General features: G+C 37.4%; 108 protein-coding genes (2 of these 108 cut by a window edge). 38 read left to right on the top strand and 70 right to left on the bottom strand.

All coding sequences use genetic code 11. The annotated features are described in order from the left end of the window. The 5 genes in view from CPT03_RS02090 to CPT03_RS02070 are tightly spaced (at most 4 nt apart) and all read right to left on the bottom strand, a layout consistent with a single transcriptional unit that may run on beyond the window. Nucleotides 1-986, bottom strand: partial view of a vWA domain-containing protein gene (locus CPT03_RS02090; protein WP_099437291.1) — the 5' portion only. Its footprint begins 52 nt before the window's first position; the window shows 986 of its 1,038 coding nt (coding positions 1-986); the start codon lies at nt 984-986; the stop codon falls past the left edge of the window. A 3-nt stretch (nt 987-989) separates the two neighbouring features. Further along, nucleotides 990-1,994 carry a vWA domain-containing protein gene (locus tag CPT03_RS02085; RefSeq protein ID WP_216641588.1) on the bottom strand — a complete coding sequence of 335 codons (1,005 nt, stop codon included), beginning with the start codon at nt 1,992-1,994 and terminating at the stop codon, nt 990-992. Beyond that, nucleotides 1,981-2,952 (bottom strand): BatD family protein, encoded by a 972-nt coding sequence (locus tag CPT03_RS02080; protein ID WP_099437290.1) that lies wholly within the window; start codon nt 2,950-2,952, stop codon nt 1,981-1,983. The genes CPT03_RS02085 and CPT03_RS02080 overlap by 14 nt, the downstream gene beginning before the upstream one ends. 4 nt (nt 2,953-2,956) lie before the next feature. Continuing rightward, a complete protein-coding gene (locus CPT03_RS02075; protein ID WP_099437289.1) occupies nt 2,957-3,832 on the bottom strand; it encodes a DUF58 domain-containing protein in 876 nt (291 codons plus the stop codon). A 3-nt stretch (nt 3,833-3,835) separates the two neighbouring features. Next, nucleotides 3,836-4,798, bottom strand: coding sequence for an AAA family ATPase (locus CPT03_RS02070; RefSeq protein ID WP_410522624.1), 963 nt, complete (start codon nt 4,796-4,798; stop codon nt 3,836-3,838). A 333-nt stretch (nt 4,799-5,131) separates the two neighbouring features. Between CPT03_RS02070 and CPT03_RS02065 the strand changes: the two genes are divergently transcribed. Then, nucleotides 5,132-5,428, top strand: a complete 297-nt coding sequence (locus CPT03_RS02065) for a Dabb family protein (RefSeq protein ID WP_099437288.1) — start codon at nt 5,132-5,134, stop codon at nt 5,426-5,428. 118 nt (nt 5,429-5,546) lie between these two features. Here the strand turns inward: CPT03_RS02065 and CPT03_RS02060 are convergent, their stop codons facing one another. From CPT03_RS02060 to CPT03_RS02045, 4 genes are all read right to left on the bottom strand, one after another. After that, nucleotides 5,547-7,253 carry an ArnT family glycosyltransferase gene (locus CPT03_RS02060; protein ID WP_099437287.1) on the bottom strand — a complete coding sequence of 569 codons (1,707 nt, stop codon included), beginning with the start codon at nt 7,251-7,253 and terminating at the stop codon, nt 5,547-5,549. Nucleotides 7,254-7,268: 15 nt separating this feature from the next. Continuing rightward, on the bottom strand, nt 7,269-7,679 hold the full coding sequence (locus CPT03_RS02055; protein ID WP_099440976.1) for a GtrA family protein: 411 nt from the start codon (nt 7,677-7,679) through the stop codon (nt 7,269-7,271). Between the two features lie 61 nt (nt 7,680-7,740). Continuing rightward, entirely contained in the window at nt 7,741-8,430 is a 690-nt protein-coding gene (locus tag CPT03_RS02050; RefSeq protein ID WP_099437286.1) for an MCP four helix bundle domain-containing protein, read from the bottom strand. 22 nt (nt 8,431-8,452) lie between these two features. Next, nucleotides 8,453-9,889: an ATP-dependent RecD-like DNA helicase gene (locus CPT03_RS02045; protein WP_099437285.1), complete on the bottom strand. Its 1,437-nt coding sequence runs from the start codon at nt 9,887-9,889 to the stop codon at nt 8,453-8,455. Between the two features lie 52 nt (nt 9,890-9,941). Between CPT03_RS02045 and CPT03_RS02040 the strand changes: the two genes are divergently transcribed. From CPT03_RS02040 to coaD, 3 genes are read left to right on the top strand one after another with little or no spacing between them, the layout of a single operon-like run. Beyond that, nucleotides 9,942-10,772: a DUF3822 family protein gene (locus CPT03_RS02040; protein WP_099437284.1), complete on the top strand. Its 831-nt coding sequence runs from the start codon at nt 9,942-9,944 to the stop codon at nt 10,770-10,772. Further along, the gene (locus CPT03_RS02035) at nt 10,763-11,305 is read left to right on the top strand and encodes an RsmD family RNA methyltransferase (protein WP_099437283.1); all 543 of its coding nucleotides are present in this window, start codon (nt 10,763-10,765) and stop codon (nt 11,303-11,305) included. The genes CPT03_RS02040 and CPT03_RS02035 overlap by 10 nt, the downstream gene beginning before the upstream one ends. 11 nt (nt 11,306-11,316) lie before the next feature. Then, complete coding sequence (gene coaD, locus CPT03_RS02030) at nt 11,317-11,778, top strand: pantetheine-phosphate adenylyltransferase (RefSeq protein ID WP_099437282.1); 462 nt, start codon at nt 11,317-11,319, stop codon at nt 11,776-11,778. Here coaD and CPT03_RS02025 read toward each other — a convergent pair. Beyond that, the gene (locus CPT03_RS02025) at nt 11,762-12,364 is read right to left on the bottom strand and encodes an NUDIX hydrolase (protein ID WP_245869948.1); all 603 of its coding nucleotides are present in this window, start codon (nt 12,362-12,364) and stop codon (nt 11,762-11,764) included. The genes coaD and CPT03_RS02025 overlap by 17 nt on opposite strands. Nucleotides 12,365-12,419: 55 nt before the next feature. On the opposite strand from CPT03_RS02025, the gene pyrE reads away from it, so the two are divergent. Then, nucleotides 12,420-13,079: an orotate phosphoribosyltransferase gene (gene pyrE / locus CPT03_RS02020; protein WP_099437280.1), complete on the top strand. Its 660-nt coding sequence runs from the start codon at nt 12,420-12,422 to the stop codon at nt 13,077-13,079. Between the two features lie 7 nt (nt 13,080-13,086). Next, a complete protein-coding gene (locus CPT03_RS02015; RefSeq protein WP_099437279.1) occupies nt 13,087-13,485 on the top strand; it encodes an SRPBCC family protein in 399 nt (132 codons plus the stop codon). Nucleotides 13,486-13,750: 265 nt separating this feature from the next. Here the strand turns inward: CPT03_RS02015 and CPT03_RS02010 are convergent, their stop codons facing one another. Genes CPT03_RS02010 through CPT03_RS01995 form a run of 4 tightly spaced genes read right to left on the bottom strand, consistent with a single transcriptional unit; the run spans nt 13,751 to nt 16,791 of the window. After that, the gene (locus CPT03_RS02010; RefSeq protein ID WP_099437278.1) at nt 13,751-14,851 is read right to left on the bottom strand and encodes an NADH:flavin oxidoreductase; all 1,101 of its coding nucleotides are present in this window, start codon (nt 14,849-14,851) and stop codon (nt 13,751-13,753) included. A gap of 21 nt (nt 14,852-14,872) precedes the next feature. Next, a complete protein-coding gene (locus CPT03_RS02005) occupies nt 14,873-15,175 on the bottom strand; it encodes an ArsR/SmtB family transcription factor (protein ID WP_099437277.1) in 303 nt (100 codons plus the stop codon). 56 nt (nt 15,176-15,231) lie between these two features. After that, a complete protein-coding gene (locus CPT03_RS02000) occupies nt 15,232-16,446 on the bottom strand; it encodes an MFS transporter (RefSeq protein ID WP_099437276.1) in 1,215 nt (404 codons plus the stop codon). Then, nucleotides 16,447-16,791 carry a DUF1801 domain-containing protein gene (locus CPT03_RS01995; protein ID WP_216641587.1) on the bottom strand — a complete coding sequence of 115 codons (345 nt, stop codon included), beginning with the start codon at nt 16,789-16,791 and terminating at the stop codon, nt 16,447-16,449. It lies immediately after the preceding gene. 183 nt (nt 16,792-16,974) lie between these two features. On the opposite strand from CPT03_RS01995, the gene clpB reads away from it, so the two are divergent. Further along, complete coding sequence (gene clpB, locus CPT03_RS01990) at nt 16,975-19,569, top strand: ATP-dependent chaperone ClpB (RefSeq protein WP_099437275.1); 2,595 nt, start codon at nt 16,975-16,977, stop codon at nt 19,567-19,569. Between the two features lie 147 nt (nt 19,570-19,716). After that, nucleotides 19,717-21,999 carry a glycosyltransferase family 4 protein gene (locus tag CPT03_RS01985; protein WP_099437274.1) on the top strand — a complete coding sequence of 761 codons (2,283 nt, stop codon included), beginning with the start codon at nt 19,717-19,719 and terminating at the stop codon, nt 21,997-21,999. A gap of 16 nt (nt 22,000-22,015) precedes the next feature. Here the strand turns inward: CPT03_RS01985 and CPT03_RS01980 are convergent, their stop codons facing one another. After that, nucleotides 22,016-23,482: a glycoside hydrolase family 130 protein gene (locus CPT03_RS01980; protein WP_099437273.1), complete on the bottom strand. Its 1,467-nt coding sequence runs from the start codon at nt 23,480-23,482 to the stop codon at nt 22,016-22,018. 387 nt (nt 23,483-23,869) lie between these two features. Here CPT03_RS01980 and CPT03_RS01975 point away from each other — a divergent pair, with 387 nt between their 5' ends. Together CPT03_RS01975 and CPT03_RS01970 are read left to right on the top strand one after the other, a co-directional pair. Continuing rightward, entirely contained in the window at nt 23,870-24,478 is a 609-nt protein-coding gene (locus tag CPT03_RS01975; RefSeq protein ID WP_099437272.1) for an outer membrane beta-barrel protein, read from the top strand. A gap of 119 nt (nt 24,479-24,597) precedes the next feature. Next, the gene (locus tag CPT03_RS01970; RefSeq protein ID WP_099437271.1) at nt 24,598-25,704 is read left to right on the top strand and encodes a C1 family peptidase; all 1,107 of its coding nucleotides are present in this window, start codon (nt 24,598-24,600) and stop codon (nt 25,702-25,704) included. Between the two features lie 53 nt (nt 25,705-25,757). Here CPT03_RS01970 and CPT03_RS01965 read toward each other — a convergent pair whose 3' ends face one another. Continuing rightward, entirely contained in the window at nt 25,758-28,262 is a 2,505-nt protein-coding gene (locus CPT03_RS01965) for a S9 family peptidase (protein WP_099437270.1), read from the bottom strand. 132 nt (nt 28,263-28,394) lie between these two features. On the opposite strand from CPT03_RS01965, the gene CPT03_RS01960 reads away from it, so the two are divergent. Next, entirely contained in the window at nt 28,395-29,279 is an 885-nt protein-coding gene (locus CPT03_RS01960; protein WP_099437269.1) for a polysaccharide deacetylase family protein, read from the top strand. Then, nucleotides 29,279-30,124 carry a polysaccharide deacetylase family protein gene (locus tag CPT03_RS01955; RefSeq protein WP_099437268.1) on the top strand — a complete coding sequence of 282 codons (846 nt, stop codon included), beginning with the start codon at nt 29,279-29,281 and terminating at the stop codon, nt 30,122-30,124. Before CPT03_RS01960 ends, CPT03_RS01955 begins: the two co-directional genes overlap by 1 nt. Before the next feature lies 1 nt (nt 30,125). Here CPT03_RS01955 and CPT03_RS01950 read toward each other — a convergent pair whose 3' ends face one another. The 3 genes from CPT03_RS01950 to CPT03_RS01940 all read right to left on the bottom strand — a co-directional run bounded on the left by CPT03_RS01950 (nt 30,126) and on the right by CPT03_RS01940 (nt 31,791). Further along, on the bottom strand, nt 30,126-30,578 hold the full coding sequence (locus CPT03_RS01950; protein ID WP_099437267.1) for a 3-oxoacyl-ACP synthase: 453 nt from the start codon (nt 30,576-30,578) through the stop codon (nt 30,126-30,128). A gap of 3 nt (nt 30,579-30,581) precedes the next feature. Next, a complete protein-coding gene (locus CPT03_RS01945) occupies nt 30,582-31,160 on the bottom strand; it encodes a nitroreductase (RefSeq protein WP_099437266.1) in 579 nt (192 codons plus the stop codon). 61 nt (nt 31,161-31,221) lie between these two features. Beyond that, nucleotides 31,222-31,791 carry a hypothetical protein gene (locus tag CPT03_RS01940; protein ID WP_099437265.1) on the bottom strand — a complete coding sequence of 190 codons (570 nt, stop codon included), beginning with the start codon at nt 31,789-31,791 and terminating at the stop codon, nt 31,222-31,224. A 150-nt stretch (nt 31,792-31,941) separates the two neighbouring features. Between CPT03_RS01940 and CPT03_RS01935 the strand changes: the two genes are divergently transcribed. From CPT03_RS01935 to CPT03_RS01915, 5 genes are all read left to right on the top strand, one after another. Then, the gene (locus CPT03_RS01935) at nt 31,942-33,570 is read left to right on the top strand and encodes an ABC-F family ATP-binding cassette domain-containing protein (protein ID WP_099437264.1); all 1,629 of its coding nucleotides are present in this window, start codon (nt 31,942-31,944) and stop codon (nt 33,568-33,570) included. Nucleotides 33,571-33,756: 186 nt separating this feature from the next. After that, nucleotides 33,757-36,618, top strand: a complete 2,862-nt coding sequence (locus tag CPT03_RS01930; RefSeq protein ID WP_099437263.1) for a sugar-binding domain-containing protein — start codon at nt 33,757-33,759, stop codon at nt 36,616-36,618. 62 nt (nt 36,619-36,680) lie between these two features. Next, nucleotides 36,681-37,262: a PhnA domain-containing protein gene (locus CPT03_RS01925; protein ID WP_099437262.1), complete on the top strand. Its 582-nt coding sequence runs from the start codon at nt 36,681-36,683 to the stop codon at nt 37,260-37,262. A gap of 19 nt (nt 37,263-37,281) precedes the next feature. Beyond that, nucleotides 37,282-37,590, top strand: coding sequence for a hypothetical protein (locus tag CPT03_RS01920; RefSeq protein WP_099437261.1), 309 nt, complete (start codon nt 37,282-37,284; stop codon nt 37,588-37,590). Between the two features lie 42 nt (nt 37,591-37,632). Then, on the top strand, nt 37,633-38,139 hold the full coding sequence (locus CPT03_RS01915) for a DUF6265 family protein (RefSeq protein ID WP_099437260.1): 507 nt from the start codon (nt 37,633-37,635) through the stop codon (nt 38,137-38,139). Here CPT03_RS01915 and abc-f read toward each other — a convergent pair. From abc-f to CPT03_RS01895, 4 genes are all read right to left on the bottom strand, one after another. After that, a complete protein-coding gene (abc-f, locus tag CPT03_RS01910; RefSeq protein WP_099437259.1) occupies nt 38,136-39,725 on the bottom strand; it encodes a ribosomal protection-like ABC-F family protein in 1,590 nt (529 codons plus the stop codon). The two genes, CPT03_RS01915 and abc-f, sit on opposite strands and share 4 nt — an antisense overlap. Nucleotides 39,726-39,925: 200 nt before the next feature. Further along, nucleotides 39,926-40,126, bottom strand: a complete 201-nt coding sequence (locus CPT03_RS01905) for a hypothetical protein (protein WP_099437258.1) — start codon at nt 40,124-40,126, stop codon at nt 39,926-39,928. 67 nt (nt 40,127-40,193) lie between these two features. After that, nucleotides 40,194-40,457: a 4a-hydroxytetrahydrobiopterin dehydratase gene (locus CPT03_RS01900; protein WP_099437257.1), complete on the bottom strand. Its 264-nt coding sequence runs from the start codon at nt 40,455-40,457 to the stop codon at nt 40,194-40,196. A 35-nt stretch (nt 40,458-40,492) separates the two neighbouring features. Continuing rightward, on the bottom strand, nt 40,493-41,395 hold the full coding sequence (locus tag CPT03_RS01895) for a hypothetical protein (protein ID WP_099437256.1): 903 nt from the start codon (nt 41,393-41,395) through the stop codon (nt 40,493-40,495). A 135-nt stretch (nt 41,396-41,530) separates the two neighbouring features. On the opposite strand from CPT03_RS01895, the gene CPT03_RS01890 reads away from it, so the two are divergent. Together CPT03_RS01890 and CPT03_RS01885 are read left to right on the top strand one after the other, a co-directional pair. Next, nucleotides 41,531-43,441, top strand: a complete 1,911-nt coding sequence (locus tag CPT03_RS01890; protein WP_099437255.1) for an SPFH domain-containing protein — start codon at nt 41,531-41,533, stop codon at nt 43,439-43,441. Nucleotides 43,442-43,462: 21 nt separating this feature from the next. Further along, nucleotides 43,463-44,086, top strand: a complete 624-nt coding sequence (locus CPT03_RS01885; RefSeq protein WP_099437254.1) for a carbonic anhydrase — start codon at nt 43,463-43,465, stop codon at nt 44,084-44,086. 52 nt (nt 44,087-44,138) lie between these two features. Here the strand turns inward: CPT03_RS01885 and CPT03_RS01880 are convergent, their stop codons facing one another. Genes CPT03_RS01880 through CPT03_RS01870 form a run of 3 tightly spaced genes read right to left on the bottom strand, consistent with a single transcriptional unit; the run spans nt 44,139 to nt 45,312 of the window. Then, complete coding sequence (locus tag CPT03_RS01880; RefSeq protein WP_099437253.1) at nt 44,139-44,507, bottom strand: VOC family protein; 369 nt, start codon at nt 44,505-44,507, stop codon at nt 44,139-44,141. 17 nt (nt 44,508-44,524) lie between these two features. Then, the gene (gene msrA / locus CPT03_RS01875; protein WP_099437252.1) at nt 44,525-45,016 is read right to left on the bottom strand and encodes a peptide-methionine (S)-S-oxide reductase MsrA; all 492 of its coding nucleotides are present in this window, start codon (nt 45,014-45,016) and stop codon (nt 44,525-44,527) included. 47 nt (nt 45,017-45,063) lie between these two features. After that, nucleotides 45,064-45,312: a hypothetical protein gene (locus CPT03_RS01870; RefSeq protein ID WP_099437251.1), complete on the bottom strand. Its 249-nt coding sequence runs from the start codon at nt 45,310-45,312 to the stop codon at nt 45,064-45,066. Between the two features lie 73 nt (nt 45,313-45,385). Here CPT03_RS01870 and CPT03_RS01865 point away from each other — a divergent pair, with 73 nt between their 5' ends. Both CPT03_RS01865 and CPT03_RS01860 read left to right on the top strand, forming a co-directional pair. Beyond that, nucleotides 45,386-45,937 (top strand): TetR/AcrR family transcriptional regulator, encoded by a 552-nt coding sequence (locus CPT03_RS01865; protein ID WP_099437250.1) that lies wholly within the window; start codon nt 45,386-45,388, stop codon nt 45,935-45,937. A 4-nt stretch (nt 45,938-45,941) separates the two neighbouring features. Continuing rightward, the gene (locus tag CPT03_RS01860; RefSeq protein WP_099437249.1) at nt 45,942-46,538 is read left to right on the top strand and encodes a pentapeptide repeat-containing protein; all 597 of its coding nucleotides are present in this window, start codon (nt 45,942-45,944) and stop codon (nt 46,536-46,538) included. 8 nt (nt 46,539-46,546) lie between these two features. On the opposite strand, the gene CPT03_RS01855 is transcribed toward CPT03_RS01860, so the two are convergent. The 10 genes from CPT03_RS01855 to CPT03_RS01810 all read right to left on the bottom strand — a co-directional run bounded on the left by CPT03_RS01855 (nt 46,547) and on the right by CPT03_RS01810 (nt 61,168). Next, a complete protein-coding gene (locus CPT03_RS01855) occupies nt 46,547-48,094 on the bottom strand; it encodes a DUF4832 domain-containing protein (protein ID WP_099437248.1) in 1,548 nt (515 codons plus the stop codon). A 28-nt stretch (nt 48,095-48,122) separates the two neighbouring features. Beyond that, entirely contained in the window at nt 48,123-49,244 is a 1,122-nt protein-coding gene (locus CPT03_RS01850; protein ID WP_172954123.1) for an acyltransferase family protein, read from the bottom strand. 18 nt (nt 49,245-49,262) lie between these two features. Then, nucleotides 49,263-50,126 (bottom strand): PKD domain-containing protein, encoded by an 864-nt coding sequence (locus CPT03_RS01845; RefSeq protein ID WP_099437247.1) that lies wholly within the window; start codon nt 50,124-50,126, stop codon nt 49,263-49,265. Nucleotides 50,127-50,154: 28 nt separating this feature from the next. Then, nucleotides 50,155-51,672 carry a RagB/SusD family nutrient uptake outer membrane protein gene (locus CPT03_RS01840; protein ID WP_099437246.1) on the bottom strand — a complete coding sequence of 506 codons (1,518 nt, stop codon included), beginning with the start codon at nt 51,670-51,672 and terminating at the stop codon, nt 50,155-50,157. Nucleotides 51,673-51,676: 4 nt separating this feature from the next. Next, on the bottom strand, nt 51,677-54,922 hold the full coding sequence (locus CPT03_RS01835; RefSeq protein ID WP_245869947.1) for a SusC/RagA family TonB-linked outer membrane protein: 3,246 nt from the start codon (nt 54,920-54,922) through the stop codon (nt 51,677-51,679). Nucleotides 54,923-55,258: 336 nt separating this feature from the next. Continuing rightward, nucleotides 55,259-56,389, bottom strand: a complete 1,131-nt coding sequence (locus CPT03_RS01830; RefSeq protein WP_099437245.1) for a FecR family protein — start codon at nt 56,387-56,389, stop codon at nt 55,259-55,261. Between the two features lie 91 nt (nt 56,390-56,480). Continuing rightward, nucleotides 56,481-57,056: an RNA polymerase sigma-70 factor gene (locus tag CPT03_RS01825; protein ID WP_099437244.1), complete on the bottom strand. Its 576-nt coding sequence runs from the start codon at nt 57,054-57,056 to the stop codon at nt 56,481-56,483. Between the two features lie 112 nt (nt 57,057-57,168). Then, nucleotides 57,169-57,810: a hypothetical protein gene (locus CPT03_RS01820; protein ID WP_099437243.1), complete on the bottom strand. Its 642-nt coding sequence runs from the start codon at nt 57,808-57,810 to the stop codon at nt 57,169-57,171. Between the two features lie 40 nt (nt 57,811-57,850). Beyond that, the gene (locus tag CPT03_RS01815) at nt 57,851-59,953 is read right to left on the bottom strand and encodes a TonB-dependent receptor (RefSeq protein ID WP_099437242.1); all 2,103 of its coding nucleotides are present in this window, start codon (nt 59,951-59,953) and stop codon (nt 57,851-57,853) included. A gap of 12 nt (nt 59,954-59,965) precedes the next feature. After that, nucleotides 59,966-61,168, bottom strand: a complete 1,203-nt coding sequence (locus tag CPT03_RS01810) for a GTP-binding protein (protein WP_099437241.1) — start codon at nt 61,166-61,168, stop codon at nt 59,966-59,968. A gap of 118 nt (nt 61,169-61,286) precedes the next feature. Here CPT03_RS01810 and CPT03_RS01805 point away from each other — a divergent pair, with 118 nt between their 5' ends. The 5 genes from CPT03_RS01805 (at nt 61,287) to CPT03_RS01785 (ending at nt 64,592) form a co-directional block, all read left to right on the top strand. Next, on the top strand, nt 61,287-61,667 hold the full coding sequence (locus CPT03_RS01805; RefSeq protein ID WP_099440972.1) for a MerC domain-containing protein: 381 nt from the start codon (nt 61,287-61,289) through the stop codon (nt 61,665-61,667). Nucleotides 61,668-61,839: 172 nt separating this feature from the next. Further along, complete coding sequence (locus CPT03_RS01800; RefSeq protein ID WP_099437240.1) at nt 61,840-62,469, top strand: ABC transporter ATP-binding protein; 630 nt, start codon at nt 61,840-61,842, stop codon at nt 62,467-62,469. Beyond that, entirely contained in the window at nt 62,466-63,704 is a 1,239-nt protein-coding gene (locus tag CPT03_RS01795) for an ABC transporter permease (protein WP_099437239.1), read from the top strand. Before CPT03_RS01800 ends, CPT03_RS01795 begins: the two co-directional genes overlap by 4 nt. A gap of 11 nt (nt 63,705-63,715) precedes the next feature. Next, on the top strand, nt 63,716-64,156 hold the full coding sequence (locus CPT03_RS01790) for a hypothetical protein (RefSeq protein ID WP_099437238.1): 441 nt from the start codon (nt 63,716-63,718) through the stop codon (nt 64,154-64,156). Nucleotides 64,157-64,166: 10 nt separating this feature from the next. Then, on the top strand, nt 64,167-64,592 hold the full coding sequence (locus tag CPT03_RS01785) for a Fur family transcriptional regulator (protein ID WP_099437237.1): 426 nt from the start codon (nt 64,167-64,169) through the stop codon (nt 64,590-64,592). A 157-nt stretch (nt 64,593-64,749) separates the two neighbouring features. Here CPT03_RS01785 and CPT03_RS01780 read toward each other — a convergent pair whose 3' ends face one another. Together CPT03_RS01780 and CPT03_RS01775 are read right to left on the bottom strand one after the other, a co-directional pair. Further along, on the bottom strand, nt 64,750-65,250 hold the full coding sequence (locus CPT03_RS01780) for a peptidylprolyl isomerase (RefSeq protein ID WP_099437236.1): 501 nt from the start codon (nt 65,248-65,250) through the stop codon (nt 64,750-64,752). A gap of 7 nt (nt 65,251-65,257) precedes the next feature. Continuing rightward, the gene (locus CPT03_RS01775; RefSeq protein ID WP_099437235.1) at nt 65,258-67,273 is read right to left on the bottom strand and encodes a thioredoxin domain-containing protein; all 2,016 of its coding nucleotides are present in this window, start codon (nt 67,271-67,273) and stop codon (nt 65,258-65,260) included. 51 nt (nt 67,274-67,324) lie between these two features. On the opposite strand from CPT03_RS01775, the gene CPT03_RS01770 reads away from it, so the two are divergent. Then, the gene (locus tag CPT03_RS01770; RefSeq protein ID WP_099437234.1) at nt 67,325-68,422 is read left to right on the top strand and encodes a mandelate racemase/muconate lactonizing enzyme family protein; all 1,098 of its coding nucleotides are present in this window, start codon (nt 67,325-67,327) and stop codon (nt 68,420-68,422) included. Nucleotides 68,423-68,465: 43 nt separating this feature from the next. On the opposite strand, the gene CPT03_RS01765 is transcribed toward CPT03_RS01770, so the two are convergent. Continuing rightward, nucleotides 68,466-71,051 (bottom strand): AsmA-like C-terminal region-containing protein, encoded by a 2,586-nt coding sequence (locus CPT03_RS01765; RefSeq protein ID WP_099437233.1) that lies wholly within the window; start codon nt 71,049-71,051, stop codon nt 68,466-68,468. A gap of 130 nt (nt 71,052-71,181) precedes the next feature. Between CPT03_RS01765 and CPT03_RS01760 the strand changes: the two genes are divergently transcribed. After that, entirely contained in the window at nt 71,182-71,568 is a 387-nt protein-coding gene (locus CPT03_RS01760) for a hypothetical protein (protein ID WP_157766317.1), read from the top strand. 32 nt (nt 71,569-71,600) lie between these two features. Continuing rightward, nucleotides 71,601-72,263: an HAD family hydrolase gene (locus tag CPT03_RS01755; RefSeq protein WP_099437231.1), complete on the top strand. Its 663-nt coding sequence runs from the start codon at nt 71,601-71,603 to the stop codon at nt 72,261-72,263. A gap of 3 nt (nt 72,264-72,266) precedes the next feature. On the opposite strand, the gene CPT03_RS01750 is transcribed toward CPT03_RS01755, so the two are convergent. Next, the gene (locus CPT03_RS01750) at nt 72,267-72,449 is read right to left on the bottom strand and encodes a hypothetical protein (RefSeq protein ID WP_099437230.1); all 183 of its coding nucleotides are present in this window, start codon (nt 72,447-72,449) and stop codon (nt 72,267-72,269) included. Nucleotides 72,450-72,682: 233 nt separating this feature from the next. Here CPT03_RS01750 and CPT03_RS01745 point away from each other — a divergent pair, with 233 nt between their 5' ends. Beyond that, nucleotides 72,683-73,111 (top strand): VOC family protein, encoded by a 429-nt coding sequence (locus CPT03_RS01745; RefSeq protein ID WP_099437229.1) that lies wholly within the window; start codon nt 72,683-72,685, stop codon nt 73,109-73,111. A 370-nt stretch (nt 73,112-73,481) separates the two neighbouring features. On the opposite strand, the gene CPT03_RS01740 is transcribed toward CPT03_RS01745, so the two are convergent. The 25 genes from CPT03_RS01740 to CPT03_RS01615 all read right to left on the bottom strand — a co-directional run bounded on the left by CPT03_RS01740 (nt 73,482) and on the right by CPT03_RS01615 (nt 104,518). Then, entirely contained in the window at nt 73,482-73,874 is a 393-nt protein-coding gene (locus CPT03_RS01740; RefSeq protein ID WP_099437228.1) for a helix-turn-helix domain-containing protein, read from the bottom strand. Nucleotide 73,875: 1 nt separating this feature from the next. Beyond that, nucleotides 73,876-75,162 (bottom strand): thioredoxin family protein, encoded by a 1,287-nt coding sequence (locus CPT03_RS01735; protein WP_099437227.1) that lies wholly within the window; start codon nt 75,160-75,162, stop codon nt 73,876-73,878. A 29-nt stretch (nt 75,163-75,191) separates the two neighbouring features. Then, nucleotides 75,192-77,930, bottom strand: a complete 2,739-nt coding sequence (locus tag CPT03_RS01730; RefSeq protein ID WP_099437226.1) for an alpha/beta hydrolase family protein — start codon at nt 77,928-77,930, stop codon at nt 75,192-75,194. Between the two features lie 23 nt (nt 77,931-77,953). Beyond that, on the bottom strand, nt 77,954-79,444 hold the full coding sequence (locus CPT03_RS01725; RefSeq protein WP_099437225.1) for a RagB/SusD family nutrient uptake outer membrane protein: 1,491 nt from the start codon (nt 79,442-79,444) through the stop codon (nt 77,954-77,956). A gap of 11 nt (nt 79,445-79,455) precedes the next feature. Further along, nucleotides 79,456-81,657 (bottom strand): SusC/RagA family TonB-linked outer membrane protein, encoded by a 2,202-nt coding sequence (locus CPT03_RS01720; RefSeq protein ID WP_099437224.1) that lies wholly within the window; start codon nt 81,655-81,657, stop codon nt 79,456-79,458. 20 nt (nt 81,658-81,677) lie between these two features. Then, nucleotides 81,678-82,751 carry a SusC/RagA family TonB-linked outer membrane protein gene (locus CPT03_RS01715; protein WP_172954122.1) on the bottom strand — a complete coding sequence of 358 codons (1,074 nt, stop codon included), beginning with the start codon at nt 82,749-82,751 and terminating at the stop codon, nt 81,678-81,680. Between the two features lie 306 nt (nt 82,752-83,057). Next, nucleotides 83,058-84,242: a FecR family protein gene (locus CPT03_RS01710; protein WP_099437222.1), complete on the bottom strand. Its 1,185-nt coding sequence runs from the start codon at nt 84,240-84,242 to the stop codon at nt 83,058-83,060. A gap of 452 nt (nt 84,243-84,694) precedes the next feature. Next, complete coding sequence (locus tag CPT03_RS01705; protein ID WP_099437221.1) at nt 84,695-85,864, bottom strand: chromate transporter; 1,170 nt, start codon at nt 85,862-85,864, stop codon at nt 84,695-84,697. 2 nt (nt 85,865-85,866) lie between these two features. Continuing rightward, the gene (locus CPT03_RS01700) at nt 85,867-86,385 is read right to left on the bottom strand and encodes a hypothetical protein (protein ID WP_099437220.1); all 519 of its coding nucleotides are present in this window, start codon (nt 86,383-86,385) and stop codon (nt 85,867-85,869) included. A gap of 62 nt (nt 86,386-86,447) precedes the next feature. Then, nucleotides 86,448-87,287: a chromate resistance protein ChrB domain-containing protein gene (locus CPT03_RS01695; RefSeq protein ID WP_099437219.1), complete on the bottom strand. Its 840-nt coding sequence runs from the start codon at nt 87,285-87,287 to the stop codon at nt 86,448-86,450. A gap of 359 nt (nt 87,288-87,646) precedes the next feature. After that, on the bottom strand, nt 87,647-88,231 hold the full coding sequence (locus CPT03_RS01685; protein ID WP_099437218.1) for an RNA polymerase sigma-70 factor: 585 nt from the start codon (nt 88,229-88,231) through the stop codon (nt 87,647-87,649). Between the two features lie 231 nt (nt 88,232-88,462). Continuing rightward, nucleotides 88,463-89,422 carry a 2-dehydro-3-deoxygalactonokinase gene (locus tag CPT03_RS01680; RefSeq protein WP_099437217.1) on the bottom strand — a complete coding sequence of 320 codons (960 nt, stop codon included), beginning with the start codon at nt 89,420-89,422 and terminating at the stop codon, nt 88,463-88,465. After that, nucleotides 89,422-90,738, bottom strand: a complete 1,317-nt coding sequence (locus tag CPT03_RS01675; RefSeq protein WP_245869946.1) for an MFS transporter — start codon at nt 90,736-90,738, stop codon at nt 89,422-89,424. The genes CPT03_RS01680 and CPT03_RS01675 overlap by 1 nt, the downstream gene beginning before the upstream one ends. Next, nucleotides 90,702-91,850: a galactonate dehydratase gene (gene dgoD, locus CPT03_RS01670; protein ID WP_099437215.1), complete on the bottom strand. Its 1,149-nt coding sequence runs from the start codon at nt 91,848-91,850 to the stop codon at nt 90,702-90,704. Before dgoD ends, CPT03_RS01675 begins: the two co-directional genes overlap by 37 nt. A gap of 3 nt (nt 91,851-91,853) precedes the next feature. Then, nucleotides 91,854-92,477 (bottom strand): bifunctional 4-hydroxy-2-oxoglutarate aldolase/2-dehydro-3-deoxy-phosphogluconate aldolase, encoded by a 624-nt coding sequence (locus CPT03_RS01665; protein WP_099437214.1) that lies wholly within the window; start codon nt 92,475-92,477, stop codon nt 91,854-91,856. Continuing rightward, nucleotides 92,453-93,415: an SMP-30/gluconolactonase/LRE family protein gene (locus CPT03_RS01660; protein WP_216641586.1), complete on the bottom strand. Its 963-nt coding sequence runs from the start codon at nt 93,413-93,415 to the stop codon at nt 92,453-92,455. The genes CPT03_RS01665 and CPT03_RS01660 overlap by 25 nt, the downstream gene beginning before the upstream one ends. 175 nt (nt 93,416-93,590) lie before the next feature. Beyond that, nucleotides 93,591-94,466 (bottom strand): OmpA family protein, encoded by an 876-nt coding sequence (locus CPT03_RS01655; RefSeq protein ID WP_099437212.1) that lies wholly within the window; start codon nt 94,464-94,466, stop codon nt 93,591-93,593. A gap of 79 nt (nt 94,467-94,545) precedes the next feature. After that, nucleotides 94,546-94,968, bottom strand: coding sequence for a GNAT family N-acetyltransferase (locus CPT03_RS01650; RefSeq protein ID WP_099437211.1), 423 nt, complete (start codon nt 94,966-94,968; stop codon nt 94,546-94,548). 228 nt (nt 94,969-95,196) lie between these two features. Continuing rightward, on the bottom strand, nt 95,197-96,678 hold the full coding sequence (locus CPT03_RS01645) for a RagB/SusD family nutrient uptake outer membrane protein (protein ID WP_099437210.1): 1,482 nt from the start codon (nt 96,676-96,678) through the stop codon (nt 95,197-95,199). Between the two features lie 5 nt (nt 96,679-96,683). Then, nucleotides 96,684-97,151 carry a hypothetical protein gene (locus CPT03_RS01640; protein ID WP_157766316.1) on the bottom strand — a complete coding sequence of 156 codons (468 nt, stop codon included), beginning with the start codon at nt 97,149-97,151 and terminating at the stop codon, nt 96,684-96,686. Then, entirely contained in the window at nt 97,115-100,045 is a 2,931-nt protein-coding gene (locus tag CPT03_RS01635; protein WP_099437208.1) for a SusC/RagA family TonB-linked outer membrane protein, read from the bottom strand. Before CPT03_RS01635 ends, CPT03_RS01640 begins: the two co-directional genes overlap by 37 nt. 192 nt (nt 100,046-100,237) lie before the next feature. Beyond that, nucleotides 100,238-101,311, bottom strand: coding sequence for a FecR family protein (locus CPT03_RS01630; protein ID WP_099437207.1), 1,074 nt, complete (start codon nt 101,309-101,311; stop codon nt 100,238-100,240). Between the two features lie 79 nt (nt 101,312-101,390). After that, nucleotides 101,391-101,924 (bottom strand): RNA polymerase sigma-70 factor, encoded by a 534-nt coding sequence (locus CPT03_RS01625; protein ID WP_099437206.1) that lies wholly within the window; start codon nt 101,922-101,924, stop codon nt 101,391-101,393. A 115-nt stretch (nt 101,925-102,039) separates the two neighbouring features. Further along, entirely contained in the window at nt 102,040-102,942 is a 903-nt protein-coding gene (locus CPT03_RS01620) for a glycoside hydrolase family 25 protein (RefSeq protein ID WP_099437205.1), read from the bottom strand. A gap of 205 nt (nt 102,943-103,147) precedes the next feature. Further along, nucleotides 103,148-104,518 carry a dipeptidase gene (locus CPT03_RS01615; RefSeq protein ID WP_099437204.1) on the bottom strand — a complete coding sequence of 457 codons (1,371 nt, stop codon included), beginning with the start codon at nt 104,516-104,518 and terminating at the stop codon, nt 103,148-103,150. 377 nt (nt 104,519-104,895) lie between these two features. Here CPT03_RS01615 and CPT03_RS01610 point away from each other — a divergent pair, with 377 nt between their 5' ends. Together CPT03_RS01610 and CPT03_RS01605 are read left to right on the top strand one after the other, a co-directional pair. Next, nucleotides 104,896-105,411: a PH domain-containing protein gene (locus CPT03_RS01610; protein WP_099437203.1), complete on the top strand. Its 516-nt coding sequence runs from the start codon at nt 104,896-104,898 to the stop codon at nt 105,409-105,411. Continuing rightward, a complete protein-coding gene (locus tag CPT03_RS01605) occupies nt 105,411-106,946 on the top strand; it encodes a PH domain-containing protein (RefSeq protein ID WP_099437202.1) in 1,536 nt (511 codons plus the stop codon). Before CPT03_RS01610 ends, CPT03_RS01605 begins: the two co-directional genes overlap by 1 nt. Before the next feature lie 7 nt (nt 106,947-106,953). Here the strand turns inward: CPT03_RS01605 and CPT03_RS01600 are convergent, their stop codons facing one another. From CPT03_RS01600 to CPT03_RS01580, 5 genes are all read right to left on the bottom strand, one after another. Continuing rightward, complete coding sequence (locus CPT03_RS01600) at nt 106,954-107,211, bottom strand: hypothetical protein (RefSeq protein WP_099437201.1); 258 nt, start codon at nt 107,209-107,211, stop codon at nt 106,954-106,956. 119 nt (nt 107,212-107,330) lie between these two features. Next, nucleotides 107,331-107,756 carry a hypothetical protein gene (locus CPT03_RS01595; RefSeq protein WP_157766315.1) on the bottom strand — a complete coding sequence of 142 codons (426 nt, stop codon included), beginning with the start codon at nt 107,754-107,756 and terminating at the stop codon, nt 107,331-107,333. A gap of 12 nt (nt 107,757-107,768) precedes the next feature. Further along, complete coding sequence (locus CPT03_RS01590) at nt 107,769-108,650, bottom strand: hypothetical protein (protein WP_099437199.1); 882 nt, start codon at nt 108,648-108,650, stop codon at nt 107,769-107,771. 232 nt (nt 108,651-108,882) lie between these two features. Beyond that, nucleotides 108,883-109,758: a hypothetical protein gene (locus CPT03_RS01585; RefSeq protein ID WP_099437198.1), complete on the bottom strand. Its 876-nt coding sequence runs from the start codon at nt 109,756-109,758 to the stop codon at nt 108,883-108,885. A gap of 210 nt (nt 109,759-109,968) precedes the next feature. After that, entirely contained in the window at nt 109,969-110,253 is a 285-nt protein-coding gene (locus tag CPT03_RS01580) for a hypothetical protein (RefSeq protein ID WP_099437197.1), read from the bottom strand. A 958-nt stretch (nt 110,254-111,211) separates the two neighbouring features. Between CPT03_RS01580 and CPT03_RS01575 the strand changes: the two genes are divergently transcribed. The 6 genes from CPT03_RS01575 to CPT03_RS01555 form a co-directional block, all read left to right on the top strand. Continuing rightward, nucleotides 111,212-111,838: a DUF6266 family protein gene (locus tag CPT03_RS01575; protein WP_157766314.1), complete on the top strand. Its 627-nt coding sequence runs from the start codon at nt 111,212-111,214 to the stop codon at nt 111,836-111,838. Nucleotides 111,839-112,120: 282 nt separating this feature from the next. Next, entirely contained in the window at nt 112,121-112,309 is a 189-nt protein-coding gene (locus CPT03_RS23025; RefSeq protein ID WP_245869945.1) for a hypothetical protein, read from the top strand. Continuing rightward, a complete protein-coding gene (locus tag CPT03_RS23020) occupies nt 112,275-112,529 on the top strand; it encodes a hypothetical protein (protein WP_245869944.1) in 255 nt (84 codons plus the stop codon). Before CPT03_RS23025 ends, CPT03_RS23020 begins: the two co-directional genes overlap by 35 nt. Continuing rightward, a complete protein-coding gene (locus CPT03_RS01565; RefSeq protein ID WP_099437195.1) occupies nt 112,516-112,704 on the top strand; it encodes a hypothetical protein in 189 nt (62 codons plus the stop codon). The genes CPT03_RS23020 and CPT03_RS01565 overlap by 14 nt, the downstream gene beginning before the upstream one ends. Before the next feature lie 119 nt (nt 112,705-112,823). Then, the gene (locus tag CPT03_RS01560) at nt 112,824-115,145 is read left to right on the top strand and encodes an ATP-dependent helicase (RefSeq protein WP_099437194.1); all 2,322 of its coding nucleotides are present in this window, start codon (nt 112,824-112,826) and stop codon (nt 115,143-115,145) included. A gap of 132 nt (nt 115,146-115,277) precedes the next feature. Next, nucleotides 115,278-115,343, top strand: partial view of a DUF4290 domain-containing protein gene (locus tag CPT03_RS01555; protein WP_099437193.1) — the 5' end (the start) only. It continues 597 nt past the right edge of the window; only the first 66 of its 663 coding nucleotides appear in the window; it begins with the start codon at nt 115,278-115,280; its stop codon lies beyond the right edge, outside the window.

The following is a 115,343-nucleotide window of genomic DNA, read 5'->3' as shown; positions in this document are numbered from 1 at the left end:
CTTGAGATAAAGAATTCTATAACCAATAATATCAGAGCAAACCCCAGGAAAAACTGGAACCTGTCTTCATAATTCTTAAACACTTTACTATCAAATGTCTTTTGCTCCATTTTGCCAATTTGATTCATCACAATTCCCAATCCGCTATTGGCATTCGAAGCCCTAACGTACACACCATTGCCAGCTTCAGAAATCTCCTTACACATTTGTTCATTTAGCTTGGTAATAACCGTCTGGCCATTCTCATCTTTTCTAAAACCTGTCGGATTACCATTCTGATAAATTGGAACCGGGGCACCTTCAACAGAACCAAGACCAATAACATGAATTGCCACATTTTTGTCGGTTGCTCTTTTTGCAGCAGCAATAGCATCATCCTCAAAATTCTCTCCGTCGGTCATTAATACCATTGCCTTACTTGTTCCGTTCACAAAATCAAAAGATTTCATTCCCATATCAATTGCAGCACCAATAGCAGTCCCTTGTGTCGGAACTATATCAGTACTAATGTTATTAAGAAACAACTTTGCAGCCGAATAGTCGGTTGTTATAGGCAATTGAACATAAGCCTCACCTGCAAAAATGATAATCCCTATCCTGTCGTTATGCAAATTATCAATCAACTGAGATATTGCTCTTTTAGCATTTTCAAGTCTGTTTGGCGAAAGATCTCCCGCAAGCATACTGTTAGACACATCAAGCAAAATCATCAAATCAGCGCCACTTTTTTTACCCTCTTCTACCTTAGTCCCAATCTGCGGATTGGCAGCTCCAATAACTAAAGATGCAAACGCAACAGTAAAAAAGATAAACTTTAACCCCGGTCTGGTAAATGAAACTTCCGGAATCATCTTCCTAACCGTAGCTTTATCTCCAAGACTGGCCAATGCCTTTCTTTTCCAACTGCGCACCAAAAAAAAGACCAGTATAAACAATGGAATGGCAGCTAGCCCCCATAAAAACGCTATGTGTTCAAAACGTAACATATCTTAAGTTAAAGCTCCTCTAAACAATGTATTTCTTAATCCAAACTCAACCAGCAAAAGAGCCAGTGCAATTAGCGCAAAGGGCAAAAAGCGCTCTGTTTTCTTATGATATTGCGTAACAGCTATCTTTGCCTTTTCCAGTTGATCTATTTGCTGATAAATTTCCTTTAGCTTGTCGTTATTTGTAGCCCGGAAGTACTTACCTCCCGTAATTTTCGCGATGCTCGAAAGTGTTCCCTCATCAATTGTTACCGGAACTTGCTGGTATTGAACTCCAAAAGGGGTCTTTACCGGATAAGGTGCATATCCTTTAGTACCTACTCCAACGGTATAAACCCGCACATTCATTTGTTTGGCAATCTCTGCAGCAGTAACCGGAGGAATTGAACCACCGGTATTAGACCCATCTGTAAGTAAAATGATCACCTTACTTTTTGCCTCACTATCTTTTAGGCGGTTAACTGCCGTGGCAAGCCCCATTCCTATTGCAGTACCATCTTCAATCATTCCATTATTAATACCTTTAAACAAGTTAATTAATACATCATGATCAATTGTAAGCGGGCATTGCGTAAAACTTTCGCCACTAAACACCACAAGACCAATCCTGTCATCTGGTCTGTCTTTTATAAAATCAATGGCAATATTCTTTCCTGCCTCCAGCCTGTTTGGCTTTAAATCTTCCGAAAGCATACTTCCCGAAATATCAGTAGCTATCACTATATCTATCCCCTCGGTTGTTGAATTTTGCCAACTCAATGCACTCTGAGGTCTTGCCAAACCAATAATTACCGCAATAAGGGCCAATGATTTCAGTACAATACTATAATGTCTCAAAACACCATAGCCACTTTTCTTAACGCCCATAAACGCCTTAACAGACGACACCCGCATGGTACCCTGAAACTTCTTGTTGCGCCAAATGTACCAGCCAACCATTAAAGGCACCAGCAGTAATAACCAGAAAAAACCTGGATTGGCAAATTCGATTCCACTAAACAGTTTCATTTTGCGCTCTATTTTCTGGTAATTGATTAATCTGTTTAGTATCTGTCACAAAACCTATGGCATTCTCCATGCTTTGTTCGTTTTCCGGGTTTAATGGTTTTCCCTTAGCAAACTTCACAAGATCGGCCAGCATTAATATCTGACGCAGCTTACTCCTGTTTTGATCAGTAATTTCCATACCCCTTAAACTTGCAAAAATCTCTTCTGATGTTTGCTCAAGTGCTTTAATATGATAGCGTTTTTCCAGGTATTCTCTCAAAATATCAGTAAGTTCAATATGGTATTGTTTAACTTCTTCCTGCTCCCATAATTTTTTATCTCTTAAGGCAGCAAGCTTTTTTAAAGCAGTTACATCTGCAGGTACCAAGGGCTTAACCTCTTGCTTAACCGGCTTATTTTTGCTTTTCTTCCATAGATAAAAGATCAGTCCGGCAATCAGTAAAATTGCAACTAACGAAATCACAACCCACAGCCAATGATCCCTTAACCAATCTAAAAATGAATATTTTACAGCAAGCGGCTGTTTAATATCATAAATTGCCTTTGTAGTATCAACAGCAACCGCAGTAACCTGTAATGGTAATGGATCTGTTTTAAAACTTTGTGCATTCACTTGCAGTGAGAAGGCCGGAATGGTCTGCAATCCTGCATCAAAAGAAGTGATGGTATATTGACGACTAATCGTAACTACCTTTGGGTTGGTTTTATCAGCTATAGTATCTGTTTTTCCTACCTCTACAATCTGTATTTTAGAAGAAATGGTGTCTGCCAAAGCAGGAAAACCAACTTTATCGTTTACCGGCATCTGGGCACTTAAGCGCAAAATAGTCTGGTCTCCCAAAACAATGGTCGACTTATCCAGTCTGGCTTCTACCTTTATATCCTGAGCATTGCTTTTATAAGTAAAACAAGCCAGGCATAACATTAAACACCAGCTAAAATTAAAATAATGCTTCATATCCCTACCTTCTGGCTTCGCGTTTTTTAAATAATGTCATTAATGGTTTAATATATGACTGATGAGTACCTATTTTCGTAAAATCTACTCCCGATCTCTTAAAAAGATCTTCTAACCGCCCATTTCTCTCCAATGCCGCTACTTTGTAAGCATGCCTAACCCGCTTATCTCCTGTATTTACCCACTCATACTCGCCCGTTTCTTCATCCCTAACAGGGATAAGCCCCAGGTTCGGAAATTCTTCTTCGTGCAAATCATATAACCTCAGGGCAATAAGATCGTGTTTTCTATTGGCAATTTTAAGCTCATTCTCAAAAGAATTACTCATAAAATCCGAGATCAGGAACGAAGTACATCTTTTGTTAATCGCACTGGTAAAGTATCTTAAAGCTTCAGCTACATTTGTACCCCTGTTCTGAGGTTTAAAATCTATCAGCTCCCTAATGATCATCAAAATGTGGCTTCTCCCTTTTTTAGGAGGGATGAATTTTTCAACTTTATCACTAAAAAACAATACACCTACCTTATCATTGTTCTGAATGGCCGAAAATGCCAGCACGGCACATACCTCCGTAGCCAGCTCTTGTTTTTGTTGAGTTTGCGTCCCAAAATTCTTAGAACCGCTCACATCCACCAGTAACATCACTGTCATTTCCCTTTCTTCATCAAACACCTTTACATAAGGGTGATTAAAGCGGGCAGTAACATTCCAGTCAATGGTACGTATCTCATCACCCATCTGGTATTCCCGAACTTCACTAAAGGCCATACCACGACCTTTAAATGCCGACTGGTATTCTCCTGAAAAGATCTGATTACTTAATCCACGGGTTTTAATTTCAATCTTTCTTACTTTCTTTAAGAGATCTTTGGTATCCATAAGCTATGGTACTTCTACTGCATTCAATATTCCGGTAATGATGGCTTCTGTATTAATATCCTCTGCCTCGGCCTCATAAGTTAAGCCTATTCTGTGTCTTAAAACATCATGGCAAACAGCTCTTACGTCTTCCGGAATTACATATCCCCTTCTTTTTATAAAAGCATAAGCTTTTGAAGCTAAGGCCAGATTTATACTTGCCCTTGGCGAAGCTCCAAAACTAATCAGGTTTTTATAATCTGCCAGTTTATATTGATCAGGGTAGCGCGTAGCAAAAACAATATCAATAATGTACTGCTCAATTTTTTCATCCATATATACCTCTCTCACTACCTTTCTTGCCCTGATAATATCATCAGGATGAAGGATAGCTTTAGGCTTAGCCATTCCCTGAGGCGCTATATTAGCTCTCATAATTAGCTTTTCATCTTCCTTTTTAGGATACCCGATCACTACCTTAAGCATAAACCTATCAACCTGCGCTTCCGGTAATGGATACGTTCCTTCTTGTTCTATCGGATTCTGTGTTGCTAAAACAAGAAAAGGTTTAGGCAGTTCAAAAGTATTGTCTCCAATAGTTACCTGGCGCTCCTGCATGGCCTCTAACAAAGCACTCTGTACTTTTGCCGGTGCCCGGTTAATCTCATCAGCAAGAATGAAATTAGAGAACAAAGGACCTTTTCTAACAATAAATTCTTCTTTCTTCTGATTATAGATCATCGTACCCAGTAAATCGGCAGGTAATAGATCTGGTGTAAACTGGATTCTGCTGAAGCCTGCATCAATAGTTTTAGATAAGGTATTGATGGCAAGTGTTTTTGCCAGTCCCGGTACACCTTCTAACAAGATATGCCCATCTGCAAGCAAGCCAATCATTAAGCGCTCTACCATATATCTCTGCCCAACTATCACTTTATCCATCTCCATAAAAAGCAGATCAATAAATGCGCTTTCCTTTTGTATCATTTCGTTCAGTGCGCGGATATCGGTTCCATACGCCAAACTTTCAGTGGTATTATTTACTTCTTCCATTTAACCATTTATTTTCGCTGCGAAAATTAGACAAACCTACACCCTTTCGCAAATCCACAGGGCTCTGTTTAATGTTAAAATATGTTAAAAATCACATTTTTGCCTTCGGCAACTTCAAATTACTCACCTTCTGAGCAGTTTTATTTCAATGCCCTGTAGCGTTTTCCTGTTATCTCCCGTTTCTATTTTGCACGCTAGTTTAGATTTCGGGGATAGATCTTAGGACCTATCTCCGATTCTTTTTTATATTTACCAAAAAAATATCATATGCTAGCTCATCACGTTTTATTCTGGCTTAAAGCCGACACCACCGACGAACAAAAAGTTGCTTTCAGAAAAAGTCTGGAAACCCTTAACGGTGTAGAATCTGTTAAATCACTACATATCGGCACACCTGCACCCATTGAACGCGCAGTTGTTGATACCACTTATACCTTTTCACTTAGCATCCTCTTTGAAGATCTTGCCGGACACGATGTATATCAGGTACACCACCTGCACACCGCATTCTTAGATGAATTCCGTAGCCTTTTCGAAAAAGTAATTATATACGACGCACACTAGTTCGTTCGTCATTCTGAATTTATTTCAGAATCCCGCTTAAGCAGGTCTAAGTATAGCACGTGAGGGATTCTGAAATAAATTCAGAATGACGAAATCTGCCAGGAACATAACAAGTGCCTTACCTCACCTCAACACCAATCATATTGCTGTTCCTGCCACCTAAAAAGGGTTCGGTTCTTAAAGACAAAATCATCTTATACTTACCTGCTTCAGCAGGTGCCTGTATTACACCTTCTATTTCTATAGATTCTCCAGGGCCAATATGAACATTCTCTAAATCAGCTACAATGGGCTTAAATTCGCTAAGATCACCATCCTTTTTAAACCCATACTCTAAATAACACTTCCAGGTTTCACCTGTATTACCTAATGATATTGCTTCGTTATAAGGATTGGTTATTTTCAACTTCAAAGTCTCAGCAGCACCACTTTTCCAGTCTGCAGGAGCTACAACAGGATTCACAGAAACCTTCTGATACATCCTTACCTTATCTATCCACAATCCATAAAACACACCCTTACTCGTATTAATTGTATCTTGTTTAACCTTATTGCCATGGCTATCAGGTATTACAAAATAAGCCCTTTTATTTCTAAGGCTATCCTCTAAAGGCCATATGTCATATTGGTTTTTCCTGTAATATCTCGAATCGTAACTAAAGCCTTTAGTGCTCCGGTTGTAATAATTATACCTCGATGGAGTTTGAAACGAATTATAAAAAATCACCGGATAGTCACCTGCTTTTTCATGTATTTGTTTGGCCCATTTCTCTGTTCCAAAATAATAAGCTATAACATTTACCTTCATCAAAGCATTAATAGGAAAAATAAGTATCAGCCTCACCAACACAATTAAGGCAATATTTACAATCGCTAATTTCTCAAACCATTTAGGAACAGGCTTTCTTGCCATAACAATGTAGGCCAGAATAAACAGACACAACATGCCAGGCAATGTCCAATGTGCCTCAACCCTTCCTTTTAAGGTGCTAAATAAGAAGAATATAAATATTCCATAAAAATTAAATTTTATGGCTTTTATAAAGCTGTCCGAAGATTTTAAAATCACTGCCGATCTGTACAAAAACCAACCTATAAGAGGTCCCGCAAGGGCAAGCTGCGCAAGCAAATATTCAGAGGTAAAGCTAGACTTATAAAAGGCCGCAGAACGATCTATCACATGATAGTAAAACGATGGATAATTATTATGAACCTGCCATAATATATGTGGCAGATAGGCAACTATTGAAATGACTACAATAAACCAAAAAGAGGGTCTTTTTAATAGTTTCAGATTAGACAATATGGTAAAAAACAAAACCAGTATACCATGATACTTGCTATACAGTAAACAAGCTATAACCAGGGCCAATATTAAAGCCCATTTAATCTTATTCTCAGCCTCATAACGCTGATACACATAAAAAAACAGTACCGTAAAAAAGAACAGAGGAGAATCGGGAGTAGTTATAAAGCCATAAACATGAAAAAGCACTATTCCTGAAAACAACAGGATAAACAGCTTAATATTTTGCGCATACTGGCTTACAATTTTCCATAAAAGGTAAACCGATAAGGTACTTGTAATAACAGTAAACAGTCTTAAACCCAATGTTGAGGGCAGCAATGCATCTCCTATTTTAATAAACAGAGCCACCATTGGTGGGTGATCAAAATACCCCCAGTCAAGGAATCTGGAATAAACCCAATAATAAGCCTCATCAGCATGAACCTCAACAAAACCTGCCTGAATAATATTAAGTGCAGTCCATATAACCAGAAATAAAAGCAATATCTGTTCAGAACTTTTCTTTGTTTGCAGCATTGGTTGTAATATTGTTTATCCGGTAAAAGTGTAAAGATAGTTAGCAAAAAAGTTCCACAGTGAAACTATTACAATTGCACAAGCCTTGGCAACATAAAAATTCCATTTCAATCTGTCGTTCAACAGATAAATAATCATGTTACTTAAGGCAAGGCCAGCTAAAGAAATCACAAAAAACTTACCAAACTGAATTAGCGTGGCAGGATTATGATTATCAAAAGTCCAGTATCTGTTAAGTGTGTAGTTTGTACCTGTGGCTACTATAAAACCCAATGAATTGGAAATGTATTTATGGATTTTGAGCTTTTCTTTACAAAAATAGGTAATACTAAAATCAACAATAAGGCCCGAAAAACCCACCACCCCGAATTTTAAAAACTTGAAAAAGAAAGCATTATTAAATTCAATGGCTGCTATTGATGTCATATTGTAGCTTTTTGCAGAAACAAACATAATAATCTGTAATCGAAAAGCCTGTAATAAATAACTAATTAAGGTTAAATTTATCATTATTGATTTTTACAACATTCGATGTAAAAACGATTCCTACTATTAAAATACCGATAACAATAGCCAATGCAACCTGCAGTGTTGAGTATAATTTACTTCCCGAAACCATAAAAGCCGTGTCTTTAATTAGCTCCTCACCAACCTGGGTCTGGATTCTCATTAGCTCAGATAATTTCTGAATTGTTCCTTTTGATGAAGCCCTTCCCTCCTGATCATAAAGCTTTCGCGCACTTGCTATATCTTTTTTATCGGCAAATGCCATAATCTGATTTTCAATTTTCCCCGTACTTTCCAAACCATCCTTTAAAACAATCAGCTTTTCTTTTTCCTGCTTAACAAGAAAAGTTTTCTCATACTTTTTAATTAAAGAATCTATCGCTTTGTTATAATAAGCCAGCTGCGCTTTAAAAGTAGCCGGATTAAAAGATTGCTCATAAGCAGCATGTAAAAAATCCTCAATCATAGATTTCTTTGCATAAGCATTCTCTGCAACGTAAAACAAGTCGGTAGCAGGAATAAGGCGGTCGTTATACATTGATACAAACGACTCATTCATGCTTTTTACACTTTTATCTTCTAAAAACCTGATCAATATAGTACAAGCCATTATACAGAATAACAGCATTGCAATTTTCATTTTTTGTTTAATAGAGTAAGCAAATCTCATAACAGTAGTTTCAGGTTAGCATTTAAAATTGCTCTTCGGCAGCAGAAGCAAATAGGTTTTGTGCAAAATTTACTAAAAATAATTCTTTTTTTGCCCGTGTTACCCCAGTATAAAGCCATCTTAAAAAATCCATATCAATCATTTCATCAGTTAAATAGCCCTGATCAACAAATACAGCATCCCATTGCCCACCCTGAGCCTTATGGCAGGTTACCGCATAAGCAAACTTAATTTGAAGCGCATTATAATACGGATCATCTTTAATTGCATTAAAACGCTCTTTCTTATTGGTAAGATGAGCATAATCAACATTCAAACCTTCAAAAAGCTTATTACTTTGTTCATAAGAAAGGTTTGGAGTTTCGGCAGTAAGTGTATCAAGCATAACTTTGCAGGTAACTTCGCCAGCCTCCGGAAAATCAAGAAATTCCAGCTGTACTTCGCAAAAGCGGAAACCATAACGCTCTTCAATACCCCTTACCCTGCGTATTCTTGCCATGTCTCCATTCGCAATAAACGCCGCCGATTCGTTGTCGGGCAACCAGAAATAGTTATTCCTAACCACCATAATCTGGTCTCCACCTGTCAGCTCCTCTTCTCTGTACAACAGCCTGGCCCTGATTTGCTGATTGTAAACATTAGCAGATTTATTAGACCTGCAAACAACAAGCGAATTCTCTATCCCGAACTTATTATAAGCATACTCCAGCCCCTCAACCAGCTTTACGCCAGTCATTCTAAAAATATCCTTATAGTTTTTAGTAATAAACTTTGGCAGTTCAACCTTATCCGTTTCGTTGTCAGCATTAATCAATTGCCTAAGCATGGTAGCATTAGCTAATATTCCTGATTTTTTTTCCTGGCGAACTACCTCTTTCAGCTCTACAGCGGTTACCCGCATCCCAAAATTTGAAGCAACATATTCCTTATTTAAAGCCGGACTATCTATACTTCCAACCGGAGGCAGCTGTGCCGTATCACCTACAAAAACAACTGCGCAATTTTTACCGTTGTATACAAACTCCATCAGATCCTTTAAAAAAGATGAACCCGTTTGCGTGTTCCATTCGTCGGCAATCATAGAAGCCTCATCAATAATAAACAATGTATGTTCGGCCAGGTTTGGCGCCAACTGGAACGACATATCTGTAGATACAGCAGTTCTTTTTCTATAGATTTTTTTATGGATGGTTAATGCCTTTCGGCCGGTATAATTGCTCATCACCTTTGCGGCCCTTCCTGTCGGCGCCAACAATACAGAACGCAAAGTAAACTTAGATAATGCTTTTACCAGTGCCGCTACCGATGTAGTTTTACCGGTACCGGCATAGCCCCTCAGTATAAAACACTGATTATCCAATTGCCTCGATAAAAAGGAGGCCATTTCACTGCAAAAAGTAAACTGTTCTGCTGTCGGAGTAAATTGATAAGACTGGGCAATAAGGGACGCTTTATCCATTTAACAAATATGCAATGGTGATGTTATAGAAAAAAGGATTAATTTTGTTCATATGAACAGCAAAAATAGCATATTATTAGTTGATCCGGAGTTCGACCCTAATACCGCAACAAACTGCAACCTGTTAATAAAAATTACTGCCGATAGTTTTTCGTATGCTATTATAGATAAAAGCAGTAACCAGCTTAAAGCTGTATACGACCAGCAGGAATGCCAGAATGTAAGCAAACAGCTATCCGAAAAACTAAGAACAGACAGCTATTTAAGTTTGCCGTTTAAAGAAATTAAGGCTTCGGTACATACAGAAAATTCAATAGCTATACCTAACGACTTGTTCAATGAGCAGAGTTTAAATGATTATGCAAAGTTCTTTACCGAAGAACAATCTAACAACCTTTACACTCAGCCTTCTGCAAATTTTGGATTCACATCCATATTTACGCTAAACAAGTTCATAGAAGAAAGTTTAAATATTTCTCTGTCAAACTGCCGGTTATTTGATCATGCGGCACCGGTTTTGGAGCTTTCAAAAAACAATGATAACCTTAGCCTGACACTTGATTTTACTGTAGGCTCATTTAATGCTATATATACAGATGGTGGTAAATTGATATTCCAAAACTACTTTCAAATCGAAAATACCGAGGAATTTAACTACTACCTGCTCTTCATAATCAACCAGCTAAATATTGATGCCTTAAACACCAATATCCATCTAAGCGGAATTATTAACGAAGGAGATGGCCAATACAAATGCATTGAAAAATATTTCAATGCAATAAACTTCACCTCTACAACAGGAAACAAAGCCGACAATAAAATATTAGATGACATGCCTGCTCATTATTACAGCAGCTTATTAGCTCTTGACCAATGCGGATAATTGGCGGAAAACTAAAGGGTATTCGCTTTAATGCACCCGAAAGCCTTCCGGTAAGGCCCACAACAGATATGGCTAAAGAGGCCCTTTTTAATATACTTTACAATACTTACGATTTTGATAGCTGTACCGTTCTCGATTTGTTTTGCGGAACAGGAAATATCAGTTTCGAATTTGCATCAAGAGGAATTGAGCATGTAACCGCGGTTGATAAACACTCAGGCTGCGTTTATTGGGTAAAATCTGTTATCGAAAAATATAAGCTAAATGAAATTGATGTGCAAAAAGCCGATGTGTTTAAGTTTTTGCAAAGTCATACAAAATCCTACCAGATTATTTTTGCGGATCCTCCTTACAATTTGCCAACTATACCATTAATTCCGGAACTGGTAATGAAAAATAACCTGTTAACAGATAATGGTTTGCTTATAGTAGAGCATCCATCGTTATTAAAGCTAAACAACCAACCGGGTTATACCGAAACCAGAAGATATGGTAACTCTTCATTTAGTTTTTTTGAAAAAGCCCCCAATTAGTATATTTAAGTATGAAAATTGCACTATTTCCGGGCTCATTTGACCCAATCACGATAGCTCACGTAGATATTTTAAAACGCGCCCTGCCATTATTTGATAAAATAGTAGTGGGTATTGGCCTAAATAGCTCCAAACAAGGATTCCTTTCGGCAGATAAACGTGAAGAAATTGTAAAAAAAGTTTTTGAGCAAGAGCCAAAAGTAGAAGTAGAACTATACGAAGGCCTTACAGTTGATTTCTGTAAACTAATAAACGCGCAGTACATGGTTAGAGGTGTACGTTCTGTTTCTGATTTTGAGTACGAGAAAGCAATTGCACAAATCAATCAGACTATGATGCCCGAAGTAGAAACAATAATTATTTTAAGTAAACCAGAGTATTCGGCAATAAGCTCAACCATTGTACGCGATATTCTGCGTAACAATGGCGATGTAAGTAAGTTTTTACCGCAGCAGGCTATACCTTTTTTATAGCCTGTAAAGCTGGTTTTACTACCAGTTTATTATCTAAAAGTCCACCAACGTCCAATACCTGTACAATAGAGGGATAAGTATTTTTCAATACCTGATTAAGTTCCAGTTTGCTTAACCAGCTGGCCTTGGTTATTCCTTCTTCTTTTTGAGGAATCAGTTTAGGTTCTCCTTTAACAGTCATACTGTACCAATTGGTTTTCTTAAGCACCAACCTGGTATCAAGGGAATAAACATGATAAGTTTTACACAATTTCTCATCATTAGTGTAAATTTTAACACCGCACTCTTCTTCTACTTCGCGAAGCGCTGCATCCTTCATTTTTTCGTCTTTTTCTACCTTCCCTTTAGGTAAATCCCACTTTTTATTTCTAAAAATAAAAAGATAATTGCCTTTGGCGTTCTTAACCAAACCGCCTGCTGCTTTAATAAGTTCGCAGCTCTTCTTAATCTTCTTAAACAATTTTTTAGGGTCAGCGTCTAGCAAAATATAGTCTTTTCCAGATACTCTTGCTAAATTTTTGTAGAATATTTCGAAATCAAAATCCTGTATGTCAATCTGTTGGATCTTCTTAACCTGTTTAGGCATTAAATCTGCTATAAACAAAGTGTTATCGTTGATATAAATTCTGTAATTTTGGGCCATGTATAATAAAAGTGATATTGAATTAAAGGTAGCTGAATTTTTATTACAAATAAAAGCAATAAAGTTACAACCTAATAATCCATTTACATGGGCATCGGGTTGGAAATCGCCTATTTATTGTGACAATAGGATCACACTTTCCCATCCTTCTGTTAGAACTTACATCAGACAAAAGCTTACGCAGTTGATACAGGAAGAATATGGTTCTGTTGATTTAATTGCTGGTGTTGCAACTGCCGGTATACCTCAGGGTGCATTGGTTGCTCAGGAGCTTGGTTTACCTTTCGCTTATGTTAGGTCAAAAGCAAAAGAGCACGGAACCGGAAGCTTAATTGAAGGAGAAATAGTTGAAGGACAACGCGTTGTGGTTATAGAAGATTTAATTTCGACAGGAAAAAGCAGTCTTCAGGCTGTTGAAGCCTTAAGAAACGCAGGCCTTTCTGTTGCAGGGTTAGTTGCCATCTTTACTTATGGCTTTGATCTGGCAGAAGAAAACTTCAAAGAAGCAAAATGCCGTTTCTCTACACTTTCTAACTACAATACCCTAATAGAATATGCAGCTGAGCATAGCTTCATTGCACAAAACGATGTAGACTTGCTTGCTAAATGGCGTAGAAATCCTTCTGACTGGGGGAAAGAATTAGAACAATTAACTTAATATTATAATGACAGTTATTGAAAGTTCGGTAGAATTAAACCTGCCGATTGAAAAGGTATATGCATTTTTAGCTGATCTGAATAATCATCAGCAGTTAATGCCCGAGCATATTTACAATTGGTCTTCTACAACAGACGAAGCCAGTTTTACTATTCAGAACATGGCTAAATTGGCCATTAAAGTATCTGAGCGTATAGAAAACAAAGAATTAATTGCAATACCTACAGAAAAACCTCCTTTTGATGTTGAATTAAAATGGACCGTAACTGATAATGGTAACGGTGGAACTATTGCAAAACATATTATCTCTGCAGATCTTAATATGATGATGAAAATGCTGGCTGCAAAACCTTTGCAAAGCCTTGCTGATCATCAGACAGAAAGATTAGCTGAAGTATTAAAATAATACATACTTGCACTTGTTGCAGGTAGTATACCCTTAATAATCGTCCGAAAGCTGGCCATATGGCCAGCTTTTTTTATTTTCAGCACTTCCCTATCATTTCGAAATAGCGCAGTTCTTCACAAGATTAGTGTTTCTTCACACCTTCTTCACACATCCTTCACACCAAATACACAAACAGGTACCTTTTTGTGAAGGATGTGTGTAGAAGGTGTGAACTATGTGAGGAAATGGTATAGGCAACAAGGCAACAGATTAAGCAGGATAACTACAACAGCTGCATTAATGCTTCTCTTGAAAATCCCTTTAATTCAGCAGTACGCTCATCGCGGATTTTTTGCACCCATTTGGCATCAGCAAGTAGTGGTCTGCCTACAGCAACCAAATCAAAATCTCCCCTATCCATTCTTCTTATTAATTCTTCCAAAGAACTTGGCTCAGAGCTTTCGCCTTTAAATGCTGCAAGGAACTCTCCTGATAAACCAACAGATCCTACAGTAATTGTTGCTTTTCCTGTAATTTTTTTAGCCCATCCTGCAAAATTAAGATCAGAACCTTCAAATTCAGGTTCCCAGAAACGACGTTGTGAACAGTGAAAAATATCTACTCCGGCATCAACCAAAGGTTGCAGCCATTGCTCCATTTCTAATGGAGTTTTGGCCAGCTGCAAATTATAATCAGATGGTTTCCATTGCGATAATCTTAAAATTATAGTAAAATCTTCGCCTACCTGTCTTCTTACTTCTTTAATAACCTCTACAGCAAACTTAGTGCGTTCAGCTAATGTTTTACCACCATAGCTATCCGTACGGTTATTGGTTCCATCCCAGAAAAACTGGTCAATTAAATAACCATGGGCACCATGTAACTCAACACAATCAAAACCTAGTCTTTTAGCATCTGCTGCAGCCTTTCCGTAAGCTTTAATGGCTGCCTCAATATCCTCTTCGGTCATGGCTACCCCATTCGAAAAGCCTGGCCTGTTCAGATCAGACGGACCTTCGAAAGGTGCTGAAGGCACCCAGCCGGAATGATGATTGTCCATTATACCCATATGCCATATTTGTGGGCCCATGCTACCACCCGCATGGTGAACACCATTAATAACGTCTTTCCATCCTGCTAATGCTGCATCTCCATAAAAATGGGGGATATTAGGATCATTTGATGATGAAACACGATCAATAACTGTTCCTTCTGAAAGGATTAAGCCTACCTCTCCGGCCGCTCTTTTTGAATAGTATGCAGCAACATCAGCTGTTGGTACTCCTCCTGGCGAGAATGAACGCGTCATCGGTGCCATTACTATTCTGTTTTTTATATTTAATGATTTTAAACTAAATGGTCTGAACAAAGTTTCTGTACTCATATTATTGTATTTTAATAAATGCTATATTTCTGATTTAATGATATTGCTTAGTGCAGCAAAGGCCTCTTCATTACGTTTGTAATAAGTCCATTGCCCAAGTCGGGTAGATTCAAGCAGTCCTGATTTTTGGAGTATTGACAGGTATTCTGAAACGGTAGACTGGGTTAAACCCGCCTTTTGTTGTATTTGGCCCACGCAAACCCCTACCTCATCAAAAGCGGCATGCTCTTGTAGCGGAAAATGTTTTTCCGGCTCTTTAAGCCATTGCAAAATCTGCAATCTTGTTTTATTTGATAGTGCTTTAAAAATCTCTAACTGATCCATAGCACAAAGTTATATCGACTTTTCCCGATATTCCTATTAATAAATAAAGAATGACATTATGCTGATAACTTCATTTGTTTCATTACAAAATAAAACCCTACCGATGCAATGGTTAAAGCAGCAACAGTACCCCACCATAAAGTTTCGAAACCAAATGCGGCAGCAACCTTTGTACCTACCAGAGGCGAAAATATATGGGCTACAGAAAACGACAAGGCATTAATACCCATGTAGGCACCTCTCTTTTTTATTGATGATCTTTGCAAGGTAACGGTAGCCATAAAGGGCATGGCCAGAATCTCGGCCAGGCAAATTACAAACATAGACAGGTAAAGCACCGGAATTCCTTTGGCCAGATTCAAAATCAGGAATGATACGGCACACATTACTGTACCTGCCACAATTACCGTTCTCGAGGTAAATCTCTTTTCGGCAATGTGAACCACCAGCATTTCGAGCGAAAATACCACTAAACCGCTAAAGGCCAGTATAACTCCTATTTCGGCCTCTGTCATTTTGTACACGTTTCTGTAATATAATGGAAGTGTGCTCAATAACTGCAAAAAGCAAATGGCAAAGATGCAGGAAAGTACACTAAAAAGCATAAACGGCACATCCTTATAGGGAGATATACTAACTTGATCTTCGTTTTCTTCTGCCACTTCACTTTTCTTTTTCTCGTTGCCTTTACGGTTTCGGAAATAGATAAAAAACAGCGTAGCTGATAAAAGTGCGGCTACTGCATTGCCATAAAACAAGAACGCATACGATATGGCCGCTAAGAAACCACCTAATGCAGGGCCTATTGAAAAGCCAAGGTTCAGGGCCATTCTATTTAGCGAAAATGACCTGATAACATTATCTGGTTTTGAATAATAGGCGATAGAAACTGAGTTTGCGGGCCTGAATGTTTCAGATACCAGACTCAAAGCAAAAACCCCAATGGCAAGCTTTACAACTGTATCTAGCTCGGGCAGCAAAATAAACATTGGTACTGTTAAAATTAAGCTGATCAACTGTACTTTAAAATGCCCTGCTTTATCGGTAAGCCAGCCACCTAAAAAGTTTCCAGAAACGGCTCCCAAGCCAAAACAGCTTAATACCATTCCTGTGTCTTCTAAAGAGAAATGAAGGTGATTGATCATGTAAACTCCTAGAAAAGGGATTACCATTGCTCCGCTTCGGTTTATAAGCATAACCAGGGCAAGCATCCATGCCGGGGTAGATAACCCACGGTAAGCATCTAAGTATAATCGTATAAATTCCTTCATTTAGTATCGGGCAAGCGCCTGTTTTAATATATCGTTCATCGTGTCAATTGGTAAATCCTCATTAGGATCTATCAACATTATTTTCATTCTGGCCCTTTTTTCAATAATCAGATCAGGATGATCGATATGCTTGCTTTCTACAATACCTATGTAAGGTTTGTGATATTTTTTATGAATCCATAAATAGCAAAACATTTTTCCTTTGTAGTAAAAAAATGGTAGCTTATATTTCCATTCAGGGGTAATATTTTTATCAAAAGCCAATAGATAATCTTTTAACGCAAGTAAACAACCCCTTAGGGGCTCATCTTTTTGCAAATAAAAATCATCTAGCGGAGTCAGCATTTTATGAAAAAGGTAGTTATTACAAATGACGGAAAATTAAATCACAAATCTTAGTATCAGACATTTTTTCATTACAACATGTTATTTATCAGACAATTATACAGTTTAAATAAAAAAGAACCGACAAAATTTCCGATTAATAACTAAAAACTAAGATGGCATTTACTTTGTTTAATTGCTGACATGAACTTCAACAACTTTACTATAAAAGCCCAGGAAGCAATTCAACAGGCTTCTGAAATAGCCCAGGGCAATCAGCAACAAGCTATTGAAACGGCACACCTGTTAAAGGGTTTGCTTACTGTTGATGAAAACGTAGTTTCGTACGTTTTAAAAAAATTAAATGTAAATATTAATGTGCTGACTCAACAATTAGATAGTCAGATAGAGAAATTTCCAAAAGTTAGTGGCAGTAATGCTTATTTAGCCTCGGGTACCAATTCTGCTTTGCAAAAAGCACAATCGTACCTAAAAGAATTTAAAGATGAGTTTGTGTCGGTAGAACATCTTTTATTAGGTATTCTGTCTGTTAACGATAACACATCAAAGCTTTTAAAAGATCAGGGTGTAAATGAAAAGGACCTTAAAAAAGCAATTATTGCTTTAAGAGGCGATAGTCATGTTACCGGTCAGAATGCCGAAGCAACTTATAATGCGCTTAATAAATATGCGCGCAACCTTAATGAATATGCCGAATCTGGCAAGCTGGATCCGGTTATTGGTCGTGATGAAGAGATTCGGAGGGTAATTCAAATTCTTTCCAGACGTACCAAAAACAACCCAATATTAATTGGTGAGCCCGGTGTAGGTAAAACCGCCATTGCTGAGGGTATTGCTTTCAGGATTATTAAGGGTGATGTGCCTACAAACCTGAAAACAAAAACAGTTTACTCGCTTGATATGGGTGCATTAATTGCCGGTGCCAAATACAAAGGGGAATTTGAAGAACGCCTGAAAGCGGTAGTTAAAGAGGTTACCCATAGTGATGGCGACATTATTTTGTTTATAGATGAGATCCATACGTTGGTTGGCGCCGGTGGTGGCGATGGCGCTATGGATGCGGCAAATATCCTTAAGCCTGCCCTAGCCCGCGGAGAATTACGTGCGATAGGCGCAACTACACTAGACGAATATCAAAAATATTTAGAAAAGGATAAGGCCCTTGAGCGTCGTTTCCAAAAAGTTATGGTGGATGAGCCTGATACACAGGATGCAATTTCCATCCTTCGTGGATTAAAGGAAAGATATGAAACCCACCATAAAGTGAGGATTAAAGATGAGGCCATTATTGCAGCGGTAGAATTGTCGCAACGTTACATTTCTGATCGGTTTTTACCAGATAAAGCTATCGATTTAATGGATGAGGCTGCTTCTAAACTACGTTTGGAAATGGATAGTGTACCTGAAAAGGTTGATGAGCTAAACCGCAAAATCATGCAACTGGAAATTGAACGCGAGGCCATTAAAAGAGAGAATGACAGCAAAAAAGTTAAGGCTCTTGGTGAAGAAATTGCCAATATGTCGGCCGAGCGTGACGAGATAAAAGCAAAGTGGCAGGGTGAAAAGGACTTGGTAGATAATATTAACAATGAACTTGAACAAATAGAAAATTATAAGCTTGAGGCTGAACAGGCAGAACGTGCGGGTGATTATGGCAAGGTAGCAGAAATACGCTATGGCAAAATAAAGGAAGCTCAGGATAATGTTGAAAAACTGAAAGCTGAATTGGAAAGCATGCAAAGCGAAAGCAGAATGCTTAAAGAAGAGGTAACTGCTGATGATATTGCTGGTGTAGTGGGCAGATGGACCGGAATTCCGGTTACTAAACTGATTTCGAGTGAGCGTGATAAGTTATTGAATCTTGAAAATGAGTTGCATAAACGTGTTGCAGGACAGGACGAGGCTATTGAAGCGATATCTGATGCAATCCGTCGTTCAAGGGCTGGTTTACAGGATAAACGCAAACCAATAGGATCATTCATATTCCTTGGTACAACCGGTGTTGGTAAAACGGAATTAGCCAAAGCATTGGCAGAGTTTCTGTTTAACGATGAAAATGCCATGACCAGGATAGATATGAGTGAGTACCAGGAGCGCCATGCGGTTTCAAGATTAATTGGAGCGCCTCCGGGATATGTTGGATACGATGAAGGTGGTCAGCTAACTGAAGCAGTGCGCAGAAAACCTTATTCGGTTGTATTGCTTGATGAGATTGAAAAAGCGCATCCTGATGTATTTAATATATTACTGCAGGTATTGGATGATGGAAGGTTAACTGACAATAAAGGTAGGGTTGTAAACTTTAAAAATACCATCATCATTATGACATCGAACATTGGGTCGCATCTGATACAGGATAATTTTAAAGAGCTTAATGATGAAAACCGAGAAGAGGTAATTGCCAAAACCAAGAACGAGTTGTTTGAATTGTTAAAGCAAACAATAAGACCAGAGTTTTTGAACCGTATAGATGAGCTGATTATGTTTACTCCGCTTAACCGCAACGAGCTTAGAGACATTGTTACATTGCAATTTAAACATGTACAGGATACTTTGGCAGAAATGGGGATAGATATTGAGGCTACACCTGAAGCGCTGGATTGGCTTTCGGAATTAGGTTATGACCCTCAGTTTGGTGCACGCCCATTAAAACGCGTTATTCAGAAACGTATCCTTAATGAGTTGTCGAAAGAAATTCTTGCAGGCAAGATCGATAAAGACAGCAAAATTAAACTGGACATGTTCGATCATAAGTTTGTTTTTCTAAACAACAAATAACATTTCAATAAACAAAAAAGAGGATGGTTACAGCGTAGTCATCCTCTTTTTTGTTTAACATTTTTATAAATTTCATAAATAAAATAAAAAACTACAGAACATTCCTTTCTTTAATATTGTTATATAAGCATCAACTCTTTTGTAATCATGAAAATTGCTTATATATCCTCTTACCCGCCCCGGGAGTGTGGCATCGCTACTTTCAGTAATAACCTGTTAAAAGCGATTGGTTTGAATAAAAAAATAGTATCTGAAGACAGCTTTGTAGTGGCAATGAACGATTCAGATTCTTTAAATGATTATGAGTACCCCAAAGAGGTTAAATACGTAATTAGACAGGAAAATCAGAAAGATTATATCCGCGCAGCTGATTACATAAATACCAGCATTGCAGATGTTTGTATTTTAGAACATGAATATGGCATTTACGGAGGCGAAAGTGGTGTTTATATTCTGCCGCTTATTGCAAGGCTTCAGAAGCCACTTATTACAATTTTCCATACTATTTTAAGAGATCCGGATTATATGCAGCTTACCATTTTACGGGAGGTGGCAAAATATTCTTCAAGGATTATTGTAATGAGCCATAGGGCTGTTGGTTTTCTGACCAGCATATATGGAATTCCATTTGATAAGATTCAGCTGATTGAGCATGGGGTTCCGGATCTTGAACCTAAAAAAATTAATCCGGTAAAAAACACGCTGGCTTTCAAAAACAAAAAGGTACTTTTTACTTTTGGCCTGATCAGCAGAAATAAAGGGCTGGAAACGGTTATTGAGGCTTTGCCACAAATAGTGGCTAAAAATCCGGATGTAATGTATGTTATTTTAGGAACCACACATCCGGGTGTGATCCGCAACTCGGGAGAGGAATACAGGGATGGTTTAAAGAAGCTTGCGCGGAAGCTGAATGTTGAAAACAATGTTACCTTCATTAATAAATTTGTATCAGAAGAGGAGCTATTCGATTATTTGACGGCTTGCGACTTATATATTACCCCCTATTTAAATGAAGCGCAAATTACCAGCGGAACGCTTTCATATGCCATGGGTGCGGGAACAGCTATATTATCAACCCCTTATTGGCATGCTCAGGAATTACTTGCAGACCATCGTGGAAGGTTATTTGACTTTAAGGATGCGAATGGGCTTGCCGGAGCTGTAAACGAATTGTTTGAGAGCGATGAAAAATTGAATCAGTTAAGATCCAACGCATATGAATATGGATTACACTTGCGCTGGCCAACTACGGGAGAGGTTTTTATAGATGTGCTGGAAGAGGCTATTTCTAAATTTCTGGCAGATAAAGATGTTAGCAATAAGCCTATTATTGACCCAGACATGATGCCTGCTTTTAGCCTTGCACATATACAACGCTTAACGGATGACACCGGTATTGTGCAACATGCCAAATATGGGATACCAAATCTGAAAGAGGGATATTGCCTGGACGATAACTCCAGAGCCCTTACATTAACTATTCTTGCTTACCAGCAAAATAAAAGTAAGGCTGCTTTAGATTTACTGCCTATTTATTTAAGTTACATCCAGTACATGCAATGCGAAGATGGCAGTTTCAGGAATTTTTTAAGTTTTAAAAGGGAATATCTGGACGAAGTTGGCTCAGAAGATTCTTTTGGCAGAACCATCTGGGCATTAGGATATTTAATTAACAATGCTCCTAATAATTCCTATCGCGAATTTGGAAAGGAGTTATTTCTTAAATCTGTTCCTCATTTCAATAAGTTAACTCATTTAAGAGGAATTGCAAATACAATGATTGGGTTAACTCATTTTATGAATGCGCATCCTTATAATGAGCAAATTAAAAGTCAGCTAAATCAACTTGCCGAGCCGTTAAAAGCTGCTTACAAGGCTAACAAAGATGGTCATTGGCATTGGTTTGAGAACAAATTAACTTACGACAATGCAATACTCCCATTGGCCCTTATGTGTCATTTCGAGATAAGTAAAGATCCTGAATCACAAGAAATTGCATTTGAAAGTTTGGAGTATCTTACCCAAAAAACTTTAATAAAAGGGTATTTAAATCCTGTAGGTAATGATGGCTGGCTATATAAAGATAGCGCACAAATGGCTATTTACGACCAGCAGGCAATTGAAATTATGGGTATGGTAATGGTATATTTTAAGGCATACGAGATTACCCGCGACTTAACTTATATAAAACAGATGTACTTAAGCTACCAATGGTTTTTAGGTGAGAACTCTTTGCACATTCCATTGTATGATTATGAAACCAAGGGTTGTGGCGATGGCTTACAAACTTTTGGTGTAAATAGAAACCAGGGAGCAGAGAGCACCTTGGCTTATTGGATATCGCATCTGATTGTGTTAAAAGCATTGGAATCTGAATACGAATTTATTCAGAGCAGTGACCTTACCGCAGCTCAAAAACAAGCTTTTTAATTAATGAACATTCAGATTAGCTTATACTGCCCTTAAGTTTTTGGAGCAATATGTCTATTTTAACTCCGGCAAATGAAGAACAATAATCTGATAATCCGTAAGGGATAATCAATTCTCCATTATGGATAATAGAGCCGCAGGAATACAATACATTTGGTACATATCCTTCCCTTTCGTCGTTATTAGGGATTACCAATGGTTCTTTTAACCTCCCAATTTCAATAGAAGGATCATTTAAATCGAACAGGCTGGCTCCTAAACAATACCTGCGCATTGGGCCAACGCCATGGGTAATAACCAGCCAACCGGCCTCGGTTTCAATTGGCGAGCCACAGTTTCCGATCTGTACAAATTCCCATGGAAATTCAGGTTCCTGAAGTTTAACTGGGTTATCCCATACGGTAAGCCGATCAGAGTACATTAAATAGTTATTAAAGCCATCAATACGCGACATCATGGCGTATTTGCCATTAATTTTTCTGGGAAATAAGGCCAGGTTTTTATTCTGAGCCCCTATGCCGTGCAGTGGACTGATTTTAAAATCATAAAAATCTGTGGTTTGTAATAGCTTGGGCATAATCATGGCTCCGTCAAATGCGGTATAGGTAGCATAATAAATTACGGTACCATCGTCTTTAACAAAACGAACAAATCTTGCGTCCTCTATCCCCTTCCGTTCAAACTCTGAAATGGGAAAAATTACGCGGTCAGAGATATCAGTATCTCTGGAAAAGCTAATTTCATGATAGGTATCAGACAACCAAAGCACCTTGTCGTACTCCAATTTTCTTAGATCTGTTTCCTGTAGATTTTTGGAATCCAGGATAAGTCGGCGCAGTGTAGCGTAATCAAACTTGTCTTCTAATTTTAAACCCACTTCATCCAATACCTCAAGATCTATTTTTGCATCGGCAGCTTTTTTAAGGAAAAGCTTTTTATTATAAATGGCATTTTTTACTACTTCTGCCTCATCTATGTAATTTCCAGAGGGGATTACGGTAATATCGTGATTACGATCTATGAGCGCTCTTCTAAAAACTACTGAAGAAATATGCCCTTCTCCTACAGCTCTGAAACTAATAATTACCCGTCTTTCGCCTTCTACTAAATCAGATTGATCGGGGTCATCAACAATTGATGGATTGAAAAAAGCAGCAGATTCAATAGAATATTCATGAGTAAAATAGGAACCTATGATCAATTTGTGGTACTTATCAAGTTCTTCATAATCAAAACCGGCTGCTTCAATACACTCCTTTACCTTTTTGCAATGTCTGTTCAGGATTTTGGTGATGCTCCTGTGCCGCTTGGAATATTCCTGAAGTAAGGGAGATATAATATCAAAAACTTCAGTAACGGAAAGCTTCATAACTTGTTTAATTACCTCAATAGCTCGTTCTTCGCCATTAAAAAAGAATCTTGCAATTACACGCTTTGGATCAGGATAAACCTTTATTGGTTTTCGTTCTATTAATAGTCTCATAGTGTTATAACACTTTAAGTAGGAACAATGATTTCATGAATGTATATTTTTTTGCTGAAAGCAATATTAAAGTTGTCGTGCATCTAGAATAACCTGACTTAAATTCTGCCAGAATGCCCTAATAATTACTGACAATTATACAATAATAGTCAGATCGACTATATATTTTCATGGGAATTAAATGACAATTTATAGTTGATTGTCACCCTAAAATAATATTGAAACGCTTTACAATTTTTATTTCACTATTAATTAACGAGTTATAAAAAATTGTGATTCAAGCAAAATAAAGCAGATTATGTTTGGCACAGGTGTTGACTATAGAACGTAAATGGTCAGAATATAAAAACTAGCGACTGGCCAGATTATAAATTAAAAAATAAGAAAATGAAAAAATTATTATTATCATTAGTTGCAGTTTCTGCATTAGCATTTACTACCCAGGCACAAACTGAAAAAGGAAAAATTATTGTTGGTGGTAACGTAGCATTTGACACAAATAAATCTGATGCAGACGGTGCAAAATCAAATACAAGCTTTGCAATTGTACCTAGTGTAGGTTACTTTGTTAGCGATAACATTGCAGTTGGTACTGGTGTTGGTTATAGCTACGATAAAACAGTTAGTAAGTTTGAAAACCAAGCTTTTGTAGTTAGTCCTTTTGGTCGTTACTATGCTAACTTATCTGAATCATTCAAATTCTTCGGTCAGTTATCTGTACCAATGGAATTCGGTACTGCTAAAGCTGTAGATGCTGCAGGTAAAGTAGGCGAAAAAGTTGGCTCTAGTACTGAAATTGGTGTTGCATTATCTCCGGGTTTTGCGTTCTTCCCTACTAAAAAAATCGGTATCGAGTTTGCAGTTAACGGATTAAGTTACAACAACTACCGTTTAGAAAATGGTGACGGCGATAAAATAAAAGGTGCCGGTTCTGATTCATTCAGCTTTGGAGCTAACTTTTTCCAACCTAAATTAGGTATCCAGTTCCACTTTTAATAAACTTTACATTTGGTTAGATAAAGAGCCCTTTGCATTTGCAAGGGCTTTTTTTATGATTAATTTTTTATTAAATACTCATAATGGTTTCCTATTTTTGGCCAACTAGCTTATCAAAAATGAAAAAAACTATATTATTTGCAATTGGGTTTGGATTTGTTTTGTCTGCTCAAGCACAGAACAATACATTAAAGCCTATAAAAGAAAACGCAGCTACTGCAGTTAAAAACCAAGGCCAGTCTGGCACTTGCTGGAATTACTCTACCACCTCGCTGATCGAATCAGAAGGAATACGTAAAGGTTTAGGAGAGCTTAATTTATCAGAAATGTTTACTGCACGCAACGTTTACATAGAAAAAGCTAAGAACTACATTCTTCGTCAGGGGAAAGCACAGTTTGGCGAAGGTGGCCTTGGACACGATCTGGTACGTGCTATATCTCTTTATGGCGCAATGCCGCAAGAAGCTTTTCAGGGTTTAAGCGGCGAAATACCTAACCACACCGGACTGGAAACTGCATTAAAAACATACCTTGATGGCGTACTTAAAAAACGCCCTCTTGATAATGACTGGTTAAAAGGCTATGAGCAAATCCTTGATGAAAAAATTGGAGTTCCACCTACTAATTTTGACTACAAAGGCAAAAGCTATACTGCAAAAACCTTTGCTAAAGATGTATTAAAGTTTGATGCTGACGATTATGTAAACATTACTTCTTTTACTCACCACCCTTATTATAGCCAGTTTGTTTTGGAAGCACCTGATAATTTTGCTAACGGATCGTTTTACAACCTTCCATTGGCGGAAATGGTAACTATGACAACTACTGCTGTAAAAAATGGCTATACCATTATGTGGGATGCTGACGTAAGCAGCAGAAACTTTCAGCAGCAAAAAGGCTATGCAATGTTATTTGCTGATACCGCAGATGCTAAACAAGCTGAATTAAACCCTGATATAAAAGAAATTGCCTACACACCTGAGTTGCGCCAGCAATTGTATGAGAATTTAACCACTCAGGATGATCACCTGATGCATCTTATTGGTATGGAACAATCGGCAAATGGCAAGGTGTTCTTCAAAGTTAAAAACTCATGGGGAGATGTTGGGCCTTTTAAAGGTTACATAGAAGTATCTGAACCTTATTTTGCAATTAACACCGTAAGCCTTGTAGTACCAAAAGCGGCGCTTACAAAGGAATTAAAAGGTAAACTGGGCATAAAATAAAACTCACATTATAAACAAAAAGGGCGGTTACAAATTGCAACCGCCCTTTTTGTTTATTTTTTCTGTTCTATCTCTCTATCCATCTCCAGTATATTAACCTGGTCAGACTGAGAGAAATCGCCAATCAGATATTTATTAAAATGATCTGCAAGTTTCCAGAAAGCATATTCAGTTAAATCACCAAAGGCATGGCGTTGTCCTGGTATAATAACAAACTCAAATCTTTTACCAGCTTTCATTAAAGCATTAGCTACCCTAATGGTATTTGCCGGATGTACGTTATTATCAACATCGCCTGTCATCAGCATTAAATGACCTTTCAGGTTTTTAGCAAGGTCAGGGTTTTTATCAATACTGTATTTAAATGTGGTATCGCCTTTGGCAGAAACGATTTCTTTTACACCATGGTGTTTTTCGCTCCACCACCTGTTATAAATACTGTTATCATGATTTCCTGCATTAGAAACGGCAACCTTAAAGAAATCAGGATACACAAGCATTGCGGCTGTAGACATGAAACCACCACCCGAGTGACCGGTAATACCAACTTTGCTGGCATCGATATACGAGTACCTATCGGCTAGTTGTTCCACAGCTGCCTTTTTATCGGCCAAACCATAATCACGAAGATTTCCGTAACCATAAGTATGGTACCATTTAGATCTTGCTGGATTTCCTCCCCTGTTACCAACCGTAATTACCACATAACCAAACTGTGCCAAACGGTCGGTTCTATCCATACTTTTACCAAACGACTTATTAACCGCCTCTGTTTGAGGACCGGGATATACATACTCTATGATCGGATATTTTTTAGCCGGGTCGAAATTAAAGGGTTTGTACATTACCCCATAAATATCTGTAATACCATCATCGGCCTTAACTTTAAATGGCTCAGGAAATTTATAGCCGGTAGCCATTAATAATGAAAGATCAGCAGTTTCCAGATCCATAATCTTTTTACCGGTATTGTCCATCAGTACCGATTTTGGCACTGTATTAACCCTTGAAAAGTTATTTATGAAATACTTATTCTCATCGTTCATGTTTACAGCATGATCAAAATCTCCAGGGTTCAGGAGCTTAATTCCAGATCCATCAAAATTAATGCGGTATAAATGCAGGTAATAAGGATCTTCTTTAGCCTCACGGCCGTTTGCTGTAAAATATAATACCCGGTTTTTTTCGTCGATATTTACAATACTCTCGCAATGAAAAGCACCTTTTGTGATTTGACTTTTTAATTTACCATTGCCATCAAACAGGTAAAAATGTGCCCAGCCATCCCTTTCAGACCAATGAATAATTTCATTTCCATCGTTTACCAGACCCGGACGGTTAATTTCAACGTAGGTATTAAAACGCTCGTCAATTACCGGAGTTACTACGTCGGTATTGATATCAACAGTACATACATCAACTCGTTTAAGATCTCTGCTGGTCCGCGAGAAATAGATTTTACTATTATTACCCAGCCAAATTGAAGGCCTGAATTCATTATCACGATCTTTATTTAAAGAGGGTGCCCCCCATACAGATACACTCTGATCTTTAAAAGCAGCTGTATTTAATTTTTTAAAAGTTTTGCTGGCAAAATTGAATAAAAGAAGCTCATCAATCGGAGCATCAGGCTCACCTGGCATCTGATACTTATAGGTCTCTAATGTAGGCCTGCCGGCTGTAATGTTGTTTACCACCCAAAGGTCTTTAACCTTACGGGAATCTGTCCTGTCTAATACAAAGTATTTAGAATTTGGCGACCATAGCACATAGGCTCTGCGTCTCTTTTTATTATTTTTCTCCTGTTCTTCATTGTTTTCTCCATCACCATCACTGCCGTAAGAATAAAACTTAACACCGTCTTTTGTTAACTGATGCTCTACTATGGTACTATCCTCTTCATTCTTAACCGCCTTTTTATAGTTTTCTTTATCCATCCAGTACAAGTTGTAGTTTCTACTGAAAATGATTGCCGAAGAATCTGGCGCTACTGAACCCCATGAAGGCTTTGCTTTAGGCTTGCTATAATTAGGAACCTCAGTAAGTTTTGCACTTGCAATATCATAGTTAAAGAAGAACACTTTCTTCTGCATAGAGTCAGCATCTTTCTTATCCTTGCGGTCTTTTTTCAATTCATCAATGGTACTTTTTACTTCAAAACTGATTTGTTTTTCATCGCTAGAAAACTTAAGATTTTCTAAAGGCAGATGCTGTGCATCAAAAGGATCACGAATGGCTGTAGTAATTTCTGCAGCAAGCTTTGCATTATCAAATATCTGCTTTTTACTTTTTGCAACCGGATCAACCAAATACCATAGCTTACCGTTTGGTGTTTCGTATTCATACCAAAAACGGTTACTTAATTTTAACCAATGCGGATCAACAGTGGTTGAATAAATGAGTTTTTTAAGTTTATTGGGCGAAAACCGGGAAGCAAGCTGATAATTTGCTTTTGGCGCCTGAGTTGTGGTTTCTGTTATTGTAAAAGTTTTAGTCTGCGAAACGGCACTAAAACCTACACTAATAAGCAATAAAAATACAATGTAAAGTTTCTTCATTTGAACTGTTAATTAAAACGGCTAAATTATTGATTAATACTAAAGAAGGATGAATCTTTAATTGTAATAAATATGATAGTTAATGCATTAAAATAGCCATTGATTTCATAGTTTTGCCATAAATTTTTATAGATGAAACAGCACCTTCTACCTTTATTGGCTGCAGCGGCAATTTTTACCGCCAGTTGCCAGTCAAAATCGCAAACTAACACTGACAATGCAGATGTTAAGGACACTTTAACCCAAACCCTATCAAAGGAAGAAGTTCAGGCAGAGAAAATTGATATAAGCAAAATTAAAGTTGCTGATGCCAAAACTATACTTGCCCGTAAACAGGTGCCTATTCTATGCTACCACCAGGTGCGTAACTGGAAGCCAACTGATGGAAAAGTAGGAAAAGATTACATTGTTGAAATACAAAACTTTAAAGATCAGGTTAAAATGCTTGCGGATAGTGGTTATCATTCTATACTGCCAGATCAGTTATATGCCTATTTAAATACAGGGGCCCCGTTGCCAAGCAAACCTATCATGTTTACTTTCGATGATACAGATATGGATCAGTTTACTATTGCTGCTCCTACCCTTAAAAAGTATGGCTTTAAAGCAGTATATTTTATTATGACTGTTTCTATTGGCCGCAAAGGCAAGTTTGTTGATTATATGACCAAAGAGCAGATAAAACAACTTTCTGATGATGGAAATATAATTGGCAGTCACACTTATGACCATAAAAATTTCAAAAAATACCAAGGAAAGGATTGGGAAGAGCAACTGGATAAACCAACAAAGAAGCTTGAAGAAATTACAGGCAAAAAGATGACGGAATTTGCTTATCCATTTGGACTATGGAATGCTGAAGGCTTCCCTGAGTTAAAAAAACGTGGATTTAGAATGGCCTTCTCACTTGCTGATAAACGTGACCAGAATTATCCTTTATATACGGTAAGAAGAATTATTGCCAGTGGTTACTGGAGCCCAAAAACCCTTCATAACAGCATTGTAAAAAGCTTCTAATGAAATTATTTCTAAATTTGGCGGCGGGTTTAATGCTGTTAGCATCGGCATGTACAAACTCTGGTCAAAGTAAAACCAGTTCCACTTCAGTAAATTCGGACAAAGACACTGTTGAAGCAAACGACGCACCTAAAAAGGAAGCTACTGCTGCTGAGATTTTGAGCAGAAAGGAAGTACCTGTTCTTTGTTATCATCAGATCAGAGACTGGAAAGCAAGTGATTCCAAACGTGCTCATGACGACATTATTCCTCCGGCAAATTTTAAGCAGCATATAAAAATGCTGGCTGATAGTGGGTACCATACCATTTTACCTGATCAGCTTTATGATTACCTGAATTATGGAACTAAACTTCCGGAAAAGCCAATTATTATAAGCTTTGACGATACTGATCTGGATCAGTTTACTGTTGCTGCGCCTGAGCTAAAAAAATATGGCTTTAAAGGTGTTTTCTTTATCATGACCGTATCTATTGGAAGGCCCAGATATATGAGCAAAGCGCAGATAAAAACCTTATCAAACGAAGGTCATGTTATTGCAAGCCATACCTGGAACCATAAAAACTTCACCCAGTTTACAGATGAGGATTGGGAAATACAAATAGATAAACCCACCAAAACACTGGAAACCATTACAGGTAAAAAGGTAGAATATTTTGCTTATCCATATGGTGTTTGGAAACCAGAAACTTTGCACAAACTAAAGGAGCATGGTTTTAAAGCAGCTTTCATCTTATCTACAAAAAGAGATGAGACAAATCCGCTTTTCACCATCCGTCGCATTATTGATCCTGGAAGATATACGGCTAAGAACCTTTATCAAAGTATAAATAAGAGTTTTAAATAGTTTAAGCAACAGCTTCAACTACAAATCTCTTATCATTAAAGTCAAAGGCATCCCCCTTCTTCTTATCCAAAAGCAATTTGCCAATGGGCGATGAAGGGGAAATAGCGAATATAGCCCTGCCATCAACTGTGAGTTGACCGGCACTAACACTGATGTAAAAAGCGCCGTTATTGGTATATACTAAACTGCCATGCTTTATAATTTCAGATTCATGATTTACTTCAATAATCTTTAACAGCCTTAAGTTGTCCTGCGCATCTATAAGTAGGCGTTTATTTCTATCTATATCCTGTTGCATCATTTCTCTGCTGGTTTCATATTTATCACCAGCACTGCTTTTAGTATCATCATTACTGGCTTCGCGTGCCTGCTGCAATGCAACTTCAGCAGTCTGAATTCTTTGTTCTATAAAATTTAAACAAAGTCGGTATAATGTCGCTTTAATGCCCTGCATAAATTATGATTCTATCCATTTAATCTTATCTTCAATTGGAGTACGTATTGCCTCGCGCGGTTCTTCATTATGGTATCCCATATAAAAAAGCCCAAAGCATTTTTCCTGTTCCCCTAAGTTAAGATAATCCTTCAAATCTGCAATCATTCCAGGCGAACTCCAATAGGCACCCACATTTAGGGCCTCGGCAGTTAATGCCATATTTTGAACTGCACAGGCAAGTGCAGCAAGTTCTTCCCATTCAGGCACTTTATCAGTGTGTAATTTGGCATTTAAGGCAACAATGCAACTGGCTTGTTCCGCCTTTTCCAGAATGCTATCATATTTCTTTTGTAAAAACTGCAGAGCTGGTGTAGTTTCCTTATACAAGCGTGCAAGCTCCTTACCAAAGTTTATCTTTCCTTCGTTTCTGAACACTACAAAGCGCCAGGGTTGTGTTAATTTATGAGTAGGTGCATAGTTTGCACTTTCCAGAATTTGCTGTATTACTTTAACAGGTACTTCCTGACCGGTATAGCTTATCGGAAAAATACTCCGTCTGCGTTTAATAATTCTGCTTAAAACTTCTATTTCTTGTTCCATACCTCGCAAAAATAGAACTTATGACTTATGGAAATGTTTGTACCATGTAATAGTTTTGGCTTTAAGCTTTCTGCTGAACTTTCTTTAATTGTTTTCTAATTTGTCTGGCTCTGGCAAAAAAAGCAATACTTTCAATATCAACCAGGTGATCGATAGTTTCGAGCAACTCATCTTTAATCCAATCGTAGCGAGGTGCCAGATTTGCAAGTGTTTGCATGCAATGTACTTTGGTTGCAACAAGTACCTCTGTATCAACAAGCCAGGTAAACAAAACATCAATAACAGGTTCAAAGTCTACTTCCATAGCTTTACCCTTATATATTTCGATGGCTTTTCTATCGGTTAATAAAGCAATGATTTTAGCATAGTGCCTCATTGCAGAGGGATTGTTCTGTTTAGGTAGTAAGGATATAAGGTTTGGTATATATGAAACAAAACTTTCTGGCTTATTGGTCATTAAATATTCCAACATCCATGCAGCTCTAAAGGCCACCTCCTTTTTTTTATAAAAACTAATATCCAGCAGGTCGGCCACTTTTATATCATCAGTTTCAATAACATCGGTTAAGGTGGCTACCATCTGAAACTCCATTGATGAGCCAAGCTTTGCAACTAATTCTTCCTTGTTCACTTAATTATATTATAAATCAGTTTTTGGTTTTCTAATTTAGATATTTTGCGCTTTAAACTTATATAAAACTAACGGTGGTTTGGCAGTATTGCTAAAAATCTAGCTGATTTTATAAATAATACCTACCTTTGCAACTTATTTTTCAGCAATATGATTTCAGTTTCTAATTTATCACTCCGTTACGGAAAACGCACTTTATTTGAAGATGTTAACCTAAAATTTACTCATGGCAACTGCTATGGTGTAATTGGTGCCAACGGTGCAGGTAAATCAACATTTCTTAAAATTCTTTCGGGCGATGTAAACCAAACTACAGGTAATGTAGCCTTTACACCTGGCGAACGAATGGCCGTTTTAAAACAAAACCACTATGAGTTTGATGAATTCAGCGTAATTGAAACTGTAATGATGGGACACAAGGAATTGTACGACATCATGAAAGAAAAAGATGCCATCTATTTGAAAGAAGATTTTACTGATAAAGATGGTGAGCGTGCGGGAGAGCTGGAAAATAAATTTGCCGAAATGGATGGATGGAATATGGAAAGTAATGCCGCCACCATGCTTAGCAACTTAGGCATTAAAGAAGAGCACCACTATAAGCAATTAAAAGAGCTTGATGGTAACCAAAAAGTACGTGTTCTATTGGCACAGGCTTTATTTGGAAATCCTGATATTTTATTACTGGATGAGCCTACCAACGATTTGGATATAGATACAATTGCTTGGTTGGAAAACTTCCTTGCTGACTATCAAAACATTGTTTTGGTTGTATCTCACGACAGGCACTTTTTAGATGCGGTTTGTACGCATATTGTTGATATTGATTTCAGCAAAATGAGTATCTACTCCGGTAACTATACCTTCTGGTACGAATCAAGTCAGCTGGCTTTAAAACAACGCAGTGATCAGAACAAAAAACTGGAAGAAAAAGTTAAAGAGCTCCAGGAATTTATTCAGCGCTTTAGTGCCAATGCTTCTAAATCAAAACAAGCAACTTCACGTAAAAAGGCTTTAGATAAAATTGATATCTCTGAAATTAAAGCCTCAAGCAGAAAATATCCTGCTATATTATTTAATAACCTGGGCAGAGAAGCGGGGGATCAGATTTTGCAGGTAGAAAACCTTTCATGTACCTTAAATGGTGAAGTAATGTTCAAAAACATTAACTTCATGGTTAATAAAGGCGATAAAATTGCCGTTCTTTCTCAAAATAGTCTTGCAACCACTGCGTTTTATAATGTTTTAACCGGCCGTGAAAAAGACTATTCAGGTGAATTTAAATTTGGAGTAACCATTAACGTTGCAGATATTCCTAATGACAACACCCCTTATTTTGCAGGAAAAGATGAGAATCTGGTTGATTGGCTGCGTGAATATTCAGGAACAGATCAGGACGAGCAGTTTGTAAGAAGTTTCCTTGGCCGAATGCTTTTCTCTGGCGAGGAGGTTCTTAAAAATGTAAAGGTATTATCAGGAGGAGAGAAAATGCGTTGTATGTTCTCGCAAATGATGTTAAGACATGCTAATCTTTTATTATTTGATGAACCAACCAATCACCTTGATCTTGAATCTATTACTGCATTAAACAATGGTTTAAAAGATTTTAAAGGAACAGCTTTATTTACCTCACGAGATCATGCATTAACAGAATCTGTAGCAACACGTATCATTGAATTGACTCCTAATGGTACAATTGATAAAATGATGACCTACGATGAGTATATTTCAAGTGATGACGTAGCAGCTTTACGTGCGGCAATGTATAAAACAAAATAAAGAAACCTGTTTGTTTCGTTTCAAAAAGAAGAAAGGCCAATTTGTAATACAAATTGGCCTTTCTTCTTTTTGAATATGGACATAATTTGATCTGGGAAAATAATCCATCTTTTTTAATTATTAATCCATTTTAGTTTCTAATAAAATACCAAACTTTAGGTCACCCAAACCAGACCCGATTTTATTATGAAAAGATTTTTTCAGAAACTTCATTTTGCCTTATTCCTTTTTTTATTTCTAACTATCACTGCTTTAAGTCAATCAAAAAAAGATCGTATTGATCTTGCAGGAACATGGTCTTTTCAGATAGACTCACTAGATAAGGGCATTTCTGACAAATGGTATACCCATAAGTTAGCTCAGCAAATTAGTTTACCCGGATCAATGGCCACAAATGGAAAAGGAGATGAAATTGGAATACATACACCATGGGCGGGAGATATTTTAGATATGTCGTGGTTTAAAAGTGATGAATTTGCAAAATATCGTAAGCCAGGAAATATCAAAATTCCTTTCTGGCTACAACCAAATAAATACTACAGGGGTGCCGCATGGTACCAGAAAACACTAAACATTCCAGAATCATGGAATGGAAAGCACCTGCAGCTTTTTATTGAAAGAAGCCATTGGGAAACAACAGTATGGGTTGATGATATAAAGATAGGTATGGAAAACAGCCTTGGAACAGCTCAGTTATTTGATATTGGCAGCAAATTAACAGCAGGTATGCATCGCTTAACTATAAGGGTTGATAACAAGATAAAAGATATTAATATGGGCGACAATGCCCACAGTGTTACCGACCACACCCAAACCAACTGGAATGGTATGATTGGAGAGTTAAGTTTAAGGGCTAAACCAAAAGTTTTTATTTCTGATGTTCAACTATATCCTGATATCTACAAAAAGCAGGTTTTGGTGAAAATTCAAATTGCCAATACAACAGGTACTAAAAATGATGCATCTGTAACCTTAATGGCCTCGGCTAATAAATCAGCCGCCGAAAAATTAAAACCACTAACGAAGAAACTAGTGTCTGAAGGAAATTCACAAGTGATAGAAATGACCTACCCTATGGGTAACTCTCCTTTGCTATGGAATGAATTTAATCCTGATTTGTACAATATGAGTGTAACCCTGAATCAAACAGGCTCGAAGGATGCAGATGTTAGGCAAGTAGGATTTGGTATGCGTGATTTTAAGGCGAAAGGCACACAATTGACTATAAATGACAACCTTATTTTTTTAAGAGGAACACTGGATTGCGCTTCATTTCCTAAAACAGGTTATCCACCAACAGATGTTGAATCGTGGACAAAGATTTTAAAAACGGTTAAACAGCACGGCTTAAATCATGTAAGATTTCATTCATGGTGCCCTCCTGAAGCTGCATTTACAGCCGCAGATAGATTGGGTATCTTTATTCAGGCAGAATGTTCTGCCTGGGCAAATGGAGAAAAGGGAGCTGTAATTGGGGATGGAAAACCTCTGGATAAATATATTTATGAAGAAAGTGAAAGAATGATAAGGGCATATGGCAACCACCCCTCATTTGTTATGATGACCTATGGAAATGAACCAGGTGGAAAGAATATGGTAAATTATTTAACAGAGTTCGTTAACTACTGGAAAGCAAAAGATAAAAGGAGACTTTATACAACCGCAGCCGGCTGGCCAGTGGTTGAAGCAAGTGATTTTAACAACACTCCCGATCCAAGAATTCAAGGCTGGGGAGCCGGACTTAACAGCATCATAAATAAGGAAGCCCCAAGGTCGGATTATGATTGGTCAGGCATCATCTCTAAATGGAAACAGCCTACCGTTAGTCATGAAATTGGACAATGGTGTGTGTATCCAAATTTTAAAGAAATCAAGAAATATGATGGTATATTAAAAGCCAAGAACTTCGAGATATTTCAGGAAAAGCTAAAGGAGAATGGCATGTCAAAACTTGCAGATAGTTTTGTTATGGCATCTGGAAAACTTCAGGTACTGTGCTATAAAGCAGATATTGAAGCCGCACTGCGTACGCCCGGATTTGCTGGATTTCAGCTACTGGGTTTAAATGATTTCCCTGGACAAGGAACAGCATTGGTTGGTGTTCTTGATCCGTTTTGGGAAGCAAAAGGTTATGTAACAGCCGATGAATACAGTAAATTCTGCAACTCTGTTGTGCCTTTAGCCAGATTACCAAAAATGAATTACACCAATAATGAAGAACTGGTTGTTCCTTTGGAAATAGCAAATTTTGGAAACGGACCAATTCAAAAGGCAACTATAAACTGGAACATCCAAGCAGAGAATGGCAGTAAATTGTTTACCGGAAATTTTAACAGTGAGTCTATTCCATTGGGAAATGCCATAAAATTGGGGACAATAAAGCAACCGCTTAAATCTATTAACAAAGCCCAGCGCCTCATTTTAACCGTGAGTGTTGGAAGTTATGAAAACCAATGGGATATATTCGTGTACCCCGAAACCTTACCGGAAACCGGCAAAGATATTCTGGTTACTCAAACTTTAAGCACAGAGGCTATTGAAGCACTTAACAATGGTAAAGATGTGTTGCTTACCTTAAAAAAAGGTGCAGTTAAACCAGAGATGGGAGGAGACATAAAGATTGGATTCTCTTCAATATTCTGGAATACTGCCTGGACACGAAAACAGCCACCTACCACTCTGGGTATTCTATGTAATCCAAAACACCCTGCATTGGCAGACTTCCCTGCCCAATACCATAGCAATTGGCAATGGTGGGATGCAATAACACATTCAAGTGCTGTAAAACTTAGTGCCGTTGCGCCGCAAATAGACCCTATTATAAGGGTAATAGATGATTGGGTAACAGCAAATCCACTTGGACTAGTTTTTGAATGCAAAGTTGGGAAAGGAAAACTGATAGTTTCTTCAATAGACCTGCTTTCGGAACAAGACAATCGCCCGGAGGCCAAACAATTGTTGTACAGCCTGAAAAAATATATGGCAGGATCTGCCTTCAATCCATCAAAAACAATAGCCCTTAGTAAGATAGAAGGCCTCTATAATTAACAATTGCATCAAAGATTGCTTAAACTTAAAATTAGTATCTTCGTGTTTTGTATATAATTAGTATGAAACTGGAAGAACAACTATTTGAAAGAAGCGAAAATAAGTGCGAATTATGTGGATCTGAAGACAATCTGAGTATTTATGAAGTGCCACCACAAACTCAAAACACAGCCGAAGAATGTGTGGTAGCCTGTGGAAAGTGCCTGGCCCAGATTGAAAAAAAAGAAGTATTGGATAGCAAACACTGGCAATGCCTTACCGGGAGCATGTGGAGCGAGGTTCCGGGAGTGCAGGTTGTGAGCTGGCGTATGCTTAACAGATTAAGACAAGAAAGCTGGGCAATTGACAATCTGGATATGATATATCTTGATGATGAAACATTGGCCTGGGCAAAAGCAACCGGTGATCATGAGAACGATTCAACTGTAGAGTTTCATAGAGATTCAAACAACAATATATTGGAAAATGGTGATACCGTTGTCATTATAAAAACATTAGATGTTAAAGGATCGAGCCTAAGTGCAAAACTTGGAACTGTGGTAAAAAACATTAAACTAGTTGATGATAACAAGGAGCAAATTGAAGGCCGGGTTGAGGGCCAGCTGATTGTTATCCTTACCAAATATGTTCGAAAACAAAGCTAATTTGTTTTGATAAATTAAGATGGATATTCAATATTTTAAAGATACCTTAAAGAGTGAGTTACCACTAAACTTGCCCGAACATTTGCAGGCACTTTGGTATGATGGAAAGGGAAACTGGAAAAAAGCGCACGATTTAATTGACCATCTAAACAATAAACAAGCGGCCCATGTACACGCCTATCTGCACCGTAAAGAAGGAGACATTTGGAATGCAGATTATTGGTATAACAGGGCGGGCCAATCCCGTCCAAATATTTCACTGGAAAAAGAGTGGGAAAATCTTGTTTCATTGTATTTGTCATTATTACCAAATTCTGCAGGTAATTGAAATGAATATGTATATTTAAGTTGCTTAAACCATTAAATTGCTATGAGACACTCTTACACACTTCTTTTACTTTTTTTTATTTGTTTTTTACCAAAAACACAAGCCCAAACTGAACCTAAAGGTGGCTCAGTTGCTGATGTATCTTTTATTCAGGGCCATTGGAAAGCTATCACCCCTGAAGGCCAGTCGATTGAAGGCGTTTGGTTACAACCAGAAGGTGAAAACATACTAGGCTTTATGCGAATGATGAAAGCCGGTAAAGCTGATCTTTATGAGATATTAGCCTATGAGCAAACAGAACAGGGATTGGTTTCTATGGTAAAACATTTTAAACCAGGTCTTCTGGGCCTGGAAGAGAAAGATAAACACGATCGTTACAACTTTGTAGAAGCAAGTAAAGACCGTGCTATCTTTCAAAAAGAGGGTGAAAGCTTACGTATTCTATATGAAAAACGTTCAGCCAACCAATTTGTAATTGCCAGAGGCAATCTTCAAGATGGCAAATGGGTGTTCAAAGATCTTTTTGTGTTTAACCGCACAAAAAACTAAAGCACTATCCTTTCATTTACGCCTATTTCATTAATGAAATACTCGTCGTGAGAGATAACCAGCAAAGTTCCTTTGTAATCTTTTATTGCTGAGGTTATGACCTCTAAACTTTGAACATCCAGGTTATTAGTAGGTTCATCCAGTATAATAAGTTCGGGGGAACTGTTGCTTATCATTAGGCAACAAAATATCAATTTGATCTTTTCGCCTCCGCTTAGTTGAGCGGAAGGTTTATTCCACATATCCTGTTTAAAAAGGAATTGGTGTAACATTGTTTTAAGACGATATTCTGGCAAATGTTGTTCGTTAAATTCCTGTACCTGCTGGAACAGGGTTAGCTCATTATTTAACAGTGAATATTCCTGATCAATATAAAGATGCTTAAAATCGGCTGTATTTAATGCCCCTACTGATGGTTTTATCGTACCCATTATCAACTTCAATAGTGTTGTTTTTCCCGACCCGTTTTTACCGACTATAGCTATTCTTTCTCCACTTCTGATCTGAAAACTCAACGGATTTTCCCATAAATATTTTGAACAGTAGCCAAAATTTATATCCTGAGCTGTTATCAATATTTTTCCGGTGTGGAGATTTGAATTTTCAAAAATCATTTTCAATTCCTTTACCTCGGGCAATTGTTGTTTAAGCTGCTGAAGGTTATGTAAAATGCCATTAACTTTATCAGAATGAACTTCCTGCAGCTTAGCTGTACTTTGCTCTGATTTGTTTTTAATTGTATTCATAAAAATCCTGGGAACGCCTTCCTTTAACTGTTTTCTATTCCCTCTCGAATTCTCTTTTTGCTTGCGCTCTGCTGCTTCTTTGGCAACTTGCATGGCTTGCCGTAATGCCTTCTCCTTATGATCAGCCTGCGCTTCCAAAGCTGTCAGCTTTTCTTCTTTTTGCAATTTATAGAACTCATAATTCCCTCCATAAACATCTAACCCATTTTGGTTTAATTCAAAAGTAGAATCCAAAAGGTTAAGTAAAGTTCTATCATGGCTTACTACAATAATTGTTGCTTTGCTGCTTTGTATAAAGTTGTTTAATTGTTCCCGGCCATCTCTGTCAAGATGATTAGAAGGTTCGTCAAAAAGTATGACAGAAGGAGAATGAATGGTTATACCCGCTAAAAATACTTTGGTTTTCTCTCCTCCACTAAGGGTTTTTATTAACTGGGCTAGTTCAATATGCTGCATGCCCCATAATCTAAGTGAGGTCAATGCTTTTTCTTCAATATTCCAATCGTCATCTAATTGGGTAAAATTTGCTAAAGAAGCATCACCATTAAGTATTGCCTGCAATGCTTTCATTTTACTATCAATATCCAGCGCCTGGGCAACGGTTAAATTATCGTACTGACCAAAATGCTGAGGAACATAAAAAGGCTTACTTGTTGATGAGACATCGCCGGTGGCTGGTGCAATCCGATTTGCAAGGATCCTTAATAAAGTCGATTTCCCAGAACCGTTGCTGCCTATCAGGGCAATCTTTTGTCCTTTAGAAACCGAGAAATTAATATTACGAAATAAGCATTCCCTATTGGAATGAATATAAGAAAGTTGTTTAACGACAATACTCATGAAGCATTATTGATAATAAGTAAAAGAATAAGAATTAATTGTGTGGAACACAAGATTGCGCAACAAACACTAGTGGTTTGCGTAGCACTTAAGCAAAAAAGAAAGAGTTATTGCTTCTGTTTATTGGATATTACATGGAGTAATTATTCGTTTACACAACAAATGTAAGTATTTTTTTAAAAAACGAGAATAATCTGGCCTTATCTGATAACCAAATTCTTATGAACCTGATGAAGAATCTGCTCATAATAATCTGCCAGTTTTGAGAAATCTTTTAATGGATCAGGAGGATACATCAAAGCATTAAAGAATGTTTCGATATCTCTTTCTGTAGTCAGAATCACTTCGTCTTTTATTGTTTGAACCGTCTCATTCAGAGCGGCAACACCCTGCTTTTTCATAAAAAACTTTTGATATACTAATATACTAAATAATCAGATCATTTGCTAAAATTTTAGCTATTTATAACTAGGTCTGAAAATTTAACAGCTCATCAATTTGCTTAGCAAGGTTTCTATCTTTTTCAGTAATGGTATCACCTGCATCATGAGTACTTAGCCAAAATTCCAGTTTATTCCATTCATTACACCATTTTGGGTGATGATTATTCTTTTCTGCTACAAATGCCACCTTAACCATGAAAGCGAAAGCTTCCTGGAAATCCTTAAATATTAATATTTTGTGAAGTTTGTTCTCAACAATATCCCACTCCTTTTGAATTACATTTTCCATACATTATAAACAAGCAATAATTACTTATGTTTAAACTACTTATAATTAATGCGATTCCTTTCAGTATCTTTTAAATAAGCAACAACAGTTGCCGGGAGTTCTTCGCTTTCTATCGGAAAACTTATAGAATCCGCAACGTAGTTTTTTGTACTGGATGCTTTTTGAAAAATTTCAAATAAGGCTATCGGCTCCTGATTAAAACTAATGCAAGTACTAATAAAATGCATTTCCTCTATCCTATAGTCTGGCTGCTTTAATTTCTCGTTAATATCTTTTAAACGTGAAATAAAATGCCGCTGTCTGATAAAAGTATTACTATTCATGATGATGAAGATGTAATCAGCATAAGAAGTTACTTTTCCATAATACTTATGATTATCTCCCCCACTTCTTTCTATGAAATATTCGCCTGATGATTCTGACTTATAAATTTCAACTGACGAGCGCCAGATTCTTTCTTCATTGATCTCTTCTGGGTTATCAGGCAAATTACGATTAAAAGAATACCACAATCCCACCAATTCATCCAACAACTTATAGTTAACGGTAACCTTAGGGATATCAATTTTTAAATCGTTAAAACTAAATGCCTCATTGTGCGAATTAATAAAATCGATATAGTTATCATAGCCCAACAGCTGCACTATCCGACTTAATTTACTAAGGTTCGGTTTGCTTGAGCCTGTTAGATCTTTCCGATTTTCATAAGCTTTTAGTTTGTTAATAATAAGATGTTCATACAAGTAATTTGCTCCAAATAAATCGGTTTCTTTTCTTACTTTTTGTTTTCTGTTACGATCTTGTAACAACCCATTTAATTCTTCAACAATATAAGCCCATTCAGACTTTGAGACGTCTTTCCATGTCTTCTTCTTTAGAAAATTACCCGCTAAAAAATTCATTAGCTTCTCAAGATGCAATAGATCTTCTTTATTCATAATACTAATATAAGATAAAAATACAACCATATAATACGTATATAAGACTTTTATATTTTCATGTTTAAGGAAGTTTGTTCTAAACAAAATGAATGAATTAAATCAAATTATATCTCACACTTTAAACTAACGATCATGGACTATTCTCAAATCTTTTTCATTTACTGGTGGGCATTCGCGATACTGTTTACCCTCCTATTTTACAAGTTTATATTAAGGGTTTTCCTGGGTATGGTTATAGTACCCGAAAACAAGGTAGGCCTGGTAACAAAAAAATTCGTGCTTTTTGGCAGTAACAAAGAACTGCCAGACGGGCGTATAATTGCAACTAAAGGCGAAGCAGGGTTTCAGGCAAAAGCACTGGCACCAGGACTTTATTGGGGCATGTGGCCATGGCAATACAATGTAAACATGCATGGCTTTACCATTATACCAGAAGGTAAAATAGGCTTGATCCTGGCAAATGATGGTGCTGAAATACCAACAGGTGCAATCCTAGCCAGAAAAGTTGAATCTGATAATTTTCAGGATGCTGAGAAATTCTTAAACAATAATGGGCAAAAAGGCCGACAAACCTCTTACATTACTGCTGGCACTTATCGTATTAACTTATTTGCCTTTACTGTTACTATTGCCGATATGGTTATTATCCATGAAAACATGGTAGGTATAGTAACCACACTTGACGGGCTTCCAATTGAGAGCGGGCAAATTGCAGGTAAGCAGATTACAGGTCACAATAACTTTCAGGACATTGATATTTTTCTGAAAAACAGTGGTAACCGTGGTTTGCAGCCATCTATCATTTTAGCGGGCAGTTACAACATCAATTCCTGGGCTATTCAAATAGAAGAAATACCTATGACAGATGTGCCTATTGGTTTTGTTGGTGTGGTTATCAGTTATATTGGGGAAGATGGCAAAGATTTAACCGGAGAGAATTTCAAACATGGCAATATTGTAAGCAAGGGTCAGCGTGGAGTATGGATGGAAGCTTATGGGCCGGGCAAATATCCATTCAACAAATACATTATGAAAGTAGAGCTGGTACCTACTACCAATTTGGTATTGAACTGGGCAAATGCCAGAAATGAATCTCATGAGTTGGATAAAAACCTGAGTACTATCACTGTCCGCTCCAGAGATGGCTTCCCTTTCAATTTGGATGTATCCCAGATTATCCATATCCCGGCAACAGAAGCACCAAAAGTAATAGCTCGTTTCGGTAGCATGAGCAATTTGGTAAGTCAGGTATTGGAGCCAACTATTGGTAATTACTTTCGAAATTCTGCTCAAGACAGCGATGTTATTAGTTTTTTGATTACACGCAAAGAAAGACAACAATCAGCAAAAGATCATATTAAAGCCGTACTGGACGATTATAATGTGAATGCTGTAGATACCTTGATAGGAGATATTCTTCCTCCCGAGGCATTAATGAAAACCCTTACTGATCGTAAAATTGCGGAAGAGGAACAAAAAACATATCAGACGCAAAAAAATGCACAGGAACAACGTCAGGGCATGGAAAAAGAAACCGCCATTGCAGATATGCAAAAGGAAATTGTGAAGGCACAACAAAGTGTAGAAATTGCCCAACGCACAGCTGATGCAACCGTAAAAAAAGCAGAAGGAGATGCTAATAGTTTAAAACTACAGGTTGATGCTGAAGCCACTGCCACTAAAATGCGTGCTAATGCAGAGGCTGAAGCTACCAAGGCACGTGCCGGTGCACAAGCTGAGGCGACCAAACTTAACGCTACGGCAGATGCAGAGAAGATAGCCAAAACAGGATTGGCGGAAGCCGAAAAAATTCTGGCAATAGGTAAATCTACGGCTGATGCTTACGACTTGCAGGCAAAAGCCATGGGTGACGACAACTTTACCAAGTTTAAAATAACAGAAGAAATTGGAAAAGGAAAAATTAAAATCATCCCTGATTTAATTGTGAGTGGCAGCAATGGCAGTGATGGTAGCTTAAGTGGCTTAATGGGGTTGCAATTAATGCAAATGATACAACAAGAAAAAGGAAAAAATAATGACTAATAAACCTTAATTACTTAAACTATGAACCCTACTGTTAATCACCAAGCTGAAATGACTCCGGATATCGCCTTGCAACTATTAAAAGATGGGCATGAAAGATTTATTAACGGATGTAGTAAACACCGAAACTTGTTAAAGAAAGTGCAGGAAACGAAAAATAACCCAAAGCCCTTTGCTACAATACTAAGCTGCATGGATTCCAGGGTTCCAACTGAATTGATTCTTGATCAAAGTATTGGCGATATTTTTAACATACGTATTGCGGGTAATGTCATATCTCCACATGTGTTAGGCTCACTTGAATATACAATAACAACCGCAGGCTCAAAATTGATTGTAGTAATGGGGCATACCAATTGTGGTGCGGTAACTAGTGCTTGCAATGATGTAATGATGGAGAATTTATCGGGTTTGTTAAGAGAGGTAAAAACCTGCATATCGCAGGAACTTACAGAAATAAGCAATCGGACAGGCGATAATGAATCTTTTGTAAATAAAGTGTCTATACTTAATGTTTACCGTTCTGTACAGCAAATACTTGAACAAAGTAGTATTATAAGACAAAGTGTGGATAGCAGAGCGCTAATGATCATACCTGCTATGTATGATGTTTCTGCTGGTAAATTGACTTTTTATTTTAGATAGGTACAAGGCACATTTATAGATTTAATCTAATAGCCTGTGCATTACACTCCAATCAGTCTTTAAAAAATTCTCCGAAATGCCAGAGAATTCCGGATGGATCATGCAAAAAACACTCTTTACCCCAATAGTCAACCCGTACAGGAACAAGCTTTGCATTTTTATATTTAACAGTAAGATCCAGAGCCAAAAGTTCCTGCCAATAGCGATCAACATCTTCCACCTCTAAAAAAATCATAGTATTATCAACCCAATCCTTCACGTAAGCATTTTGCAAGTAAAATGCGATGCCCCCTGTTTTAAAAACAGACATATCAGATGTGATCACTGTCTCCTCAAAGCCAAGATCTTTGTAAAAACTCCTTGAAAGTTCAAAATCTTTAGCGCCAATGAATGGTCTGATAGATAATGCTTTATGTTCCATTGGTTTAATTTTTAGAATTAATCGAGTTTCCAATCAGCCCTTTCAAAATGGCAGGTATAACCGTACGGATTCTTTTGTAAATAATCCTGATGTTCTACTTCAGCATTCCAAAAATCAGTAACCGGAACAACTTCTGTTACAATTTGCCCAGGCCATTTACCAGAAGCTTCCATATCAGCTATTAAAGCATTCGCCGTTTCCCTTTGTGTTTCATCTGCAAAGAAAATGGCTGAACGATAAGAAGTACCTATATCATTTCCCTGTCTGTTTTTTGTTGATGGGTCATGAATCTGAAAGAAGTACTCTAGAAGTGAACGGTATGATAACTGTGTCGGATCAAATACGATTTCTATGGCTTCGGCATGCGTTCCATGGTTCCGATATGTGGCATTGGGAACATCACCTCCTGTATACCCTACTACAGTGGAGATAACACCTGGTTGATGCCTAATTAGCTCTTCAACGCCCCAAAAACAACCTCCCGCTAAAATAGCTTTTTCTGTATTCATATAACTTTTCTTTTTAATAGCATAAAGGTACGATGCCAGAGAGTTATTTATATAATAGAAATCCCATTTTCGTCAAAAATCTCTAACACCAACGAGTTTACCCCTCCACTTTTAAGGATTTTAACAAGTTCAAGACTAATATTATTGCCGCAAACAATTCTAAGTATCTTATCACAATCGTCAAGATCAACAGACCACTCGAAGATACCAGAGAAAAAATTAACAGACTGGAAAACATGCCGTAAATCAGTTGGTGTATTAATTGCTGTAGATAGAATAATAACGTATCTGGGCATAGGAACTAAATAATTGAGGCGACAAATGTATAAATAATTTGCAAACAAACCAATCGTTCGGTATCTTTGAAAAATGGAAAATCCATATAAAAAAAAGAAAAATCCTGAAGCCAGTAAACAACTGATCCTTAATACAGCGGCCGAAATAGGTGCCACGGCAGATTGGCATCAAGTTACTTTCCAGGCCATTGCCGATCAAACTGGACTGAGTAAAGGTGGCATTATCCACCATTTCCGTAATAAAGAGGAGCTGCTAGAAGAATTGGTACGCCAAAGTCTTGTTGAATTGACCGATTGGACAATTGAAGAAAAAAAAATATCTGGGAACCATATTGCGCCTATCGCTTTTCTTCGATTTGTTATAAAAAAGAGCAGCGACATCAATTATAGGCGAGCTATGAAAGTCATTTTACAAGCTGCATTAGTTAATGAACATTATAAGAAAATGTGGGACGAATGGTTTACCGAACATATTTCGGGTGGACCGGTAGCAGACCTGGATATCAACAGTTTGATTATTATGCTTGTAGCAGATGGGCTTTGGTATGCAGATAACCTTGGCTTTTATGGCATCACTACCGAAAAGAAAGAACAGATCGTAAACAAATTACTCAACTTAAACTAGCTTTATGAACAATTCAAAGGAAACTTCAGTTCACGAAGACAAAACATTTATCAACATTAATTATGCAGAGAAGAGATTGGAGAACAGGGAGTTTATTAAATGTGAATTTGTAAACTGTGATTTCTCTAAGAGTGATTTAAGCAACAATGATTTCATGGATTGTCATTTTAAACAATGTAATTTCTCACTGACAATAGTTACCGGAACTGGATTTAAGGATGTTACTTTTACCGGCTGTAAGATACTGGGAATTGACTTTTCTAAATGTAATAAGTTTTTGTTTTCTTTTAATTTTGAGCGGAGTCATCTGGATTATTCAACTTTTTATGGCACAAAGCTTAAGAAAACTAACTTCATAGAATGTTCGCTTAAAGAAACTGATTTTGAAGAATGTGATTTAACTTCAAGCGTATTCCAAAACTGTGATCTTTCAGGTGCAACATTTGTCAGGTCTGTTCTGGAGAAAACCGATTTCCGCACCGCAAGAAACTTCAGCCTGGATCCATCTGTCAATAAAGTAAAGCAGGCGAAATTTTCTGTACTGAACCTTTCAGGCCTGCTTTACCAATACAATCTGGATATTGATTATCATGGTCAATAGTATGGAAATTACTTAATGGAAACAATATGATTAAGTTTATTGTAACCTGATGAAGCTTCCCAAACATTTTTATTGGCCAACCGGATGCTGTATTCGGGTCTGTCGGCAATACTTGCATATTCATCTGGCAGGTTAAGCAGCATTTCATAATCACCTGTTGCAAATTCGGAAGGTATTTTTATACTTTCTTCTACTTTAAAGCTTCCTGAATACCATTTTCTTACATCAGAAGCAAGGTCAAAAGATTTCAAACTTCCATTTTCCTTATTCCGTAGTACCAATTTTATTGTTCTTTTATTGTACGGTGATGCATACCCAACATTTTTAACATTGAGTACTATATTTAAGCTCGTACCTTTCACTACATTATCAGGTAAAACTGCAGACTGAAGGACAAAGCGATAACCCAGATTTCTCTTAATATTATCCATACAACCACCTGTTTGCCAGTCGTTATTTACCGCAGTATTATAATGGGCATTCAGATAGCTAAAGTGCATTGCCGCAAGTTCTTCTTGTGCTTTACCGGCAGGCTCACAATCGTTAAGACTGTAATCATCCGAACAGGTTTCTCCACCAACAACAACGAATCGACTGTCGGCCTTCATGTAATCCCTTAAAGTATTTAAAACCATGCCGTCTGATGTTCTTGGCGTGCTACTATTTCCATAATCCTCATAAGTTCCAAAGTCATTGGCACTGGCAAGGAAACAATCATTGTGAAAGCCGATACGAGATTCGTCCGATGCTGTAAATGCCATAAGTTCAGCAAGCGGAGGTGAAGAAAGTGCTGAATTTACACCAAACGAAAAGCGTTGCTTAAATTGCGGGTAGCGAACCTGAACCATTCTATCTGCCGGCATGGCAGCAAGGAGCGCTTTTAGTACCTCTATCCTGTCTCGCCAGTTCTGATCCGTTAATTTACCTTCTTGTCCACCATTTAAAGAGGCATCCCCAAAGAAATCTGTGTAATAATTTTCACCCCAGGTACCAATAAATCCAAGCTGCACACAAGCAATCACATCTGCATTCTCTGTAAGCACTGGTTTAAGCTGTTCAATATGGCCAAGAACAATAGATTTAGCGGCATCGCCATAGGTTGGGCAAATAAATCCTTCCGGACAATTACCAGCACGTGCAGTGGCAGTATACACAAAACGCGGAATCAGTTTCACCCCTGCTGTTCTTGCAGCAGTCATATCTTTTTTAATATTATTAAGAAAAGATTCTGATATACTTGTGGTGGTTACATTATCTAAGATGTAATATCTGAAAACGAGTGTACTATACACTTTGTAATTTGCTGTAGAAATATCTTGTAACAACCGATATGCTTTAAGAGTTTCTGCATCGAGTACGCTATAGCTACTTGCAGTGGTTTCCGAATAACGATAAAAACCACGCTCAGGATTAGGAAAATCCTCATCACTTTCAGAGTAGGTTACATTAACCTTCTCTACCCTAACCAGGATTTCATTTTCCTCTTTACAGGAAGTGAAAAGCGTAAGGATAACAATGGAAAAAATTAAACTATGGAGGGTCAATTTTATGTTCATAATGTTTTTACTTTTTAAATGAAACTATTTAAAGCTTAAAAAAAATATTGCGCTTGAACAGCCAGTAGCATAGGGCCCATTCAACCAGAAGCGTACTTAAGGCAGTCACTACAGCACTAACATTACTCTGCAATCCAAACAACGTTATTAAAGCATCTCCTGTAAAAATTCCGATTACACCATTCAACCACTGCACACCTATAGTTTCAAAAAATATATAGATAAATATGGCATTCATGCCCATTACAGAGCATATCCACACATATTTCACACATTTTTTCACATCGATTAACCAGTATACGACGGCTAGCATGATTAGCACCCAGCCACCCGATGCAAATACAAAAGAGCTGGTACTTATTCTTTTTATAATTGGAGTGATCTGTAAAGCATCCAGTCCGAATCCAATTATCAGAGCAAGCAAGCCAAAGCCGATCAGCATCTTTATTTTATAAGATGCTGATCGCGATGAAATTAGAAGTTTACCTGCAAGCACACCCCAGATTGTATGTGCAGCCGTAGGTATTGCATTTATGGCTACCCAACCATCTAAATTGATCTTACCCATCAGTAGCGTATCTACATACGACCCAAAATTATGGCCCTGTACAAAAGGTTGGTCATAACCCGGCATCAGTATTAAACGGTACATTACTTCTGTGAGCAACAATAAGCCCACTGAGCAGATAATTTGCCAGTTATAAGATTTACCAATTATCAGGTAGGCAACCAGGGTTGTAAAAGCCAATTGAGTAAGTACATTCCAAAGTTCCCAAACCAATTTTCCTTGATATACACAGTGAAGTGCAGTACCAAAAAGGAAAAGTTTAAAACTTCGGAATAAGATATGGCCCCAATTCTTCTCCCAGCTGCTACCCTTTTCGAGTTTGCGGCTATAGGAAATGTACATTGCAGCTCCCGCCATAAACATAAATGCGGGCTGTACTAAATCCCAAAACCGCAATCCATGCCATGGATGATGAAAAAACTGCTCAATAAGCATTGCTGCCGGCTGCACCGGATTAAGGTTTTTCAGGGCTCCATATAAATGACAGCTCTCGGCACAAAGTAGTAACATGATCAATCCTCTCATCACATCAAGAGATATCACACGTTCTGCCACAAACTGATTTACTGTACTTTTAGACATAAAAAATTACTTTAAAAATTATTCACTCATATCAAGCAGAAATGCCGAAGCTCCTGCATCAGGAATACTGCCCAGGGTTACCGACCAATCGCTTTTTGTTGCCATAATTCCTATCCGCATCCCAGTACCAGTTAAACCTTTTAGTTTTCCTCGGGCAATACGCATTTCAAATTTCAAAACATCACCCGTTTCAGTTATAGTACCCACATTATAAGCCTCTGAAATTGATTGCTGAGCGAAACTAAAGCTATTTTGCGCACCATTATGGTAGAAGATATCTACACCTGTACTCAATAGTTGGCCCTCCAGCAGAATATCAAACCCACCATCCGCATAGGCACTTAATAAACCGGTGCCGGCACTATTGTCTGAGTCGATATAGAAATCGAAAATATCGCCATTGGCTTTTTTAGAATTCATCTCTGCATAGACATAAATAAAATTGCCATCATAATCAAATTTAGCTGATCGGAAAATACCTCCCTGAGGACCAGCAGTAAGGACATTGGTAGTCACCTTATCCCAGTCACTCAAGGTATTGTCATCAAGCTTAACAGGTGATGTTTTAGCAATTCTGATAACAGTAGAGGCTTCTGTTACACTTCCATTTATTGTTGCGTAAAGCGTTGTCACGTATTTACCTTTACCTGCATACTCGTGTACCGGATTAGGGTCGGTAGAAGAACCTCCATCGCCAAAATCCCACCTGTATGATGAAATACCTGCTGTTACTGTTTTAAAAGTAACCTGATTACCATCCACCGTAAGATCATATAGCAAATCGGTCAGTTTTGGGGTAGTATCTTTTTTACAGGAGTTTAATATGGTAACCGCTGTGATCATGATCAGCAGTCGGAATATGTTATTTTTTAAATTCTTCATATCAATAAAATATTTATAATCGACTTTACTATTGATTTTGAGTAGCAAGTGGGTTACTCAACACTTCATCAATAGGCACAAAATAAATAACCCTTGGGTTGGTGTAGTTCACTGATAGGTTAGCATAGCCTGACGGCGTTTTGCTCAAATCAATATCAGTTTCTTTTAATCCGGCAAGATGATAACCCCAGTATGCTTTATTCATAGCTCTCTTATTGCGATAAACATCATAGGTTCTATGCCCTTCAAAGGCCATTTCTATACGTTTTTCTTCCAAGACAACATCTAATGCCGAATAGCCTGATGGTAATGTTTTATTGTACAAAGAGCTCTCCAGTCCACGGTTTTTACGAATCATATCCACATCATCAAGAGCAGCGCCAGCATTGCTTAACTTAGCTTCTGCTTCTGCTCTATTCAAATACATTTCTGACAATCGAAACATGATTGGAGAACTTAAGTTGGGAAGACCACCCTGGAAAGAAAACTTGCTTATATAATATACTTCGATACCATTTTTCTTTTGTATGATTCCATTGGAGTCTTTTAGTGGGACAATATAAGACCATCTAACATCTTCAGGGTGTTTTGACATTACATTCCTCAATGAAGAAGAAGCATACTCCTCACCCCATCCTGAATTTCCATCAGAATAAATCATCGATGCAATAGATCCGAATTTACCATAATCATCAACTGGGGTAAAGGCTATGCAAAAAATAGTTTCTGTACTTGTTTGCGCATTGGCAAACATAGACGGGTAGGTTGCAGCTGTTGCAAGACTGAACCGTTTAGAATTGATCACCATATTGGCATACTCAATCGCTTTCTGATTGTCTTCCTTATATAAATTCACTCGTGATAACAATGCCCATGCAGCTTCTTTTGATGCATATTGCACAGTTCTTGGCTGTGTCATTAAAGAAGCAGCCTTTTCAGCATCAGCAATAACAGCATCATATACTTCCGCTACAGTAGCGCGCTTCTTTTTAGATGGATCAGTAAGATTGGTACGTAGAATAATTCCATCAGCAGCAGGATCTACACTATAAGGTTTACCAAACAATCTAACCAGGTTAAAATGACAAAACGCTCTTAGAAAATAACACTCTCCCAGCAGCTGTAACTTTGCCGGATCCTGTGTTCCCGATTTCTCTACTGCTTCAATTACGGTATTAACACCGGTAATTATTTTATAAGATACATACCAAAAATACCTTGTATTGCCTTGCGATGGTGAATGACCAAGACTAAAACTATAAAACAGAGGATCAGTAGTGACTTGTCCGCATACAATATCGTCACTCGCAAAGTCAGACAAATGATAAAACTGACGTAAATACATATTGTTCTGGTCTATTGTACCGTTAAATGTAATATGATCTTTAAACAAAGCGTAAGCACCATTTAAGGCATTTGTTAAGCCGTCAGTAGTAGTAATCAGTGTTTCTGTACTAATGGCATCACTTGGTGCAACATCAAGATTTTTGCAGCTGTTCCCAAAGATGAGCAGAAGAACAATTATGGAGAATAAATACTTTTTCATATGCTTAAAAGTTGAAGTTAGCGGTAAATAAATATTGCCTGTTGTTAGGGTATTTGAAGTCTGACACCCCTGGCGTTACAAAACTTCCTGAACTAATCGTGGTTTGCGGATCCTGGCCTAAGAAATTTGAGAATGTAGCCACATTATCAGCCGTAATTCCTAAGGTGATTGCCTTAAAATGCAATTTCTTTACCAAAGAGGTAGGCAACGCATAACTAAATGAAATATTTCTGATGGTAAAATAACTCCCGTCTTTAAGGTAACGGGTAGAGGTTTCTGTAGAATTTGCCGAATTCTGAGGACTTGGTTCAGTAGCACCAGTATCACCCGGGCCAGACCATATCTTAGTGCCATCGGGCATTCTGATCTGGTTATAATAAGGTTCATGACCATCGTTCATCATAAAACGGAGATTATTGCTAAACACCTTATTGCCATAGTTAAAATAAGTACTTACGCGCAAGTTGAAGCCTTTATAACTCAAACTATTATTGAAACCACCCTGGTATTTAGGCAGTGCCGATCCTGATTCCTGAGTAGTAGCTTCAGCGTAATTGAGCGTTTTTTCAGTTGCAACTGCTTTACCCTCTTCATTGTAAATCAGTTTCTCCCAAACAGGCGCACCGGTCTGGCTATCTATTCCAAGCCATTTAGGCATATAAAATTCGTAAAGGTTACCTCCATTACGATAGATCTGGGAAATACTCCAGGATCCTGTCTTCACAATATCTGCTGGTAAACCATACAGTTTATTGCTATTAAAGTTTATGGTAAAATCTGTTGTCCATTCAAAATCGGTTGTTTTAATGTTTGTACTACTAATTCCCAGTTCGATTCCTTTATTGATTACATTTCCGGCGTTTTCCCATTTCGTTTCAAAGCCAACAGACAGAGGTTGCGAAACCTGCAAAAGCAGATCTTTGGTGTTATTACGGTACACATCAACCGTTAGATTAACTCTTTTAAATAAGCCTATATCAATACCCGCATTAATTTGATGCTTACTCTCCCAGGTTAAATTAGGACTTGCGAGCTGATAAGGTACTGCCCCGGTTAGTGAATTATATTGAGTGGTTAAAGAATATAGTCCCAGATATCTTGATGAACCAATATCCTGAGTTCCGGTTATACCATAACTTAGCCTTAGCTTTAAATTATCAATGAAATTACTATTTTTCAAAAAGTCTTCATTACTTGCTAACCAGGCTCCTGATACTGAAGGAAAGGAAGCATACCGGTTCCCTTCCGGGAAGGCAGAAGATCCATCTACACGAAATGACCCTGATAAAAAGTAGCGACTTTTATAATTATAGTTAACCTGCGATAATCCGGATTGAAGGTAGCTTTTATCGGTAAACCCATTTACAAGTTGATTGTTAGATACTACATTCAGTACCTTCAATCCCTCTGGCAAGCCTTTACCCGAAGCTCCGGAGTATTCTGTTTGTCCAGCTTCCAGGGCTATTCCTGCCAATCCTGTAATTGAATGATCTCCAAATTGAAAATTGAATTTAAACAGATTATTGGAGATAACACCATAATTTAGCGTATTCAGCTCATCAATAAAGCCAGTTCCATGGTAAGTACCTGCTACAAGTGGAGAGAAGTAATTTTTGCCTTTATTAAAACCTGCGGAGCCCCTATTGGTGCTCGAGAAAGTTAACCAACTATTAATATTATAGTTTAATCCGAAATCATAATTTACATCAAACCCTTTGTAAGGATGCTCAGAGTTCTTAACTGTATGAATGGGATTGATTTTATCGCGAGACCACCATTTAAAGGTCGAGTTCCCATCTACATAAATAGGCTTACCATTTGCGTCATATGGATTGTCCCAAGGCAGATTTAAAAAGGAGTAATATACGTCGTTATAATCATAACTTTTACCAATTGAAGCACTCAGGTTGATGTTATTAGTTACACTTAATTTCTTAGAGAAGGTATAAGTAGAGTTGGCACGAACATTAATACGTTGGAAACCTGTGTTTAGAAAAGTCCCTTTCTCGTTATAGTAAGATGCGCCTACATAATAATTATTCTTTTCTGTACTTCCGCTAGCCGACAAATAAAATGCATTTACCGGCGCGGCTTTAAAAGATTCTTTTGACCAGTCATAATCCTGATTCAGAAGTGATAACGGACGCTCACTATAAAATTTAATCAGATCTATTTTATATGAATTATCTGCGGCACCAATAATATAATCACGGTAAAATTCTTTCTGATAGTCATATAATTCGGCACTGTTCATTACATCCAGTTTACCAAAATCAGCTGTTCTAAATCCAGATGTAGCCTTAAACTCAAAGTTGGTTTCTCCGGATGTAGCGCGTTTGGTATTTACAATAATAACACCTGCATTTGCCTGAGAGCCATATAATGCAGTAGCTCCTGCATCTTTAAGCACAGTAACTGACGCGACATCATTAGGATCATAATTCCCCCCAATAATCCCATCTACCACTACAAGAGGGCTTTGATTGGCATTTACAGAAGATACCCCTCTTAATCTTATTTCTGGAACAGAGCCAGGTGCACCGGAACTGTTTACTACTTGCAAACCTGCCACTTTACCCTGAAGCATTGTGCCTACATTATTAGCTGTTACATCTTTCAATTTCGCTGATGAGACTACAGCCACAGCACTTGTCAATTCATTCTGTTTCTTACTATCATAGCCAACAACGATGACATTGTTTAGCTGACCAACATCCTCCATTAGCGTTATAACCAACTGTTGGTTTTTAACAACCTCAACTTCTTTACGGATGTAGCCTATAAATGAAACAATCAATGTTACGGGCTCCTGTACATCTTTTAAAAGAAAGATACCCTCGTCGTTTGTACTGACAGTCTTACCCTGTCCTTTTACACTTACTGATGCCCCGGGAAGAGGTTTACCTTTATCATCTACCACTTTTCCGCTGATATCAGCTTTAGCTGGTAAAGTTGTCATTTGCTGAAGCGCAGGCTTAGCCAACGCATTAATAAGAATTACTTTTTGATCTATCTTATACGTCAATTGCAAGTCTTTTAACAAGGATTGCAATACAATTTCTAATTCTGCATTATTAAATTCAACATTAATTAAAAGGTTACCATTTACATTCTGATCTGAATATAGCACCTTGTATCCGGTCTGTTTTTTGATTTCTTGAAAAACCTGACGTAGTGCAACCTGTTGTTTCTTATAGCTAAATCGCTGCGCAAAACTAGATGCACTGACTTGCAGTAAACAGCTGGTCATTATAATTATGATCAAGTTAATTCTCATTAGTAATTTTCTTTTATCAGTTGCGGCAAATTGCCGGATAACCGAATTCATAATTGATAAAAATTTCGGAGGTAGCCACTGGCATGGCACACCTAGGTTAAAAGTATATAATTTCATACCTTTGAAGCTTGGGTTAATACATTAAACTGATCTGGAATTTGTTTTTTATGGTTAACTCAGATATTGCTATGGAAGTGCTGAAACACTTTCATAGCTTTTTTCTTAAAAACCTAAGCGGAAATATCAGCTTGCTTTGCCTTTGATTCTTTTCATTTTGTTTTTGTTTAGTTGTTGATTGTATTGGTTAGGTTATTTTACTTTTATCGTCTTGCCTTCAATAGCAAAACGGACATTACTGGTTTCTTCAAGCATTCTCAATATGACGGATACATTTTCAAATCTGGACACGGAGCCACTAAAAGTAGGAACATCTAGCCCCGAACCAAGATCACGTATATAGATAATATCTACATTATACCATCTCGATACCTTCCTTAAAATATCGGTAAGCGGATCTTTATTAAAAACGAACTCTCCATTCTTCCAATCTATTGCATCACTGGCATTTACAGCCTTTACATTGAGCTTACCACCTGCATAAACAGATTGTTCTCCCGGAACCAGAACAACATCATTATTCACCCTTACTGATCCTTCTAGCAATGTAGTTTTAACTCCGCTCTCGTCCACATAAGCATTTACATTAAAATGGGTACCAAGAACTTTAACTTCCTGACCTGCACTGCGTACCAGGAATGGATGTTTTTTATCTTTTGCTACTTCAAAATAAGCTTCACCAGTTAATTCAACAATTCTTTCTTCTTTTGAAGAGAAATTAACAAGGTAATTTAAAGAGGAGGCCGAGTTGAGCCAAACCTTAGTTCCGTCAGGAAGATTTAACTGATACTGCCCACCCCTAGGTGTTTCAATACGGTTATAATAATCGGTTTGTCCTGTTGCTTTTTGATTAGTAATCGTATAAATAAGTTGTCCGCTGGATGTCTTACTGATTTGTATACCCGCCTGGGTAGCTATTGCTCCGCTGGATGCATCTGTCAAGCTAATCTTTTTACCGTTAGCTAAGGTTAAATAGGCTTTATTTCCTCCCGCAGGAATATCCTGAAACAATACCCTGGCTACTTTATTGTCATGCGATGTACCACTTTGATTGAAATACAGGACTGAACCAAGCGCTAAAACAAGGCAGGCAGTGGCAGCAATTGCCGGCCATAAAATGCGTCTTCTTGGGCTTTCTGCCTTTCTTTTGTTCCGAATTTCATTCCACATTTCAGCACTAAGAGTATCCAGCTCATTTTCAGAAAGCCCCGATTCTTCATCCTGATGAAGTTGATGCAACCAATACTTGGCAATTTGCTGCTCTTCGGCCGTTCCATTTCCTGAACTCACTTTATCTAGTATGGCTTGTATGTCTTTTTGCATAATCTTTTCTTTCGGGTTTAACCCTTACTAAAGACTAAGACGATTCAAAAGAAGCCATTAGGTACAATGAGGAAAAAAAAATTAAAATAAATCAAAAACTGACAGTTATGAATAAAACTATAATACCAAGTTTAACTTTAAGGTGCTTAAGCGCACGTTTCATTTGGGTTGAAACAGTATGTTCTGAAAGACTCAGTTCTGTAGCAATTTCTTTAGTACTTAAAAAATATTTCTTTTTTAAGGTATAAATCTCGCGCATTTTTGGTGGCATAGCTAATATTTCCTTTTCAATTAGCAGCGCAATATCCTTTTCACGGATTAGATAATCAGTTTCTTCATTACTTATTTCAATGTAATGCTCTCCACTGTCCACATATTTTCTAATAATACCTTTATGCTTAACGACATCAAAAATTCGATTAAGCACAGATTTATAAAGATATCCTGACAGGGTTGTGTTTATAGAAAAATCTTTACGGCTGTTCCACAGCCAGGTAAACACATCCTGAACAAGATCTTTTGCTTCCTCTCTGTTCCGCAATTTCTTATAAGCATAGATCAGAAGAAGCTTATCATAGCGCAGATAGATTTCTTTGAAAGCAGCATCATCGTCGTCTTTCAGTAAGAGGACAAGCTCCTGGTCAAAGCATGCGCTATAATTGATCATAAATCCTTATCCCCCTTTCAAATACGAGTTCGTTTTAAACTCAATATTAATAAATTAATTTGAAAAGAATTGATAAGCTGCGAAAAATCGTGCTTATCAATTCAGGTGAGCGCTAATGAACCTCGTGTTCACCATCGTGAACGGGGTGCAATTCAAATTTCAAATCCAAATCATTTGCCCCCGCAAATTTTGAAGCGAAATTAACATCATTCCAGTTCGCAGCAGTGATGCCGGCTTTTACACCAGGATTAAGGTGACGAAGTACATAGCGGAATGTAAATCCCTTTTCTGTCTGCTCATCAACTGTCAGATATCCCGTTACCCCAACATTTATTTTCTTATTTTCCTTATCCCTATCTGCATAAACATAAGTTAAAACCCCTTCAGGTGCGCCCAATATAAATGCCTGATGGATGTCGTGCTTTTCCAGGAACTCCTGCTGCATTTCGCGGTTCGCAAAATCAAATGATTTAAGTGTTAGTTTGTAAGTTTTACCCTCTATAAGATGCAGATGTGTACCAACAGGAGGCAAACCTTTACTATCAAAGGTTATACTTGTAGGTTTTGCTTCGGCAATAGGGTTATAATGGTAGTGATCTCCATGCTCCTCACGTTCAACTTCAAGAAAAGTAAGCTCCGCTTTTCCGATTTCTTCTTCCGGTACTTCTGGCTTGGGATCTTTCTTACAGGCATTAAATGTGAGTGCGATAAATGCTACTAAGATTGCTAATGAGTAATTGCGTAATTTGTTCATAATTGTAAATTGTTATATGTAATTGATAAGATTTATTCGGTTAAAATTTATAGGCTAGCCGTATGGTAATATTCCTTCCCATATCGTGAGTATAGTATCTATATCGGTTCATATACTCTTTGTAAGGGGTATTAAATAGATTATCTACGCCGAGGTTTAAGCCAAGTTCCTGTGCTCCAATCTTCATAGTTGTTCCACCTGAAAGTTGAAAAAGGTGATAGGCATCCGGAGGGGCTGCATAGTCGCTTTCGGGTTCATAACGGGTTTGACGACGAACGAAGCTGTGCCCTGCCTGTATCCAGATATTGTTTAAATTTTTAAATTGAAAATTGAGATGAATATGCTGATCTAGCCTGTCGGACGGGATGTATGGTAAATATTTACTATTACTTACATCCCTCGCCCTTATTAATGAAGCATTGAGTTTATAAGATATGACCTTAGAAAAGTGATAAGTTCCTGAGAAGTTTGTACCAAAAAAAGAAGCATTGGTTTGTTTATATCTGAATATTGGATAGGTACCACTTACCGTTTGTCTGAAAGTTTTATCAGGTTCAGAATAGATGTAATTATTAATGTACTGGGCATAAGCATCAAAAGTAAAATTTAGTTTTTCCTTATAATATTTTAAAGAATTTACCCATTTATAGCCCTGCTCAGTTTTAATATTAGGATCACCTATTTCATACAACCCTGCACCATGGTGCAGTCCATTGCTAAACAATTCATTTGCTGTAGGTGCCCTCCAGGCTAAGCCGAGATTACTACCTAATTGCCAGTACTCGTTAATTTTCCATAGCATACCAAATGACCCGGTAACATTATGAAACCGGCTCTGCCCGCCGTAGTATTGTTCTGTAATCTCTGAATTATCATCGCTATTATTAGCATATCGGTATCCGGCAGCATCAAATAGTTTAAAGTCGTATCGCAGCCCGCCTTCAAATTCAAAGTCTTTTGTGAGCCAGCGTTGAATCACAAAAACACCACCGGTGAAGCTATCATAGTTCGGAATAAATGTATTTGCCAACGTTCCGGGAATATTATTGTTCACCTGAAAAATCCCATTAAAGCCATATAAGCGTTTTGTTCCATGAAGGTTCTGCTTTTCAAAAACCAGATCCAGGGTATGAGTATTTAAAACCAGGTCTGTAATGGGAAGCGCTTCCCTATCACCTCTCCTGAAATCATACTCTTTCCGTTGATTCTTTTGAAAACCATATGTTATATCCAATGACTGACCATCATTAACGACATAATGGGCTTTGGTCTTTAATAAATCGTGTACAACTTTTTGGCGGGGGGCAGTAATATTATAGGTAAATCCGTAATTCTCCAGAGGCCTGCCTATTGCAATTCTGGCATCTATATCTTCCTTAGTACCTACGTGTGCACTATATAAAATGCCCAATTCAGTACCAAAACGGCTATAATAAATTTCATACGAAGCCCTACCTTTATTGTATCCTGCAGCTGCCGAATAATTTACCTCCTGAACTCCGGTGTTCCCCAGGTAGTACTCTGCAGACCGTACATTACCTGATCTTTTAAATGTCCCCTGTAATCTCCAGCCGAAGCCCGGTAATGATTTTAATCCACCATTAAGCATTGCCGATGTAGCACCCGACCTCCCATTTAATGCGCCGATAAGGTTAAGCGTTCCTGAAATACCCTCAGAAATTGGTAAAGATGGAGGTTCTACTATAACCACACCACCAATTGCTTCAGCCCCATACCTAACAGATTCTGCTCCTTTTATAACATGAATTCTGCTGGCAAGGAATGGATCAATTTCAGGTGCATGTTCTAAGCCCCATTGTTGTGCTTCGAGCCTTATCCCATTGTTTAGGATCAGTATTCTGTTACCATGCATCCCTTCTATAACTGGCTTAGAAATGGTTGAGCCTGTTTTTAATATGCTTACCCCGGCAATCTCTTTTATGGTTTCTGCAAGGTCAGATCCTTTGGTTTGCTGAAGTTGCTTTTCAGATAGCGTTACCGAAATACTGGTTCTGCTGATGGGTTTCAGTTTATCAACAATGCTTACCTCTTTCAGTTTAATAGAATCAGTTAGTACCTGAGCATAAGCATGAATGATCGATAAAAAGCCGAGGGCAAAAATTAAGAGTAATCTTATTAGCATAAAAAACAGCTTTTAAAGAACTCTTTCAAATGGATTTTCAAATTTCTCTCCCTGCCAGAAACAAATGAGCTCTTTATAGTTCAGTAAGCATGAAGTTAGTTCATTATTCAGGCTGTCTTTATCCATATCCTGTCCAATAAGAACAAGTTCATTTAATCGATCTCCAAAACCCATATCCCATCTGCTTTCTATGTCTTCTCTGTTTTCCAGATAATCTGCATAATTAAGTCTTTCCTGCAAAGGCATGCTTGCCCACCAGTTTCCTGCATTTTCGATTTTAAGAGAACCACCGGCCTGCGAGAAATTAAGTGCATAATCTGGCAACGCTGCAATCCAGAACAAACCTTTAGTTCTGAGAATGTTGTTTGGAAAATCTATATTTAAATAGTCCCACAAGCGTTGTGGATGAAATGGCCTTGAAGAGCGGAATACAGTGCTGCTAATGCCATATTCTTCTGTTTCTGGTTCGTGAACTGTATTTAATTCCTTAATCCAGCCCGCACCTTGAGATGAGGTTTTAAAATCAAACAATCCCGTATTAAGAATTTCTTTAACATCAATTTTGCTGTATGTACTTTCTACTTGCTTTGCTGATGGATTAAGCTTTTTAACCACAGCCCTTATCAGCTTTAAATCTTCTTCGCTAACAAGGTCAGTTTTATTAAGAACAATCACATTCGCGAACTCAATCTGATCGGTTAGCAAGTTTACAATAGTCCTGCGGTCTACCTGGTCATCAACCCATTCTCTATCCAGCAAAAGTTCATCAGTACCAAAATCCTTTTTAAAATTGTAACAGTCTACCACAGTTACCATTGTATCCAGTTTACTAAACTTATCGAGGTCTATGCCCAAATTTTCATCCACATAATTAAAAGTCTGTGCAACCGGAATTGGTTCTGAAATACCTGTACTTTCTATAATCAGGTAATCAAAACGATCCTCTCTGGCTAGTTTTTCAACTTCTGTGATCAGATCTTCTCTTAACGTGCAGCAAATGCATCCATTACTCATTTCAACAAGCCTCTCTTCAGTTCTTGACAGTGCATGTCCACTCTGCACAGTTCTTGCATCAATATTGATTTCGCTCATGTCATTCACTATCAATGCAACTTTTAAATCCTGTTTATTATCAAGGATATGATTTAGTAAAGTTGTTTTACCGCTACCAAGAAAGCCACTAAGTACGGTTACGGGTAATTTTCTCTGTTCCATAAATGCAATTATGTTGCAAATATATTTTATTTAATTTTACAAATGCAACAAAATTGCGTTTATATTTGCAATCACTTTCCGGAGCCTGATGGAACCGGCAGAAAAAAAATTAAACGACATGAAATACTTTATTAAATCCGAAAAATTAGATCAGTTGGGAATGACCGCCTCCTTAGCCTGCGCAATTCATTGTGCAGCATTGCCTTTTGTGCTTACCGCACTGCCATTGTTTGGACTTAGCTTTTTAGCCCACAGCTGGATAGAAATGGTCATGATAGGTCTATCTCTTGTTATTGGAGTGTATTCTTTAAGTACATCTTACCCTAAACATAAAAGACCAATGCCTGCAATAATTCTTACAATAGGCTTTGTAATGATAGCCACAGGACATTACCTCATAGAAAGTATGGAAGCTATATTAATCCCAATGGGAGGTTTTACTATTGCCCTTGCTCACTATATAAACTGGAAATACAGCCGCAGCTGCGTGCATAAATAAAATTGCATTTACTAACTTTACAAACCACGGAAGTGATGAACAGAAAATTAATATTTGGTGCATTTCTGCTTTTTATAAGCATGATAAACCCGGGTTGCAAACATGATAAAGTAACTGGCAAACAACTTTACATGAACTATTTAAAAAGCCATATTAAAAAATAGGATTAAATATGATTGCATTAAATGCGGTATCTCATAACTATGAGAATGGCCATAGAATAGGCTTTAGGGACTGGCAGGTAGACAATGGCTCTCAATGGTTGCTGCTTGGTGCATCCGGAAGTGGTAAAACTACACTCCTTCATATTTTAACAGGAATTTTAAAACCACAACAAGGTAGCGTTGTTATTGATGGTACTTCCATTTACGATTTATCTTCAAAACATCTGGATCAGTTTAGGGGTCGAAACATTGGAATCATTTTCCAGCGTCCGCACCTTATAAAAAGCCTTACAATAAAGGAAAACCTAATTATGGCACAACGCTTTGCCAATCTTCCTACCGACTTAAGCAGGATTCAGGAAGTTCTTACTTCTTTAAGTATAGCCGATAAAAAAAATGCTTACCCCAATGAATTGAGTCATGGCCAGTTACAACGTGTATCTATTGCAAGGGCTGTAGTTAACAGACCCACATTAATTATTGCAGATGAACCAACGTCGAGTTTGGACGATAAAAATGCGGCAGCAGTGCTGGAACTTTTAATAAACCAGTCAGGCATTAATCAGGCCACGCTTATTGTGGCTACGCACGATAAAAGAGTTAAAGATGCATTTACAAACACCTACGAATTATCATGAGTCCTTTAAAGATAAGCTGGAAAAGCATCTGGTCTAAGCCACTATCATCAGCGTTAAACATTATACTGATTGCTTTTGGAACTGGTATCCTAACCATACTGTTGCTTGCTTCAAAACAAATCAGTGATAAGCTGGAAAACAATTCTAAAGATATTGATCTGGTAGTGGGTGCTAAAGGCAGCCCATTGCAACTCATATTGAGCAGCATTTATTATATCGATTTCCCTACCGGTAATATTCCTTTAAAAGAAACCCGGGAACTAGCCGGAAGCCCTTTTGTTAAAAAAGCAGTACCACTGGCTCTTGGAGATAATTACAATGGAGTCCGCATTGTAGGTACCGACTCCAATTTTGTTGGCATTTATAAGCTTAAGATTAAAGAAGGTAAATTCTGGCAAAGCGATTTTGAAACCACTATTGGAAGCTCTGTTGCTCAAAACCTAAAACTGAAGATAGGCGATACTTTTTTTGGTGCACATGGCCTTACGGGAAGTACTGATGTCCATAAAACCCATGCCTACAAAGTTGCAGGCATTTTAACACCACAAGGAAACGTTACCGACAATCTGATATTAACAAACATTTCGAGCGTTTGGAAAATGCACGATCCTCAAGAAGAAAAAGAGCATGATCATGGTGATGATCATCATCATGATTCAAAAGATCATAAAGAAGAGGCTCCTGAAATTCAGAACAAAGAAATCACTTCCCTACTAATCCAGTATCGTTCACCAATGTCAGTTGTTATGTTTCCTCGTATGGTAAATGAATCTACAAATATGCAGGCTGCCTCTCCCGCTCAGGAAAGTACCAGATTGTTTTCTTTAATAGGCGTTGGTGTGGATACCTTGCAATGGTTTGCCCTACTTATTATGTTCATTGCTGCAATAAGTGTATTTGTAAATCTGTACAACTCATTAAAAGAAAGAAGTTATGATTTGGCCATTATGCGTACACTAGGCGCATCCAGAACTAAGCTGTTTCTGATTGTAATTGCCGAAGGGATTATGCTTACTTTAGCAGGTACAATTATTGGAATAGCATTAGGGCATTTGGCATTAGAATTTATTGGAAGCAATCAGGAAAGCAGTCAGGCGCGATTAACCGGATTCATTTTACTTGGCGATGAGGCATATTTATTTGCAGCCGGACTTGCTATTGGTATATTTGCAGCCGTAATACCTGCTGTACAAGCTTATAGATCAAATATCTCTAAAATATTGTCGAAGAATTAAAACAAACATTTATGGTAAAAAATATTGTGCTCTTCTTATTACTTTTTACTGGTCTGGCCGTTAAAGCACAGCACAATCCTGATGATCAGGTAATGTCTGACAACTGGGATGTTATTGGCAGTGTGGATTTTAAAATCATTAAGGATACAGAGATGATTGCGATTTATAATAACAATATAAAAAAATTCGCAAACAAGCCCTTTGAACTTGAAGGTTATATTGTTCCAATTAAAGATGGAATGAAACAGACCAAGTTTATGCTTTCTACTTTACCAATTAATCAATGCTATTTCTGCGGTAAAAATGGAGTACCTATTATGGTATTGGTAGAGATGACAGAACCCATAAAATTCACGTATCAGACAATAACTGTTAAGGGAACTTTAAAATTAAATACTGGAAATGCAATGGATAACCCGCCAATCGTTTTATCTGCTGCAAAACCAATATAAATAAGCCAACATGATAGATCCAGCTAACATATTAAAGACGCACGATTTAAAGCACACCAAACAAAGGGTTCGCGTACTCGAAGAAATTGCCTTGGACAAAGCTGCTGTTTCGCAACCAGATCTTGAAAAAAAACTCGGTAAGGAGATAGATCGTGTTACGCTATACAGAATATTGAATACTTATGAAGATAAGGGCATTCTACATAGGATAATGGATATGAATGGAACGGCTAATTATGCAATCTGTTCGGCGTCATGTACAGAACATCATCACCATGACGAACATGTGCACTTTAATTGTACAACTTGTTTTAAAATCTATTGTCTGGAAGTTACTGTTCCGAGAATTAAAATGCCACAAGGTTTTACAGCTACCACCATTACCTCAACAGCTTACGGAGTTTGCGAAAAATGCAATAGCAGTGCGGTTCATTAAAAAAACCTGATCTTTTTGTACACCCTGCAATTCCCCTATGACCGTCAAATTTATAGCGCGTCTAATTAAAAACCCCTTACCTTATTTTCCGACATCCGGATTCTATTTCTGAATCCGAGGAGAAAAATAAGGTAAGGGGTTTTTAAGCAATTAGCTATTAATGACCAGAATGGCCATCAGCACCATGGGCATGACCATGACTCAATTCTTCTTGAGTAGCCTCACGTACAGTTAAAATCTTACCTGCAAATATTAAGTTTTTACCAGCCATTGGGTGGTTTAAATCTACAGAAATAACATCTTCATGAACAGCGGTAACGCCAGCTCTGAAATGGTTACCTTGATTATCTTGCAAAGGTATAACATCACCTACCGATGGTAATTCAACATCTTTAAACATATCTTTAGGCAAGTCTGCATAAGCTCCTGGATCTAATTCACCGTATCCATCAGCCGCACTAAGCTCAAAGCTATATTCATCACCAACGTTTAGGCCACCTAAATGCTCTTCAAATTTAGGCAACATCATTCCTGTACCATAAAGAAATACTAATGCATTTTGCTCATCTGCTTTCTCTACAAAAACTTGTTGTCCTTCTTCATTAGTCGTATGCAATTCGTACGTTAATGATACTACTGTATTGGGTTTAATACTCATTATGATGTTATTTAGTTATCAATTGTAATGCTTCGTCAACGGTAGCTACCGGCAACTGGCACGCTTTATTTCGGCAAATATAGATTTTTGTTTCAATGCTTTGCTTATCTTTTAACAAAGGTAGGTTCGAATTTGTTCCGGCCAATGTAATTTTATTGGGGATGTAATGTGCATTTAGTTCTTTTTTTATGTCATATACCTTACTCCCTGTTATTGCTACCTCATTAATTCCGAATACTTCATTAAGCAATTGAATTGCCCAGTTAGAATATGCCGAGCCATAAGTTTTTATTTGAGGATGTACAGCAGCAAGCATAGCTGAAGCCTTGCTCACATATTGATCATTATCAAACAACAGTCCTAAAATATGTAAATTCTGAGCCATTGTGGAGTTCGAAGAAGGAATCACATTATCCATTATCTCATGTTTACGTGCAATAAGAGTTTCGCCGCTGGCCGAAGTATAAAACAGCATCGGGCTATCCTTATCTTCAAAGTTTACCAATACATAATCTGTTAGTTGCTTAGCCTCGTTAAGCCAGCGCTCATCATAATCTGATTGATAAAGGGCTATTAAAGCTTCAATGAAGAAAGCATAATCGTCCAAAAATCCAGGAATGGTTACTTTTCCATTTTTAAAGTTACGGTAAAGCCCACCATCAGAACCACGTAAATTTGCCAGAATAAAGTCGGCAGCCCTTTTTGCCAGGTCATAATAATGTGGCATACCAAAAATACCTGAACTTTCGGCTAAACCCTTAATGGCCATTGCGTTCCACGCCGTCAAGCATTTATCATCTAATCCTGGTCGTACCCTTTTACTGCGTGCTTGTAATAGTTTAGCCTTTGCCTCCTTTATTTTTGCCTGAAGCTCCATTACCGTAATTCCTTTTACATCTGCATATTCCTCTTCCATAAATTTCCTTAAAAGAATATTGGTATCTTCTTCTTCCCAGTTTCCATCACTTGTAACATGATAATAATCTGCCAGCAGATGGGCATCCACTCCAACTACAGTATCAAACTCTTCCTTTTCCCACACATAAAACTTGCCCTCAACACCTTCACTGTCGGCATCCAAAGCAGAATAAAACAAGCCCTCTGGCGATGTCATCTCCCTTTCAAGCCAGTCAATGGTTTCAATAACTACATCCTTAAACAAGGGGGATTTGGAATACTGGTAAGCTTCAGCATAAAGACTAATGAGCTGCCCATTATCATAAAGCATTTTTTCGAAATGAGGAACATGCCATTTACCATCAACAGAATATCTGGCAAAGCCTCCACCTACATGATCATAAATACCGCCTAAGGCCATTTTTTCCAGGGTAAGCAAAGTTGATACATGAGTAGCATCATCCTCCATCAGGTGGCTATACCTCAGCATGAACTGCCAATTATTAGGCAATGGGAATTTCGGGGCACGATTATAGCCACCCTCTGCAATATCAAAATATCTTTTCCAGGGCTCAATAATTTCTGTCAGTTGAACCTTGGTATATTCATCCACTTTAACATTTGGAATAACCTTTTCAGAATTCCGAATTCCATCCGTAAGCCTATCGGCATACTGTTTAGCTTTATCAGGCTCATTAGCCCATAAATTAGCAACACTTAATAAAACACTAATCCAATCATCTTTTTTAAAATAAGTACCACCGTAAATTGGTCTTTGATCTGGCAGGCAAATGCAGTTTAAAGGCCAGCCGCCGCTACCTGTCATTAACTGTATTGCCATCATGTAAATCTGATCTATATCCGGTCGCTCTTCCCTATCCACTTTAATACACACAAAGTGCTGATTCATAACCTCAGCAACATCGTGTCTTTCAAAACTTTCGCGCTCCATAACATGGCACCAATGACAGGCCGAATATCCTATACTAACCAATATTAATTTATTTTCCTGCTTCGCCTTTTGCAAAGCTTCTTCTCCCCATTCGTACCAATTTACAGGGTTGTAGGCATGTTGCAATAGGTAAGGTGATGAAGCTTTAATTAAATTATTAGGTTCTGAATTCATACTATAAAGGTAAAAAGATAAGTTGTATTTTTACAGTATACCTCTGATAACATGAAGATTACAAATATCGAAATTTATCGTTTCAGCATACCAACAGAGCCGTTTGTAATAGCAACCGGCACTATGTATTTCGCTCAGAATGTGCTCATTAAAATCTACACAAGCAATAACATTTACGGCATAGGGGAATGCTCAGCCTTTCCTATGATTGTTGGCGAAAGCCAGGAAACCTGCATCGCAATGGCCAAAGAGTTTGCCAGGATTCTAATTGGTAAAGATCCGCTCGACATACCCGAAAGGATGAATGACTTACTAGGATTTGCCGCTCACAACAGCACCATCAAAAGTGCATTTGATATGGCCTTATTTGATATTGCAGCAAAGCATAACAAACAGCCACTTTATAAATATCTGGGAGGCGAAAAACGTATTGTAGAAACGGATATGACCATAGGTATTGATACTCCGGAAAATATGGCAACCACTGCTATAGAATTAAAAGCCAGGGGATGCGGTATCATCAAGATAAAACTAGGCAAGGATGTACACAGTGATATAGAAAGGGTGAGTCTGATCAGGCAAGCAGTTGGAAAAGAAGTAATCCTGAGGCTTGATGCGAATCAAGGTTGGAGCTTTGATGAAGCCCTGTATGCACTTGGCGCATTGGAAAATTTTGACATTCAGTTTTGCGAGCAACCAATGCGTACCTGGTTTGACGATAAATTACCTGAACTAAAAGCGAACTCCCCTGTAAAAATTATGGCAGATGAAAGTTGCTACAACCATCACGACGCGCGAAAGCTGATAAACAGCGGCTCTGTTGATTATCTTAATATTAAGTTTTCAAAATCAGGAGGTATACTAGAGGCACAAAAGATTCATGAAATTGCTTTGCAAACCGGAACAAAGTGTATGATAGGTGGAATGCTTGAAAGTAGAATAGCAATCAGTGCAAATATGCATTTTGCTTTGGCTAGTCCAAATGTTGTTTTCTTTGATTTAGATTCTTGCTTGCTCGGGCATCTGGTTGACCCCGTAATTGGCGGCATTACCTATAATGGATATTTTGTTGAGGTCTCTGATACTCCCGGGCTTGGAGCAGATGCAGCCCCTAAGTTCCTGAAAACATGCGAAAAATGGATTATTTAAATAATTAAGCCTTATTGCAACTGCAATAAGGCTTAATTATACCTTACTGGCTTTTCTTCTTAAAAAGCCCATTAAGCTTATCAGCAATTGCATTTTTTGCCTTTTCTGTTGCTTGCGCTTTTATCGTATCAACCTTGGCCTGAGCCACTGCTTTAATCTCTTCCTTTTTCTCTGCAACTACCTGGTTAACGGCTTCCTTAGCTCCCGCTTTTGCATCACCTGCACCATATTTTAAGTTAATGGTTGGTTTCAGAATAGTACCTCCTAAAACTGCATTTACCTTTATAGTCTCGCTCATAGCAACATTAGTACCGGCCTTGCTGTTCAGCTTTGCAATAAATGCATTTGCAGTTTCATTTGCTTTTGCACCCAGCATAGCCCTTGGAACATTTAATCCAAGCTGATAATCCATAGTCTGATCCAGACCATTTGAACCCTGCACATTCATTAAAACACCTTCTTTCTTAATATCAAAAGGCGCAACATTTAAACGACCATCTTTAATTTTGAATTTGGTAAGTACATTGTTTAGCTCCAGCTTTTTAAATTTATCAGAACTTAAAGCAGATGCAAGCTTATTTAAAGGCTCAAATCCATCAAGTACCGCCTGAATAATATTTGTTAAGCCCTCCGCATTTATAGAAGAATAAACAGGCATCATATTCTGATCCAAATCAGAATTGAATTTTAAATTGGTAGAGAATACTCCTTTTGCAAATTTGGCAACAGGAGCCAGTAATTTCACGGTATTGAAAGCTGTAAACGCCTTTTGAATGTCCATTTTCTCTATACCAAAATCAACATCAACTTTTGGTTTCTTAGGATCAATTGTAGCGTACGATCCGTTCATCTTCACCGTACCATCAAGCATATTCATACCCATATCCTTAAAGTATATGGTCTTGTTTTTAACCTCTAAAGCTCCCTTTGCATTAGTAATGTCGTAATTATCATATAACACACGGCCCGCTTTTGCTGTCATATCAAAATCAATGTTTCCGGGCACTTCAAATACAGTTAGCTTTGAATCTCCTCTTTTCTCTGTTTCCTCAGTGCTTTTTGGTCCCATCAGCTCATTCACATCAATTAAGTTCGATGCCACATTAAATGTTCCTTGTAAGGCCTGGTTCTTTTTAAAGAAATAGCTCAGGTAATTATTTACTGTACCATTTGCAGTGAAATCACTTTTACCTACTTTAGCAGTAAGATTGCTTAACGTAATATTTTTAGGGCTAAAAGCCATTTTTGCAGAAGGAACGCTAACAGGCATTGGTACATTTTTACCTGAATAATTGAAATTACTTGCCAGCATTTGACCTGATGCTTTAAAAGCTTCATACTGTCCTTTATCAATAGATGATTTACGGCCGGCTGCCTGAACATCTGCATCCAGAATACCACTTAAAGTCATGTCCTTCATCGGAAAAATAGTGGTCAGCTGTTTTAAATCCAGCTTTCCTTTAAGGGCCATATCTACAAATGGATCAGTTGTAGGATTTTTCAACAATAATCTTCCATCAATTGGTGCATTACCAAACTCCATATGAAATGCAGGTACATTTACAACAGTATGATCCATTACACCATCCGGATTACTGATTTGTGATTTAACCTGAATGTTATTAATTGCAGAAGGCAGTGATGGATATTTAATTTTACCATTTTCTATTGAAAGGTCTACATTAAATGCAGGTAATGATTTCTCATTGTAAGTCCCTTTTGCACTTCCATTCATTGCAAATTTACCTGTAGCATCCATATCCTTAAAATTACTGGCATAAATAGCAGGTATTAAAGAAAGGAAATTTTTAAGTTCAGACTGCTTGGCATCAAACTTAAAATCCATAACCATGTCCTTATCATTTGGCATCGCCAGGTAACCAACTGCCGACAATAGCAATTCATTAAGTTTAATCTTGTTCTCGGCAAAAGTGAACTTCATATTCTTCATATCTATATCAAGAGGAAGATCAGCATCGAGCTTTACTTTATTCAGATAAGGGATTCCACCGTACTTAACAGTTAATTGTTCAATGGCCGATTGAGTTTTAAGCGTAAACAAATCCTGTGTAAAATCGCCTGTACCCGTATGGTTTAAATTGTTCATCTCCATAAAGAAACCTAAAGAGGCATCATCATAAACAACTTTACCTTTTTCAATTGCATACTTTTGCAAGGCTACTTTAAAAGCAGTTTTAGCAGTATCCGTCCCCTCAGTAGCCGCACTATCTTTCTTTACAATATCCCAGTTAGCCAGACCGCTTTTCAGTACCTTGGCCAAAATCCTTGGTTCTTCAAGGTTAATTGATTTTATCTCATATTTTTCGCCCTTAATCACACTCATTAAATTCACATTCAATTGAAGTTGCTTAATGTTCGCTAAGGTGTCTTTTGCAAAGCTATCAATACCTAAAATTGTCAGGTTGTTGATCTTTATCCCCATATCAGGGAACGAACTTATTAAGGTTAAGTCCAGATCCTTAAAATCAACCTTAGCATTTACACTTTCATTAATCGACGATTTAATTTTTGCATCAATCTCCTTTTTAAAGAACAAAGGAATTGCGGCCGCAGCAGCGAACAAAACAACAAATAAACCTATTACAATAATTGATACCTTTTTAAGCATGTATTTAATATATAAAATCTTTTAAAGTTTCTGCATAGCAATAAACACACCAAATTACTTTTATTGATTAAACCATTCTTATCTTTATCCCTCTATAAGTCTAGAATAATAAAAAATCAACATGAAACATATGAAAAAATTAATCTTCACAGCTATATTATTCGTTAGCATGGGTACTATGGCATTTGCTCAACAAAGTGATAAAAAAGTAAAAAAAACACCTGAACAAAAGGCTCAGCTAGCAACAGAAGAATTAACCAAAAAGCTATCACTAAATGCTGATCAAAAGTCAAAAATTGAAGCAATAAACCTGGAAAGCTTCAAAAAAGTAAAAGACAGCAACCCTAAAGGCGAAAAGAAAGACAAAGCTGCTATAAAAGCCGCTAAAGATGAAAGAGATAATAAAATAAATGCTGTATTAAACGATACCCAGCGTAAAGCTTACAAAGAATTTAAAGCAGAAAAGAAAAGCGAAAAGAAAGCAAATAAAACAGATGCGCCAAAAAAAGCTAATTAATAACAACAGCTTTAAAACAGTAACTTTACTGCATGAATAAAGAAATTGCTGTCATTTTTGATATGGATGGTGTGATTTGCCATACCAATCCATATCATTCCCTTGCCTTCCGTGAGTTTTTCTCTACAAGAGACCTTGCCCCAACCGATGAAGAGTTTGCACAACATATGTTTGGAAAATCTAACAGTTACATCTTAAGCCACTTTTTAAAAAGAAAAATTGAAGGCGAGGAATTACTGCAATTAGAACGGGAGAAAGAAGGTCTTTTCAGAAAAATATATGAACCTAATGTTGAGCCTGTTGCCGGTTTAGTAAAGTTTATAGATAACCTAAAAAACAATGGTGCAAAAATCGGTGTGGCAACCTCGGCTCCATATGCCAACCTGGAACTGATACTTAGTAAAGTACCTATTAGAGAAACATTTGGTTCTATAATGGCCAGCGAAGATGTAAAAAAGCACAAACCCGATCCTGAAGTTTACCTTACTTCTGCTAAAAACCTGGGTATATCACCCGATCGATGTATAGTATTTGAAGATTCTTTTTCAGGAGTATCTGCTGGTTTAAATGCCGGAATGAAGGTTGTAGGCGTACTTACCTCACATACTAAAAACGAACTCCCTCCCTGCAATATGTATATTAATGATTATAAAGATTTAACTTACAATACCATTAGCCAATTATTAGATCATTAAAATTTACTTCTTTACAGTAATTATCCTTCCGGTTACAAGTATAAACTTGTAAATCCGGTATAAGCCATCATCAGTAACTTCAATTTCCTCAACCAAACCGGTTTTACTAAATGTATCGGTAACCAGATCACCTATTTTTACATCTTGTAATACGTTTGATGGCGTTTCGCTATTTAATCTAATCATGGGTTTTACTGTAAAAATCTGGAACCAAAGGTAGTTCTAAAATGTTATTTAAACGCTAACCAAATATAGAGAGGAGAACTTGTCGCAAACAGCCCCTAAAATTGACTTTTTCACACCGCTTTACGGCTATGTCTAATCTTTAAATTTGTTTACAATCAGAAAGTATTAAGTTTTCACTTGTATTTAATGGTTAATTAACAACAAATTTTGAACTTACATAAAACTTAGAAAACATGGCTAAAATGAATCCTTACTTAAACTTCAACGGCAAAACCGAAGAAGCTTTTAATTTTTACAAATCTGTTTTTGGAGGCGAATTTAGTGCCGTTCACAGAATGACCGAAGCACCTGAGGCTTCGCAACTTCCAGAAAACGAAAGAAACGGAATAATGCATATTGCATTGCCAATTGATGGGCATACCACATTAATGGCTTCAGATATATTGCCTTCTTGCGGGCATGTTTTAAATGAAGGAAACAACGTGCAAATATCGCTTCACCCTGAAAGCAGAGAAGAAACTGAACGTCTTTTTAATGGATTATCAGCAGGAGGAAATGTTGAAATGCCTCTTGAAGATACTTTCTGGGGTGCTTATTTTGGGAGCTTTAAAGACAAGTTTGGCATCCAATGGATGGTAAATTTTGAACAAGGTCAAAAATAAGTAATCATAATGCGGTAGTTAGAAAAAATGCCTGATGGATTAATCTATCAGGCATTTTTTAACATATAACCTCTCCTAAATAAACACTCGTACTCACCTTATTCCCCTCTTTGCTTACACAATGCTATCAATTATCTTCCATCACCCCAAGCCTAATTCCACTAAATATTCTTAAAAACTCGCTGCAGATCTAGTATAATCTCACACTCCTATCTTCTATTAAAACCTTAACAATTCCAAAAATTTGACATGGATGTAGCCATAAGCATCATTTTTGTGCTTTTATCGTACGTATTGTGTATATGATTATCTTAGCCTGTAGTTCCCCCGTCATCTCGACGATAGGAGAGATCTCTTGCTATCGATTTGTTTATAATTCTTTTGTTTTTATTCTATACTGGCGAGGCGTCTGCCCGGTCTTCTTTTTAAAATACCGCACAAAATAAGGAGGACCACTAAATTCTAAGTAATAGGCGATCTCCTTAACTGATAGTTCAGTAAATTTTAAAAGCTTTAAACTTTCGTTAAGACGTTGCTCTTGTATAAGCTCATAAAGGCTTTTTTGTAAATGATTAATGCATATTGCATTTAAGCGTCTTAATGAAACACCTATACTTTCACTATAAAACTCTAGTTTCTTATGAGTCTTAAAATGTCCTTTCAATAGTTGTTCAAGCTTCTGAATTACCCTCAAATCCGAGGGTAATTCAGTCTCGTCAAAATGAGATATGATGAGCGCTTCTATTTGACTGTCTAAAAACATGTCATTGCTTTTTAGGTTCTACTAATGGCCAGGTGGGAACGCCTGTCTTCATTTTCTCTAATGTTTCACCGAAAACAGGATTTGGCTTGCTATTATTTTTCAAAGCATTTTCCTCTTCAAGTCGTAAAGCTTTACTTTCCCACTCAATAGCTTCTTGCTTCTTGCCTGATTTGTAGAGCAAATTTGCATAGGTATCAAAAGCCTGGAGACTCTTTTGATCAAAATGCTCAATATCATATTTCATAGTTTTAATGGCTATATCCAGCACCTTTGGATCATTTACATATTCAAAGATCGGCCATGATATATTATTGATGTGAAATTTACTTCGACTATAAGCCGTTGTATAATAAAGAGCATAAAATTTACCAAAATTGGTCCAATCCTTTTTTTCCGAAGCAAATCCCATCCGTTCTCCATAATAAGCCTCTAAGCCAATCGCCCCGTACTTGCTTCTAATGGTTTTTTCAATATTTACCCAATCTGGAATCTTTGTTTGATCTTTAACAATAGGGTCTATTTCTTCTTTGATAATTACTTCTCTCACCTTCGTCTCAGCGGTATTGGCTCCAAGAACAATATTAACCATCTTGCCTTCCTTTCTGAATATCTTAAAACCAAAATCATTTGGAGATGTGGTAAACCGATGAACAAATAGGAGATTTTCCTTTTTAAATAATTCCTGATTATTTAAACTGCGAATATATTGTTGAGCAATTGCTTTTGAAATCGATGTTTGTCCTATTTGTTGTCCCAACTCAACGAGTTTTTTAACAAATCCAGAATCTCTTTTTGCATTCTTATACTGCTCATAGAGTATCCTGAATTCTTCTGAACCGGCAATCGCTTTCTTTACTTCGGCGATAAGCTTATTAGCATTTTTATAGCCAACAGATCTGCCTGCTAGGTTGCCTTCAGGAGAAAAGAACAGTATTGTGGGATATGCAGTGATATTGTATTGCTGATCAAGTGATTTCGCATCTGCATACCAGCTTTTAATGAATTCATCGTCTGATTTGGTTTTATCCATTTGGATTTTTACTGAGATGAATTTGTCGTTTATAAAATCGCCAACTTCTTTTTTAGGAAAAATTTCTGCGCTCATGGCTTTACATGGTCCACACCAAGTGGTGTAGGCATCGACGAATATATACTTATTTTGTTCCTTTGCTTTGGCTTGGATTTGATCCCAATTTAAGTTTTTTTCAAAGTTAATACCTTGTGATTTTACTTCCATTCCAACAAATAAGCAAAGCAGTGGCAAGACAAGTTGTTTTAAGTTGTTCATTTTGTGTAATATTTTAGTTAAAAACTGTGTTAAGGTTGTACTCCCGAGTAATCTAATTCCAGTCCATCTTGAACCTGTTTATCTTTGTAAGGAATGCCACGGGTCATCCAGACTGGGGCGGGAGTATTTTTTAAATAGTGATCAAAAAATTGCTTCATTCGCGTAGTTAAATCTATAGCATTATTCCCTCCAACAGCATGTCCATCGCCATCATATTGCAATAGCCATACCTTTTTATTTGCCCTCCGCATTCCCAAAAACATCTCAATTCCCTGTTCAAACGGTACAGAAACATCATCTTTACAATGCCAAATTAATAAGGGAGTAGTTACATTTTGTATGCCGAAAACAGGCGAATTCTCGACATAAAGATCTGGTCGTTCCCAAGGTGTTACGCCAATAAAACTTTGATCTATCTCAAATAATGATTGTCTACTGCCACCACTCCCCTTTTGTAGTCCACCAGTAAGCTGACTATAAGAACTAATTAAGTTGGAACTACCAGATCCCTCACATGCAGCCTTGAATATATTTGAGTGTGTTATTAAATAGTTTGTTTCATATCCTCCAAAACTTTGACCATGAATCCCTAATCTGTTTGAATCAACCCATTCATACTTAGATAAGTATGCTGCAGCAGATACTACAGAATTCACTGTACCTTTCCCAATATGTCCTTTCTTAAAATGTATATCTGGAACAAACACAAGATATCCATTACTGACATAATAAGGAATATCTATAATTGCGCTAGAATAACGCGGTTGCATGAACATATGTAAACCATCACTTTTTTCCTCATAATAGAGAAAAATCAAAGGGTATTTCTTCTTTTCACTAAAATTCTCAGGTTTATAAAGAATCCCCTGAGAAGGCTTTCCATCAAGCATCTTCCAATGATGCAGTTCAGCTGTAATCCAATTATACTTCGTTTCAGGATGTATATCTGAAATCCTTTTAAAATTTACTAAATCTTTGGTCGTAAATAGGTTTATCGACTCATCGGATTTCATCCTATAAACAAGGAACAGATCAGTGTTTTTTGCTTTAATGGGCCAACCTGCACTTATCAAATCCCTTATAGTACCAAGCCCTTTAACGTATGGTACAGTTCTCGGGATGCAAAACGAATAGCTTTGCATTTTACCTTTTCGAGTAATTCCACCCTTCCCAATTACAGTTTTGAAAAAGCCATTTTCTTTAGTATTACGATTAAAACCAGCAATTAGAACAGTATCATTTTCTTTAAAGTTTCTAACAATATTATTATCTGCAACTCCCAAAACAATGCGATTATTACGGCCAAACTTATTCGTTGTGTTTATGGGTTTTCTTCCATTTAAAAGATTCAAATCCCAAATATCGTATCTATCATAAACTAAAATTGATTTGCCGTCTTCAACCCAGCCAACCAGTCCAAATGCTGCTTGTTTATTCGGGGAGGACTTTTCATTGTCAAACAGTGGGTAAGGAAGATCCTTTGAGAGATTTCTAATTTTCCCTGATGCAATTTCATAGCTATAGTAATGATGTGCGTTTGGATCATACCAAACAACGAACTCCTCAGATGGAGATAATTTAACATTTCTAATTATGTGTTTTGAATTATTCAGCACTGGTCTTCTAGCTCCATCCAAGGTAGAAACAAGCTCTATGTTTTGAGCAAAATCTTTATGCCACCAATAGTCAGAAAAATAATTAATCTTTTCTGCTATGAGGTAATTTCCTTTTGGGCTATTATTATTTGATGAAAAACTTAATGAAGAATACTCGTCCTCTAATCGAACTAGCATTTTAGTATTGAGATTTACTACAGCTCGAAATTGGTCCTTTGATCTTCTTCCAACCTGTTCTGATTGTAGTAATTCATCTTTGTAATTCCAAATATCTACACTTGCCGATCCTGTCTTTTTTAGATCATGATTTGCTATCCTTGATAGATTAAAGAATATTTTATCACTTTGGCTGTTGAATTTCAATCCATCTGATCCGATCACGAAATTAGGCTCTAAGTTGGTGACAGTCACAACCGCTTCTGCTTCATCTCTATCATTTTTATAAATCCATATTGAGTTATTATTCAAGTCATTATCAGCATGTCCCACAATGAATGCAATCTGTGTCCCATCATCATTAAAAGCAAAAGATTTTATACTCTCTGGCTTCCCGTATTTACTAGTCCAAATTGTACTTGTATTCTTACTTTTCAGTGAAATATATCGTAATGAATAATCGTTTATCTGTTCATCCTTTGCCTTTGTCTCTATCAGTAAGAATTGGCCATTCCTATCAAAACCATAATTAATTACGGATCCGTAGGTCTTCACCTCATTTGTGTAAATATTGTATAACATTAAAGAATCATTTCTACCTTTGATTTGATAAGCTATCCAATCATTGTTGTTAATTTCAGGATACTTAAATGAATCAACAATACCTTTAAATTTCAAACTGTTATCTGAAAACTCCAAAACAAATAAACTATCTTTAATAGTAAAGATGCCCTTCTGGCTATCACTAGAAAAAAATTCGAGTTTCCCTCCGATGATATTTTTTCTCCATTTATCAAACAATTTTTGGATAACCAACGTGCCACCATTAACTGGCTGATTTTCGATTCTATAGCTTACAAACTTACCATCGTTGCTAATTAAAGGGCAGTTAACATACGGCCATCCATTAAAAGCAGTCGTATCAAGAACAGGCTTCTGCCCAAATCCAGATGAGTAAATTAGTACAAGAATTATAATTAGTATTTTCTTTCTCACTTAAAAAAATTATTTAAATAAACTTAATATCCGGTGTTCTGAATCAAATTTGGATTGTTTTGAATATCACCTAGCACAATTGGAAATAGCTTTGCATTCGGAGTCCAAAGGCCACCTTTTGAAGTGCATATCGCAGGCATAATTTCATCGGCCAGACTTACTGATGAATTTTCAAAGCCAGCCGTCCTTTTGATATCTAGCCATCTATGGCCCCATTCAGTGAATAATTCCAACTGTCTTTCATTAATTATTGCCTTCAGAATAGATTTGCGATCATTTGCTAAGGTATTTTCTAAACCAGCTCTGTTTCTTACAACATTTAGGTCTTCTCTGGCTCCTTCCAAGTCATCTTGATATGCACGTGCTTCTGCCCGAATAAGATACTGTTCTGCTAATCGCAATACAGTTACATACTCCTTGGTATTCGAGGTAATATCTGCAATCTTGTACTTGCATGCGTAGTAACAATTGTTACCATTCCCCGTCGAAAATATGTTTACCCAAGCGAATTTTCTCTCATCTAGGACTTCGAATTTATTCAACAGATCTTCACTCAAATAAACTGGATTATTTTCGCTAAAACCGGAGCCAGGTATTACAAATAGAAAAGCATCTCCCGTATTTCCAGGTGATTTTTGAATCGGTTGTACTTGCCAAATACTTTCTTTACTGTTTTTTAGGAAGACATTTACTAAGGGCACATCTTTTACATTGTACAGTGCTGTCTGGTTAATAATCTGTGTAGATAGAATTTCAGCGTTGATATAATCTTTAGTATACAAACATACACGAGCAAGTAAGGCAATAGCCGCCCATTTGTTAGGACGAATTCTTTCTTCAGAACCGATAGTATATTTTGTTTCCGCATCTGATTTAACATATCCGTCAGTCAATCCCTCTCTAGCCTTCATCAAATCGGAAATTATCTGTTTGTATACCTCTGGCACTGGTGATCTTGCAAGAACAGAATTCTCTTTGTAATCGGTAGTCAAAATCTTTGGCACATCATCATAAATATTAACGAGATAGAAGTAACAAAAGGCCCTAAGGAACTTAGCCTCACCTAATAATTGCTCTTTGACTCCTTTGGAAAGATCATTTGATTTTTCTATTCCTTCAATTGCAGAATTACAGATAAATATATAATTATAAAATTCGCCCCAGAACTCTCCACCAACTATGTTCGCCCTCAAGCGGTTTTTATAATAATCATTTTCTAGCTCCGATCCAAAAGAAGTAAGCACAAACTCATCTGCTGATAACCCTAGCAAGTAACTAACACTACTCTTATAGGATCCAATACTGCTATATGAGCCCATCCTTGCATATAAATTAGTTAAAACTGCAGCAGCAGTTGCATCAACTTTAAAAACGCTTTCTCCTGTTAGAGAGGTCACTGGCGGCGGGACTTCGACCCACTTCTTACATCCTGACAATGCAATGATTAAGAACAAAATTAGAAACCATTTGTCTCTAATTTTTCTAATTGATTTATTTTTTCTACTTAATATCATGATATTTTCTTTTACAATCCAAATTGGATACCTGTTGTTATAACCCGCAGTGAAGGCAATGAACTTAAATTCATTCTTTCAGGGTCTAATCCTTTATATTTCGTAATTGTTACCAAATTTTGTCCCTGTATATACACTCTTGCTGTTCTTAAGTGGATTTTATTTATAATTGAATGAGGAAGATGCCATGACAGGGATACATTCTTCAATCTAATAAATGATGCATCAGTATAAAATGCATCACTGGACTTTGCATTATCGAATTCTGAAGCTACACTAAAATTAGAGCTAAACCTTTGAACAGAGGCAATGTCCCCTGGCTTTTGCCACCGATCCAAAACTGTTGTTGGTTGATTCCCTGCACCAGCGCCAGTTGCTAAATAACCAGGAGATAAGAAGGTAGTGTTTCCAAATAGAAGGTTGGGACCTATTTGTTTTACAAATTGCAGAAAAATATCTAGTTCAAAGTCTTTATACTTGAATGAGTTTAGAAATCCTCCATCAAATTTTGGTGCGGTATTTAAAACCACAACCTTATCTTTCAGATTGTCTGGTTCAGATGTTACATTTCCCTCCCGATCATAAATTTGATATGTCCCTGTTTGTTGATTTACTCCAGCATACTTATATAACTTAGTGATACTCAATGGCTGGCCCACTTGATACAAGAAGCCATATGAAGTATTCTCAATATTTGGGAAAGACAAAAGTTTATTTCTAACTGCTGTAAAGTTGAGATTACTTGACCAATTGAACTTTTTTCTATTAAAATTTATAGTATTTAATGAAATCTCCCACCCAGAATTTTGAACTTTTGCTGGAAAATTACTTGTGATACTTCCAAAACCGGTCATAACAGGTAGAGTAAATGGGAGTAATTGATTAGAAGACCTATTAATAAAGTAATTTGCATTAACTAATATTCTATCTTTTATAAGGCCTAAATCCAAACCAAAATTCATCTTTCTTGTTACTTCCCATTGCAAGTAAGGATTGGGAAGATTATCAATCGTAAGTCCGGTGGTCTGTTGATAAGGATTAGGAAGATTATTTGGCTTAAAAAGACTTAATGTTTGATATTCTCCTATTTGGTCATTACCAGTTATTCCATAGCTAGTTCTGAGTTTTAAAAAGCTTATAATAGCACTACCTTTCTTTAGCGATTCTTCATTACTCAATACCCAACCGAGACCTATGCTCCCAAAATTATGAAACAGATTTTCCTTTCCAAATCGACTACTTCCATCTCTTCTTGCTACGAGATTTATTAAGTATTTGTCCTGCCAATTATAGCTAAATCTTGAAAAATAGGCGTTATATCTATACTTGGTAGACAAAGTTGATCCGATACTAATATCCGATGCTGATTTAATATCCTCTAATGTTTGATCACTTGAATATCCTCGACCTTGCAAGCGTTGTCCATCACTTGTATTTTCTTGAAAAGTAGCTCCGATCAAGATATTGAGCTTTCCTTGAGCAATAAACTGCTCAAAATTCAGCTGTGGTTCCACAATCCACGAAGTGAATATACTGTTAGTGTAAGAAGCGGTTCTAGTGCTTATAGATCTTCTCTCTGGTTTAAATGTGGTTAGCGGGGTTCCAAAATACTCATTAGTTTGCAAATCTGTATATCCAAGATTTGTCTTAAACTCAATATTCTTCAGAATCTTATAAGAAACAACACTATTTCCAATTAGATTTCTAGTTTTGTTTGAGTACGTCAACTCAAAAACAGACAGTGGATTGGTCCATGTCGAGTTCCCTATGCTATTTGGCATCCAGTTTAGACTTCTATCATCATTATATAAAGAAGGTGCATTCGGTGCTAACAGTAGTGCTGTAACTGTTATGTCTGTTTGTGGCAACAAATTATTATCAATTAAGTAGTTTCCGGAAAGTTGAATCTTTAATTTCTTATTAGTAGAAATACTATTAATGTTAAAATGTAAAGAGACTCTTGAATCATCAAAATCAGATGGAAAAACGGAGGTTTGTTTATGGTATGTCGTACTGATCAAGTATTGAATGTTACTTGTACCCCCGGAAGCACTAAGATCAATGTGATCATAATTGGCTGTCCTACCTATTAATTCATTTTGCCAGTCGGTAAAGCTTTTGGTATCCCATATCTTTAAATCAGGCGCATAATTTGGATCGACAGGATTAGAACTTGGTGTATTATTCTCATTTTTAAATGCCTCTGTTCTCATCTCAAGATATTGTTGTGTATTCAGTAGACCCAACTTCCTTGAAACGACCCCCAACCGTTATACATATTGAGACCAATCGTCAGATCACCGGCCTTCGCTTTTTTAGTTGTAATTAAGATAGCTCCATTTGCAGCTCTAGATCCATAAATTGCAGTAGCATCTGCATCTTTTAATACTTCTATGTTTTCTATATCTAATGGATTAATGTATGTCAATGGACTACCCCCAAGAGGACCACCTTGTCCAAGATCAGCACCTCCAGAACCTCCTAAAGGCCCACCTCGTACTGTGCTTAGCATTTGGGAAACATATGGAACACCATCAATTACAAAAAATGGATCGTTGCCTTTCCCGATACTATTCTGTCCTTGAATACGGACAGTTACACCACTTCCACTCATACCGTTATTTTGGGTTATCAATACTCCTGTGACTCTTCCTTGTAAAGCAAGCAACGGATTAGTTACAGGCTGCTTTTCAATATCAGCTGCCCTTACCGTAGATATATTCCCAGTACTCAACCGTTGTGTTGTTGTTCCATACGCAATCACCTGAACCTCATCTAGTTTACTGTCGCTTTGTTGAAGTATTATGTTGCCCATTTCCTTTTGCGAGGTTACTTCTTTGTTTTGATACCCAATAAAACTCACCACCAGTATAGCACCCTCCTCAATCTTCTCTATGTAAAACTCCCCTTTAGCATTTGTACTTACACTCTTTCCTGTGCCTTTAAACTTTACTGTTGCTCCCGATAACGGTTTCCCTTCCTGATCCACCACCCTACCATGCACGTCAATAGCAGCCCAGCGATCAGCCAGGCGTTCCAGAAAGGTGGGTTCTTTTTCCTTAATCAACACCGTTTTTTCATCTATGGTAAATGATAGCGGCTGCCCTTCAAGGCACTTTTCCATCACCTGTTCTAGTGGTGTGTTTAAAAAATTAGCTTTAATAACCTTATCTTCTTTTACTTTGCCTGCCTGATAGAATACATCGTATCCGATTTGCTTTTTAATTTCAGCAAAGATTTGTTTTAGCGAGGCTTTGTCTTGGCTCAGCGTAATTTTCTGTGCAAAACCAGCCGCGCTTACTTGCATTAGGGATGCTATTAGTATGAAAATACTCAATTTCATAACCAGCAGGATTTTAGATAACCGATGCTTATTGGTGCATCGATTATTATCGTAAATAGTGTACATTTGATGTATCTGATTTAAGATTTAAAAATTGTTTAATAGACCATTTTATTTCCATTCAGAAACCGACCGGGAGTGTTACTAGCGCTTCCGGTTATTTTTTTACCTGAATGAAATTCCTGTATTTCCTGCTTTAAGTACTGTTTTGTTCTTTTCTGATCATTGGTTGGTTTGGTTTAGTTGATATTTATTTATTACAGGATGGTTCTACTTTAAAAAAACTGTTTTCCCTTTGATGGAATAACTTACATTACTGATTGCAGCTATCTTCTTCAGGATTTGACTGATGTTATCATATCTTGACATGGTTCCGCTAAACTTCAGCTTCTTTACTTCCGGGTTTTGGTATTGAACATTAACATCGTACCATCTGGCAACTTTGTTCATTACTTCTTGTAAGGTTTCGGTATTGAACATGAAGTATCCGTTTTTCCAGGCAATGGCATCTTCGGGGTCAACTTGTTTAACGGTTATGTTAGTGTTGTCAGTAAGAATGGCTTGCTGATTAGGTTTCAGGATTACCTCATCCATGGTGGACTTGCTAGTGTGAGATCCTGAAATAAATTCAGGATGACGGGGCGCATAAGCAACGCGCACAGACCCTTCAAGTAAAGTGGTTTTGGTGTTGGGTTCATCCGCGTAGCTGTTAATGTTAAAATGTGTGCCCAATACCTCTACTTCTTGTTTTTCTGTAGTTACTATAAAAGCGTGGGTTTTATCTTTTGCTACCTCAAAGTAGGCTTCGCCGCTTAGTTCAACTTTTCGGTTACCTAATCCTTGAAAAGTTGATGGGAATGAGAGTGAAGAAGCAGCGTTTAGCCATACTTTGGTGCCATCCGGCAATGTGATTTGATAGGTTCCTCCGCGAGGGGTTTGCACAGTGCGGGGTCCTGAAACAAGTTCAGGATGACGACCGGTTATAGCAGACGTGTTAACTTGTGTGTTATCGTTATACTTCAGGCTAGTAGCATCTATAATAACTCCGGTTTTAGCATCGCTCAGTTGTATGGTTTTACCATTGGCTAATGTTATAGTAGCAGTGTTTTTTCCTGGGGCAATGTCATTAACAGCCACGTCATCCTGAACTTGTTTCTGGATCCCGCGATCGCTATTAAAAAAGAATAGACCAGCGCCCGCAACCAAAAGAATAGCTGCTGCCGCAGCAATACGTGGGCAAAGTTTAACTGATTTTGATTTTGGCTGTATCTGCTTGTTGATATTCAAAAGAAGACGTTGTTTTACCAATACCTCCTCGTTGAGCTGCTCAGATAACCATGCAATCTCTTCACCGTTTTCGGTATTGTACCAATCAAGCAATTCCTGCTGCTCTTGTATTGTAGCAGTTTTAAGAATATACTTTTCTATTAACTCGTCCAGTCGCTGATTTTCCATCTTACAGTTGGGGTCTATACTGTGATGTACCCGCTCAGCTACTTTTACCCTTAGTCGTTTTCGAAAAAAATTAAATTATTTGTAAATAACATCTTTTGATGGCGGTTTTTTACATCGTTTAATGGCGGGACATATGCCCTTTCAGTAAGAGAAGACCACTTTTTTCGATTTTACTTAGGGATATGTAACAGATGCGTTACTCGATTTGCTTTTGGCCTTCACCAGTTTCCTGCCTTTTTCATTTGATAGTACAATAGATCACTCATGCCGATCTTTCTTACAGGTTTTGTGATCATTATCGTTTTTTCTGAATAATGGGGCAAAATTATCCAAACCTTAAAAGATGGGTATTTATTATTTATAAATACCTGTTAGTAAGTTAGTTAAATCTAATTATCCCGCCATTAAATGATGTAAAAAGTCAATCATCATACGTCGGAACCTCTATTGTATTAGAATCCTTTGATCATTAAACCGATTATGGCGGCCAGCAATATGATCTGTGGCTCCTTGATTTTTTTGCTATACACCAACACTAGTCCGGCTCCCAATGCGATGACGGTTGTCGGGATATCGACAATGGCCCGGCTGGCAATAATGATTACGGCGCCGACCAGAGCGCCAACGACCACAGCTGTGATGCCGTTTACAAACTCTTTGATGCTTGCATTCTTTGCGATCTTTTTAAAGGAAGGGGCAAATGCCACAGTAAACAGATAGCAAGGCAGGAAAGTAGCAAAGGCGGCCACACACGCCCCCGGAAAGCCTGCTACCAGGTATCCGATAAACGCAACAGTGATGACAACTGGTCCAGGCGTGATCATGGCTACCGCCACTGCATCGACAAACTCCTGCTCATTCAGCCAGTGATATTGATCCACAGCACCGCTATGCAGAAAAGGCACAACGGCAAGACCACTGCCAAAGACCAATGCACCTGCTTTTAAAAAGAACCAGCCGAGTTCCTGCAAAGTCTTTCCCTCATATTGCCAAAACCCAGTTCCGGTCAAGATCAGTGCAGGTAAGACGGTACGTTTCCTGATCCATTTGGGCGGTGCTTTGACCAGCATATAAAAGATACCGCATCCAGCAAAAAGAAGGATGTCTTCTTTTTGGGTAACTACCGTAACCACTATACCTAACAGGTAAAACAACCAGAGCAACCACTTGGATTTCATGGTGATAATACTAAGGTCACTTACAGACTTAATGGTCAGTTTATAAGCACTAATGGCAATAATACCGATCACTGAAGCGCTTACCCCATAAAACACGGACTGCATCCATGACAAGCCACTATAAAGTTTATAAGCCATTCCCAAAAGGACGACCATACCAAAAGAAGGCAGAACAAAAGCAAGACCGACAAGTGTCGCGCCCAAAAAGCGGTAATGGACAAAGCCGATATAAATGCCCAGTTGAGCGGCAAGCGGCCCTGGTGCCAGTTGGGCAAGTGCCAGGCCTTCTTTATACTCTTCTTCGGTTAACCATCCTTTATTTTCAACAAGATCACGGTTCATATATCCGACCAGCGCAACAGGGCCACCAAAGCCCCAGGTACCTAGTTTCAGGAAATAGAGAACCAGATCGGTCAGTTTGTAGTTTGGCTGCTGTTTTTCCATGATTAAAAAGCGATACCAAACTGAAAGCCAATGCCGAATGAGGATGGCTGGTCGTTGCCAAACCTTGCGGGTAGTGGGATTGCTACAAAATAACTGCTTCCTTTATTCTTTTTAACGGTCTTGTTGATGACCGGAGTTAGCCCATATCGACCGGATGTTTCGAAGGCTGCCCGACCGGCGAAAGTAAAGCCACTGCCCAAGGCAACTAAAATTCCAGGATGGAACAGGACATTACTCACCTTGCTGCTGCTGCTGGTTGCTTTGATCGTAGGCACGATCTCACTGGAGAAACCGATTTTGGCGCTTTTCCAGATGTTGATGCCAGTAGGCATGCCTACGGTGTAACTGTCCTTAAAGTTGGTGTGCGTCCCATCAGAGCTGAAGGTAACTATAGGATGGACGATACCTACATAGCCTGCCAGCTTTGGATAAGTCTGGGTCGCTTGAGCAAAGGTGCTGGAAACTGTGGTAATGACTAGTAGTATCACCCCTGCAAGAATTTTATGTACTTGTGTTTGCATAGCACAATGCTACATCATTCCGGCAAGCCAAAATAGAACAGGATTTACTCTTGGTACAGAACTTACTTTTTGTTCCTGTTTTTCTTAAATTCAGAGGGGGTAAAGCCCGTTTCCAGTTTAAAGATCCGGGTAAAGTGGCTCTGGTCAGAAAACCCGGTCAGGTAGGCGATTTCAGATAAAGCGTATTCCGAGGTCTCCATAAAGGTGATTGCTTTTTCAATACGCAGTTTCCGGATATATTCACCAAAGGAAAGATTGTCGAAGTATTTGGAAAATTCCCTCGACACATAGGCGGGGTTAATATTCAGTTCAGTAGAGATTCCGGTAAGGCTTAGTGCCAGGTTTGTATCGATCTGATCCTGTATAATGGTTTTCAGTTCTTTTGCCCAGGTGGGGATCTTAGCCCCATTACCTTTCTTCAGGTATTTCTGGTAGACATCGACCAGTAACTGCTCAACCGGGCTTTCGGTATGTCTGACATTCTGGAGATGTTTGGCCCAGGTATATAATGCATTATAGATCATCATACCGGCTTTGAGCAGCTCTTGGTCATCTTTGATATTATAAGCCATTCCTGCTGCTATCGCCCATAATCCTGAAGCCTGGCTCGCAAGGCCATGCTGATCAGTATCCGCAGCCCTTATAATGGGAGCCATGATCTGCAAGGCTGGATCATCAAGCTTATATTTCTCCATCAAAGCATCAAAAGTACACAAGCCATTTTTATGAGTCAGTTCAACGCCTAATACGTCAAATGGAGTTGCATTCAGTTCTTCTGCTTTTTCGATCACGGTATCAAAAGGCACATAATAAAACTGCGCCTGTGGATCAATAAAATTCCTGATTAGCCAGGGACAGGCAATCCGGTCAATCTTCGGTCTTTCGCGGGTGATCCAGTTCATAAATCAAAACTAATTAGAATAAATGAGATTTATATCCCGCCATTAAACGATGTAAAAACCCACCATCAAAAGATGTTATTTACATTATTTTGGTTTATATTCTTTAAAGGCACATTTTAAGCTCTTTTACTGGCTCGGTGTATTCTCGTTGATTAGCCAAAGGTTACCAACTCTGTAAATTTAGGCGGTTAATTTCCTTAAAGTGCCCATCCTTCGTATGTAACTTCAGGTCAAATTGCTTAGAGACTGCGGCTATCCATATATCATTTTCCGGTATTGGCTTGCCCTTTTGCAATAAGGCTGTTTTGATTAGAGCATATTGATTGGATGCAATTTTCGTGTTTCTATATGCATGGATATTATTTTTTGCTTAACAATTCCGCCAGCAAAACAAGCAAAGCACCAGTATCTGGCAGATTCCCTTTTAATGTTTTTAAAGCCTTACCCAAATGGGCTTCAACTGTTTTTTCAGAAATCCCCATTTCTTTAGCGATCTCATGATTCTTTAGCCCTGTTTCTCTACTGTATTTAAACACCAGTCTACATTTTTCGGGCAGGGTTGTAACAATGGCATCCACCTGCTCCTGCAAAAAGCGGGCAGCAATCTCATCTTCTATTTCATAACTTTCCTGATAAGGCATTTTACTGATCATATCAGTACTGCGTTTGCGCTTACGGTAATAATTGTTAAAAACAGTAAACTTAACGGCTGTAGCCAGGTATCGCTCCACAACAAGAACATCTATCTGCTCCCGCTTATTCCATAGGCTCACAAAAACATCCTGTACAATCTCTTCGGCATCAGATTTATCCCGGGTATGGTTATATGCAACAGCCAGCAATTTATTCCAATACCGGTTAAACAGCTCTGTATAAGCCATATGATCGCCCTGCTTTAGCAAAGCCATCAACTCCTGATCAGAATATTTACTATAAATAACCATGAAAAATAAGTCCCTTTCTGTAAAGCTATATAAAAACCACGATATAGTGTTTACACTGTAACAACAAAAAATTGCAAACAAGTTATGCCTATATTAGCTTAATCCGGACGTTAGAAAAAAAACTACCGTGCTATGTGTTAGAACGCTGATGGTTCGCCGAATTATCCAATAACCAACACAAAAAAAAGTGGCTATCTAGTATAACTCGTAGCAAACAAAATAAAGTTTATTTTAATATTGGCCGGTAAGCCTCGAAAAAATAGCCTGCTGCCCTTTAATAAGCGCAAGATCTGCGTCAATCTCCATGTTAACCCTTAAATTAAGCTCATTACAAGCCAATTTATACAAAGAAGCATGTACAGCTCCACCAACCAGGTATATCGGTACATCTGGTTTTAAGCCACCTAACTCTGTACCAATCAACAGGCCACTTAAATAGTGAAAGTTCTGTGTAGGAGGAATATTTTTAAGCACCTGATTGGTCCTTACCATAAAACTGGCATGTAATAGATTCGAATGCCTGCTTGCCCTAACCCCCTCTATAAAGCTATCCTGATTTTGAGGATCGTCTAAATCTCCTCCTTCTGCTACAGAAGCAGAAAGGATACTGTCAACAGAAAGAAGGTTAAAAAACTCACCGGTCATATAGGTTTTAAAGTCAATGGCCTGGTTATTTTTTACCACAATATGCTTAGGATGAGTTCCCGGCAGAATTAACAATTGCTCCTGATCGCTATTATCCAACAGCGACTGGCAACCTACAATTTTAGTTTCCTCACCGCGCATTACATCACAATCAGTACATGCTCCGGAAATAACTACAAACGGATTGGCTGCCGCACTGTTTGTAATAAACTCTATTTTCAGATCAGAACCGTCTAGGTTAAATGGCAACCTTTTATAAGGCAGGTCTACCATTCCAATTGTAGATGATGCCATCCCCGAAAACAAAACAGGAATACCATCTGTAGGCATACTTAAATCTTGCTGCAAAAATTTTATTTCGTCTTTTACAATATTTGCATAAAAATCTGAGCGCAGTGATAATGTCGATGTTTGCTGCCAAAGTTTATAGGTATCAGAAATTCCACGACTACTTTTTGTTTCGGCAATAACCACAAGATCACTTGCGCGAATCAGACGAAGCCTGAAAGAACTTGTTCCCCAATCACAACTAAAAAAATAATCCATCAATTTTTTGATTTAATCCGTTCCACATTACCAACCAAAAAAATATATGAGCATGCTCCCATTAATCCTAAAACTGCGATAAAGATTAATGCCGGGGCAAAATTACCACCGCTGGCCAGAAAACCGATAACAATTGGTACAATTATCCCCGAAAGCTGCCCTATAAAATTGAATACCCCACCGGTTATATTAATGAGGTGCGTTGGTGCAAGACTGGACACAAAAATCCAGGTAATGGATGCAAAGCCTACCCCAAAAAAGGATAAGGCCATAAAGAATATGATTAGGCCGGGGGTATCAACAAAGTTGGCCCCAAGGATAAACACGGATATTAAAAGCCCTATAATTATTGGCCTTTTACGCGCCTTTGCGGCCGACACGCCTTTTTTAATCAGATAATCAGATAAAAACCCAGAACAAAGCACACCGGCAAATGCTGCCAGATATGGTATTGATGCCCAGTACCCCGATTTGATAAAATCAAGACCCCTGTAATCTACCAGATACTTAGGAAACCAGGTAAGGAAAAACCACAAGGTAGAATTAACAGCGAACTGGCCTATGTATATGCCCCATAATTTGCGGTGCGACAATACTTCTTTCAGATCTGCCCATTTAAACTTCTTTTTTGAATCTGCATCAGCAACAGATTTTCCATCCATTAAACCACCCCCGCTCTCTATAAGTTTAAGCTCGGCTTCATTTACTTTTGAATGTTTTAAAGGATCACGGTAAAAAACGTACCATACAATTCCCCACAACACACCTATTAAGCCTGTTACTACAAACAACCCCTTCCAACCCACATAAAATTGAATTTTAGAAAGTATTGGCATCAAAAAGGCCAAACCAAGGAACTGTCCTGATGTATAAACAGCAATAGCCGATGCCCTTTCATTATCAGGAAACCAATTACTTACAACCCTGTTGTTAATAGGAAATGCAGGAGCCTCAAATGCTCCGGTAGCCATTCTAAGACCGAACAGCGTAGTAAACCCTTTTGCAAAGCCTTGTACAACAGTTGCAAAAGACCAAGTGATAAGACTAACTGCATATAAAATACGCGGACTAAAGCGGTTAACCAATATTCCTCCGGGAATTTGAAACAGCAGATAGGTCCAGCTAAAGGCAGAAAAGATCAGCCCCATTTGCACTGACGAAAACTTAAATTCTTTGCTGATCTCAGAAGCTGCAACGGCCAGGTTACTCCTGTCCATGTAATTGATAACTACGTTAACAAAAATCAGAAAAAGAATCTGGTAGCGGATTTTTGTTGGCTTTACCATTCCGCAACACTCCCATCCTGATGTCGCCAAACAGGATTTCTCCAGTTGTGTCCAATGGCAGCCATTTTTCTAACATGCTCTTCATTAATTTCAATTCCCAACCCAGGCTTATCAGGAATGTTTACATAGCCATTTTCGTACTCAAAAACAGTTTTATCAGTTAAATAATCCAGCAAGTCGCTACCCTGGTTATAGTGTATCCCTAAACTTTGCTCCTGGATAAAAGCATTATGGCAAGTTGCATCAACCTGCAGGCAGGCTGCCAAAGCAATAGGTCCCAGAGGGCAGTGTGGTGCCGCAGCAACATCAAAGGCCTCTGCCATTGAAATGATCTTTTTACATTCGGTAATTCCACCTGCATGAGAAACATCGGGCTGAATAATATCGGCATATCCTTCTTTAAGCAATGTTTTAAACTGCCACTTCGAGAACATCCTTTCACCCGTAGCTATTGGAATAGAAACATGATTGGCTATCTCTCTAAGGTCTTCATTATTTTCTGGCAATACCGGTTCTTCAATAAACATTGGGCGGTACTGCTCCATCTCCTTAGCCAAAATTTTAGCCATAGGTTTATGTACGCGGCCATGAAAATCTATTCCAATTCCAAAAGCAGGCCCAACAGCCTCTCTTACCGCAGCAATGCGTTTTATGGCTTCATCTATCTTATCATAACTATCAACATACTGAAGCTCTTCAGTAGCATTCATCTTTACCGCTAAAAAACCTTGCTCAGCCATTTTCTTTGCGGCAAGTCCCACATCAGCAGGGCGGTCCCCACCAATCCATGAATATACTTTCATCTTATCCCTGGCCTTTCCACCTAGCAACTGATGAACCGGTGCATTGTAAAACTTCCCCTTAATATCCCATAATGCCTGATCTATTCCTGCTATGGCGCTCATCAGAATTGGACCACCACGATAAAAACCAGCCCTGTACATCACATTCCAATGATCTTCAATATCCATTGGATTCTTACCAATCAGATACTCCATTAACTCATCAACTGCAGCCTTTACTGTGGCTGCTTTACCTTCAATAACAGGTTCACCCCACCCAACAATACCCTCATCGGTTTCAATTTTTAAAAACAGCCACCTTGGCGGCACCTGGAATAATTCGTAGCTTCTAATTTTCATATTTTATGAGTTAACTGCCTTAACAAACTCCTGAGCTTTGGCAGTAAGTTTTGTAAGGTATTCTGATGTAACTTCTTCTTTGGTATTAACAAGTGCGCTGCCAATTCCAAATCCAACAGCCCCTGCTTTATTAAACTCTTTAATATTTTCAAGAGTAACGCCGCCTGTAGGCAATAGTGGAATTTGAGGCAATGGCCCTGCAATATCTTTCAGGTAAGATGGAGAAGTTGCCGGAAAAACTTTCACAATATCAGCACCATTTTTATAAGCATAGTGTATTTCGGTAGCTGTATATGCTCCAGGAATATTTACAACACCAAGGCTTTTCGCAATTTTAATAACATCTGCATCTACTATTGGCGAAAGGATAAAGCTAGCTCCGGCAGCAACTGCTTTTTTTGCAGATTCAACATCAAGCACCGTACCCGCTCCTATGATCATTCTATCACCAAATCTATCATTAAGCTCTTTTATAACGGTAAGTGGTTGTGCCGAATTCATTGTAATTTCAAGGATACGAATTCCGCCTTCATAAAGTGCTTCGGCTATTTTTAATACATCGGCAGGATTGGCACCACGAATAATGGCAATAATTTTATGTTCTAAGATTTGGGACAATGTGGACATAGATCTACTTTTAATAAATTGTTATCGGCTGTAATAAAAAGGGTTTTATAATTATCTGCAAAGGCACAGTTAGAGGTACTGCCTTCAATCTTTATTTTTCCAAGCAGCACTCCTTTCTTATTATATATCCAAACGCCGCCCTGGCCGGTTGTAAAAACATTTCCTTGCTTATCAATTTTAATCCCATCAGTACCCCTGTCATTTTGAAAGATGCGGCCATTTACCAGCAACCCATCTTTGTCCAGATCATAGAGGTATAAATAGGGCTTTTCACCATCAGAATTTGCTATTAATAAGCTCTTTTCATCAGGAAAAAAGGCAATACCATTTGGTCTGGAAATCGAATCTACCAATAAGGTTACTTCACCATTTTTAGAAATTCTATACACCCCTTGATAGGGAGCTGCTTTGGACGGATTATTAACACCTTTTTCTAGTCCGTAAGGTGGATCTGTAAAATAAATATCTCCATTACTCTTAATCACCAGATCATTCGGACTATCGAATTTTTTACCTTCATACTCATTGGCCAGCGTAGTATAATTAGCCTTAGGATTATCTAATGAGGCATTCATACGGGCAACTCTGCGATCACCATGCTGGCATAGTAGCAATTCCCCTTTATGATTGAGTGCCAACCCGTTCGACCCTAATTCTTCTGTTCTTGGTACAGTTCCGGTATAACCTGAATACTCCAGATAAACCTCTTTGCCTTTTTTAGGTGTCCATTTGTAAACAGTATTGTTTAAAACATCTGAAACCAGCAACATCTTTCGGCTCTCTATCCACAAGGGTCCCTCTACCCAACCAAAACCATCAGCAATAACTTCAATCTTGGCATCGTGTTTTATTATGGCGTCCAGTTCTTTACTTAGTTTTTCTATTTTCCCATTAAACTCTTTCTTTGTAGGCTGAGCAAACAAAACAGGAATGCTCAAAAAGAATATAAAAAAAACAAATATGGGTCTGCAGGGTTTAATTTGGTTCATCATTTGGCATAAAAAAAGCATGAACAATAACGTAAGATAAAAATAAAAAACATTTATCCTCGTAATGTCATGCTTCTTTATTCTGATTTGCAATATTTTACAAATCAGCTTAGCCTATACCTGCTTATTCTTTTACAGGTTCTGTAGCTTGTTCAGGAGCTTTACCTATTAACTCCATAAACTGATCTAATTTAGGTGTTATAATAATCTGTGTACGTCTGTTTCTTGCCTTGCCATCAGGTGTATCATTCCCTGCAACAGGATTATATTCACCTCTACCACCAGCAGTTAGGCGTTTTGGCTCTACACCATAATTATTTTGTAACGATTGAACTACTGATGATGCTCTTAATGCACTTAAATCCCAGTTGTTACGAATATTTGTCTGCGAAATGGGCACATTATCAGTATTACCCTCAATCAATACGTCGTAGCCCTGGTAATCTTTAATGATCTTGGCAATTTTATTTAGCGTTTCACCCGCTTTATCAGAAATCTCATAGCTGCCCGATTTATATAGCATATTATCCGACAAAGAGATGTAAACTACCCCCTTAAGCACTTTCACATCAACATCTCTCATTTCTTCTCTGCTTAGTGAACGGGTCAGATTATTGGTTAACACTAAATTAAGTGAATCACTTTTGTTTTTAGTATTTACTAAATGCTGGATGTATTTATTCGAAGCATTAATTTCATCAACCAATTTGGAGATGTTTACGTTCCCCTGGCTTGTAGAGCTCAAACACTTATCAAGCGCTGCCTGCAATGAAGCTGAATTTGCTTTTTCAGAAGCAATCTGCTCTTCTAAGCTTTTAACACGTGATGTAGATCCAGACAGGTCCTGTTGACCGGACTGATATTTCTGATTCAAGTCCTTGCTCTTTTCCTTCAATTGATCATAACTAGCTTGAAGATCTTTATACTTTTTGCTACTTACACAACCTTGAGTTACCACAGCTGCAATCAGTACTACTGGTATTAAACTGGAAAATTTCATAATCCTATTAAATTTATAAGTCAAAATAATAGAACTGCAATCTTTATGCCATGCTGATAAAATTGCGATAGCACACCCCCTATAAGAACTTTACAAAGTCCTTAGGATATTCAACAAAACCCTGCCTTAAATAAAACCGATGCGCATCGGTGCGTCTTGCATTACTATGAACCATAATACGTTTACACTTCCTTTCAACAGCTAATGCCGTACAGTGTTCTTCTAAAGCTTTACCAATTCCCAGGCTCCTGGAATCATCATCAACCACAAAATAGCTAATTACAGCATAGTCTGCTTCAAAAGCAATTTGAGGAATAAAGTGAATAGAAATAAAGCCCAGTACTTCTCCCTCTAATTCACAAACAAGATCCCGATGATCAGTTCTATCTGAAAAAGATTCCAGCTTTTTCGTCATAAACCCTTCTTCGGTTGGATAACCAAGCTGTTCCATTAAAATCCGAATAGCACCGGCATCCTTAAGTTCTGCTTTTCTGATGTTCATAACCTTGCTAGAAATAAAAATCTAATCTATAACTTTTAGGTGTTTAATTTAAAACATATAAAAATAGGGCTGTTGTTGCAGCCAGCAACAACAGCCATTTCCTTGATAATATCGTCATCTCGAACGCAGAGAGAGATCTCTTGATTATGCTACTTCATGAGATCTCTCTCTGCGTTCGAGATGACGGGTTTTATAAACAAGTTGTATAAAATAACAAGAAGAGTAAAACTAGTAATTTGGATTTTGTTTTAACACTCCATTACTTTTATCTATTTCAACTTGTGGAATTGGATAATAATAATGTTTAGGTCGTATAAAAGTCACTGTTTTGTTCTGGTCAACCGGAGCTTTTGATTTTGCCAGATTATATATTGCGGCAATATCAACTAAGTTCTTTTTATCCCATCTCATCAAATCCTGATGTCTTTCGCCCTCTCCTGCTAATTCTACTCGTCTTTCATGAATCAATTCTTTCATTCCTGCATTAACCACAGGAGGTAATAAAACCGATGCTCTGCGCCTTACCTGATTAATCAACGCATCCCCTGCCCCAGCACCCTGAGTACGGATCTTTGCTTCGGCAACTAAAAGATAAATATCAGACGATCGCATTAATGGAACTGCATAATTATGGTCTACACCATTTCCTTCTGAAGAACCAGCCGGGAAAAACACCGCATATTTACGGAAACTATATCCGGTTGATGACAAGTCCGAGGTAAATTCTGTATCGCCTTTTCCATCCCCTAAATCTATTTTATCTCCAACACTTAATAGTGTAGCAGCTTTACGTGGGTCATTTAGTTCAAATTCGTCTGCTAGTCCTTTTAGAGGCTGACTAAATCCATACCCGCCCCAAGCTCTTGGAATATAATAAACCGTATAATCATTCGACATTACATTTTGTAACCCTTGTACAGACATCAAAAGCTCAGTGCTGTTTTTATTAGCTCTTGTAAAGTTCTCTGAGTAAGTAGCCGCCAGTGCATACTTACTGTTGTTTATTAACTTTTCACCAGTCGTAATTGCTTCAGGAAGCTTTTCCCAATACATATACAATTTTGTCAGCAATCCTAAGGCTGTCCCCTTACTTACCCTTCCAAAGTCTGCAGCACCATAACTTTCCGGTAACAGATCGATAGCCTTCAAAAGGTCTGCTTCAATTTGTTTACGAACCTCCTCAATAGAAGATTTTGGTATATTGAAATTACTCTTAGCATAATCTTCCTCACTAATAATAGGTACATCACCGTAAATCACCATTAATCTCCAATAACCAAAAGCCCTGAAAAAATAAGCTTCACCCATGCTACGGTCTTTTATGGCCGGGGTAATATTGGTAATTTTTGGAATGTTTATAATCGCATTTGTTGAGCGGTTAACAGTCTCATATTTATAGGTCCAGCTAAAATTTACCTGTGCATTTGATGCATTATAAGTCAAATTCTCTATTGCTTCATCCTCCGCATGATCTCCTGAACGCCAATAATCGTCTGATGCGACATCAAAAGTAGTTTCAGCATGAGATATGTAATCTTCCTGTTCCAATAAATTATAGATACCGGAAATTGTATTCACAGCATCAGTTTCGTTCCTAAAATAGTTATCTGTATTGTAAACCCCTTTCTGTGTGAGGTCTAGATTTTTCTTACAAGCAGTAGAAAAAGTAACTGCAAGCAGACATGTATATATTATATATTTTGTTTTCATGGAGATTAGATTTTAAGGGTTAAACCAAATGTGAACGAGCGTACAGATGGATATTGAGCAACATCAACACCTCTTTGTCTGTTGCCATTTGTATATCCCAATTCAGGTGTATAACCAGAATAGTTGGTAATCATGAATAAATTCTGACCGGTTACATATATCCTTAAACTATTGAAGGTGGCCTTTTTAACAATAAAATCTGGCAGTGTATAGCCTATTGTTAGATTCTTTAGGCTAACATAGTTGCCGTTTTCAACAAACAGGTCAGAAGTACGGTAATTCTCATTTGCACGATCCAGTGACATCCTTGGTATTGAGTTACTTGTTCCCGGCCCTGTCCATCTGTTCAATGTTTCTGCATACAGATTAAAGGAATAGGTAGGATCCATGCCCTGCATCCTGTCGGCATTATACAAACTCACACCAAATACGCCTGTTAGGTTTGCAGATAAATCAAATCCCTTGTACGACAAGCTGGTCTGAAAGCCCAATGTTGCTTTCGGATTAGGATTACCAAGGTAAGTTCTATCCCCCCATCAATCATTCCATCACCGTTAATATCAACAAAACGTACATCTCCTGGCTTTATAGAACCTTTTCTTGTATCATTTTTCAAATAAGGATCATTATCAACTTCTGCCTGAGTTTGATAAAGTCCTGCTGTTTTCCATCCGTAAAAAGATGCTATAGATTGACCTTCATAAGTCCTTGAAATTTCCTGACTTGAGCGACCGTATACGGTAGAAGGAATAAAAGCATTTACTCCATAAAGCTTGGTTACTTCATTTTTAATGAATGAACCATTAACTCCAAAAGAGTATTTAAAACTATCGCCCGATTGATAATTTACCTCAGCCTCTACACCACGGTTGTTCATATTACCAATATTAATATCAGGAGCAGTTACTCTTCCTGCTGTTCCTATTAATAAAGCAGGCACAAGCATTTTATTGGTATTTTTATCAAAATAGGTAATTGTAGTGTTTAGCTTATTATCTAAAAATCCAGCCTCCAAACTTACGTTAGTCATTGCTGCACGCTCCCAGGTAATATCAGGATTAGCTGTTATTGTTACCGCAGAACCATTAACACCAAAACCACCAAAAGTATAACCATTTGTACCATAGGTATTACCCACAACTATCGAGCTTGCATACTGGAAACCACGTATATTCTGGTTACCCAGTTCACCCCAGCCTCCGGTTATCTTTAAATTATTTATCCAGCTAATGTCTTTCATGAATTTCTCATTAGATACTCTCCACCCTAAAGAGAATGCAGGAAAATAACCCCAGCGATTTCCCGCAGCGAATTTCGATGAACCATCTGCTCTAAAAGTCAGTGTTGCTAAAAACCTGCCATCGTAATCATAAAACCCTCTTGCAAAAACAGATTCTAAGCCCGATGGATCATCATAACTACCATCAGCAGTTAAAAAGGCATTTCCCTTCCTTAAAGTTCTTTGGTCTTTCGAAGTATCATCAAAACCAACCCTGCCGGCAGAAAAATAACTTCCTCTAAAACTCTGTGAAGAATACCCACCGGTGAAAGTGATATGGCTTTTGCTGATTACTTTATCGTAAGTAAGTACCAAATCTAATAAATGAGAGTAATTCTCTGCCTCTGTCTGCGTTAATGTTGAACTTGTTGTTTCTCTTGTTTGGATTCTGTCTTCAATATTAAAAGAATAACCACGGCCAATTGTACCATCAAAACCATAGTTAGCACGGAACTTTAAGTCGGCAAAAATTGGAACCTCAGCAAATACGTTCGCAATGGCCCTATACTTACGGTTATAAGCATCAGCCTGCTGAATAGTTGAATAAGGGTTATTGATATCACCCAATTGATTGGCAAAGGCTTTTGATGTTCCATATGTCCCGTCCTCATTCATTGTAGGAATTGCAGGATTAAACCTTAAGGCTGAGAAAAGCAGACCAGTCTGAGAATCATTATTATTAAAACCATTGGTTTCCCCATAAGTTACCTGTAGATTTTGCCCTAATTTTAACCATGGCTTAATCTTGTGTTCCGAATTAATACGGGTACTAAAGCGTTTAAAGTAAGACTTGTCAATAATTCCCTTTTCATCATAAAAAGAGGTAGAAAAGTAATAAGTAGAAACCTCATTACCTCCCTGAAGGTTAAGATCAATATTGTTCACTTTTCCGCTTCCCAGGATAGCTTTCTGCCAGTCGGTACGCTGGGTCGAATAATATGCATCATTCCATGGTGCTTCAATAGCAGCCCCATCATTAGTAAATCTTTCCCTTTTAAGTGTATAAAGATCAGGAGCTGTAAGCAAGTCAATATACTTGGTTGACTTGGAAACCCCTGTATATGCATTGATAGAAGTGGCCAATTTCTGACTATAATTACCTCTTTTAGTAGTTACCAGAACCACTCCATTAGCAGCTCTTGTACCATAAATAGCACTTGACGATGCATCTTTTAATATTTCAATGGAAGCAATATCGTTAGGATTAACATCACTTAAGGCATCAGGATTGCCTGAAGGAACCCCATCAATTACCACTAAAGGATTAGCATCATTTATAGTACCGGTACCTCGAATACGGATACTTGGTGCCGCACCGGGAGTTCCGTCATTACGAACAATATTAACACCTGTAGCCCTACCTTCCAATGCCGAGGCAACTGTACTTACGGGCAAGTTTTGAATATCGCTACCTTTAACACTAGCAATTGACCCTGTAACATCTATTTTTTTTGATGTACCATAACCTACCACTACAATCTCGTCTAAATTAGAGTTTGTTTCAACCATAGTAATGGTCAGGTTAGTTCGCCCGTCTATATTAACTACTTGTTTTTCATAGCCAACATAAGTAAACTCTAAAATGCCGTTTTCAGGAGCATTAATAACAAACTCACCATTTAGATTGGTGGTAGCCCCTATATTAGTTCCCTGCAATTTAACACTAACACCTATAAGTGTTTCTCCCTTTGAATCAACAACTTTACCTTTTATGGCAATTTGGGCTTCTGGTGCACCGATTATTACCACATGGTCATCGGCTATTTTATAGGGCAATTTACTACCCATTAACGCTTCCATAATGGCATGGATGCCGGCATCCTTTACCTGCAGATCTACCTTACCTAGTTTTTTTAAACTGGCATAATTATAAAAAAAGCGGTAGTTACTTTGTTTTTGAATCTTTGTGAGGATGTTGCTTACTTCCGTCTGTTTTAAACTAAGTGAGAACTTTTCCTGAGAATAAACATTCGCCGAAACCTGTAAACAGGTGAACATAACTAGTAATAATGCTCCTTTCATTAGCAAAATTATTTTAAAAGTTGGTTGCATATAAAGCCACGCAAAAGCTTTTGTAATCTTTTTCATTACATTTGTTTTTGAAAATTAAGGGATAGAGTAAGTCCATTTACAACGCTTACTCTTGTGAATTAAATCCGAATTTTTAGGGGGAAGAACTGCAATTCTTCCCTTATTTATTTGCGGATCTTTAGGAATCGGTTAGATAAAATTTCTCCATTGTTTTAGTTTAATTTGGTTTTATTATTGGTTAATTATTTTCTATTGTGCTGAGAGATGAACTACTCCTTTGTCTCTTCTAAACTTAAATGGAGTGGTCATTTTTATTAATGAGAGTGCTTGTTCAAGGGATTCTTCTTCAAATACCCCGCTAATTTCTTCTTTTTTCAAAGCTTCATCGTCAAATACAATTTTTACATCAAATCGTCTCTCAATCTGTTTACCTACTTCTTCAAAACTTTCATTCGTAAAAATCATTTTATTATTAAGCCAGGCTATCTCCTTAACGTCCTGTGCATTGACTTCAGACAACCTCTCCAACTGATACGCTAATGCTGCAGCTTTTTTATAATCATTTCTGCCATGTTCCAAATCATTAGCAACAGTAAGCTTTTCATTAGGCATCATCACAATCTTCTTTTCTGGCTTATCATTTAATTCAACCAGTATTTTTCCGCTAAGCAGCGTAGTTTCAACCTTCTTATCTGTTGCATAAGCCTTAACATTAAATACAGTTCCTAATACTTTCACAATTAACTTATCGGTATGAACTAGAAAAGGTCTTTTAGGATTTTTTTGTACCTCAAAAAAACCTTCCCCTTTTAAGGTTACTTCTCTGCTTGAAGCTGAGAATACTTCGGGATAAGTAAATGTACTACCCGCATTTAATTTAACTTTTGTACCGTCAGACAATTTAACATCTTTGGTTTCCCCAAAAGGAACATAGATCCGGTGCATTTCTGAACCTGCAAACTGATCTGAAGCAGCTGGTTTTCTTCCGTAGAAAAAAAACACTGTTAACATTCCCATTAGTAACACAGCAGCTGCCCACTTCCAGTATATTAATGAGTCCATCTTAGCCTCCTTGGCAGGTGTACCTTTGCTTTCTTCTATTCTGATCTTATCCCAAAGCCCATCAATCTTTTTATTAATATCACTTTGCTCTACTAAAGTGTCTGGTTCTTTTTCCTCTGTAGTTAATGCATCAGTAAAAGCCTGCATTTTTCTATATTCCGGAAAATGAATAAAAAATTCCTCCAGCTCCGCTAATTCTTCAGGTGTTGAAGACTTCGAGATGCTTTTGGCCATTAATTCAATAAACCTGGATTTTATCATATATATAAATAGTGTGTCTTAGGTAAAGACACGCGAGGTTATCGATATTCCTAAAAGAAATAAAAATATTTTTGAAACTCTATTTACTGTGAATTGCTGAATCGAGTTTTTTAAGGGCAATGGCCAGTTGCGCAAATACAGTCTTATCAGAAAGGCCTAGAATGCTTGCTACCTCTTTACAGGACAAATCATCTTCCTTCACCATTTTAAAGATGAGTTTACATCTGGCAGGTAACTCATTAATAGCGCGTAACATATTATCAGATAATTCCTTACTGATCAAAATTTGGGATGGATCTACAGATAAATGAAAATAATACGCTTCCGTTACCTTCATTTCATTATTTCTTTTAGAAGATATACTGCGTAAATGATTTAAAGAGGCATTTTTTATTGATGTATAAAGGTAAACCTGCATATTTTTGATCCGCAAGTTCTCTTTTCGTTCAACCCAAAGTCTTACTAATACATCATTTACAATTTCTTCGGCAACCTCCCGCTCTCCCACAAATGACTCTGCGAACCGGAAAAACTTATGTGCATGCTTTTCGTAAAGCTCATTAAATGCAGATTCGTCCTCATTTTCCAGAATGCGAATAACCAGCTCCTGCATACCCCAGTATTTAAAAATAATTTTCAGTAATATTAGAAATAATGATTCATTATATATTTATAACTGCACTTATTTTTCTTTAAAACCATATAAGCTAACAAACTATAAAAAGGATTTATTTGATCAGCATTTGTTTAAACGCCGTACTATCGCCTTTAAAAACATTAAAATCCACCACATGATTAATGCCCGAAATTCTTGCTTTATCAGAATGCTGCCAAAAGAACCACTTAGTAGCTTCGTTAACTTTAAGCTTTGGCTGATGATAGTGAGCAATCCACAAAGGATAATCATCAAAATAGCCCTTTAAATAGTCATTATAAAACGAAAGCCCGGTATAAATAATGGGCTTTACCTGTTCTCTCTTCTCTATATAAGAAACAAATTCCCTTAATTGCGCTCGCATATTTGCAGGCGAAGTGCCGTTTAATTGTTCTATGTCAACAACAGGAGGCAAATCACCGGCTTCAAATTTTACAGTTTGCAGAAAGAACTTAGCCTGCCAGCTACCCGATTTCTGCGGTCTGAAAAAATGGTATGCACCACACACAATACCTACTTTGGCAGCTTCGCGCCAGTTTCGCTGAAAATACGGATCAACGCTAAGCATTCCCTCTGTTGCTTTTATAAACGCAAAATGCACGCGCACATCATCTTCTTCCATCGCCTTAACCCTTTTCCAATCTATCTTACCCTGATAATAAGAAACATCTATACCATGTATATTATAATTTTTTGGTATCCGGATATTAAAGCTGCGATAGGTACGATATGCTGGATCCTCACCCAAATCTTTTAACCATCTCCAGGTCGAAGTAAATCCCTTAATGATATAGGCATAATAAAGAGGCGATAGCAGAACAAGTAACACAGCAACAAGCAAAAACTTAACCTGCATTGGCCATGGCTTTTTCTTTGTTTGCTTTTTTCGGGGAGCAGCTCTTTTACGTGGTACAGTAGATTTTCGTGGAACAGAAGTCTTTTGCGAAACGGGTGTTTTTCTTTGTGCTGGCGGCATGATGCAACAAAAATACAAAAGTATTTAAAGGCTCAACATTAAATTATTTCCAATACAATAATATGCTGAAATACTAACTCAATTAATAATAATTATAATAGCACACTATAAAATAAAAACACCAATGTTCCTGATCGACATGCGGATTTTATTTCTAAATCCGAGGAGAAAAGGAATATTGGTGTTTTTATTAAAAATGCCGAACCTATTTACTCAATTCCGCAAAATATTTATGGAACAAAGGCAATGTTTCAATTCCTTTATAGTAATTATAAATATCATACTTTTCATTTGGCGAGTGCAGCGCATCGCTATCCAAACCAAAACCAAAAAGCACAGATTTAATACCTAAAGCACTTTCAAACAAAGCAACAATAGGAATACTTCCGCCACCACGTGTAGGAATAGGCTTTTTACCAAAAGAATCAACAATAGCCTGCTCAGCAGCACGATAAGCTACACTATCAGTAGGTGTTACTACCGGCTCACCACCATGATGCGCAGTAACTTTAACTTTAACATAATCAGGTGCTATAGACTCAAAATGCTTAGTGAAAATCTCAGCAATTTCATCAGAACTTTGATTAGGCACTAAACGCATAGAAATTTTAGCATTAGCTTTTGAAGGAAGTACAGTTTTAGCACCCTCTCCTATATAGCCACCCCAAATTCCGTTTACCTCTAAAGTTGGTCTTGTTCCGGTACGTTCTAATGTCGAGTAACCCTTCTCTCCCCATTCAGCTGCAATATCCAGGTCTTCTTTATACTCTTTCAAATCAAATGGAGCAGCATTTAAAGCTGTTTTCTCTGCATCTGTAAGTTCAATTACTTTATCATAAAAAGCAGGTATGGTAATGTGATTGTTTTCGTCATGTAACGAAGCAATCATTTTACACAATATAGTAATTGGGTTTGCTACCGCACCACCATATACGCCGGAGTGCAAATCGCGATTCGGACCAACAACTTCAACCTCCATATAAGCCAAACCGCGCAAGCCTGTTTCAATTGACGGGTTTTCCATACTGATCATTGAAGTATCAGAAATCAATACCACATCAGCTTTTAAACGTTCTTTATTAGCATTTACAAAGATGCCAAGATTTGCAGAACCAACTTCTTCCTCGCCCTCTATCATGAATTTCACGTTACATGCAAGTGTGTTCGTTTTCATCATCAATTCAAAAGCCTTTACATGCATATAAAACTGGCCTTTATCATCACAAGCACCGCGAGCGTAGATTTTACCATCGCGTACAGTAGGTTCAAACGGAGGCGTTTTCCATAATTCCAACGGATCTGCAGGCTGCACATCATAGTGCCCGTAAATTAATACCGTAGGGAGACTTTCGTCAACAATTTTCTCTCCGTAAACGATTGGATAACCGGCAGTTTCACAGATTTCTACTTTATCGGCACCCGCGTCTTTAAGTTTTTGGGCAACATAATCAGCAGTTTTCAGTACATCTCCCTTGTATTTTGGATCAGCACTAACCGATGGGAAGCGCAACAATTCAAACAACTCATCTAAAAAGCGTTGCTTGTTTTCTTCAACATATTTTTTGATTTCTTGCATAACAAATTAGTTTTACGAATTAATGTTAAGTTAGTTTAAAGACACCTTTATGCTAGGATTTTCTACAATTTTCGACAGAAAATAGTCCTTAATTTGTGTTAGCAAAACTAATTAAATTATACCAGTTGATGGTATTCAGAATACGCTAATTTATACTTGGATTACTTATTTTAAATACTGCTAAAAAAAGAAAAGGGATAAATCCGAAGACTTACCCCTTTAAATTAACGCTCTCAAGATAAAGGTAATTATCTTGTTACAATTAAACAAGAACTATTTCAAAAAAACCTTTACATCAAGTAATAGCTAACACTATTGATATAATAATAGGAACAGAAATAATTCCTTAACTTCGTTTAATCTATCAAAAGCGCTATATGCAGGAATTCACTAATGAAACATTAGACACCAGTTCATTACCAAAGTACCAGGAAGTTCAGCTTAACTCCCTTAGCATGAAATACTGGAATGTAATATTGATAAATATCTTTCTCTTTTTACTATTTGCGGGTATTGGCATTGCAGCTCTTTTAATTTTTAGTGCCGACGCAAGATCTTACACATTAGCAATACTAAGTATTTATGGCGTAATTGCCCTTTTATTAGTTCTTTTATACAGAACCAGTCTTAAAAAAAGAGGATTTGCTGTTAGAGAAAAAGATATTCTTTACACCAGTGGGATCATTGCATTATCAACCACAATAGTTCCTTTTTCCAGAATACAGCATATTGCTTTAGACGAAGGCTTGTTTTCAAGAATATACGGTTTAGGCGAATTAAGAATTTTTACTGCCGGAGGGAGTTCAGGCAGTCTACATATCCCCGGAATTGAAATCGACAATGCAAAAAGCATTAAGGAATTGCTCATGAAACAAATAAATGAAGCAGATTAATGATAACGGCAGAAACCAATAAGGAATACGATTTTTCCACACCACGAAAACAATCGGCATCAGGCATCATTATCATGTTTGCCAATAGTTTTCAGCATATAGTAAGGGCTTTGGCACTTCCCCTTATCCTGATTATTGTTAAATCAAAAGACTCAGGCAACCTTGCACTTATCCTTATCGTTTTTTTATCCTTACTAACCATTGTTCTGGCACTATATGCTTATTTCAGCTACCAAAAATTCACTTTTTTTCTGGACGAGAAGAAACAGGAATTCATTATAAATAGTGGCATTTTCAGCAAAACCTCACTTACTATTCAACTCAATAAAATACAACAAGTTAATATAAATCAGAACCTATTGCAACAAGTAGTTGGCGTATACAGTCTGGAAATTGACACTGCCGGAAGCGAAAAGAAAGAAGCCAGCATTAAGGCCATAGACCACGCTACAGCAACTATTCTTAAACAAAAATTGCTGAGCCGAGACCTGGCAGAAAATGAGACTACCAATATCCAAGCCGACGATCAGCTTATAAAATCAGCTCCCCCATTACTTAAATTAAGCATCAATACATTACTCAAAATAGGCATAACTACCAATTACGGAGCTAGTTTATTGTTATTAACAGGTTTCATTTTTGGAGCTTTCCAATTATTTAAAGACTATACAGATGCGCTGGATATTGAAAGAGAACAATTTACAAAGATGTTTAGTCAGGGTATTACCATTTTCTCACTCTGCTTTTTGGTAGCATTTTCTTTAATCATCATTCTGGCAACCAACATTATCAGAACATTTATAAAATATTTCAACTTCAAGATCATTAAGCAAAAAGGGGCACTTGCAGTTAGTTCTGGCCTTTTTACACACAAAAACGTACTCTTAACTCCTAACAAAGTTCAGTTAAGCGCATACAGTCAGAACTATTTCCAGAAAAAATTCGATCTGCTGAACATAAAAATTAAACAAGCTTCATTTGATTCAGCAGATAAGGAAGACAATAAAAAATCAGATATAGAAATTCCTGGCTGTGATGAACACGAGCGTGATGAAGTTTTAAAGATGATTCTTAGTAATGTGCCGGCCAAAGGAGCCGAGCTTGCCCCAAACTATCGCTTCATCTTTCTGCAAACAATGATCTGGATTGTATTTCCAATATCAGTATTCGCACTGTTAAGTATCTATGCCCTACCCTTGTTAAAAAACTATTTACTTATGGTTATACCATATATAATAGTGGTAGGCACAATGCTGTATTTCGAATTTAAGCGCCACAGATTATATGTTGATGAGCAATTTATAATTAAAAGAAGTGGCATTTGGGATGTAGAACACGAGATTATTGAACCGCATAAAATTCAGGCAATAACGGCCAAGCAGTACTTTTGGCATAAAGCTGCAGATGTGGGTCATTTAATAATCCACACTGCAGCAGGTGTAATTCACTTTAAATATGGAAACTATACCCATATTAAAAGCCTTGTAAACTATTGGACTTATAAGATTGAGGTTTCCAAAAAAGATTGGATGTAATTAGTTATTATTCCTCTAAATTCAGTTCACACACTAATTGCGCTAAATCCCCCAGAAGAATTGCTTCATCACTTAATGGATCATCCCCAAAAGAATCTAAAAATGTATTAATTTTTGGCAATAGTGGATTAACGGTATTCATCAATTCTTCCTTCTTATTTTTTGACGTTTTCTCTAACAGCCTAGCTCTTTCAACATCATCAGAAATGCACCATTTATTTAGCAAAGGAACCAAAACACGTAATTCAGTTGGAATATTTTCCATGGAAATTGCTTACTATACTTGTCTTTTATTCTCAGGCAAATAATACCAGAAATAACAATTGCTACAATAACTATATAATTCAGATTATCATTCATTTTATCAATTTTAAATGAAGGTGCTTAAATTTTAGAATCTCCCAAAACAGGATATTGAGTTAATATATCTTTTACTTCATTAATTAGTAAATTAAGCGAAAAATTATCCGTACTAAGTGAGACGGTTAAGCTATTCCCAAACATATCTTTTGCAGTCACATCCCATAAAATGTTTCCCGTTGCCTCCATTTGTCCCTTAATATACAATCCCTCTTCCAGAGTTTTAAACTCGATAAGCTTAACTTGATCGTTACATAATTTTATTAGGTCTTCATGAAAACTTTTAAAATCAGTGCTTCTAAGATCTGTAGAAAAGTTAGCTTTAAATCCACAGCAATGAATATTAATCAAGGACTTTAACCAATTCCCATCCCAGTAATCATTACTTATACGATTTGTATTATCTTTAATTTCAATTGCAACATAATTACCATTCGATTTCAGTATCATATCATAAGCCATTTACTTTATATGAGCAACATCAAAAGAGAACCCTAATAGCTTTTCATCTACAACCATCCGTCTTAAAGACTGGGAACAAAGAAAGATTTCACTAGGCCTGATGACTCCCATTCTGGTTCCTGCAAGTTGCTTTGTAGTTGCAATGTCCAAATCAAAAATATCAATACAACGATCAACATACAGCTCAGAAATCAGGTTTCCTCCCAGCAAATGTCCTTTTGGACATTTGAATTGAACACGCTCAGTAATTTCGCGTCCAAGCTGATCAAACCAGCTTCTGTCTTCGTAGTCTGGCATATCGTTAAAAACATCCAATCCTACTTTAGTCGGTTTTGCTACTGAAAAAGCAGGTGTCAAAAATTTCATTTGATAAAAATCCGAGCGACCATCTTCGAAAAAGACAGGCTCAAAATTTGCCCCTTTAAAGTTCCTTTTCTTAAATAAATCAACAAATTTCTCTGAAAATACCATTTCACCTGCAATTGTAGATGCTACATCACTTTTAGGGATACTTTTTCTTTTCAAGACGAGAGGCCCTGTTTGCTCAGGATAGGCGCCACAAATTTCACATGCCACAGAATCGTTATAGATAGTTCCACATTCTTCACCAACTGGTTGAAATTGTTTTTTTGTAAAAAGGTGAAGTAAATCAGCGCTATCCAATTCTCTTTTGGTATAGCTTCTACTACAAAATCCTATTCCATAAAATAAATCATTCAATTTTTTCTTAAAATGCTCATTTAATCTGCCTATCTCTTGAAACAATGGATCTTCCTCTGTAATCTTTAATACCCATATAGCCCCATTGAACACAGCGCGGTTAGGCTGGGATAATAAATGATAATTGTCTTTAAAAATTCTAAATTCAAATAATTCTTTCATTTATGTTCTATGAAATGTAATTATAATATTTTGTTAGTTATTATGGGTGGCTTTACCAAAGATTCCTATCAACTCCATTTTTCTGAACCTTCTATTGAATGAATCGACAAATTTAGTAGTCAATACTTCAAATTCATCAATTCCAACAAGAAGATACCTAACTATAATGTTTTTTTTTTGAATTATTCCTACAGAATTTCTGAATACTCTTAGAATTTTTAATTCTAACCACCTATTTAACCCGGGCAATCTGAAAATCGAAGCCTGTCAATTTCTCATCTATAACCATTTCCCTAAACTCAGGAGAACAGAAATAAAGTGGTTCTGGCCGTAATAAATTCAATCTTACACCATAATATTGAATGCTCTCGAAGATATCATAATCCTTGAAGTTAACACGATCGTCAACATAGGGTTCAGAAATTAGATTCCCGCCAATTAGGTGCCCCAATGGGCATTTATAATAAACATAGTCTTGACGAGGATTATCACCTAAGGATGAGCGTTTTTCATATTCAGGCATTGCGTTAAATACATTTCGTCCTACAACTGTTGAACTAGTAATGTTTAATTTTTCTGATGTGGGGATAAGTTGATGAAATTTTGAGATTATTTTATTAAAATACACAGGCTTAAAGATTGCGCCCCGCATTTTTTTTTCTTTAAACAACCTCACAAACTTTTCGGAGACAATTACCTCTCCACCGAATGTGCGGGAAATATCTTTTTGAGGAATCTTACCCTTTGCTAAAAAAAGAGGTGATATTTGTCTACCTCCAGATCCACATATATCACAAGCAACCGAATCGTCGTACTCAGTACCACACTGTTCTCCCGTTGGTCCAAATTGCTTTATCGGCCAAAAATGAAAAAGTTTCGAATCCTTGAGTTCCTGATCAGAATAAGCTCTCTTTATAGTAGTATAGGAAAACATGATACCTTTAAGATTACTACTTACGTACTCATCAACCTTACGTAATTCCTCAAAAACAGGGTCTTGTCGAGTGGTTTTAATTATATAGACGGCACCATTAAACAATGCTTTATTAGGCTTCGACAACAAATCGTAATACCTTTCATAGACCCTAAATTCGAATATTTCTTTCATCTGCCTATTTGTTTATAAACCTTCTGCATTAAAATCTACAAATACAACTTCCGGATGAGGCTGTTATGCATCGTTCAAAATTATCAAGATTCCCATTATCAAATATGATTATGACTTTCATTACTATAACTGTCCAATACTTTTGTTGACAAATGGAATATAAAGACGACATTTTTTACCTAGGGTTGAAGTCTACAGAACAACGGATAACTATTCTAGTATTTCTACTACCCTTCCTTCTCCTAAAAATTTAGAGCCTTCGCCAAAGAAAAATACTTTTCCAACACCAAAGTCATCACCGAGATACTTCCTGTTTAAAAATAATATTTCAACATTTCCTTCCTCCCCAGGATGAAATTCTTTTCGGTCTATCAGTTTAATCCTGCCTGAAGTTTTCATTTCATCTATAAAATTGAATAAAGGCCTATACCCAGTAAAGAATGGTGTATGACGACCACTTTTATAAAGTTTTATTTGTGCATTTACCTTAACCATGGACTAAGATTTAAAGGTTTAACTTTTAGCAAATGTAATTGATTGGCAGGAATTGAAATAGCTCTCATTCCATCAGCTCCAAATTTAGTAGCCTCTTTCATAACACTGGCCAGAACATTTGCTTTAATAACTGTATTAGGTATTTTATCTAGACCAAAGTTATACTTTCCGTACTGAGCAGCTTCCTCAATTGTTGGTGCAAATAATTTACCTGATGTTCAGCAATATCATTAAGCTCATCCTGAGATACAGCTCGATAAATTGAACACGCTATACAAAGAAGAGTAAAATTGAAAAAGAGAACCATTAATAAGCTAAGTCAAATTAGCTTATCAAAAAAGTTGTTTTATTGTAAGCAGTTTGACAAGTTGATTGCGGAACGAAAAACCGGAAATCTGGAGGAACTTGCAAAAAAATCGACATCACAACTTCGCTTGCTGCCGACATCATAGATCATATGACCCGTGAATTGAACTGCCCCATTGAGTATAGTGATGAATACCAATCTTATTACTATCAGAATAAAGGTAAGCTTATCCTTGGTTTTTTGCCTGAGTAAATTGAAATAAATTTCGTTAAAACACTTATTTCTAAAAAAATAAATAAAAAAATTTCTTTGATTCCAGCCAACTGACCGCATTTTTGAGCCTTTTTAACAGGGGGGTCCGGGACCCCCTGGGACTGCCATAATATTTCTTTTATGTTTTACTTTGAATCTGAAATGATTTGGATTGTTATAAGCGTTGTACTGACGCCTGATTTGGTCTGGTTCAACTAGCTTAAATAAACGACTTTCAGACGACTATTTAACGACTTTGAAACGACTCTGAACGACCCTTATCATCTTAACCGCTTTTTAGGGTGATCTAAAAGGAGCCAAAAAAGCGTAGTTGTAATAGAGCACAATAAGATAATTAACTAAATATTTAACACTTAAAATTAAAAAACAATGGCAAAAATGAAAAAAGGGATCTTAGGCGCAATATCTGGTAAGATAGGCCCTGTAATTGGAGGAATATGGAAAGGTATTCCTTATTTACGTCAACTTCCAAAGAAAAAAACCAAGAAAACAAAGAGCCCTGCTCAAATAGAAAGCAGGCAAAAGTTAAGGTTCATGAATGAACTGCTGGTACCTTTCCACCCTTATGTTTCAATCGGCTTTATGCATCATGCAGAGCATAGAACAGAGATTAGTGCAGCTTTTTCTGAGAATTATCATAAGGCCGTTATTGGTTCATATCCAAATTACATGGTAGCTTACCATGAATTTGTAATCAGCAAAGGCAATTTACCGATGGTTGAAGATGTAACAATGGAGCTGCAGGCTCCCGACGTTTTAAAGCTTAACTGGTCTAAGAACGACATTAAAAATACATCTTTTGATGATCAGGTTATGCTGGTAATTTATTGCCCTGAACTGCATAAAACAGATGGTTTTTCTGGAGGTGTAAAGCGCACCGAGAAACAGTGTACTTTTAAATTTAACCCTGGAATGGCAGGCAAAAGGCTTGAAGTTTATGTAAGTATTAGTTCTTTAAACAGGAAGAAAATAGGAAACAGCAAGTACCTGGGAAGTATCCAGTAAAATAATTAAACTACATTTATGCTAATTGATTTATCAGAAAGCGTAAATGTAGTTTATGCTTTGTAACAATATATACCTCAGCTGCTCAATATTTGATAACTTCGTAATCATGTCTAATCTATATATTATAGCAGGATGCAATGGTGCAGGTAAAACCACTGCTAGTTATACCATATTGCCAGAAATACTGAACTGTAAAGAATTCGTGAATGCTGATATAATATAGCAGCTGGTATTTCACCTTTCAATCCGGAGGGAGTGGCTTTTGAAGCAGGTAGAATAATGTTAGGACGCATCCAGGAATTAATGAATGAAGGTGCTGATTTTGCGTTTGAAACCACATTATCAACAAGAAGTTACATTACAATGGTTAAGAAAGCACAAGAAAAGGGCTATGAAGTAAGCTTGCTTTATTTTTGGTTAAGCTCCCCCTCAGATGGCAATACAACGGGTAGCAAAACGCGTAAGTAATGGAGGACATAATATACCCGAAGATGTAATTAAAAGAAGATATTACCGTGGAATTAAAAACCTATTAAAATTGTATATGCCAATTTGTAATGAGTGGACTTTGGTTGATAATATGGATTTAATGCCTGAAGTTATTGCTAAAAGCGACAGCTTTGGAAAAACAGTTTTTAATAACGATATTTGGGATAGAATAATAAAGCAAGGCCATGAAAAATATTGATCATATAATTCAGGACTCTACATTCACTGAAAAGGTAATGATAGGACTTAACAAGGCGCTTCGTAAACTTGCTGAATCTTCAGCGGCCAACAACGAAAACTTGATAGTTGGCGATAAAGATGGAAATGTTAAATCTGTTCCCGCCAAGGAGCTGTTGAAAACACTGTCTAAGTAAAATTCGAATTGGAAACAGTACCAGATACTTTTTGAAACAACTCCTAAAAAATGTAGCTTTGTAACCTAAAAAGATTATATCTTAAGTATTATACCCTCAAAGCAGAACAGGAACGGATTTTGGATTATTTAGCAGGTTTAAACCCCCAACAACGCGCAGCAGTAGAAAACACACAAGGCCCGGCAATGATTGTTGCAGGTGCTGGCTCCGGTAAAACGCGTGTAATTACATATAGAGTAGCCCATCTGATTCAAAAAGGTGTGGATCCATTTAATATTCTTGTACTTACCTTTACCAATAAGGCATCTAAAGACATGCGCGAGAGGATTATGAAAGTAGTTGGTCCGGAAGCTAAAAACATCTGGATGGGTACTTTTCACTCTGTGTTCTCTAAAATATTAAGGGTTGAAGCTGAAAAAATTGGTTATCCGTCGAACTTTACAATTTATGATACTGACGACAGCAAAAGTCTGATCAGATCTATATTGAAAGAGTTGCAGCTTGACGACAAATTGTACAACGCCAACTTTGTTTACAACAGAATCTCATCTGCTAAAAACAACCTGGTTTCTTATTCTGAGTATCTTCAGAGTCCTGAAATTCAGGCCGAAGACATTAGCAATAAACGCCCTTTAATGGGTTCCATTTACGAAACATATACCAAACGGTGCTTTAAAGCCGGGGCAATGGATTTTGATGATTTACTTTTCAAAACCAATGTTTTGCTTAAAAACCATCCGGATGTATTAAATAAATACCAGCAGAAATTTAAATACCTGATGGTTGATGAGTACCAGGATACCAACTTTTCGCAATATACGATTGTAAAAAAACTGGCTGCTGCGTACCAAAACATATGTGTTGTGGGTGATGATGCACAAAGTATTTATGCTTTTAGGGGTGCAAATATCCAGAACATATTAAACTTTGAGCGCGATTATCCTGATTTGCAGGTGTATAAATTAGAGCAGAACTACCGCTCTACCCAAAACATTGTTGAAGTTGCAAACAGCATCATTGCAAATAACAAAAACCAGCTTGAAAAGAACGTTTTCTCTGATAATGAGGCTGGCGACAGGATTAAAGTTCAACGTGCGTTTACAGACAATGAGGAAGGTAAATTAGTTGCCGAAGCCATTGTTCAGGACCGTAGTTCGAATGGACTTAAATTTAACGATTTTGCCATTTTATATAGAACAAATGCCCAATCAAGGGCTATGGAGGAGGCTTTAAGAAAACTTAATATTCCTTATAAAATATACGGAGGCCTCTCCTTCTATCAGCGTAAAGAGATAAAAGATTTAATTGCTTACTTCCGCTTAACCTTTAATCCGAGTGATGAGGAGGCTATAAAAAGGGTAATCAATTACCCTCGCCGTGGACTTGGAGATACTACCGTTGAAAAGATCATAGTTGCTGCCGATAAGCATGACATCACCATGTGGCAGGTAATATGCAATCCGCAACAATATATAGAAGGAAGGATAGCAAATCAGTTGAATGATTTTGCAATGCTGATACAAAGCTTTGCTGCAGAGTCTAAAAAACTGGATGCTTACGAAACCGCACTCTATATTGCACAACACTCTGGCATATTAAAAGAATTACATACCGACGATAGTATTGAAGGCCGTAGCCGATACGAAAACATTCAGGAGTTACTAAATGGTATAAAAGAATTTGCTGAACGTGAGGATATTGAGGACAGGAGTCTTGCAATTTTTATGCAGGATATTGCTTTATTAACCAACGACGACAGACAGGATGAAAAAGATAAAGATACGGTTTCGTTAATGACCATCCACTCTGCAAAAGGACTGGAGTTTAAAAACGTATTCGTTGTTGGCTTGGAAGAGAACCTTTTCCCATCACAAATGAGTCTGAACTCGCGTACTGATCTGGAGGAAGAACGTCGCTTATTTTATGTGGCTATAACAAGGGCCGAGAAAAAGCTGACTTTAACATATGCTACTTCAAGATACCGCTGGGGAACTTTAACAAACTGTGAACCAAGCAGGTTCATTAATGAAATTAATGCCCGTTATTTAGAAATTGAGGTTGTAAAACCTGCCAAAAGCAATTTAGGACAGGATAGTTTTGATAACGAACGCAGAAGCTGGACACAGCAAAGGGATAGCTTTAGCAAACCAAAACCTGCGATGACAAGTTCGTCGGGCACTGCAACAGGAACAAGCTCTCCTGCTGCCCGTCCAAAAACCACTTCATTGCTTCCAAAGGCTCACGTACCAACTCCTGGTTTTGCTCCGGATGCTGCTAATTTGTTCCAAAATGGCATGGAAGTAGAGCATGAGAAGTTTGGTTTTGGTAAAATTGTTAATTTAGAAGGCACTTTACCTGATGTAAAAGCTACTGTATTTTTTCAGGGACTGGGTAATAAGCAGTTATTATTAAAATTTGCTAAATTGCGAATTGTTAAATAAGATATATATTTGCTATATCTGCATTAACTTAAGCAGGATCATAACGCTTATAAATAATCACTAACTAGAATTATATAAAAAATAGAAATTTAGCCGTTATTCCTGAACGACTACTTCATAGAAATAAATTAAATGAATTTCGACTATAATACCACAAGAAACGAATTAATTCTGGCCGAATATGGCCGTAATGTACAG

Origin of the sequence: Pedobacter ginsengisoli (assembly GCF_002736205.1) — a bacterium.
Classification (GTDB): domain Bacteria; phylum Bacteroidota; class Bacteroidia; order Sphingobacteriales; family Sphingobacteriaceae; genus Pedobacter; species Pedobacter ginsengisoli_A.
The sequence above is the reverse complement of the archived record's forward strand: the minus strand, read 5'-3'. Positions and strand labels throughout refer to the sequence as shown.

What these genes read in the sequence shown, in the direction of transcription:
- CPT03_RS02085 (WP_216641588.1), bottom strand. Translation starts at nt 1,994, where the DNA reads ATGAAACTGTTTAGTGGAATCGAATTTGCCAATCCAGGTTTTTTCTGG.
- CPT03_RS02080 (WP_099437290.1), bottom strand. Translation starts at nt 2,952, where the DNA reads ATGAAGCATTATTTTAATTTTAGCTGGTGTTTAATGTTATGCCTGGCT.
- CPT03_RS02075 (WP_099437289.1), bottom strand. Translation starts at nt 3,832, where the DNA reads ATGGATACCAAAGATCTCTTAAAGAAAGTAAGAAAGATTGAAATTAAA.
- CPT03_RS02070 (WP_410522624.1), bottom strand. Translation starts at nt 4,798, where the DNA reads ATGATACAAAAGGAAAGCGCATTTATTGATCTGCTTTTTATGGAGATG.
- CPT03_RS02065 (WP_099437288.1), top strand. Translation starts at nt 5,132, where the DNA reads ATGCTAGCTCATCACGTTTTATTCTGGCTTAAAGCCGACACCACCGAC.
- CPT03_RS02060 (WP_099437287.1), bottom strand. Translation starts at nt 7,253, where the DNA reads ATGCTGCAAACAAAGAAAAGTTCTGAACAGATATTGCTTTTATTTCTG.
- CPT03_RS02055 (WP_099440976.1), bottom strand. Translation starts at nt 7,679, where the DNA reads ATGACATCAATAGCAGCCATTGAATTTAATAATGCTTTCTTTTTCAAG.
- CPT03_RS02050 (WP_099437286.1), bottom strand. Translation starts at nt 8,430, where the DNA reads ATGAGATTTGCTTACTCTATTAAACAAAAAATGAAAATTGCAATGCTG.
- CPT03_RS02045 (WP_099437285.1), bottom strand. Translation starts at nt 9,889, where the DNA reads ATGGATAAAGCGTCCCTTATTGCCCAGTCTTATCAATTTACTCCGACA.
- CPT03_RS02040 (WP_099437284.1), top strand. Translation starts at nt 9,942, where the DNA reads ATGAACAGCAAAAATAGCATATTATTAGTTGATCCGGAGTTCGACCCT.
- CPT03_RS02035 (WP_099437283.1), top strand. Translation starts at nt 10,763, where the DNA reads ATGCGGATAATTGGCGGAAAACTAAAGGGTATTCGCTTTAATGCACCC.
- coaD (WP_099437282.1), top strand. Translation starts at nt 11,317, where the DNA reads ATGAAAATTGCACTATTTCCGGGCTCATTTGACCCAATCACGATAGCT.
- CPT03_RS02025 (WP_245869948.1), bottom strand. Translation starts at nt 12,364, where the DNA reads ATGCCTAAACAGGTTAAGAAGATCCAACAGATTGACATACAGGATTTT.
- pyrE (WP_099437280.1), top strand. Translation starts at nt 12,420, where the DNA reads ATGTATAATAAAAGTGATATTGAATTAAAGGTAGCTGAATTTTTATTA.
- CPT03_RS02015 (WP_099437279.1), top strand. Translation starts at nt 13,087, where the DNA reads ATGACAGTTATTGAAAGTTCGGTAGAATTAAACCTGCCGATTGAAAAG.
- CPT03_RS02010 (WP_099437278.1), bottom strand. Translation starts at nt 14,851, where the DNA reads ATGAGTACAGAAACTTTGTTCAGACCATTTAGTTTAAAATCATTAAAT.
- CPT03_RS02005 (WP_099437277.1), bottom strand. Translation starts at nt 15,175, where the DNA reads ATGGATCAGTTAGAGATTTTTAAAGCACTATCAAATAAAACAAGATTG.
- CPT03_RS02000 (WP_099437276.1), bottom strand. Translation starts at nt 16,446, where the DNA reads ATGAAGGAATTTATACGATTATACTTAGATGCTTACCGTGGGTTATCT.
- CPT03_RS01995 (WP_216641587.1), bottom strand. Translation starts at nt 16,791, where the DNA reads ATGCTGACTCCGCTAGATGATTTTTATTTGCAAAAAGATGAGCCCCTA.
- clpB (WP_099437275.1), top strand. Translation starts at nt 16,975, where the DNA reads ATGAACTTCAACAACTTTACTATAAAAGCCCAGGAAGCAATTCAACAG.
- CPT03_RS01985 (WP_099437274.1), top strand. Translation starts at nt 19,717, where the DNA reads ATGAAAATTGCTTATATATCCTCTTACCCGCCCCGGGAGTGTGGCATC.
- CPT03_RS01980 (WP_099437273.1), bottom strand. Translation starts at nt 23,482, where the DNA reads ATGAGACTATTAATAGAACGAAAACCAATAAAGGTTTATCCTGATCCA.
- CPT03_RS01975 (WP_099437272.1), top strand. Translation starts at nt 23,870, where the DNA reads ATGAAAAAATTATTATTATCATTAGTTGCAGTTTCTGCATTAGCATTT.
- CPT03_RS01970 (WP_099437271.1), top strand. Translation starts at nt 24,598, where the DNA reads ATGAAAAAAACTATATTATTTGCAATTGGGTTTGGATTTGTTTTGTCT.
- CPT03_RS01965 (WP_099437270.1), bottom strand. Translation starts at nt 28,262, where the DNA reads ATGAAGAAACTTTACATTGTATTTTTATTGCTTATTAGTGTAGGTTTT.
- CPT03_RS01960 (WP_099437269.1), top strand. Translation starts at nt 28,395, where the DNA reads ATGAAACAGCACCTTCTACCTTTATTGGCTGCAGCGGCAATTTTTACC.
- CPT03_RS01955 (WP_099437268.1), top strand. Translation starts at nt 29,279, where the DNA reads ATGAAATTATTTCTAAATTTGGCGGCGGGTTTAATGCTGTTAGCATCG.
- CPT03_RS01950 (WP_099437267.1), bottom strand. Translation starts at nt 30,578, where the DNA reads ATGCAGGGCATTAAAGCGACATTATACCGACTTTGTTTAAATTTTATA.
- CPT03_RS01945 (WP_099437266.1), bottom strand. Translation starts at nt 31,160, where the DNA reads ATGGAACAAGAAATAGAAGTTTTAAGCAGAATTATTAAACGCAGACGG.
- CPT03_RS01935 (WP_099437264.1), top strand. Translation starts at nt 31,942, where the DNA reads ATGATTTCAGTTTCTAATTTATCACTCCGTTACGGAAAACGCACTTTA.
- CPT03_RS01930 (WP_099437263.1), top strand. Translation starts at nt 33,757, where the DNA reads ATGAAAAGATTTTTTCAGAAACTTCATTTTGCCTTATTCCTTTTTTTA.
- CPT03_RS01925 (WP_099437262.1), top strand. Translation starts at nt 36,681, where the DNA reads ATGAAACTGGAAGAACAACTATTTGAAAGAAGCGAAAATAAGTGCGAA.
- CPT03_RS01920 (WP_099437261.1), top strand. Translation starts at nt 37,282, where the DNA reads ATGGATATTCAATATTTTAAAGATACCTTAAAGAGTGAGTTACCACTA.
- CPT03_RS01915 (WP_099437260.1), top strand. Translation starts at nt 37,633, where the DNA reads ATGAGACACTCTTACACACTTCTTTTACTTTTTTTTATTTGTTTTTTA.
- abc-f (WP_099437259.1), bottom strand. Translation starts at nt 39,725, where the DNA reads ATGAGTATTGTCGTTAAACAACTTTCTTATATTCATTCCAATAGGGAA.
- CPT03_RS01905 (WP_099437258.1), bottom strand. Translation starts at nt 40,126, where the DNA reads ATGAAAAAGCAGGGTGTTGCCGCTCTGAATGAGACGGTTCAAACAATA.
- CPT03_RS01900 (WP_099437257.1), bottom strand. Translation starts at nt 40,457, where the DNA reads ATGGAAAATGTAATTCAAAAGGAGTGGGATATTGTTGAGAACAAACTT.
- CPT03_RS01895 (WP_099437256.1), bottom strand. Translation starts at nt 41,395, where the DNA reads ATGAATAAAGAAGATCTATTGCATCTTGAGAAGCTAATGAATTTTTTA.
- CPT03_RS01890 (WP_099437255.1), top strand. Translation starts at nt 41,531, where the DNA reads ATGGACTATTCTCAAATCTTTTTCATTTACTGGTGGGCATTCGCGATA.
- CPT03_RS01885 (WP_099437254.1), top strand. Translation starts at nt 43,463, where the DNA reads ATGAACCCTACTGTTAATCACCAAGCTGAAATGACTCCGGATATCGCC.
- CPT03_RS01880 (WP_099437253.1), bottom strand. Translation starts at nt 44,507, where the DNA reads ATGGAACATAAAGCATTATCTATCAGACCATTCATTGGCGCTAAAGAT.
- msrA (WP_099437252.1), bottom strand. Translation starts at nt 45,016, where the DNA reads ATGAATACAGAAAAAGCTATTTTAGCGGGAGGTTGTTTTTGGGGCGTT.
- CPT03_RS01870 (WP_099437251.1), bottom strand. Translation starts at nt 45,312, where the DNA reads ATGCCCAGATACGTTATTATTCTATCTACAGCAATTAATACACCAACT.
- CPT03_RS01865 (WP_099437250.1), top strand. Translation starts at nt 45,386, where the DNA reads ATGGAAAATCCATATAAAAAAAAGAAAAATCCTGAAGCCAGTAAACAA.
- CPT03_RS01860 (WP_099437249.1), top strand. Translation starts at nt 45,942, where the DNA reads ATGAACAATTCAAAGGAAACTTCAGTTCACGAAGACAAAACATTTATC.
- CPT03_RS01855 (WP_099437248.1), bottom strand. Translation starts at nt 48,094, where the DNA reads ATGAACATAAAATTGACCCTCCATAGTTTAATTTTTTCCATTGTTATC.
- CPT03_RS01850 (WP_172954123.1), bottom strand. Translation starts at nt 49,244, where the DNA reads ATGTCTAAAAGTACAGTAAATCAGTTTGTGGCAGAACGTGTGATATCT.
- CPT03_RS01845 (WP_099437247.1), bottom strand. Translation starts at nt 50,126, where the DNA reads ATGAAGAATTTAAAAAATAACATATTCCGACTGCTGATCATGATCACA.
- CPT03_RS01840 (WP_099437246.1), bottom strand. Translation starts at nt 51,672, where the DNA reads ATGAAAAAGTATTTATTCTCCATAATTGTTCTTCTGCTCATCTTTGGG.
- CPT03_RS01835 (WP_245869947.1), bottom strand. Translation starts at nt 54,922, where the DNA reads ATGACCAGCTGTTTACTGCAAGTCAGTGCATCTAGTTTTGCGCAGCGA.
- CPT03_RS01830 (WP_099437245.1), bottom strand. Translation starts at nt 56,389, where the DNA reads ATGCAAAAAGACATACAAGCCATACTAGATAAAGTGAGTTCAGGAAAT.
- CPT03_RS01825 (WP_099437244.1), bottom strand. Translation starts at nt 57,056, where the DNA reads ATGATCAATTATAGCGCATGCTTTGACCAGGAGCTTGTCCTCTTACTG.
- CPT03_RS01820 (WP_099437243.1), bottom strand. Translation starts at nt 57,810, where the DNA reads ATGAACAAATTACGCAATTACTCATTAGCAATCTTAGTAGCATTTATC.
- CPT03_RS01815 (WP_099437242.1), bottom strand. Translation starts at nt 59,953, where the DNA reads ATGCTAATAAGATTACTCTTAATTTTTGCCCTCGGCTTTTTATCGATC.
- CPT03_RS01810 (WP_099437241.1), bottom strand. Translation starts at nt 61,168, where the DNA reads ATGGAACAGAGAAAATTACCCGTAACCGTACTTAGTGGCTTTCTTGGT.
- CPT03_RS01805 (WP_099440972.1), top strand. Translation starts at nt 61,287, where the DNA reads ATGAAATACTTTATTAAATCCGAAAAATTAGATCAGTTGGGAATGACC.
- CPT03_RS01800 (WP_099437240.1), top strand. Translation starts at nt 61,840, where the DNA reads ATGATTGCATTAAATGCGGTATCTCATAACTATGAGAATGGCCATAGA.
- CPT03_RS01795 (WP_099437239.1), top strand. Translation starts at nt 62,466, where the DNA reads ATGAGTCCTTTAAAGATAAGCTGGAAAAGCATCTGGTCTAAGCCACTA.
- CPT03_RS01790 (WP_099437238.1), top strand. Translation starts at nt 63,716, where the DNA reads ATGGTAAAAAATATTGTGCTCTTCTTATTACTTTTTACTGGTCTGGCC.
- CPT03_RS01785 (WP_099437237.1), top strand. Translation starts at nt 64,167, where the DNA reads ATGATAGATCCAGCTAACATATTAAAGACGCACGATTTAAAGCACACC.
- CPT03_RS01780 (WP_099437236.1), bottom strand. Translation starts at nt 65,250, where the DNA reads ATGAGTATTAAACCCAATACAGTAGTATCATTAACGTACGAATTGCAT.
- CPT03_RS01775 (WP_099437235.1), bottom strand. Translation starts at nt 67,273, where the DNA reads ATGAATTCAGAACCTAATAATTTAATTAAAGCTTCATCACCTTACCTA.
- CPT03_RS01770 (WP_099437234.1), top strand. Translation starts at nt 67,325, where the DNA reads ATGAAGATTACAAATATCGAAATTTATCGTTTCAGCATACCAACAGAG.
- CPT03_RS01765 (WP_099437233.1), bottom strand. Translation starts at nt 71,051, where the DNA reads ATGCTTAAAAAGGTATCAATTATTGTAATAGGTTTATTTGTTGTTTTG.
- CPT03_RS01760 (WP_157766317.1), top strand. Translation starts at nt 71,182, where the DNA reads ATGAAAAAATTAATCTTCACAGCTATATTATTCGTTAGCATGGGTACT.
- CPT03_RS01755 (WP_099437231.1), top strand. Translation starts at nt 71,601, where the DNA reads ATGAATAAAGAAATTGCTGTCATTTTTGATATGGATGGTGTGATTTGC.
- CPT03_RS01750 (WP_099437230.1), bottom strand. Translation starts at nt 72,449, where the DNA reads ATGATTAGATTAAATAGCGAAACGCCATCAAACGTATTACAAGATGTA.
- CPT03_RS01745 (WP_099437229.1), top strand. Translation starts at nt 72,683, where the DNA reads ATGGCTAAAATGAATCCTTACTTAAACTTCAACGGCAAAACCGAAGAA.
- CPT03_RS01740 (WP_099437228.1), bottom strand. Translation starts at nt 73,874, where the DNA reads ATGTTTTTAGACAGTCAAATAGAAGCGCTCATCATATCTCATTTTGAC.
- CPT03_RS01735 (WP_099437227.1), bottom strand. Translation starts at nt 75,162, where the DNA reads ATGAACAACTTAAAACAACTTGTCTTGCCACTGCTTTGCTTATTTGTT.
- CPT03_RS01725 (WP_099437225.1), bottom strand. Translation starts at nt 79,444, where the DNA reads ATGATATTAAGTAGAAAAAATAAATCAATTAGAAAAATTAGAGACAAA.
- CPT03_RS01720 (WP_099437224.1), bottom strand. Translation starts at nt 81,657, where the DNA reads ATGAGAACAGAGGCATTTAAAAATGAGAATAATACACCAAGTTCTAAT.
- CPT03_RS01715 (WP_172954122.1), bottom strand. Translation starts at nt 82,751, where the DNA reads ATGCAAGTAAGCGCGGCTGGTTTTGCACAGAAAATTACGCTGAGCCAA.
- CPT03_RS01710 (WP_099437222.1), bottom strand. Translation starts at nt 84,242, where the DNA reads ATGGAAAATCAGCGACTGGACGAGTTAATAGAAAAGTATATTCTTAAA.
- CPT03_RS01705 (WP_099437221.1), bottom strand. Translation starts at nt 85,864, where the DNA reads ATGGAAAAACAGCAGCCAAACTACAAACTGACCGATCTGGTTCTCTAT.
- CPT03_RS01700 (WP_099437220.1), bottom strand. Translation starts at nt 86,385, where the DNA reads ATGCAAACACAAGTACATAAAATTCTTGCAGGGGTGATACTACTAGTC.
- CPT03_RS01695 (WP_099437219.1), bottom strand. Translation starts at nt 87,287, where the DNA reads ATGAACTGGATCACCCGCGAAAGACCGAAGATTGACCGGATTGCCTGT.
- CPT03_RS01685 (WP_099437218.1), bottom strand. Translation starts at nt 88,231, where the DNA reads ATGGTTATTTATAGTAAATATTCTGATCAGGAGTTGATGGCTTTGCTA.
- CPT03_RS01680 (WP_099437217.1), bottom strand. Translation starts at nt 89,422, where the DNA reads ATGGATTATTTTTTTAGTTGTGATTGGGGAACAAGTTCTTTCAGGCTT.
- dgoD (WP_099437215.1), bottom strand. Translation starts at nt 91,850, where the DNA reads ATGAAAATTAGAAGCTACGAATTATTCCAGGTGCCGCCAAGGTGGCTG.
- CPT03_RS01665 (WP_099437214.1), bottom strand. Translation starts at nt 92,477, where the DNA reads ATGTCCACATTGTCCCAAATCTTAGAACATAAAATTATTGCCATTATT.
- CPT03_RS01655 (WP_099437212.1), bottom strand. Translation starts at nt 94,466, where the DNA reads ATGAAATTTTCCAGTTTAATACCAGTAGTACTGATTGCAGCTGTGGTA.
- CPT03_RS01650 (WP_099437211.1), bottom strand. Translation starts at nt 94,968, where the DNA reads ATGAACATCAGAAAAGCAGAACTTAAGGATGCCGGTGCTATTCGGATT.
- CPT03_RS01645 (WP_099437210.1), bottom strand. Translation starts at nt 96,678, where the DNA reads ATGAAAACAAAATATATAATATATACATGTCTGCTTGCAGTTACTTTT.
- CPT03_RS01635 (WP_099437208.1), bottom strand. Translation starts at nt 100,045, where the DNA reads ATGAAAAAGATTACAAAAGCTTTTGCGTGGCTTTATATGCAACCAACT.
- CPT03_RS01630 (WP_099437207.1), bottom strand. Translation starts at nt 101,311, where the DNA reads ATGATAAAATCCAGGTTTATTGAATTAATGGCCAAAAGCATCTCGAAG.
- CPT03_RS01625 (WP_099437206.1), bottom strand. Translation starts at nt 101,924, where the DNA reads ATGCAGGAGCTGGTTATTCGCATTCTGGAAAATGAGGACGAATCTGCA.
- CPT03_RS01620 (WP_099437205.1), bottom strand. Translation starts at nt 102,942, where the DNA reads ATGCCGCCAGCACAAAGAAAAACACCCGTTTCGCAAAAGACTTCTGTT.
- CPT03_RS01615 (WP_099437204.1), bottom strand. Translation starts at nt 104,518, where the DNA reads ATGCAAGAAATCAAAAAATATGTTGAAGAAAACAAGCAACGCTTTTTA.
- CPT03_RS01610 (WP_099437203.1), top strand. Translation starts at nt 104,896, where the DNA reads ATGCAGGAATTCACTAATGAAACATTAGACACCAGTTCATTACCAAAG.
- CPT03_RS01605 (WP_099437202.1), top strand. Translation starts at nt 105,411, where the DNA reads ATGATAACGGCAGAAACCAATAAGGAATACGATTTTTCCACACCACGA.
- CPT03_RS01600 (WP_099437201.1), bottom strand. Translation starts at nt 107,211, where the DNA reads ATGGAAAATATTCCAACTGAATTACGTGTTTTGGTTCCTTTGCTAAAT.
- CPT03_RS01595 (WP_157766315.1), bottom strand. Translation starts at nt 107,756, where the DNA reads ATGATACTGAAATCGAATGGTAATTATGTTGCAATTGAAATTAAAGAT.
- CPT03_RS01590 (WP_099437199.1), bottom strand. Translation starts at nt 108,650, where the DNA reads ATGAAAGAATTATTTGAATTTAGAATTTTTAAAGACAATTATCATTTA.
- CPT03_RS01585 (WP_099437198.1), bottom strand. Translation starts at nt 109,758, where the DNA reads ATGAAAGAAATATTCGAATTTAGGGTCTATGAAAGGTATTACGATTTG.
- CPT03_RS01580 (WP_099437197.1), bottom strand. Translation starts at nt 110,253, where the DNA reads ATGGTTAAGGTAAATGCACAAATAAAACTTTATAAAAGTGGTCGTCAT.
- CPT03_RS01575 (WP_157766314.1), top strand. Translation starts at nt 111,212, where the DNA reads ATGAAAAAAGGGATCTTAGGCGCAATATCTGGTAAGATAGGCCCTGTA.
- CPT03_RS23025 (WP_245869945.1), top strand. Translation starts at nt 112,121, where the DNA reads ATGTTAGGACGCATCCAGGAATTAATGAATGAAGGTGCTGATTTTGCG.
- CPT03_RS23020 (WP_245869944.1), top strand. Translation starts at nt 112,275, where the DNA reads ATGGCAATACAACGGGTAGCAAAACGCGTAAGTAATGGAGGACATAAT.
- CPT03_RS01565 (WP_099437195.1), top strand. Translation starts at nt 112,516, where the DNA reads ATGAAAAATATTGATCATATAATTCAGGACTCTACATTCACTGAAAAG.